The organism is Streptomyces sp. PsTaAH-124, assembly GCF_000373685.1.
GTDB lineage: Bacteria > Actinomycetota > Actinomycetes > Streptomycetales > Streptomycetaceae > Streptomyces > Streptomyces andamanensis.
Window position 1 is genome coordinate 1 of the sequence record NZ_KB892174.1, and the last position, 115,343, is coordinate 115,343.

The following is a 115,343-nucleotide window of genomic DNA, read 5'->3' on the forward strand; positions in this document are numbered from 1 at the left end:
CACGCCGTCGGCATCGTCGCCAACCAGCCCCAGGTGCTGGCCGGTGTGCTGGACATCGAGGCCAGCGAGAAGGCCGCCCGGTTCGTGCAGATGTGCGATGCCTTCAACATCCCGATCATCACGCTCCTCGACGTCCCCGGCTTCCTGCCGGGTGTCGACCAGGAGCACGGCGGGATCATCCGGCACGGCGCGAAGCTGCTGTACGCCTACTGCAACGCCACGGTGCCGCGGATCTCGCTGATCCTGCGCAAGGCGTACGGGGGCGCGTACATCGTGATGGACTCCCAGTCGATCGGCGCCGACCTGACGTACGCCTGGCCGACCAACGAGATCGCGGTGATGGGCGCCGAGGGCGCGGCCAACGTCATCTTCCGCCGCCAGATCGCCGACGCGCCCGACCCCGAGGCCATGCGCGCACGCATGGTCAAGGAGTACAAGGCCGAGCTGATGCACCCGTACTACGCCGCCGAGCGCGGTCTCGTCGACGACGTCATCGACCCGGCCGACACCCGGGAGACCCTCATCCGGTCGCTGGCGATGCTGCACACCAAGCACGCCGAACTGCCCTCGCGGAAGCACGGCAACCAGCCGCAGTGACCGGATAAAAAACCGTGCAGTCTGTTACTTGTCATCTTCGGGGCGTCGGTTGGTTTGTTTGACTGGTGTGCTGGAGTGCCGAGTCGGTGTGCGCCGAGGGTGCGTGCTCGCCCGGCCGCTCGGATGGGTCGGGATCAACCAGGCTATGGAAGGCCGTAGTTGCAGGTCGGTGCGGGTGTCTGCCGCTCCGCTCCAGGGTTGCTGGGGATGTGCTAAAAACAGCCACGCCGGTTTGCTATTGACAGACCGGTCGTGCTGTTTTCTAATCGAAGTCGCCAGCAGCGCATGCGGATGAGGGAGACGGCGTGGACATCGACGTACTGGGCGCACTGGACGTGAGGGAGAACGGGATGTCCGTGGCTCCGACAGCGCCGAAACCACGCCAGGTCCTGGCGTTGCTGGCGCTGCACGCGGGCCGCGTCGTGCCGGTCGCCGCACTGGTGGACGAGCTGTGGTCGGACCGGCCGCCGCGCAGCGCCCGCACCACCCTCCAGACCTATGTGCTGCAACTGCGCGAACTCATCGGCACGGCACTGGCCCGGGATCCCGGACCGGCCGGCGGCGACGGGCAGCGGCGCCGCACCGCCAAGGACGTGCTGATGACCCTCCCCGGCGGCTATCTGCTCTCCGGTGACGACGTCAGCAGCGACATCCGCGCCTTCGAGCGGATGGCAGGCACCGGCTACCGGGCCATGGACGCGGGCGACTTCGCCGGTGCCTCCCGGCTGCTCGGCGCCGCGCTCGACCTGTGGTCCGGCACGGCCTTCGCGGACGTGCAGCAGGGACCCCAGCTGAGCATGGAGGCCAAGCGCCTGGAGGAGAGCCGGCTGTGCGCCCTCGACCAGCGCATCGAGGCCGACCTCAGGCTCGGCCGGCACCGCGAACTGCTGGCCGAACTGACCGTGCTCACCAGCCGCTACCGCACCCACGAGAACCTGCACGCCCAGTTCATGCTGGCCCTGCACCGCTCGGGCCGGCGCGGCGAGGCGCTCGGTGTGTACCAGCGGCTGCGCACCACCCTGGTGCGTGACCTCGGCCTCGAACCGTCGCCGCGCCTGCACCGGTTGCAGCACTCGATCCTGGTCGCCGCCGCCGACTGCGCCCCCGTGCCGTCCGCACAGCCCGCCCAGCACACCCGGCCGGGGCCCGCCGCCGAGCCCGGTCCGCTCCGGCGGGACCACCGCCTGGCCCAGGCGAGCTGACACCGTACGCGCCCGCCCGGTCCTCCGTACCCGGGAACGGCACCTACCCAGGAGGAACCCCCATGACCAGCGAGCCGCGGACCCCGCCGCAGCCGGTCCCCGCAGCCGCCGGAACCGACGTTCTCGCCGGACTGACGGATGTGCTGGCCGAGTTGCTGGAGATCGAACCCGACCGGATCGATCCGCGCCAGCCCTTCCACGTCCTGGGGTTCGACTCCATCCTGACCGCCGAGTTCGTCGCCGCCGTGAACGCCCGCTTCGGCATCCGGCTCGCGGCGGCCGTGCTCTACGACCACCCGACACCGGCGGCGCTCGCCGACCGGATCGAGGCCGACGCCACCGGTCCCGGCGCCCGCGCGGACACCGGGGAGCAGGACGGGCCCGCGGCGGCGGCCGTCCTGGCGGAACTGCGCGCGCATCTGGCGCGGATCCTGCACTGCGACCCGCACGAGATCGACGCCCGGGAGGCGTTCCCGCTGCTCGGCCTCGACTCCATCCTGGGTGCCCAGTTCGTCGCCGCGGTCAACTCCGCGTACGGACTGCGCGAGCGGCCCGTCACGCTCTACGACCACCCCGACCTGACGGCGATGGCCGAGCACATCGCCGCGGTCCGCGCCCCGGCGTCCGACGCCGCGGCCCGTACGGCGACCGCGCCGCCCGGTCCACGGGCCGCCCTCACCCCGGACGAGGTGAACGCCCTGCTGGACGCCGTCCGAGACGACATGCTCAGCGTCGACGAGGCGGTCACGCTGCTGTCGTCCCGGCCCGTCTGAGCGAGGACCCGCATGGACGACAAGGAGATCCTCACCGGCTTCAAGAGCGGCGCCCTCGGCCGCGAACAGGCGGTGGCCCTGCTCACCGGCGCACCGGCCGTTCCCCCTGTGTCTGTTGTTCCGGCCGTTCCCGCTGCGCCTGTTGTTCCGGCCGCACCCGCTGTGCCCGTTGTTCCGGCCGCGTCCGCCGCCGCGACCGCGACCGGGCCCGCCGTGCGCGGTGTGCCGTCCGCCGCCCCCGAACCCCCGCCGGCGCGTGTCCCGGCCACCGCGCCGGCGGGCGGCGGCGAGCCGGAGAGCACCGGCCCGTACGCCGTCACGGCCCTGCACGGACGCTTCCCGCAGGCCGATGACCTGGAAGCCTTCTGGCGTACGGCACTCGACGAGCGCGACACCGCCTCGGCGCCGCCGCCCGGCCGTCCCGCCGGTACCGAACCCGGGTACTTCCTCGACGGCGTCGCCGAGTTCGACGCCGCCTTCTTCGGGCTCGCCCCCGACCGGGCCGCCCTGCTCGACCCGCAGGAACGCGTCCTGCTCGAGACGGTCTGGCAGACCCTGGAGGGCGGCGGCTACACCGGCGCCCGGCTCGACGCCCTCACCACCGAGGACGGCGAGCCCCGCGACGTCGGCGTCTACCTCGCCCACGGCCCCGCCGACCACGCCCTGCTCGCCGCGGAGCAGGGCGGCGCGTTCCCGGCGGGCTGCCGCGGCGGCCTGGCCGGCAGGCTGTCCGCGCTCCTGGACCTGCGCGGGCCCAGCCACTGCGTGGACAGCGGCAGTTCGTCCTTCCTCGTCGCCCTGCACCACGCGCTCGGCGCGCTGCGCGCGGGCGAGTGCGCGGCGGCCCTGGTCGGCGCGGTCGATCTGCGGCTGCACCCGGCACGCCAGGTCGCGGGCGGCGGCGAGGGCGCCGGTGCCCTCCTGCTCCGGCCGCTGGCCGCCGCCCGTGCGGCGGGCGACACCGTGCACGCGGTCGTCCGCGCCGGTGCCGTCGTCCACGCCGGGCGCGCCCCCGCGGCGAGGGTCACCGAACGGCTGGACCGGCGCACCGCGGCGGCGGGCGCGGACACCGCGCGGCCCACCCTGCGCGAGACCGGCACCACCGCGGCGGCCACCACCGGGGACACGGGCGCCGCCACCGGCTTCGTGGCCCTCACCCGGGCCGTACTGCAACTGCGCCACGGCACGCTGCTGCCCGTACCGGGCGGCCCGGCCGCCGCCGTCTGGCCCCGCCCCTGCGACGCGCACGGCCGTGAACTCCCGCGCCGCGCCGCCGTCACCGTGCGCGACCCGGCGGGCACCGCCGCGCAGGTGATCGTGGAGGAGGCCCCGCGCACCCGGCCCGAGCCGGGACGGACCGCCCCGCCGCCGGGCGGTCCCGCCGGGCAGGGCGAGGAACTGGTCCTGCTGTCCGCGCCCACCCCCGGACACCTCGCGGCCGCCGCGCGGCGGCTCGCCGAGCGGGTGGGCCGGGCCGACGCGAGCCCGGACGTGCCGAGGGACCTGACCGCGCTCGCCCGCGAACTCCGCCTGGGCCGGGCCGTACTGCCCTGCCGCCTGGCCGTGACCGTCCGCAGCACCGCCGAACTCGCCGCCGCGCTCAGCGCGTTCGCCGCGGAGCCCGCCCCCGCCGCCGCCCCCGGCTCCGGCTCCGGTGCGGCCGGGAGCGGCGGTGTCCGCCACGCCGACCTGCGCTCCGGGTCCGGCGGGTCCCCGCTGCTCGGGGACCTCCCCGAGACCGACGACTACCTCGCGGCCCTGTGGCGCGGACACCGGCTGGACGCGCTGGCCCGGCTCTGGCTCGCGGGCGTCGACGTCACGGCGGCCCGCGCGGCGGGCACGGGACCGGTGCTGCCGCTGCCCCTGACCCCGCTGCTGCGCCGGCCGCTGCCGGCCGCCCGCCCGAGGACGGACGAGCAGGACCGATGACACTCACCACGTCCGAACCCCGCGCCCCCGAGGCCCGCGCGCCCGAGCCGCGAGCCTCCGAGCCGCATGCCCCGCAGGACGCGCCCGCCGCACAGCCGCTGTCCGCGCCCGCCGACGGGTCCGCCCCGCCCGCGCCGGTCAAGCTGTGGCTGTGCCCCAACGACGACCTGGCCCCCGCCCTCGCCGCCGTCCTGGCCGCCCACTGGCTCGACGAGACGGAACGGGAGACCGCCGGGCGGTTCCTCTTCGAACGCGACCGCCGCCAGTACCTCGTCGCCCACACCCTGGTGCGGCGGGCGCTCGCCCTGGAGGCCGGGGTCGCCGAGGCCGAACTCGTCATCTGGCGCTCCCGGCGCGGGCGTCCCTTCCTCCAGCCGATGCCGGGCGGACTGCCGCGCGGCGGCGCGCACCTCGACTTCAACCTGTCGCACGCCGGTGGCTACAACCTGCTGGGCATCGTCCGGCGGCACCGCATCGGTGTCGACGTCGAACGGCTCGACCGCGACGCCCAGGCCATCGAGACCATCACGAGCACCTTCGCGCCCGAGGAGCAGGAATGGGTGACGCGGGCCGCCCCGGGACGGGAGCGGGACCGGCGGGTGCTGCGCCTGTGGACCCTGAAGGAGGCGTACTCCAAGGCGCTCGGCCTCGGCCTCGGACTGCCCTTCGACGAGTTCGCCTTCACCCTCGCCGACGACCACGGGGTGACCGGATTCCGGCCACCGGCTCAGGACCGTTTCGGACGGTGGCGGTTCGTGGAGCTGGAACCGGTGCCCGACGTCCTCGCCGCCGTGGCCGTGCCCGACGACGGACGGCAGCCGCCGGAACTCCAGCTCCATCATGGATTTCCCTGGGGCAGGGCGGCCCCGCGGACCATCGAGCTGCCCGAACCGGTGGGCGGAATTCGCGGATAGCGCGTTTTCCTCATGCATTTTGGAGCATTGCGTCCGCCGGACGCCTTTTCGCGGTCGGCGGACGCCTGGGGGACATCCGTATTCAGCGGCCGGCCACCCGGTCCCGCCGGGCGAGCAGTGCCGTACGGACCTCGCCGGCCAGCACCTCGAACAGGGGCCGCGGATCGTCCTGGAAGTAGAAATGGCCGCCCGGAAAGAGATGGACGCCGAGGAAGCGCGCGCACAGCCCCGCCCACCGGGCCAGCTCCGCCGGGCTCGCCGCACCGTCGTGGGTGCCGCCGAAGACGGACACCGGCACGGGCAGCGGCCCGGCCGCGGGGGCGGAGCGCCAGTTCGCCACCAGGTGCAGGTCGGCGCGGATGACCGGGGCGAAGACCTGCCACAGGCCGGGATGGTCGAGGACCTGCGCGGGCGTGCCGCCCAGCAGGGCCATCCGGCGCCGCAGTTCCTCGTCGGTCAGGTCCCGCAGGGGCACCGGCACGCGCGGCCCGTCGGCCGAGGGCACCCCGCAGGCGGAGACGCCCAGCCACACCGGGGCCCTGCGGCCCTCGGCGAGCAGCCTGCGGGTGAGTTCGTAGGCGACCAGGGCGCCCATGCTGTGCCCGAAGAAGGCGAACGGCGCCTCGTCGTCCTCCAGTTCGGGACCCAGGCGGTCCAGGAAGTGCGTGACCAGGGCCTCGCCGTCGCTGACCAGGGGCAGGCCCAGCAGCGAGCCGTGCCCGGGGGCGTCCACGGGCAGCACCCGCCAGCCGGCCGGGGCGTGGTCCGCCCAGCCCTGGAAGGCCAGCCCGGAGCCGCCCGCGTGCGGGAACACGTACAGGCGCGGCCCGTCACCGGTGCCGGACCGCCCGTCGCGTGGGAGTGAACCGAGCGATGTCATCGAGACTCCGTCCTGGGTGGGCGCGGAAGGGAAATCACCGCCGGGGAAAAGCCACCGGCAGGAAACACCCGCGCCGCCAGGTTATCCACCGGCACTCGCCCCGGACTCGAATCCATGGATCGTCGCGCCGGAATCCACAGTTCACCTCCAGTGTCCGTGCAAGTGTTCTTGAGCGCTTCGAACGCCGTGCGCAACACCGCACTTGGAAGTCCGCTAGAGGACCACTACAGAAAAACGCTCGGCGGGCACGGACGCGGCTAGCGTGCTTAGTGGCGAAGATTTCTGGCCAACGGCAGGAACTGAACAGGGAACTCGACGAGGTACGGAGGACACCGTGAAGATTCAAATTCTGGGTCCGTTGAGTGCCGAGGTCAACGGGGGGTCGATCGTTCCGTCGGCCGGCAAGCCGCGGCAGCTCCTGTCGCTCCTGGCTCTCTATCCGGGACGGGTCATGCCCGTCCCCACGCTGATGGAGGAGCTGTGGAGCACGGAACCCCCGGCGAGCGCGCTCACGACACTACAGACGTACATCCTGCAACTGCGCAGAAAACTCGGTACGGCGATGGGGCCGGCCTCCCCGGCGGGCGCCAAGGACGTCCTGGCCACCCGGCACGGGGGCTATCTGCTCCAGATAGACGAGGACTGCGTCGACGTCCACCAGTACGAGAAGCTGGTACGGGAGGGGCAGACCGCCTTCGAGGCGGGTGACAACGATGTGTCCGCCGCCCGGTTCCGGGCCGCCCTCGGGCTGTGGAGCGGCGCCCCGCTGGTGGACGTGCGGGTCGGCCCGGTCCTGGAGATCGAGGTCATGCGGTTGCAGGAGAGCCGGCTGGTCACCGTGGAGCGGCGCATCGACGCCGATCTGCGCCTCGGCCGCCACGCCGAACTCATCGCGGAACTGGCGGACCTGACAGCGCGTCACCCGCACCACGAGGGACTGCACTCGCAGGCCATGGTGGCGCTGTACCGCTCCGGGCGGCAGGCCTCCGCACTGGAGGTCTACCGCAGGCTGCGGATGCGGCTCATCGACGAACTCGGTGTCGAGCCCTCGCCGCAGCTCCAGCGCATGCACCAGGCCGTGCTCTCGGTCGACCCGCAGCTCGATGTGCTGGCCGGACCGCGCAACACCTCCACGTTCGACCTGTTCGCGGCCTGACCGCGACCGCGCACGGCGGCCCCGGGCCCACACACCGAGCGCACCGGCCCCCGAGGGGACCGGCGCGCGGTGGTGGCCGTCCGGTGGCGCGCTGCGCCCCGCGGGCTCAGAGACCCGCCGTCTGGAGCCGCTTGACGGTCTCCCACAGCACCTCCGGCGTGGCGAACGTGTCCAGCGACAGCGCCTCGTCCACGAAGCGGACGTCGTAGGCGCTCTCCAGCGAACCCAGCAGCTCCACCGCGCCGAGCGAGTCGAGCCCGCAGTCCCGCAGGTCCGTGTCGGGAGCGAGCGGCTCCTCGCCGTCCAGGAACGGCAGGTACTCGCGGAGCAGCTCTTCGAACTTCTGGTCCCACGCCATGGTGACCCCACCCTTTTCCACTGTGTCGGTCGTTCTTCTGTGTCGGTCGTTCTTCGGTGTTTCGGTTCTTCGGTTCTTCGGTGTTCGGTTCTTCGGCCGTACTGCGGTCGTACGTCGGTGAACACGAGCTAAGGCCGGGCCGAGGGGGCGGGGGAACCCGTCCCCCACCCCTGACCGGCCCCTATTTCCCGGCCTGTACGGCTCCGAGGGCCAGGTCGATGGGAAGGTCCGCGCGGCCGTTGATCCGCAGCTTGCGGTAGACCTTCGTCAGATGCTGCTCGACCGTGCTGACCGTCAGGTACAGCTTGGTCGAGATCTCCCGGTTGGTGAGCCCCTGGGCCGCCAGGGTGGCCACCCGCTGCTCGGAACTGCTCAGCCGGGTCTCCGGTCGCTCCGGGCCCGGCTCGACGATCCGCTCGGGCGCCGGATCGCTCAGCGGGGCGTCGGGCAGGATCTCCTTGCACAGCGCCGTCGCACCGCACTGCCGGGCCAGGCTCCAGGCCGCCCGGGTGGTCGCGGTGCCCTTCATCGGCGCGTTGCCGTCCGCCTGCATGGTCTGCCCGAGGTCCGCCATCGCCTGCGCGGTGGCCAGCCGGTCGCCCGAGCGGTGCAGTTCGTCCACCGCCTGCTCCAGCAGCGAGATGCGCTGCCGCGACGAGCCGACGCTCAGCGCCCGCCGGTGCAGCGACAGTCCGCGCACCCAGGGCCGGCGGGCGTCGGGCAGGGCGAGCTGCTGGAGCACCAGGCGCTCCGCCTGCTGCGGCTTGCCCAGCCGTTGCAGGGCCTGCGCCGCGTCGCTGCGCCACGGCAGGAACGCGGGCCGGTCGATGCCCCGGCTCTGCATGATCCGGCCGATCGCCATGAAGTCCGTCAGGGCTGCCTGCGGCTGGTTCCCGGTGAGGTGGTGCAGGCCCCGGGCGCGCAGGAAGGCCAGGCCGTGCAGGCTGTCGAGCAGCCCGTGCGGCAGCGGCCGGTCGCACTGCCGGGACGCCTCCGTGTAGTGCCCCATCGCGCTGTGCGCGCCGACCAGCACGGCGAGGGCCGCGTACCGGAACGTACCGCCGCCGCCCTCCGGCAGCGCCTCCAGGGCGCGCCCGGCGAACGAGGACGCCCCGGCCAGATCGCCGATCCGCAGCAGCGCCTGCGCGTGCAGGGTCGCGAACACCGCGGCCCAGCCGGGCGCGCCCCGACGCTCCGCGTCCTCCAGCAGGGTCCGGCTCCACGGCACCGCCCGCTCCGGCTGGTCGCACAGCAGCAGCGAACGGACCGCCTGGACGACGGCGGTGAGCGTCGCCTCGGTCAACGTGGCCGAACGCAGCAGGCGTTCGGCCGTCGTGGCGCCCGTGTCGATCACCAGGTCGAGCGGCGAGACGCCCTGCTCGTCGTCCTCCTCGTCGCGGTCGCCCAGCAGTTCGGCGGCCTCCGTGAGGCGGCTCTGCATCAGCAGCAACTGGGAGAGCGGCTGGGCGGGTTCGCCGTCGAGCAGGCCCGAGCGCAGCGCGGCCAGCGGCCCGGCGAGCCGGCGTTCGGCCGTCGCCGGGTCGAAGCGCCAGGTGATCTGCGCCAGCCGGGCCTCGATGACATGGCGCTGCCGGTCGTCCTCGCACACCTGGTGCGCCAGCTCCAGCAGCCGCAGCGCCGGGCGGCCGTCGTCGGCGGCGAGCCGGGCCTCGGCCGCCTCGCACAGCAGCTCGGTCTCCGTGGCCGAGGCCGTCCACCGCGTGTGCCGGTGGGCGGCGGCCGCCTGGAGGTGCCCGGCCGCCTCGGTGGCCGGACGTCCCCACCGGCGCAGCAGCAGCGCGGCCCGGCGGTGCAGGGCGATCAGGTCGGCGGTGGCCAGTCCGCTCAGTACGGCGTCGCGGACCGCCGGATGGCGCAGCCGGACCCCGTCGACCAGGCCCGCCGCGGCCAGGGCGCTCAGCCCCTGGCGGACGGCGGCCGGGGAGAGTTCCAGCAGCTCGGCGGCCTCCTCGGCGCTGTCGGCGGTCCGCAGCAGCGCCACGGCCTGGGCGACCGCGGCGGCCGTGGGGCCGGTGCGGTGCAGACAGGCGCGTACGGCCTGGGCGAACGAGCCGCCGGGCACCGGCGCGACCTCGTCGCCCCCGGCGCCGCCCGCCTCGTCCAGCAGGGCCCGCAGCAGCAGCGGGTTGCCGCCGGAGATCTCGTGCAGCGCCCGCGCGCCGCCGCCCCGGCCGCGGCCCTCGGCCAGGGTGCGGGTGTCGGCGCGGGAGAGCCGGTCGAGCCGGATCCGCCGGAAGGCGGGCTGGCGCATCAGCTCGGTCGTGAAGGCGGGGTCGCCCGCCTCGTGGTGCAGCGAGTCGGTGACCACGAGCAGCAGCCGTCCCGCGCGGACGCTGCGGGCGAGGTACTGGAGGAAGGCGAGCGACTCGTCGTCGGCGTACTGCACGTCGTCGACGCACAGCACGAGCGGGGTCCGCTCGCTCAGTTCCCGCAGTTCCGCGCAGAGCGCCTGCATCGTCTCGGCCCGCGGCGGCGTACCGCACACCCGGTCCGTGCCGTCCAGGGCCAGCCCCCGGGCGCTGCCCGCCAGTTGGCGCAGCACGCCGTACGGGGTGCCGCGCTCGGCGGGGGAGCCGGCCGCGCACAGCGTCAACGCATCGCCCGCCGCGGCCAGTTCGAGGAGTGTGTGCAGAAGGGCGCTCTTGCCGCAGCCCGTGGGCCCCTCCACCAGAACCGTACGGGGCCGGCCCGCCGCGCAGTCCGCGAGGGCCTGGTCCAGTGTTCCGATCGCCGCCGTCCTGCCGACCAACGTCATAGTCGCCCCGTCCCCGATTGGTCCACCCCTAACCTGGGCCAGCATGGGCGGACCGGCTACAGGGGTGGTCGAGCCGCGGCTGAACAGCCGGTCGGCCGTGACCGTACGGCCGGGGTGTGCGGCCGGATCCGCCGGGGTGGTGGTCGGCCGGTGTCAGGGCAGGCGCGGTTCGCTGCGGACCAGGCCCGCGTCGCGCATCTCCTCGACCCAGATGTCGAGGTCGGCGCGGGCGTTGTCGGGTTCGGTCTCCCACAGGGAGGCGAGCATGCGGGCGGCCGCGGCCACGTCCCCGTCGTGCTGGCACAGCGCCAGCCACATCGCGGTGCCCGCGGGCCCGCAGCGGAACCTGCGGGCCGGGGCCGCCACGTCAAGACGCCCGTCCGCGTCCACGCTGACGTTCAGGCCGGGCACGGGTCGAACACGCACGAGCACCTCCAGCCGGCGACCTGACCACGGCTCTTCGGGCCAACGCTTTCGCGTCTGGGACAGGAACCGGAAAACAATTGGCACCGAGCACGCTGCGGCGGCGAGAGCATGCAATCCATCGTCCTGTGCGCGCCCGGCGGGTGGCAACACTGGCGCCCCCCTACAGGGGAGTGCGCGAGCGCCCCCGCCGTAGGGGTGGGCTGCGCGTTTGGCCCGTGCGCCCCCGGCGTCCGCCCCCGGACGGAGAGAACCGGCCGAATGCATTTCCGAAATCCCCGGGAAACTGGCCGGATATCGCCGAAGCGACGGCCGGTGATCCGGTGAACCGGCGTCGGGGGAATTCCGCCGCGCATTGCGGGGACTTCGCGCGGGGGCCGGAAGAGCGGGCCGCCGGCCGGAGCGCCGCGGAACGCGCCCGCGGCCCGGCGGCGGCCTCGCACCAGCGCCGTTCGAGAGCGTCTCGTCCCGGTCTCCGGCGCACCGCGAGACCGTCGGAACCCAGCCGCAGCACCGGAGGAGGCTGATCCATGACGGCAGTACCGACCGGGACCGCCCTGCGGTCGGCGGGCAGGCAACGCCCGCCGGTGCCGGGATCCGTCGAGGGCGGCACGGCGGTGCTGTTCCCCAGGGCACGGCGGGTGCGGCCGGGCATGGCCCGCGCGCTCTACGGGACGTTCCCCGCCTTCCGCGGGGAGTTCGACACGGTGTGCCGCGCCCTGGACCCGCGCCTGTCGCTGCCGCTGGCCGTCGCGGTGTTCGCGCCGGAACGCGGCGTGGACAGCCGCCTGCTGCACCGCATGGACTTCGGCCGGGCCGCGCTCTTCGCCTACCAGGTCGCGCTGTACCGGACGTGGCAGGACTGGGGCCTGCGGATCGCCGCGGTGGCCGGGGACGGCGTCGGCGCGCTCACGGCCGCGCACGTCACCGGACGGCTGGACCTCAGGACCGCCGCGCGGCGGGCGCTGACCGGCCGCCGCACCCGGGGGCGCGACGAGGCACGCGCCGTACGGGTGCTGCGCACGACCGGCTCCCGGCGCGTCCTGGCCTGCGGTCCCGCCGCGGAGGGCACCCTCGCCGCGGGCGCGGAGGGCTGCGCCGTCGTCGGGGACGTCCCCGGACTGCTGACTGCCGTGGCCGGGCTCCAGCTCTGCGGACCGCGCATCGACTGGGACGGCCTGTGGCACTCCGGGCGCCCCGGCCCTGCCGTACCCGCGTCCGCCCCGCGGCGCTGAGCGGCCCGCCGCCACCCCCTCCGGAATGCGCCGGAATACGCGGGCGTCCGGCGCCGTGGGTGCCTACACTGCCGCGCATGGCATGCCGCATCAGTGAACTGGTCCTCGACTGCGCCGATCCGGAGCGGCTCGCCGCGTTCTGGAGCGAGGTGCTCGGCTACGTCGAACTCGGCCGCGAGGCGGACGGGGGCATCGAGATCGGCCCGCCCGGCACCGGGTTCGGCGGTCCCCAGCCCACCCTGATCCTCAGCCCCAGCAGCGATCCGCGCCCCGGGAAGCTCCCGCTGCACATCGACGTCAACGCCACCGACCGCGACCAGGCCGCCGAACTGGAACGCCTCCTCGCCCTCGGCGCCCGCCCCGCCGACGTCGGCCAGAGCGGCACCGAGAACTGGCACGTCCTGGCCGACCCCGAGGGCAACGAGTTCTGCCTCCTGCACACCCGGATCCGGCCGCTCTGACCGAGGCGTCCAGGTCGCGGCACACTGTCCCCGTGGTCTTCCGATTGCTGCCCGGTACCGGGCTGGTCCTGCCGGGGAGCGCCGGTGTGCTGCGGTTCGGCATGAGCGAGCGTGCGGCGCAGTGGGCGGCGTCGACGCTGGCGGACATCCGTGTCGGCGGGTGGATGTGCGGGGTGCGCTGGACCTTCTTCTTCGTCCACCGGGACGTCATGGTGACGGCGTACGCGTGCGCGGCTTGCGACGGGCAGGACTTGGGGCATCTGGTCGTCGAGCGGACGGAGCGGGTCCCGGAGCAGGCCGCCGCCGTCCCGGTCGCGTTCGGTGATCTGGACCTCTTCGGCTATCCGATCCACGAACTGGCCGAGGTGCTCGAACCGGCCGACCGCGAGCTGCTGTTGGCCGCGGGCACCAATCCGCGCAGTACGCACTATGTGCCGGGTGTGCGTCTCGACGCGTGCGAGGGCGAGCGCCGGTAGCGGGCCGCGTCCGCCCTCTCAGGCGGCCTCGGTTCCGTCGTGGAGGGTCAGGGCCCCGGCGAGGTCGAGGTCGGCGCCGGTGCCGTGGGCTCCGGCGCGGACGAGGAGGACGGCGCCGAGCGCGGTGCTCCAGAACGTCCTGGCCTCCACGCCGAGCGGCCGCCTGGCCTGCCAGCCGCGGGCCTCGACGAGGCGGCTCACGAAGCGTTCGGACTGCCGGAACAGCAGCTGGAGGTGCTGGTCGACCACGGGGGCGAGTTCGGGCTTGGAGATCGCGGCCGCCAGGGCGCGCGCGATGGACGGGAGCGAGGGCAGGGCGAGGACGGCGCGGGCGATGTTGCGCCGGAACGCCGCCGCGTCGGGGGCCTGGCGGCCGATGCGCTCCATGCGCCGGGTGTCGTGCAGCAGGCCGAGGAAGGCGGCGTGCACGAGCAGCGAGTCCTTGGAGCCGAAGTAGTACGTGACCTGGTTGGGGAAGACCCCGGCCGCCTTCGCGATCTCCGCGACGCTCACCTCGGCGCCGGGCCGCTCCCGGCAGAGCCGCGCGGTGACCTCGATCAGCCGGCGCCTGGTGGCGCGGCCGCGGTCCAGTGCCGGAGTCGGTGTCGCCCGTGCCTCGGTTCGCTTCTTCTCCACGCCCTCATTGTATGTGATACAAAATGGCTCGCACTTGTATCGCATACAAGAAAGGTCGGAGCGCATGCAACGGACCGAGGTCGTCGTGACCGGACTCGGCGCGACCACACCGCTCGGCGGTGACGTGGCGTCCACCTGGCACGCCCTGCTGGCCGGTGAGTCCGGTGTCCGCGGCGGTGTCCTGAGCGGCCACGAGGACATCGGCCCGCCCGGCGTCGTCGCGGGCACCCTGGCGGTCGATCCCGCCGGGCTGCTGCCGCCGGTTCGGGCCCGGCGGCTCGACCGCTCGCAGCAGGCGGCCCTGGTCGCGGCGGCCGAGGCCTGGACCGACGCCGGTACCCCCGAGCCTGACCCGGACCGGCTCGCCACCGCCGTCGGCACGGGCATCGGCGGCGTACGGACCCTGCTGAAGGAGGACGACGTACGGGAGACGGCCGGGGTCCGGCGCGTCTCGCCGCGTACGGTCCCGATGCTCATGCCCAACGCGGCCGCCGCGCTGATCAGCATCGAGTACGGCGCACGGGCGGGCGCCCACACCCCCGTCTCGGCGTGCTCCTCGGGTGCCGAGGCGATCGCCCTGGGGGCCAGGCTCATCCGCGCGGGCGAGGCGGACGTCGTCATCGCGGGCGGCACCGAGGCCGCGATCACCCCGATCACCGTCGCGGGGTTCGCCCAGGCGCAGGCCCTGTCGCGGTACGTCGGCGAACCCGCCTGCGCCTCACGGCCGTTCGCCGCCGACCGCAGCGGCTTCGTCCTCAGCGAGGGGGCGGCCGTCATGGTGCTGGAGAGCGCCGGGCACGCCGCCGCCCGCGGTGCGCGCGTCCATGCCGTGCTCGCGGGCGCCGGGATCGCCGCCGACGCCCACCACATCACCGCGCCCGACCCCGACGGCTCAGGACAGATCGCGGCCATGCGAAAGGCCCTCGCCCAGGCGGAGTTGGACCCCGGACGGGTCGGTCACATCAACGCCCACGCGACCGGAACCCCCGTCGGCGACATCGCCGAGGCGCACGCGATCGGGGAGGTCTTCGGCCGCGCCGCCACCGTGACCGCCCCGAAGGCGGCCCTCGGCCATCTCTTCGGCGCCGCCGGGGCGATCGAAGCGGTCGTCGCCGTGCTCAGCGTGGCGCACGGCGTCGTCCCGCCCACCCGCAACCTCACCGCGGCAGGCGTGGGGCCCGGCATCGGCCTCGACGTCGTCACCGAACGACGGGACGTCCCCCAGGACGCCGTGCTCAGCAACTCCTTCGGCTTCGGCGGGCAGAACGTCTCCCTCGTCGTCACCGGAGCATCCTGATCGGCGTGCGCCTCATCTCCTGGACCAGGTCTTCTGGGCAAGTTCTCTTGGGCAAGATCACTTGGGCCAGCCGATGTCGTCGTCGTCGGAACGGGACGGCGCGCCCCGGGCCGTGCGCTTGGGCATGCCGGTGCTCACGGGTGCGGCCCGGCAGGCAGCAACCGAGTGCTTCATGGACGACTCCCGGGCGAGGACGGACGACGGACGGGCGTGTTCCGGCGGGCACTGGAGATCCTCGCCTGAACCGGTCGAGAACCGCTGGAGAAGCAGGCGAGGAACGCGTGAGGGCGCCGCGAGAGCCGCACGAGGCACCGGCACGGCGGCTGGCAAAGGTTTGCCCGCGCCTTGCCCGCCGCCCTACGCTCGATGCGGCCCCGGTGGTCCCCATCCGTTCGCGGTCGCCTCCGTCCGCGCGTCCTTCCGAGGGAATGGTCACATGCTCCGACAGCCCGCGTTCGGCCGCCGCCTGCGGAAGCTGCGTACGGCCCAGGGCCTCTCCCAGACCGCGCTGGCCGGGGACGGCATGTCCACCGGATATCTGTCCCGGCTGGAGTCGGGCGCCCGGCAGCCCACCGAGCGGGCCGTCGCCTACCTCGCCGAGCGGCTGGGCATGAAACCCGACGACTTCGAGGAACCCGCGGGCGGCTCCCTCGCCCACGCGCTCACCCTCGTCGCCTCCACCGGCTCCGAGGACGCCGTCGAGATCCTGCGCGAGGCGCTGGCCGCCGAACAGCACGAAGCGCCCGTCCTGCGCTGGCAGGCCCTGTGGCAACTGGCCCGGCACCGGCGCCTCCAGGGCGACCACGAGGGCGAGCGCGGCTATCTGGAGGAGCTGGTCCGGCTCGGCGACGAGGTCGCGCTGACCGAGCTGCGGGTCCGCGGCCTGACCCGGCTCGCGCGCTGCCTGCGCTCGCTCGGCGAGATCTCCGCCGCGCTGGACGCCGCCGTCACCGCCCACCACCTGGCCCGGGACGGAGCGCTCGGCGTGGAGGACCGGGCCACGGTGCTGCTGGCCCTGGTGTCGGTGGAGGCCGAGGCCGGCCGGCTGCCGGACGCCAGGGCCCACACCGACGAACTGACGGTCCTCGTGGAGGGCCGCACCGACACCCTGTGGGCCGAGGCGATGTGGACCGCCGCGGCCGTCCGGATGCGCCAGGGCGACTACCCGGCCGCCCAGCACTGCCTGGAACAGGCCCTGGAGAAGTTCAGCAGCGGCGAGGACCTGGTGCTGTGGCTCCGGCTGCGGCTCGCCGCCGGACGGCTGCACCTCCAGAAGGTCCCCGCCGACCCGCGGGCCGCCGAGCGGTGCGTCGCCGCCGCCGAACCGGCCCTCGCCTTCGTCGGCACCCCGGGCCTGCGCCAGGAACTCACCGCGCTCAAGGCCGACCTCGCCTTCCTCACCGGGAACTACGACGACGCCCGCACCCTGCTCGGCGAACTCGCCCGCGAACAGCCCCGGATGACCTACCGCGACCGCGTCCGCCTCGACATCCTCCGCCACCAGCTCCGGATCCTGTCCGGCGACGAGAGCGGGGTGGCCGGGCTGCGCGCCCTGGCGGAACAGGCCCAGGCGGACGCCAACATCGACCTCGCCGCCGAGATCTGGCGCATCCTCGCCGAGGCGCTTGCCCAGAGCCGGGGGCCCGCAGGCGACCCCGCCGCCCCGGCGGCCCGGGAACGGGACATCGCCTGACCGGGCGGGGAGGCGGGTACGGCACGAGGCCGACCGAGGGGGATGCGCCCCGGTGCGGCGCATCCCCCTCGGCGCGCTGCCGTCGCCGCCCGAGCCTCAGAGCGAGTGGCCCAGCCGGTCGTTGATGTGGTCGAGGCACAGTTCGTACAGGTCCTCGGCGTGGCTCTCGTGCCAGCCCGCGGGCACGGCCGCCGCGGACGGCCACAGCGCGTGGTGCCCGAAGCGGTCCGCCAGGACCACGAACGTGGCGAACTCGTCGGCGAACGGGTCGTCCGCCGCCGGGTGGTCCAGGACCCGCAGCCCGCCGTCCGCGTCCAGCCGGGCGGCCCGTCCGGTACGCCACATCAGCGGCGTACGGCCGTCCGCACCGGCGTCCGAACCGTCCTCCGCGGCGCCGCGGGCGGCCCCCTCCCCGGCGGCGAACGGGTCCGGCAGGAACCGCTCCCCGGTGGCCCCCGGCGCCCCGGCGTAGCCGCGCGCCACGCCCGCACCGGCGATGTACAGTGCCCCTGTCTCCCCGGCGGCCACCGGACGCAGCCGGGCGTCCAGGACATACGCCCGATGGCCGGGCGCGGGGCGGGCGGGGCGGCCGGGGCCCTGCTCGACGACGAGCCGGCCCTCGGCCCAGCCGCCGCTCACGGTCAGCCCGGTGCCCTCGGCGCGGGCCAGTGCGACCAGCGCGCACAACAGGTCGTCGGCGCCGCCGAGCACCACCCGGGTGTCGCACCGCCGCAGCCAGCTCAGCACCTCGTGCGGCACCGCGTGGGTGAGGGAGGCGTCCGGGATCCGCACCCTCGCGCCGCGCACCAGCGCGCCCAGCAGACCGAGCGCCGCGTCCCCGTCCGGATAGCCGCGCACCAGCCAGGCGGCGTCGGCCGGTCCGGCGAGGGTGGCCGCGGCGACCGCCTCCGGACCGATCACCACCGTGCCGTCCTCGGCGGGCATCAGCAGCGCCGGGTCACCGGACCGCGCCGGACGGGTCCGGTCGGCGTCCCTCACCGGCCAGTGGCCCGCCGACGGCAGCCGGTCGGCCGCGTCGTCCCGGACCAGCCGGGCCGCCCCGGGCACGGCGGGCAGCAGCAGGTCCGCCGTCTCGTCCAGCAGCAGCACCACCGGCCGTACGGCGTCCGGCAGTTCACCCGACGGGAGCACCGGCAGCAGCGCGGCGCCCGTCTTGGCCACGGCGAGCGCGGCGACCGCGAACCCGGACGGTGACGACAGCGCGGTCAGCACCGACGTGCCGGGACCCGCCTGATGCTCGATGAGCGCGTGCGCCAACAGGTCCGAACGGGCGTCGAGTTCGGCGTAGTCCATCCCGGCGAGCGCGGGCGCCTCGGGGGCCCGCGCCATCTGCGCCGCGAACAGCTCGGCCACGCCCCGTACCGGGACCGGTGCGCTCGGCACCGCCCACACCCCGCCCCGCCCGGCCGGTCCGGGCAGCAGCCGCAGCCGGCTCAGCGCGGTGTCCGGCGCGTCGAGTGCCGCCTGGAGCACGGCGATCAACTGCCCGGTGAGCGAGGCCGCCGCCGCCTCACCGACCGTCTCCAGCCGGTGCGAGGTGGCGACGGCGATGCCCGCGGGCGCGCCCGCCGGACTCTGCCGCTCGGTCAGCACGAACGCCACATCGGCCTCGGGCAGCGGCAGTTCGGCCTGTTCCACCTCCACGGTCAGCCCGGCCGCCGTGAACCGCCGCCCGGTGTCCGCCTGCAACACGGTCAGCGCGACGCCGCCCGGCCGGGCGAGCGCGGCCCCGCCGTCCCGGTAGGCGGCGAGGTCGGCCGCCCTGACCCGGCGCAGCAGCTCCTCGAACGCGGGGTCGCCCGAGGGGTCGGCCGACAGCGCCAGGACCCGGCCGTGGGCGCCCACCGCGCCGCGCAGCCCGGCGCTGCCCCGGGCCGGGACCGGCGCGGCCACGGTGACCTCGCCGGACACACCCAGCCGGGACAGCACCGCGGTCAGCGCGGCGTGTACCACCATGAACAGGGTGGTGCCGTGCTCGGCCGCGAACCGGGTGAGCCCGTCGTGCAGTTCGGCCCCCAGCTCCGCGTCGAGCGTGGCGTACGAGCTGTGTGCGGCGCGCGGCGCGGAGCCCGGCAGCGGGGTCGGCGCCACATCGCCGAGGAACGCGCGGGAGGGCGCGTCCAGCGCGGCGGGGGAGCGGCGCGGGGTGCCGCCGGTGGCGCGTGCCCCGTACGCCTGGGCGAGTTCGGCGGCCAGCGGCAGATGGGACCAGAGGTCCACGGAGTCGGCGGGCAGCGCCAGGTCCAGCAGGTGGTCGTCGGCGGCGATGCCGCGCAGCCGCGTACCGGCCGAGCCGAGCCGGGAGTTGCGCAGCACCTCGTGGCGGCGGCCCAGGTCCTCCAGCGCCTCGTCCAGGGCCCGCCGGTCCAGGGCGCCGCGCAGCCGCAGCGGCAGCACCGCGCTGTCGCTGCCCGCGCCCGCCGGGCCGGTGACCGTGGCCGGGACGTCGCCGACGAGCGCGGCGAACCGGGCCGGGGTCGGCGCCTCGTACAGGGCGCGGCTGCCGGGGTCGGTGCCCAGCGTCTCGCGGACCCGGGACAGGAGCCGGGCGGCGGCCAGCGAGTGGCCGCCGATGCGGAAGAAGTCGGAGTCGGCGTCCACCGCGCCGCGCGGCAGGCCCACCGCCTCCGCGAACAGATCGCGCACGATCTCCTGGACCGGCGAGCCCGGCTGGGTGCCGGGGCGGTGCGCGGTGAGCGCCGGGGCGGGCAGCGCGCCCCGGTCGACCTTGCCGTGGGCGTTCAGCGGCAGCGCGTCCAGGGTGGTCAGCACCGAAGGGATCATGAAGTCGGGCAGCCGCTCCTGGAGATGGGTGCGCAGGACGACCTCCAGGTCCACGCTCCGGTCGAACGTGACCGGTGTGTTGGCGCAGTCCGCCACGGCGGCGGCGGGCCCGGTGCGCACGCCGGTCAGGGCACCGGCCGGGACCCGGTCCGGGTCGACGTAGACGATGTCGAGGAACCGGGCGCCCTGCCCGGACCAGGTCGGCAGGGCGCGGTAGCCCAGCCGCTCACCGGCCGCGCACAGCGCCTCGGGGTCGGGGGCGGGCGCGTCCTGCGGCGGCAGGTCGAGCCCTTCGAGCGGGTTGTCCAGCGCCTCCATCGCGGCGTACTCGTCGTGCACCCGGCGGTTGGGCACCTGGGCCAGGCGCAGCACGGCGGGCCGGTGCTCGGCGAGGTGGGCGGCGGCACCGGCGGCGGAGGTGATGTCGCGGTCCCAGACGGCGGTGGGGGCCGCGGCGAGGTCGGCGACCGGCTCGGCGGTGGACAGCACCGCGTCGTAGCGGTAGCGGGTCAGCTCGTTGTGGTGGACGCCCCGCTTGACGCGTACGTCCACGGCGCGCACCGCGGGCAGTTCGCGGGCGAGGGCGTCGAACAGGGCGGGGGAGAGCAGCAGTTCGGTCTCGGTGGCGACGCGCTGGTCGATGCGGCGGCGCTGGGCGTCGCGGTCGGCCTCGAAGGCGTCGGGCCGGGCGAGTTCGACGCCGGTCTCCAGGCAGCGGGAGAGGTCCAGGCTGCGCAGGTCGCCCAGGACCAGGGAGCCGCCCGGGGCCAGCAGGGGCAGCGTCGCCCCGATGACGGTGCGCAGGTAGGACAGGTCCGGGAAGTACTGGACGACGGAGTTGAGGACGATCACGTCGAAGTGGCCGGCGGGCAGCCCCGTGGTGTCCTCGGCGCTCTGCCGGCGCAGCCGGACCTTGCCGCCGAGCACCGGGTCGTCCGCCAGCCGGGCGGTGAGCGCGGCGACGGCGGGGGCGGACAGGTCGGTCGCCCAGTACTCCTCGCACTCCGGTTCACGGGCGAGCCTGCTGAGCAGCAGGCCGGTGCCCACACCGATCTCCAGCACCCGGCGCCGGGGCAGCTCGCGGATCCGCTCCAGGGTGGCCCGCTGCCACTCCCGCACCTGTTCGGCGGGGATCGGCCGGGCGTCGTAGCTGCTGTGCCAGCCGGTGAAGTCGCTGCCCAGTTCGGTCTGTTCCGCCTCCGCGTGGTCGTGCAGGGTCTCGTGGATCTCCTGCCACTGGGTGATCCGGGCGAGCTGCGCGTCCGGACCGGGGCCCGCCGTCCCCGCGCCCGGCGCCGCCGGGACCACGTGGGCCACGAGGTGCTTGTCGCCGTCGGGTGTCTCGTGCACGGACACCGCGGCGGCCGCCACGCCCGGGTGGGCGGTGAGCACCGACTCGATCTCGCCCAGCTCCACCCGGTGGCCGCGCAGCTTGACCTGGTCGTCGAGCCGTCCGGCGAACTCCAGGGCGCCGTCCTCGCGGACCGTCACCAGGTCGCCGGTGCGGTAGAGCACTCCGCCGCCACCGGTGAACCGGTCGGTCACGAACCGCTGCGCGGTCAGCTGCGGCCGGTTCAGGTATCCGGTGGCCAGACCGGGCCCGCCGAGCAGGAGTTCACCTGTCTGCCCGGCCGCGGCCGGGGTGCCGTCGCGGCCCACGACGACCGCGGTGGTGGCGCCGAGGGGGCGGCCGATCGGGACGGTGCGGTCGCCCCCGGCGGGCTCGGTGACCTCGTGCCAGGTGGCGAACGTGGTGGCCTCGGTCGGCCCGTACATGTGCAGCAGCCGCTCGGGCGCCCCGGCGGCGAAGACCTCCCGCACCCGGCGCGGGTCGCAGGTCTCGCCGCCGAAGAGCAGGGCGCGCAACGGGGCGAACGCGGCGGGCCGTTCGCGGGCGATCAGCTGGAACAGGGCGGTCGTCAGGAAGGCCACGGAGATGCCGTGGGTGCGGACGGCCTCGGCGAAGCAGTCGGGGTCGGTGACGGTGTTCCGGCTCAGCCCGACCAGGCGGGCGCCCGCCGCGAGCGTCGCCCACACCTCGAAGGTGACCGCGTCGAAGACCGGGTTCGCGGCCTGCGCCACCGTGTCGGCGGGGGTCAGCCGCAGGTGCTCGGTGGAGCCCACCAGGTCCAGCACGGCCCGGTGCGGGACGACGACGCCCTTGGGTGTGCCCGTGGTGCCGGAGGTGTAGCAGACGTAGGCGGTGTCCTCGGGGGTGATGTCCTCGGCGCGCAGGGTGCCGGGGCGGGCGGCGATCTCGGCGGCCTCGGCGTCCAGGGCGACGACGGTGAGGTCCTGGCCGCGGTACTCGAGGGCGCCGGCGCCCTCGGTGAGCACGGTACGGGCCGCGCTGTCGCGCACGATCAGCCGGCGTCGCTCGGCGGGGTCGGCCGGGTCGACCGGGACGTAGGCGGCGCCGGCCCGCACGATCCCGAGGAACGCGGTCACCAGCTCCGGTCCCGGCCTGAGCGAGGTCACCACCCGGTCGCCCCGGCCCACGCCGCGGGCCCGCAGATGCGCGGCGAGGCGGTTGGCCGCGCGGCTCAGCTCCGCGTAGGTGAGGGACGCGCCGTCGCCGCCGAGCCCGGGGTAGGCGACCGCGATCGCGTCGGGCCGTGCCAGGACCTGCTGCTCGATGAGACCGGAGATGGACATCGACTCGCTCCTTAGGACAGCGCCTTCCGGGCTTGGCAAAACGTTGCCTGAAGCTTGGCAAGGCATTCCTGAGACGGTGTCTTGGAATGGTGGAGTGCGGGTGGAGTCGCAGGTGGGCAGGGCGCGATTGTGTGCCGGGGGCGGGTGGGGGTTGCCAAGCGGGGACAAGCGGGGAGGCGAACGGGCGTGGGCAAGGCGCGCCACGCCCTCGCCGGCCGGAAGCCGCCAGCCGCCAGCCGGAAGCCGCCAGCCGGAACCCGGAACCCGGAAGCCGTCAGCCCCGAACCGGCACACGCCGAAGCCCCCGCCACGGCGCGAAGGCCGGCGGGGGCGTCACGGTGGAGCGGGCTCCGGTTGCCCGGGTGGGCGGTGGTCAGGCGGAGGCGACGAGCGGCCAGCCGATGTCGCCCGCGGGCTTGTTGGCGGCGGCAGGGGAGACGGTGCCGGGCGCGACCGGCCAGCCGATGTCGTCGCTGTGCTTGGCGACGGCCTGGGTGGCGGTGGGCCAGCCGATGTCCCCGGCGGGCTTGTTGACGGTGGTGGCGGAGGCGGGGGCGACCGGCCAGCCGATGTCCCCGGCGGGCTTGTCGGCCGGGCCGGTGGTGGGGGCGACGGGCCAGCCGATGTCGTCCGTGGCCGCGGCGGAGACCGTGTGGGGCGCGACCGGCCAGCCGATGTCGTCGGCGGAGGCGACACCGACCCCGGCGGCGGAGAGGGCGACGGTGGCGGCGGCGACGGCGGCGATCCGGGCGATGCGGTTCATGTGACTGACTCCCCTGTGACAAGTCCGTGTTCGTTGCTTGGCAACCTCTTGCCAAGAAGATTGGCAAGGGAATCTCGGGAAACGGTGGGGAATCGTTCGAGATCGAGTCGAGGAGGCCACCAGAAACCCTCCAGAACGCTGGACAGGGTGCCGCAGTCGCCTCGCCGGACCCGCTTCGAGCTGCGGAAACGCAGGGAACCGGCAGGTGCCGCGCGGCTTTGACAACGCTGGGCAATTCCTCGGGAAACGAGCCGGGCCGGTTCGAGAACGGAGCCAGGGCAGGCGATCCGGGGGCCGACAGCACCCGGAAGCCCTTGCCGGAGCCCCGTCACTAGAGCGCCGCCTGAGCGTACGTTGCCAAGTCGCCGTACAGCTTGGCAATCTGTTGCCATGAAAGTGGCAACAGATTGCCGACGAACGGGGGGAGGCCCCGGAATGAACGCGATCTCCCACGGTGACCGCTGGGTCCATCTCGACACCGCGGACCTGGGCCGCATGCCGGCCGCCGCGCGTGCCGTCCTCAGGGAACGGACCCGTCACGAGGACCGCCACGGGCCGTACGAGCTGGACGAACATGTCCACGACGAGGTGCGTCCCGAACTGGACGCCCGGCTCGCGCACCTGCTGGGCGCGCCGTCCGGCGACACGGTCCTGTTCAAGGGGGCCGCCGACGCGTTCGACACCGTCGTGTCCCGGCTGCCCCTCGGCCCCCGCGACCGCGTCTGGACCACGCCCTACGAGGGTGTCGCCCACCTCACCACCCTGTTCGCGCTGCGCGACCGCACCCGCTGCGCCCTGGACGTCGTGCCGCTGCGCCCGGACGGCGACCTGGACCTGGAGTGGATGGCCGCGCACATCGACGACGACGTCGCCCTCGTCTCCCTGACCCATGTCCCGGCGGGCTGCGGCATCGTCAACCCGGTGGAGGAGGCGGGCCGCGTCCTCGCCCCGCACCGCGCCCTGTACGCGGTCGACGTCTCCTACTCCGTCGGCCAGCTCCCCGTGGACGCGGCCCGCATCGGCTGCGACCTGCTCACCGGGGACGGCTGGCGGTTCCTGCGCGGACCGGAGTCCATCGGGTTCGCCTACGCGGCACCGAGGCTGCGCCAGGCCCTGGCCCCGTACGGCGTGGCACCGCGCTCCGCCCCGCACGGCGCGGCCGTCGCCGCGCTGAACACGGCCCTCGCCCTGCCCGCACCGGCGGACGCGTACCGGGAGCTGGCTCCGGCGCTGCGCGCGGCCGTCGAGGAGACCCCCGGCGCCGAACTGATCGCCCCCGGGCGGACCCACTCCGGCGTGCTCGCCTTCCGGCACGCCGAGCTGCCCGCCGCGCTCATCCGGCGGCGGCTGGCCGAGCGCGGGGTCGTGGTCCGCAAGACCGTGGCGCAGGAGACCCCGCTGTTCCTGCCCGGCCGCGGGGTCACCACGGCCGTCCGTGCCTCGGTGCACGGCGACAACTCCGTACAGGACGTGGACCGGTTCGCCGAGGCGCTGCGCGAGGCCGTGCACGAGGGCGTACGGCACGGGCGCGGGGCGGCGGCGGTCCCCGCGCCGGTCCTCGCACCGGCCGGCGCACCGGCGGCCGTACCGGCCGGGGCACGTGCGGGGCTGCGCGCCGTGGCCTCCGCGCCCGGGTCCGTGCCGGTGTCGGCAGTGGCGGCCGGAGCGCCGGTCCCGCGTCCCCGTCCGTCCGGGCGCCGCCACCTGTCCCTGGTGCCCGCCCCCTGAGCGGTCCGGACGAGTCGGTCCAGAACCCAGGTCATGACGTTCCGTCGTGACCTGGGTTCGCCGCTGCCCGGGGCGCGGGGGTGCCCTGCGGCGTCCCATGGCGCCGGGTGGCACACCATGGCGCCATGGTGTGCCACCCGGCGCCACCTGGTGCCACTCCGCCCCGCCGGAAAGGGATGCCCGCGCACGCGACGCCACCATGGCGCACGACTTTCCCGCGCATCCCCCCAGGTCAGCGCCACATTCGTGAGGCGGTGGGCCGCCCGGCTGCCGCCATGGTGTCATCGCTCCTTGTGTATAGCGCCATTGTGATGCCATGATGGCGTCATGGACCTCACCCCGTATGTCGAGACCCTCCGCCGTGAACTCGCGGTGGCCGCCGAAGCCGGCGGCGAGGACGCCCGCGAGCTGGCCGAGCGGCTCACCGCTCCGCTGGAGTCGGCGACCCGGCTGACCCTGCTCCACGTGCTCTCCGCCGCGATGGACGAGATCACCCGTGAACTCGCCCCCGGCTCGGTCGACGTACGGCTGCGCGGGCTCGACCCCGACTTCGTGGTGACGCCGCCGCCCACCGGCGGCGGCCCTGCGGCGGCACACGAGGCCCCGGCCGCCGAACCGTCCGCGGCCCTCGCGTCCCCCGCGGCCCCCGCACCCGGCGAGGGCGACGAGGGCGGCACCGCCCGCGTCAACCTCCGGCTCCCCGCCCACCTCAAGGCGCGTGCCGAGGAGGCCGCGAACCGGGAGGGCCTGTCGGTCAACGCCTGGCTGGTGCGCGCCGTCTCGGCCGCGGTCGACGGCGGTGCCCGGCCGCGTACGGCGGGAAAGACCCGCACCGTAGGACAGAGCTTCACGGGCTGGGTGCGCTGACCGCACGGGCACCCGCACGGGGACCCGCACGGGGACCCGCGCCCGCCTGACGTCACCGCCCCGCAGCTCACTTCACCCACACCGCGTCCCACCTGCGAGGACGCCCCGAAGACCCAAGAGGACGGTACAGCCATGCCTACGTTCGAGACCCCCGGACCGATCGCCGTGACCGCCCATGTGGGCGCCGGTTCCGTCCAGTTCACCGCGGGAGAGCGCGCCGACACGGCCGTCTCGGTGCGCCCCGGCGACCCGAAGCGGGACAAGGACGTGCGGGCCGCCGAGCAGACCGAGGTGACGTACGCCAACGGCACGCTGACCATCAGGACCAAGCAGCGCGCCTTCATCGGACCCACCGGCACGGTCCGAGTGACGGTGGAACTGCCCGCCGGTTCGGACCTCGACGTGACCGGCTCCTGGATCCAGGTGCTCGGGGAGGGCCGGTTCGGTGAGGTGCGGGTCAAGACGTCGGTCGGCGACGTCCGCCTCGACACGACCGGGCCGCTCCAGCTGACCACCTCGCACGGCTCGGCCACCGTGGACCGGATCGAGGGCACGGCCGAGATCACCAGCAGCTCCGGCAGCGTGCGCGTCGGCCTCGTCGAGGGTCCCGCCGTCCTGAAGAACTCGCACGGCACCACGACCGTCGAGGCCGCGACCGGCGAGCTGCGGGTGAGCGGCGCCAACGGCGACATCGAGATCCGGCGCGCCGAGGGGCCGCTCACCGCCACCACCGCGCACGGCAATCTGCGGGTGGGCGAAGTGGTGCGGGGCAGTGTGCGGCTGGAGACCTCCTACGGTGCCATCGAGGTCGGCGTCCGCGAGGGCACGGCCGCCTGGCTCGACGCCCACTCGGACTCCGGGCAGGTGCGCAACCGGCTCGCCGCGTCCGACGCCCCGGCGGAGACCGAGGAGACCGTCGAGATCCACGCCCGCACCCGCTACGGCAGCATCGACGTCCTGCGCGCCCGGCCCTGACCCGGCGCCCCGGCCCTGACCCCGAAGCCGTACCGCCCTGCCCCCGAAGCCGTCCCGCCCTGACCCGGCGGCCCCAGGCCGTACGAACCCGTCCTTCTCAGCCTCTGAACGGAGGGCTCCATGCCTTCTTCTGTCATGCCCATGCCTGTCTCCGCGCCGCCCGCCGTCTCGGCCGCCGGCCTGCGCAAGGCGTACGGCGACAAGACCGTCCTGGACGGCATCGATCTGCGCATCCCGGCCGGTTCCGTGTTCGCGCTGCTCGGACCCAACGGCGCCGGCAAGACCACCACCGTGAAGATCCTCACCACGCTCATCACCGCCGACGGCGGACAGGCCCAGGTCGCGGGCCACGACATCGCCGGTTCGCCGGACGGGGTGCGCGCCGCGATCGGTGTCACCGGGCAGTTCTCCGCCGTCGACGGGCTGATCACCGGGGAGGAGAACATGCTCCTCATGGCGGACCTGCACCACCTGCCCCGGCGCGAGGGACGGCGCGTCGCCGCCGAGCTGCTGGAGCGGTTCGGCCTCGCCGACGCCGCGAAGAAGCCCGCGCAGAGCTACTCCGGCGGGATGAAGCGCCGTCTCGACATCGCCATGACCCTCGTCGGCGGCCCCCGGGTCATCTTCCTCGACGAACCCACCACCGGCCTGGACCCGCGCAGCCGGCACACCATGTGGCAGATCATCCGCGAACTCGTCGCGGGCGGCACCACCGTCTTCCTCACCACCCAGTACCTGGAGGAGGCCGACGAACTCGCCGACCGCATCGCGGTCCTGAACGACGGGAAGATCGCCGCCGAGGGCACCGCCGAGGAGCTGAAACGGATCGTCCCCGGCGGGCACGTACGACTGCGCTTCCTCGACCCGGCCGCGTACCGCGCCGCCGCCCCGGCCCTCACCGAGGCCACCGGCGCCACCGGCGACGACGAGGCCCTCACGCTCCAGATCCCCAGCGACGGCAGCCAGCGCGCGCTGCGCGACCTGCTCGCCCGGCTCGACGCGGCCGGTGTCGAGGCGGACGAGCTGACCGTGCACACCCCCGACCTCGACGACGTGTTCTTCGCCCTGACCGGCTCCGCCGTGCCGTTGCCGGTGCCGGGCCGGCCCGCCCAGTCCCAGGAGGACGCCCGATGAGCAGCTCCCTGACCCTTGCCGTGCGCGACTCGTCCACGATGCTGCGGCGCAATCTGCTGCACGCCCGGCGCTACCCGTCCATGACGCTGAACCTGCTGCTCACCCCGGTGATGCTGCTCCTGCTCTTCGTCTACATCTTCGGCGACGTGATGGCCGCGGGACTCGGGGACGGCGGGGCCGACCGGTCCGCCTACCTGACCTACCTGGTGCCGGGCATCCTGATGCTGACCATCGGCGGCACCACCATCGGCAGCGCGGTGTCGGTGTCGATGGACATGACCGAGGGCATCATCGCCCGCTTCCGCACCATGGCCGTCCACCGCGGCTCGGTGCTCATCGGACACGTCGTCAGCAGTGTGATCCAGTGTGTGCTGAGCGTGGTCCTCGTCGGCGCCGTCGCGGTGGCCATCGGCTTCCGCGCCCCGCACGCCGGTGTCCTGGACTGGGTCCTCGCGGTCGGACTGCTGGCCCTGGTCTCCCTGGCGCTCACCTGGATCGCCGTCGGCATGGGCCTGGTCAGCCCGAACGCGGAGGCGGCCAGCAACAACGCGCTGCCGCTGATGGTCCTGCCGCTGCTCTCCAGCGCCTTCGTGCCGGTCGGCGCGATGCCGGGCTGGTTCCAGCCGATCGCCCGCTACCAGCCGTTCACCCCGGCCATCGAGACGCTGCGCGGCCTGCTGGAGGGCACCGGCACCGGGAACAACGGCTGGATCGCCGTCGCCTGGTGCGTGGGCCTCGCGGCGCTCGGCTACCGCTGGGCGAAGACGGTGTACGACCGCGACCCGAAGTGAGCGCGGACGCCCCCCGAGAACCGGACCGGAACCGGAACCGGAACCGCAACCGGGACCGGGACCGGAACGGGACCTGCCCGCCCCGACCGCGTGAGCGGTCCGGGCGGGCACGTCCGTGTGCCGGAGCGGCGGTCACCTCATGTGGTCCTTCAGGGCCGCGATCACCTCGGCGGCCTGCGAGTTGAGGTAGAAGTGCCCGCCGGGGAACACCTTCAGGTCGAAGGGACCGGAGGTGTGCTCGCCCCAGGCGCGCGCCTCGTCCAGGGTGACCTGCGGGTCGTCGTCGCCGGTGAGGGCGGCGACCGGGCAGGACAGCTTCGTCCCGCCCGTCCAGCGGTACGTCTCGGCGGCCCGGTAGTCGGCGCGGACCGCGGGCAGGATCATGCGCAGCACCTCCGGGTCCCCGAGCACCTGGGTGTCGGTGCCGCTGAGCCGGGTGATGTCCGCGATCAGGCCGTTGTCGTCCTTCAGGTGCACCCGCTCGTCCCGTACGGTCGACGGCGCCCGCCGCCCCGAGGCGAACAGGCCGTGCAGCACCGTGCCGCGCGCCTCCAGCCGGGAGGCGACCTCGAAGGCCAGGGAGGCGCCCATGCTGTGCCCGAAGAAGGTGACCGGCCGGTCGGCGCACCACGGCGCCAGCTCGTCCACCAGGATGTCCGCCAGCGCCGGGATGGTGTCGACGCACGGCTCGTGCCGCCGGTCCTGGCGGCCCGGGTACTGGATCGCCAGCACGTCCGCGTGCGGGGCGAGGGTGCGGGAGACCGGGAAGTAGAAGGAGGCGGAGCCCCCCGCGTGCGGGAAGCACACCAGGCGGTGCGCGGCCTGCGGAGCGGGATGGAAGCGCCGTATCCACGCGCCGGTCTCGACAGTTGCCTCGGTGGTCACGTCAGGCTCCACTTCTGTTTCTGTGTCGTGCCACTTGCCTGACGGTACGTCAGGCAGCGGGTGCTTCCTCAAGGATCACATGGGCGTTGGTGCCGCTGATGCCGAACGAGGAGACTCCGCCCCGGCGCGGCCTGCCGGTCTGCGGCCACGGCTGCGCCTCGGTGAGCAGCCGCACATGCCCGGCCTCCCAGTCGACCTGCGGCGTCGGCCGGTCGACACCGAGGGTCCGCGGCAGCAGCCCGTGCCGCAGCGACAGCACCATCTTGATGACGGAGGCCACACCGGCGGCGGCCTGGGTGTGCCCCAGGTTGGACTTGACCGAACCCAGCCACAGCGGCCGGTCGGCGGGCCGGGCCCGCCCGTAGGAGGCGAGCAGCGCCTGCGCCTCGATCGGGTCGCCCAGCTTGGTCGCCGTGCCGTGCGCGTCGACCGCGTCGACGTCGTCGGGCCGCAGCCCGGCGCTGTCCAGCGCCTGCCGGATCACCCGCTGCTGCGCGGGCCCGTTGGGCGCGGTCAGCCCGCTGGACGCGCCGTCCTGGTTGAGCGCGGAGGAACGGATCACCGCCAGGATGCGCCGCCCGTTGCGCCGCGCGTCCGACAGCCGTTCCAGCAGGATCATGCCGGAGCCCTCGCCCCAGCCCGTGCCGTCCGCCGCCTCGGCGAAGGACCGGCACCGGCCGTCCCGGGACAGCCCGCGCTGCTTGGTGAAGTACTGGAAGGTCTCCGGGGTGACCATCACCGTCACCCCGCCCGCCAGCGCCAGCGAGCACTCACCGGACCGCAGCGCCTGGCTCGCCAGGTGCAGCGCGACCAGCGACGACGAGCAGGCCGTGTCCACGGTCACCGCCGGACCCTCCAGGCCCAGCGTGAACGCGATCCGCCCGCTGATCAGGCTGCCGCCGGTGCTCGCGCCCTCGTACTCGTGATACATCAGCCCGGTGAACACCCCGGTCCTGCTGCCCTTCAGGGACAGCGGGTCGATCCGCGCGTTCTCGACGGTCTCCCACGCCGTCTCCAGCAACTGCCGCTGCTGCGGGTCCATCTCCAGCGCCTCACGGGGCGAGATGCCGAACAGCTCGGCGTCGAACCCCGCCGCGTCCGCGAGGAACGCCCCGTGCCGGGTGATGCTCCGGCCGGGCGCGCCGTCCTCCGGGTCGTACAGACCCTCGACGTCCCAGCCCCGGTCGCCGGGGAACTCGGTGACGCCGTCGCGTTCCTCGACGAGCATCCGCCACAGGTCCTCGGGGCACTCCACTCCGCCGGCGAACCGGCAGGCCATGCCCACGATCGCGATCGGCTCGGCCTGGCGGCCCGCCAGCCGCTCGTTCTCCGTGCGCAGCCGCTCGTTCTCCATCAGCGAGGCGCGCAGCGCCTCGACGATCTCGTTGGTGTCCACGTGGCTCGGGGCCTTCCCCTCGGTCCTCGTTCCTCGTTCCTCGTACCTCGTACCTCGTACCTCGTACGTTGTACTTCGGCGTGCCCGGCGGCCCGGTGCCCCTCGCGGTTCACCGGGCCGCCGCCCTCACTCCGACGACCTCGCGGCGAGCGCGGCCCGCACGAGATCGTCGATGCCCATGTCGGCGATGGCGCCGCCCGCCGGGGCGGACTCCCCGGCCGCGGGCGCGGCCTGCTCGTCCTCGGCCACCGGCGGTGCCAGCTCCGTGAGCAGGAACTCCGCCAGCGTCTCCGGGTTCGGGTAGTCGAACATCATCGTCGCGGGCAGCCGCAGCCCGGTCGCCGCGCCGAGCTGGTTGCGCAGCTCGATCGCGGCCAGCGAGTCCAGGCCCAGTTCGGTGAAGCCGCGCCGCATGTCGATGGCGTCCGGGTCGTCGTGCCGCACCGCGGCCACCTGCTCCCGTACGACGTCCAGCAGGATCTGCACCTGGTCCTCGCGGGCCAGCCCGGTCAGCCGCTGCTCCAGGGACTCCGTCTCCGGCGCCCCGGCCCCACCCGCGGTGACGGGCTCGGTGCCGGTGGCCGCGGCCCGCGTCGTACGGGTCCGGACCGGGCCCGCGAGCTCGCTGAGCGCCGCGGGCACCGGGCCCGAGGCGGCCAGCGCGGCGGCGTCGAGACGCAGCGGGACGAGCGCGGTGTGCCCGGTGGCCAGCGCCGCGTCGAACAGGGCGAGCCCGTCGCGCGGGGACAGGGCCGGGGTGCCCAGGCGGCGCTGCCGCTCGAACACCGCCGGGTCGAGCCGCGCCCCCATGCCGTCGCCCTCCCACAGGTGCCAGGCCAGGGAGACGGCGGGCAGGCCCGCGCCGCGCCGGTGCTGGGCCAGGGCGTCCAGGAACACGTTGGCCGCCGCGTAGTTGGCCTGTCCGGCGTTGTCCAGGAAGCCGGTGGTCGACGAGAACAGCACGAACGCCTTGAGCTGCGGCGCCCGTTCGGCGGTCAGCTCGTGCAGGTGCCAGGCCGCGTCCGCCTTCGGCGCGAGCACCGCGTCGAAGCGCCGCGGCGTCAGCGAGGCGATCAGCCCGTCGTCCACCAGACCGGCCGCGTGCACCACCGCGGTGAGCGGGTGCGCCGGGTCGACGGCGTCCAGCAGCTCGCCGAGCGCCTGCCGGTCGGCGACGTCGCAGGCGGCGAGGGTCACCTCGGCGCCCAGCGCGGCGAGTTCGGCCGACAGTTCGGCGGCGCCCGGTGCGTCGGGTCCGCGCCGGCTGGTGAGGACGAGGTGGCGTACGCCGTGCTCGGTGGCGAGGTGCCGGGCGACCAGGGCGCCCAGACCACCGGTGCCGCCGGTGATCAGGACCGTGCCCTCGCCGTCCCACGGCGCGGCCTCGTCACCGGCCGTGGCCGGACGCAGCCGCGGCACGAGCAACGTGCCCGCGCGCAGCGCCAGTTCCGGGGCGCCGGAGGCCACCGCGGCGGACAGCGCCGCCTCGGACTCCGGTGTGCCGTCCAGGTCGGCCAGGACCAGCCGCCCGGGGTGCTCGGCCTGCGCCGCCCGGACCAGACCCCACACCGGGGCCTGCGCCACGTCCACCCGCTCCTCGCCGTCCGCCGCGCACACCGCGCCGCGGGTCGCCACGACCAGCGCCGACCCGGCGAACCGGTCCTCGGCCAGCCAGCCCTGCACCGCCGCGAGCACATCGTGCACCACCGCGTGCGCACCGGCGGCGGCGTCCCCGGTGACCTCCGCACCGGCCGGGACGGCCTCGGCCACCCGCAGCAGCGCGTACGGCGGTACGGCGCCGCCCTGATCGCCCACCGGGGCGCCCAACACCTCGTCCAGCGCGGGAAGTCCGGCGCCGGAACCGGCGGGAGCGGCCGGGCCGGGCAGCCAGCCGAAGCGGTACAGGTCCTCGGCGGGTGCGGCGAGCTGTTCGCGCGCCACGGGCCGGGACACCAGCCGCTCCACCGTGGCCACCGGACGTCCGTGCGCGTCCGCGATCCGCAGCTCGGTGACCTCGTCACCGCCGACCCGGCGCAGCAGCACGCGCAGCGCACCGGCCCCGGAGGCGTGCAGGCTCACCCCGCTCCACACGAACGGCAGCAGCGTCGACTCCGCGTCGTCGAGCAGGTCGACATGGCTCGCCGCGTCCAGGAGCGCCGGGTGCAGCCCGTAGCGCAGGGCGTCGGCGCGGGCCTCCTCGGGCAGCTCGACCTCGGCGTACACGTCGTCGCCGTGCCGCCAGGCCGCCTTGAGGCCCTGGAAGACGGGACCGTAGTGGTAGCCCCGCCCGGCCAGCCGCTCGTACACGCCCTCCAGCGGCAGCGGTACCGCCTCCGCGGGCGGCCAGGCGGTCAGGTCGAAGCCGGGCGCCGGGGCCGCGGTGGTCAGCGTGCCCTCCGCGTGCCGCACCCAGGCGGCCTGCGTGTCCTCCGGCCGGGTGTGGACCGTCACGGTACGGCGGCCCGTCGCGTCCGGCGCGCCCAGCACGACCTGGAGGGCCAGCGCCTCCCGGCCGGGCAGGGTCAGGGGTGCCTGGAGGGTCAGTTCCTCCAGGTGCGGGGTGCCGGTCTCGTCGCCCGCCCGGACGGCGAGTTCGACGAGTCCGGTACCGGGCAGCAGCACCGTGCCCAGCACGTCGTGGTCGGCGAGCCACGGGTGGGTGGCGACGGACAGCCGGCCCGTGAGGACGACGGAGCCGTCCGGCAGGTCGATCGCCGCGCTCAGCAGCGGGTGCCCGGTCGCGGACTGCCCGTGCCCGGCCGCACCCGTGGCCGCCGCGCCCGCCTCCGGCTGCGGCGCCTCCAGCCAGAAGTGCCGCTTCTCGAAGGCGTACGTCGGCAGGTCCACCCGCCGCGCACCGGTGCCCGCGAAGTGCGCCGCCCAGTCGACGCGGCGGCCCGTCGCGTACAGCACGCCCAGCGCGGCGGCGAGTTCGCGCTCCTCGCCCCGGTCGCGCCGCTGCGCCGCGATGTACGTGGCGTCGTCGTGCGTGGCCGGTCCGAGGGCGGTCAGGACGGCGTCCGGGCCGATCTCCAGGAAGACCGACGTCCCGGTCCGCGCGAGCTGGGCGAGGGCGTCCGTGAGCCGGACGGGCTTGCGGATGTGCTCGGTCCAGTAGGCGGGGGTGGTGAGTTCGTCGGTGACGGACTCGCCGGTGACGGTCGAGACGAAGGGGATACGGGGACGCTCGTAGGTGAGTGACTCCGCGACCGCCCGGAACTCCTCCAGCACCGGTTCCATGAGGGGGGAGTGGAAGGCGTGGCTGACGGTGAGCTGCTTGGTCTTGCGGCCCTGGGCGGCGAAGTGCTGGGCGATGGCCTGTACTTCGGCCTCGGCGCCCGAGATCACCGTGGACTGCGGGGAGTTGAGGGCGGCGATCCCGGCCTGGCCGGTCAGGTGCGGCTGGATCTCGTCCTCGGTGGCCTGTACGGCGATCATGGCGCCGCCTGCCGGGAGGGCCTGCATGAGCCGTCCGCGTGCGGTGACGAGCCGTGCCGCGTCCTCCAGGGAGAAGACCCCGGCGACGTGTGCGGCGGCGATCTCGCCGATGGAGTGCCCGGCGAGGTAGTCGGGGGTCACGCCCCACGACTCCACGAGTCGGTAGAGGGCGACCTCGAAGGCGAACAGGGCGGGCTGCGTGTACTGCGTCTGGTTCAGCAGGTCCGCGTCCTCGCCCCACATCACCTCCCGCAGCGGCCGGTCCAGGTGCGTGTCCACTGCCGCGAGTACGGCACCGAGCGCCCGCGCGAACACCGGATAGGTGTCCGCCAACTCCCGTCCCATGCCGATCCGCTGGGCGCCCTGTCCGGTGAACAGGAAGGCCAGGGGAGCATCGGCGCGGTCGGGGCCGGTGACGACCGAGGGGGAGGGGGCGCCCTCCGCCAGGGCGGTCAGGGCGCGCAGCGCCTCGTCGGCGCCGGACGCCAGGACCGCCACGCGGTGGTCGAGGGCGGCGCGGGTGGTGGCCAGCGAGTGGGCCACGTCGAACAGGGCGGGGCGGTCGGCCGCCGCGAACAGCTCCTTCAGCCGTGCGGCCTGGGCGGGCAGGCTCCGGGCGTCCTTGGCCGACAGCGGCAGCACCGCCGTACGGTCCGCGTCCGACCCGGCCGCCGGGGCGGACGCCTCGGCCGGCGTGGGCTGCTGTCCGGCCGGCTGCGGGGCCTGCTCGACGATGACGTGCGCGTTGGTGCCGCTGAGGCCGAAGGACGACACCGCCGCCCGGCGCGGCCGGTCCGTCTCGGGCCAGTCGCGGGCCTCGGTCAGCAGCCGGACGGAACCGGCCGACCAGTCGACCTTGGGCGAGGGCTCGTCCACGTGCAGGGTCTTCGGCATGACGCCCGCACGGACCGCCATCACCGCCTTGATGACCCCGCTGATGCCCGAAGCGGCCTGCGCGTGACCGATGTTGGACTTGATCGAGCCCAGCCACACCGGCCGGTCCTCGGGCCGGTCCTGGCCGTAGGTGGCCAGCAGCGCCTGCGCCTCGATCGGGTCACCGAGGGTGGTGCCGGTGCCGTGGCCCTCGACCAGGTCCACGTCCTGCGTGGTCAGTCCGGCCGCCGCCAGCGCGCGCTGGATCACGCGCTGCTGGGACGGTCCGTTGGGCGCGGTCAGGCCGTTGCTCGCGCCGTCCTGGTTGGTGGCGCTGGAGCGGATCACGGCGAGCACGGGGTGGCCGTTGCGCTCGGCCTCCGACAGCCGCTCCACCAGCAGCAGGCCCACGCCCTCCGACCAGCCGGTGCCGTCCGCGGCCGCCGAGAACGCCTTGCAGCGTCCGTCGGCCGCGAGCCCGCGCTGCTGGCTGAAGTCGACGAAGATCTCCGGCGTCGGCATGACGGTCACACCGCCGGCCAGCGCCATCGTGACCTCGCCCTGCCGCAGCGCCTGGCAGGCCATGTGCAGGGAGACCAGCGAGGAGGAGCAGGCGGTGTCGACGGTCACCGCGGGTCCTTCCAGGCCCAGGGTGTAGGCGACCCGGCCCGAGGCGATGCTGCCCGCGCTGCCGTTGCCCAGGTAGGGGGAGAGCTCGTCCGGTGCGGAGCCGTGCAGGGTGCCGTAGTCGTGGTACATCACGCCGACGTACACACCGGTCTGGCTCCCGCGCAGCGACGACGGGTCGATGCCGGCCCGCTCGACGGCCTCCCAGGAGGCTTCGAGCAGCAGCCGCTGCTGCGGGTCCATCGCCACGGCCTCGCGCGGCATGATCCCGAAGAACTCCGGGTCGAACTCGGCGGCGTCGTGCAGGAATCCGCCCTGGACCGTGTAGGTCCTGCCGGGCGTGCCGGGCTCCGGGTCGTAGATGCCCTCGGGGTCCCAGCCGCGGTCGGCCGGGAAGCCGGTCACCGCGTCGCGGCCCTCGGCGACCAGCCGCCACAGGTCCTCGGCGGAGCGGACCCCGCCGGGGAAGCGGCAGGCGATGCCGACCACGGCGATGGGCTCGTCGGCCGCCGCGGCGGTGCGCGGCGCGGCCTGCGCCGGTGCCGGTGCGGCGGTGCCGGAGATCTTCTCCTTGATCAGCGCGGCCACCGCGCGGGCGCTGGGGTGGTCGAAGACGAGTGTGGCGGGCAGCCGCAGTCCGGTGGCCGCGTTGAGGTTGTTGCGCAGCTCGACGGCGGCCAGCGAGTCGAAGCCCAGCTCCCGGAACGCCTTCTCCGGACCGACCGACTCGATGCCGCTGTGCCCGAGCACGGACGCCACCTCGCGGCGGACCAGCTCCAGCAGGGCCCGGTCGCGCTCGGCGTCGTTCAGACCGGCCAGGCGCTGGGCCAGCGCGCCGGTCTCCTCGGCGGCCGCCGCCTGAGCCGTGCGGCGCCCGGCGCCGCGGGCCATGCCGCGCAGCAGCGCGGGCGGCTCGTCGGTGCGCGAACGCAGGGCCGTACGGTCCACCCGGACCGGGACGAGCAGCGCTTCGCCGCTCGCCAGGGCCGCGTCGAACAGGGCCAGGCCCTCGGCGGTCTCCAGCGCGGGCATGCCCAGCCGCCGCATCCGGTCCAGGTCGGAGCCGGCCAGCGGACCGCCGAGTCCGGTGTCGACCGCCCACATGCCGAACGCGAGGGCGGTGGCCGGGAGTCCGGCGGCACGGCGGTGGTGGGCGAGGGCGTCCAGGAAGACGTTGGCCGCCGCGTAGTTGGCCTGCCCGGCCGCGAGGACCAGGCCGCCCGCCGAGGAGAAGAGTACGAACGCCTTGAGCCCCGGGGCCCGTTCGGCGGTCAGTTCGTGCAGGTGCCAGGCGGCGTCGGCCTTCGGGCCGTACACCTTGCCGGTCTGCTCCTCGGTGAGCGTGGCGACCAGACCGCTGTCCACCACGGCCGCCGCGTGCACGACCGCGGTGAGGGGGTGGGCCGGGTCGATGCCGTCGAGCAGGTCGGTGAGGGCTTGGCGGTCGGTGGCGTCGCAGGCGGCGAGGGTGATGTGGGCGCCGAGTGCGGTGAGTTCGGCGGTGAGTTCGGTGGCGCCGGGGGCGTCGGGTCCGCGTCGGCTGGTGAGGATGAGGTGGCGTACGCCGTGTTCGGTGGTGAGGTGGCGGGCGACGAGGGCGCCCAGGCCGCCGGTGCCGCCGGTGATGAGGACGGTGCCCTCGTCGTCCCACGGCGACTCGGCGACGTCCGAAGTCCCGGCGGAAGCCGTGCCGGAACCGGTGGCGGGCACCAGCCGGGGCACGGACAGCGCGCCCTCGCGCAGGGCCGCCTCCGGCTCCCCGGAGACGGCGGCCGCGGCCAGCGCCGCAGCCGACGGCTCGGTGCCGTCCGTGTCCAGCAGGGCGAACCGGCCGGGGTTCTCCGCCTCGGCGGCCCGCACCAGACCCCACACCGGGGCCTGCGCCAGGTCCACCGCGTCCCGCGCGCCGGCGGCGACCGCGCCGCCGGTCACCACGGCCAGCCGGGAACCGGCGAACCGGTCGTCGGCCAGCCAGGCACGGACGGTCTCCAGGACCGACGACGTCACCGCGCGCACCGCGCCCGGCAGGTCGCCGTCGGCACCGGAACCAGTACCGGCCACCGGAGCGAGCACCACGTCCGGCACCGGCCGGTGGCCCGCCTCCACGGCGGCACCCAGCGCGGCCAGATCCGCGAACTCCGGTACCAGACCGGTCGGATCGGCCGTTCCCGCCAGCCGTACGACACCCGAGGCCGGGGCCTGCGGGAGCGGCAGCGCGCTCCAGCCGATCCGGAACAGCGCGTCCGGGCGGCCCGGCCGGGACGCCTCCAACTGCTCGCTCGCGACCGGCCGGGAGATCAGCTCGTCCACCGTGGCCACCGGACGGCCCGTGCCGTCGGCGACCCACATCGCGGACACCTCGTCGCCGCGCACCCGGCGCAGCAGCACCCGCAGTTCGGTCGCGCCGGACGCGTGCAGCGTCACCCCGTTCCAGGAGAACGGCAGCAGCGTCTCGCCGGACGCCTCACCGTGCTCGTCGACGAGGTCGCCGTGCATGGCCGCGTCCAGCAGCGCCGGGTGGAGCCCGAAGCGCAGCGCGTCCGCGTGGGCGCTCTCGGGCAGGGACACCTCGGCGTAGATGTCGTCGCCGTCGCGCCACACCGCCCTGAGCCCCTGGAAGACGGGACCGTAGTGGTAGCCCCGGCCCACCAGCCGCTCGTAGACGTTCTCCAGCGGCAGCGCGGTGGCCCCGGCGGGCGGCCACACGCTGTGGTCGAAGGCGGGCGCGTCGGCGGCGGCCGTCAGCGTGCCGCTCGCGTGCCGGGTCCAGGCGGAGTGCCCGTCCTCGGGCCGGGTGTGCAGGGCGACGGTACGGCGGCCCGTCGCGTCCGGGGCGCCCAGGACGACCTGGAGGGCCAGCGCGCCGCGCTCGGGCAGCGTCAGCGGGGCCTGGAGGGTCAGTTCCTCCAGGTGCGGGGTGCCCGCCTCGTCGCCCGCGCGGATCGCGAGCTCGACGAGCCCGGTGCCCGGCAGCAGCACCGTGCCCAGCACGTCGTGGTCGGCCAGCCACGGGTGGGTGGCGACGGACAGCCGGCCCGTGAGCACGAGCCCGTCCGAGTCCGGCGACGGCACCACGGCGCTGAGGACCGGGTGGTCCACCGGAGTGAGCCCGGCCGAACCGACGTCGCCCACCGGGGCGGTCGGGTCCAGCCAGTAGCGTTCCCGCTGGAAGGCGTAGGTCGGCAGGTCCAGCCACGCACCGTCGCGCTCACCGAAGAACGCGGTCCGGTCCACGGCGGCACCCCGCGCGTACACCCGCCCGACACCCCGCACCAGCTCCAGCGCCTCGCCCTGCGACCGGCGCTGGGCCGGGACGAACACGGCGTCCTCGGCCACGGCAGGACCGAGCGCGGTGAGGACGGCGTCGGGGCCGATCTCCAGGTGGGTGGCGGCGGGCAGCCGGGTCAGCGCGTCGGTGAGGCGGACGGGCTTGCGGATGTGCTCGGTCCAGTAGGCGGCGGTGGTCAGCTCGTCGGTGACGACGTCTCCGGTGACCGTGGAGACGAAGGCGATTCGCGGGCGCTCGTAGGTGAGCGATTCCGCGACGGCCCGGAAGTCGTCCAGCACCGGTTCCATGAGGGGGGAGTGGAAGGCGTGGCTGACGGCGAGTTGCTTGGTCTTGCGGCCCTGGGCGGCGAAGTGCTGCGCGATGGCGCGGACTTCGGCCTCGGCGCCGGAGATGACCGTGGACTGGGGGGAGTTGAGGGCGGCGATCCCGGCCTGCTCGGTGAGCAGGGGCAGGATCTCGTCCTCGGTGGCCTGTACGGCGATCATCGTGCCGCCCGCCGGGAGGCTCTGCATGAGCCGTCCGCGTGCGGTGACGAGCCGTGCCGCGTCCTCCAGCGAGAAGACACCCGCCACATGCGCGGCGGCGATCTCGCCGATCGAGTGCCCGGCGAGGTAGTCGGGGGTCACGCCCCACGACTCCACGAGTCGGTAGAGGGCGACCTCGAAGGCGAACAGTGCGGGCTGCGTGTACTGCGTCTGGTTCAGCAGGTCGGCGTCCTCGCCCCACATCACCTCCCGCAGCGGCCGCTCCAAGTGCGCGTCCACAGCGGCCAGTACGGTGTCCAGGGCCTGGGCGAACACCGGATAGGTGTCCGCCAGCTCCCGGCCCATACCGATCCGCTGGGCGCCCTGCCCGGTGAACAGGAACGCCAGTTTGCCTCCGGCGGCCTCCTCGATGTCCTTGCCGGTGGTGGCGATGCGGTCCAGCGCGTCGGCCAGTTCGGCGCGGTCGGTGCCCGCGGCGACGGCGCGGTGGTCGAGGGCGGCGCGGGTGGTGGCGAGGGCGCTCGCCGCCGTGGTCAGCTCGCCCTCGGCGAGGGTGTCCAGGAACGCCCGCAGCCGGGCGGCCTGGGCGCGGACGGCCTGCGGGGTGCGGCCGTTGACCGGCCAGGCGACGACCGGGGCCTCCTCGGGCGTCTCGTCGGGGACGGAGGCGGTGTCGGCGGGCGGCTGCTCGATGATGACGTGCGCGTTGGTGCCGCTGATGCCGAACGAGGAGACACCCGCGCGGCGGGCGCGCCCGGTCTCGGGCCAGGCCCGGGACTCGGTGAGCAGCGCGACGGCGCCCGCCTCCCAGTCGACCTGCGGCGACGGCTCGTCCACGTGCAGGGTCTCGGGCAGGACGCCCTCCCGCATCGCCATGACGACCTTGATGATGCCCGCGACACCGGCGGCGGCCTGGGTGTGGCCCAGGTTGGACTTGATCGAGCCGAGCCACAGCGGCTCGCCGTCGGCGCGGTGCTGCCCGTAGGTGGCGAGCAGCGCCTGCGCCTCGATCGGGTCGCCGAGGGTGGTGCCGGTGCCGTGCGCCTCGACGGTGTCGACGTCCGCGGGGGACAGTCCGGCCGAGGCGAGGGCCTGTTCGATGACCCGCTGCTGGGAGGGGCCGTTGGGCGCGGTGAGGCCGTTGCTGGCGCCGTCCTGGTTGACGGCCGAGCCGCGCACCACCGCGAGGACGCGGTGGCCGTGGGCGCGGGCGTCGGAGAGGCGCTCCAGGACGAGCATGCCCGCGCCCTCGCCCCAGCCGGTGCCGTCGGCGGCGGCGGCGAAGGACTTGCAGCGGCCGTCCGAGGCGAGGCCCCGCTGCCGGCTCATGTCGATGAAGGTGTCCGGGGTGGCCATGACGGTCACACCGCCGGCCAGCGCGAGGGAGCACTCGCCCGCCCGCAGGGCCTGCGCGGCCCAGTGCAGGGCGACCAGGCTGGAGGAGCAGGCGGTGTCGACGGTCACCGCGGGCCCTTCCAGGCCCAGGGTGTAGGAGACGCGTCCGGAGACGACGCTGGCCAGGCTGCCGTTGCCCAGGTACCCGGCGACCTCGTCGGGGACGCGGTCGCCCAGGCGGGTGCCCCAGTCGTGGTACATGACGCCCGCGAAGACACCGGTGCTGGTGCCGCGCGCGGACAGCGGGTCGATGCCGGCCCGCTCCAGGGCCTCCCAGGAGGTCTCCAGCAGCAGCCGCTGCTGCGGGTCCATGGCCTGGGCCTCGCGCGGGCTGATCCCGAAGAACTCCGGGTCGAAGTCGGCCGCGTCGTACAGGAAGCCGCCTTCGCGGGTGGAGCTCTTGCCGGAGATGCCGGGCTCGGGGTCGTAGAGCGCGTCGACGTCCCAGCCGCGGTCGGACGGGAACAGGGAGATGCCGTCGCGGCCCTCGGCGACCAGGTCCCACAGCTCCTCGGGGGTGGTGACACCGCCCGGGTAGCGGCAGCTCATGCCGACGATGACGATCGGGTCGTCGTCGGCGGCGGCCGTGGCGGGAACGGGCGCGGCGGGCTTGGCGGCCGGGGTCTGCTCGGCCGGGACCAGCTTGGCGCCGATGTGCTCGGCGAGCGCCCTCGGGGTCGGGTAGTCGAAGACGAGGGTGGCGGTGAGCCGCAGTCCGGTGGCGGCGTTGATGCTGTTGCGCAGCTCCACGGCGGCCAGCGAGTCGAAGCCGCTCTCGCTGAACGCGCGGCCCGGGTCGACCGCGTCGGCGCCGTCGTGTCCGAGGACCGAGGCGACGTGGGTGCGGACCAGGTCCAGCAGGGCGGCGGCGCGGTCGTCAAAGGAGAGGTTCGCGAGCTGGCCGGCGAGCGAGTCGGCGACGGAGACCGTACCGGCGCCCGCGGCGGGCGCGGTGGCCGCCGCGCGGCGGGCGGGCCGGGCCGGGGCGAGCGCGCTCAGCACCGCCGGGACACCGTCCGAACGGTCCTGAAGGGCATGGGAGTTGACCCGTACGGGGACCAGGTGCGGGGCGTCCAGGCGCAGCGAGGCGTCCAGGAAGGCCAGGTTCTCGGCGGCCGACAGGGGTTCCAGGCCCAGCTTGGCGATGCGCTGGAGGGCGGCGGCGTCGAGTGCGGCACCCATGCCCGCGTCGCCGGTCCACAGGCCCCAGGACAGGGCGGTGGCCGGGAGTCCGGCGGCGCGGCGGTGGTGGGCGAGGGCGTCCAGGAAGACGTTGGCCGCCGCGTAGTTGCCCTGCCCGGCGCCGTCGAGGAATCCGGCGGTGGACGAGTACAGCACGAACGCCTTGAGCCCGGGGGCCCGTTCGGCGGTCAGCTCGTGCAGGTGCCAGGCCGCGTCGGCCTTCGGGGCGAGGACCGCGTCGATCCGCTCGGGGGTGAGCGCCGGGACCAGCCCGTCGTCGACGATGCCGGCGGCGTGGACGACTCCGGTGAGGGGGTGGGCCGGGTCGATGCCGTCGAGCAGGTCGGTGAGGGCTTGGCGGTCGGTGACGTCGCAGGCGGCGAGGGTGACGTGGGCGCCGAGTGCGGTGAGTTCGGCGGTGAGTTCGGTGGCGCCGGGGGCGTCGGGTCCGCGTCGGCTGGTGAGGATCAGGTGGCGTACGCCGTGTTCGGTGGTGAGGTGGCGGGCGACGAGGCCGCCCAGGCCGCCGGTGCCGCCGGTGACGAGGACGGTGCCCTCGTCGTCCCACGGCGCGTCCAGCTCGGGGAGGTCGGCGGCGGGGGCGAGTCTCGGCACACGGATCCCGCCCGCGCGGATCGCGAGCTCGGGCTCGCCGGTGGCGAGGGCGGCGGGCAGCAGGCCGCGGGCGGAGTCGTCGTCGAGGTCGACGAGGACGATCCGGCCCGGGTTCTCCGCCTGGGCGGCCCGGACCAGGCCCCACACCGGGGCCTGCGCCAGGTCGGGCAGTTCACCGGTGGCGGCGGGCACCGCGCGGCGGGTGACGAACACCAGGCGGCCGTCGGCGTCGGGGTCGGCGAGATAGGCGTGCAGCCGCTCCAGCACCTCGCCGGTGGCGGTGCGTACGCCGGTGAGCGGGTCCTGTCCGGCCGGTGCGGTGACCTCGACCACGGTCGCGTCGGAGGCGTCGGCCGCCGCCGGGACGGGCAGGGCCGTCCACTGCACGCGCAGCGGGGTGCCCGCGCCGCCCTGGGCGGCGCGCAACTGCTCGGTGTCGACCGGGCGCAGCACGAAGGAGCCGATGCGCGCGACGGGCGCGCCGGACGGGTCGGCGACGGACAGCGACACCGCGTCGGTGCCGTGCGCGGCGATCCGCACCCGGACGGCGGAGGCGCCGGAGGAGTACAGGGACACACCGGTCCACGCGAACGGCAGCCGGGTGGTGTCCGCCACGGGCTCCGGCGAGGCGAAGTCGGTGGCGTGCAGGGCGGCGTCGAGCAGCGCCGGGTGCAGTCCGAAGGCGCCCGCCTGCGCGGCGGTCTCGCCGGGCAGCGCGACCTCGGCGTACACCTCGCCGCCGGCCCGCCACACGGCGCGCAGCCCGTGGAAGGCCGGCCCGTAGCCGTAGCCCTGGGCGGCCATCTGCGGGTACAGGCCGCTGATGTCGACGCTCTCGGCGCCGACCGGCGGCCACTGGGTCATGCCGAACGCGGCGGCGTCGGCGGCGGGTTCGGCGGAGGCGGCGAGCACACCGGTGGCGTGCCGCGTCCACTCGGTGTCCTCGGGGGCGTCCTCGGGCCGGGAGAAGAAGTCGACGGAGCGGCAGCCCCGCGCGTCGGCGGCGCCCACCACGACCTGGAGGGCGACGCCGCCGGTGGGCGGCAGCACCAGCGGTGCCTGGAGGGTCAGTTCCTCCACGAGGTCGCAGCCGACCTCGTCACCGGCCCGTACGGACAGCTCGACGAAGGCGGTGCCGGGCAGCAGCGCCACCCCGGCGATCAGATGGTCGGCGAGCCACGGGTGGGTGCGCAGCGACAGCCGCCCCGTGAGCACGACCCCGCCGCCCTCACCGGCCAGCCGGACCACCGAGCCGAGCAGCGGGTGCCCGGCGGCGAGCTGGCCGAGTCCGGCCGGATCGCTCCCGCCCTCGGGCGCGTTCAGCCAGAAGTGGCGGCGCTGGAAGGCGTACGTGGGAAGCTGGACGCGGCGCGCGCCGCGGCCCGCGTAGCAGGCGCCGAAGTCGACGGCGGTGCCGCAGGTGTGCAGCAGGGCGACGGCGGACAGTAGTTCGCGCTGCTCGTCGCGGTCGCGGCGCAGCGCGGACACGAAGGTGGCGCCGGGCCGCGTCACGCACTCCTGGCCCATCGCGGACAGCACGGCGTCCGGGCCGAGTTCGAGGAAGCAGGTGACGCCCGCCTCCTCCAGGAAGCGGATGCCGTCGGCGAAGCGGACCGCCTCGCGCACGTGCTCCACCCAGTACTCCGGGGAGCACAGCTGCTCGGCGGTGGCCAGGGTGCCGGTGACGTTGGAGACGACCGGGATCCGCGGCGCCTTGTACGTCATCACCTGGGCGACGCGCCGGAACTCGGTGAGCATCGGCTCCATCAGCGGCGAGTGGAAGGCATGGCTCACCCGCAGCCGCTTGGTCTTGCGGCCCTGCTCGGCCAGGCGGGCGGCGACGGCCAGGGCGCGTTCCTCGTCGCCGGAGATCACCACGGAGGAGGGCCCGTTGAGGGCGGCGACGCCGACCAGGCCGGTGTGCTCGGCCAGCAGCGGCAGCACCTCGTCCTCGGTGGCCTGCACGGCGATCATGGCGCCGCCCGCGGGCAGTTCCTGCATCAGCCGGCCGCGCGCGGCCACCAGGGTCGCCGCGTCCTCCAGGCTGAGCACACCGGCCGCGTGCGCGGCGGCGATCTCACCGATGGAGTGCCCGGCGAGGTAGTCGGGGGTGATGCCCCAGGACTCGACGAGCCGGAACAGGGCCACCTCGACGGCGAACAGCGCGCACTGCGCGTACCGCGTCCGGTGCAGCAGCTCGGCCTCGGGGGTGCCCTCGGCGGCGAACAGCACGTCCCACAGGGAGACGTCGAGCTGGAGGTCGAGGTGGCCGATGGCGTCTTCCATGGCCTTGGCGAAGACCGGGTGGGCGCGGTACAGCTCGCGGCCCATGGCCAGGCGCTGGCTGCCCTGCCCGGTGAACAGGAACGCCAGCCGCCCGGACGTACCGCTCGTGCCCTCGGGGTCGGCGAACAGTCCGGGCGCCGAGTGGCCCTCGGCCACGGCGCGCAGCGCGCGTTCGAACTCGGCGCGGTCCCCGGCCAGCGCCACCGCGCGGTGCGACAGCGAGGCGCGGGTGGTGGCCAGCGAGTGGCCGATGTCGAGGAGCGGCACCTCGGGGCGCTCGGCGAGGAACGTCAGCATCCGCTCGGCCTGGGCGCGCAGCGCGGCGCCGCCGCGGGCGGAGATCACCAGCGGCAGCGGTCCGGTGGCCGTGCCGTCCGTGCTGCCTGGGCCGTCTGTGCTGTCCGTGCCGCAGGCCGGCGGGTCGAGGAGGTCGTCCTCGTCGTCGGCGGGCGGCTCCTCCAGGATGACGTGCGCGTTGGTGCCGCTGATGCCGAAGGCGGAGACGCCCGCGCGGCGCGGCCGGTCCGCGTCGTGCTCCCAGGCGCGGGCCTCGGTCAGCAGCTCGACGTTCCCGGCGTCCCAGCGGATGTGCGGGCTGGGCGCGTCCACGTGCAGGGTGCGGGGCAGCACCCCGTGCCGCATCGCCATGATCATCTTGATCATGCTGGCCGCGCCGCCCGCCGCCTGGGTGTGCCCCAGGTTGGACTTGACCGAACCCAGCCACAGCGGCCTGTCCTCCGGCCGCCCCTGCCCGTAGGTGGCGATGATGGCCTGCGCCTCGATCGGGTCGCCCAGCCGGGTGCCGGTGCCGTGCGCGTCGACCGCGTCGACGTCCGCCGAGGCCAGGCCCGCGTTGGCCAGCGCCTGCCGGATCAGCCGCTGCTGGGAGATGCCGCTGGGCGCGGTCAGGCCGTTGCTCGCGCCGTCCTGGTTGACGGACGTGCCGCGGACCACCGCGTACACGGTGTGCCCGTGCCGCCGCGCGTCCGACAGCCGCTCCACGACCAGCAGGCCGATGCCCTCGGAGAAGCCGGTGCCGTCGGCGGCGTTGGCGAACGCCTTGACCCGGCCGTCGGCGGCCAGGCCCTGCTGGCGGCTGAAGGAGGTGAAGATGCCCGGGGAGCCCATTACGGTGACGCCGCCGATCAGGGCGAGCGTGCACTCGCCGCTGCGCAGCGCCTGCGCCGCCAGGTGCAGCGAGACCACCGCTCCGGAGCAGGCGGTGTCCAGCGTCATCGCCGGACCCTCCAGGCCGAGGGTGTACGAGACACGGCCGGAGGCGACGCTCGGCGCGTTGCCGATCATCAGATAGCCGTCCAGGCCCTCGGGGGCCTCGTGCGCCTTGACGCCGTACTCGTGGACCTCGGCGCCGATGAACACACCGGTGCGGCTGCCGCGCAGCGAGTCGGGGGCGATGCCGGTGTTCTCCAGCGCCTCCCACACCGTCTCCAGCATCAGCCGCTGCTGCGGGTCCATGGCCAGCGCCTCGCGCGGGCTGATCCCGAAGAAGTCCGCGTCGAACCGGGTGGCCTCGGCGAGGAAACCGCCCTTGTTCACATAGCTCTTGCGGGGCGCGGACGGATCTGGGTCGTAGAGGTTGTCCACGTCCCAGCCGCGGTCGGTGGGGAAGTCGCCGAGCACGTCACGGCCCTCGTCGACCAGCCGCCACAGGTCCTCGGGGCTCTCCACCCCGCCCGGGAAGCGGCAGGCCATGCCGACCACGACGATCGGGTCGCTGTCGTCGGCCGCCGCGGCGGCCACCGGCTCCGGCACGAACACGTCCGGCTCCACCCCGAGCAGGTCACCGCGCAGGAACGCGGCGAGCGCGGCCGGCGTCGGGTGGTCGAAGGCGACGGTGGGCGGCAGGCTCAGGCCCGTGACGGCGTTCACCCGCAGCTGGAGCGTGGACAGGCCCAGCGAGTCCAGGCCCTGCTCCTTGAACGGCAGGTCCGGGCGGACCGACGCCGGCGGCTCCGGGTGGACCGAGCGCAGCACCGCGAGGGCCTGAGCGCTCACCAGGTCCAGCAGCACGCGCGTCTGTTCGGCGGCCGGCAGGCTCTCCAGCCGGTTCACCAGTGCGGACCGGGTTGCCAGTGCGTCGTCCGGTCCGTGCTGGGCATCAGAAACATGGCTTCCGGACCCACTCATCTGCACACTCCACACCTGATCACTGTTGCCACAGCCAGAAATTGGGAACAACCCGAGAAAAGGTCCCGGATTTGTGACTCTAGGTCGGGCCGCGAAACGGCCACACCCCTATCCACCCCTACCGGTGCCACTAACCCGGCAGGAGTTCCGCCCCGGCGCCTTCGGTGATCTCCAGCGCCGCTTCGTCGTACCGCTGCCGGACATGGAAGAGATCCTTGAGGAGATCCGCCGACGTGATCTTCCTCGCCGTGCCCTGTTCTGCTATTCCGCGCAGCGGCAGCCGCCCGATGTCCGCCCAGCGCATCCGCCCGTCCGGGCCGATATAACTGCGCGCCCGGCCCGCGTTGTCCGGATGGACGCAATAGGGCACATCCAGATAACCGAGCCGGAACGCGGCCAGCAGCGCCCGCCCCAGGTCGTCGTCGAGCCCCAGCACCGCGTCGACCAGGGCCCGCGCCTCCGCGTACGTCGGGGAGTCCCCGAGGACATCGGGCGCCCCCGGACGCTCGGGGGCGGTGCGCCGGGCCACCGCGTCGGCGTACTCCAGGGCGAGCACATTCTCCGCGATCGTCGGGATACGGCGGGCCTCGGCGACCGTCTTCACGATCAGCCGGTGCGCGCCCGTGGTCACCGCCAGCTCGGCGGCCCGGCCCAGCAGCCGGTGCGCACCCCGGTACGTCTCCGGGTACACACCCATGTACGCGTAGATGACCACATGCCAGTTGTCCGTGGGCAGCAGCTCCTGGCAGAGCCGGCGCAGCGCGCCCACCGCCTCCCGGTCCTGGCCCATGTCGGTCTGCTGGGCGTAGCTCAGCGACAGCGACCGGATGCCGTGCTGGGCGAAGAACATCGCCTCCAGGAAGCTGATCGCCACCAGCTGCGAGGGCGGGCACAACTGCCCCATCATGCAGCCGCCGAACGTCTCCAGATGCGGTTCGACACCGGTGTCCCGCAGCCGTGTGTACAGCTCGCAGCAGGCCTCCCAGTTCTTCACCCCGTCGGCCAGCGGCGTACGCCCGTAGGGCAGGCAGTACGAGACCGGGCCGCCCTCCGTCGCGTTCAGCCGCAGCCGCAGCAGCGCCCAGAAGATGTCGACGGGCGTCGCCGAACCATGCCTGACCTGCACCGGAAAGGTGGCGTCGCGAACACCCGCGAGCACCGCCTCGGTGGTGGCGGGCGGATGGTTGACGACCGGGTAGCCGTTCAGCTTGATGCCCTCGCGCAGCGCCTCCTCCACGGCGGCCAGCTCACCGACGCGGGTGTAGCTGTCCAGGGTGAGCGTGCCGACCGTGGTGGCGTCCGCCCCCTTGGCGGCGACGAGCCCCTCCCGCATCAGCGCCGGATCGCCGAACCCCATCCGGGGCTGGACGACCAGCCGCCCGTCGGCGCCCGCCGCGCGCACGAACGCGCCGAAGTCCACCGGCGCGGGCACGGCGGGCGACCGGCGCTGCCGGAAGGGACGGCGGCCGCTCACAGGGCCACCCGGCCGGCCTTGTCGAGGCTGCGCTCGGGCGCCGGAAGCGTGGTCAGGAATCCGCGGAACGCGCCGACCGGGTCCTGGCCGTCCTCGAAGACGGCGTCGAACCCGGCGGCGGTCAGCTCCTTGGCGCGTACGGCCGCCTCGGCGTCGTCGGTGCCCAGCTTGCCGCCGATCACGACGGGCGTGGCGGCCAGCGGGGCCAGCGCCCTGAGCTGGCCGATCACCCGCATGCCGTCCTGGTAGCCGTGCCCGTTGACGCTGCTGACGACCACCATGTCCGGCTCCAGGGCATGGCACTCGCTGACCAGCAGGTCGTCGGGCACACACGGACCGAGGTTGACGACCGTGTACCCGCACTCCTCGATGAGCAGTTGCAGGAACACCAGGTTCCAGGTGTGCGAGTCGGAGGCCACCGAGGTGACGATGACGGTGCCCTTGGACCGCTCGGCGTCCTTGCTGCCGCTCTCCTCGGGCAGCAGCGGGCGGCTCACCTGCGGCCTCCGTTCTCCACCGGCGTGCGCACATGCGCGATCCGGGTGGCGGAGACCACCTCGCCGCCGGACACCGCGACCTCGACCGGCGCCGGGCGGCCCAGGAACATCAGCAGGCTCGACGTCGGCCCGTACGCACCGGTGTTGGGGATGGCGAGCAGGTCGCCGTCGCGCACGTCGGCGGGCAGCTCGATCCCCCGGCCCAGGACGTCGCCCGGGGTGCACAGCGGGCCGACCAGGCTCGCCTTCTCCGTCCCGCCGTCCACGGGCACATGCACGGTGACCGGCATCAGCCGCCCCAGCCCCGACATGCCGCCGAAGGTGTTGATGCCCGCGTCGGCGATCACGAACTTCTTGCCCCGGCTCACCTTCACATTGCTGACCCGGGTGACCAGCGTGCCGCAGTCCCCGGCCAGATAGCGGCCGGACTCCACCGCGAGCCGCGGGGTGCCCGTACGCCAGGACGGGAAGTGCACGTCGAGCGCCGCCTCCAGCTCGGTGCGCAGCTTGGGATAGCTGTCCCGGCCGCCGTGCTGCGCGTACGGCACGGAGAAGCCGCCGCCGATGTCCAGCAGCCGCAGCGGCACCCCCAGGTCGTCCTGGACGGCGGCGGCCACCCCCAGGGTGTGCGTCAGCTCGCCGATCAGGGCGTCCTCGTCCTTGGCGTTGGACTGCGAGAACAGATGCAGCCCGGCCAGCCGCGTACCGGCCACCGACCGCAGTTCCGGGGCCAGTTCGGCGACGGTCTCGCTGTCGATGCCGAACTGCGTGGGCGCGCCCGTCATCCGGATGCTGGTGGTGGCGCTGGCCGTGGCGCTGTTGATGCGCAGCAGGCAGTCCACCACCGTACGGTGCGCGAGGGCCGCCTCGCCGATGTGCCGCAGATCGCTCAGCGACTCGGCGGAGAAGGTCTGCACGCCCCGGCCGACCGCCTCGGACAGCTCACCGGGCGTCTTGCCGGGCCCGGTGTAGAGGATCTCCGAGCCCTGGTAACCGGCTTCGAGCGCCGCCTCCAGCTCGCCGGTGGAGCTGATCTCGGCCCGGCACCCCGGCCCGTCGCCGTCGCCGCCGCGCAGCGCGCGCACCAGGTCCACGTGCGGGTTGGCCTTGAAGGCGTAGAACACCTCGAAGCCCTCGGGCAGCCAGGAGAACAGGTCGCGCCGGGCCGCCCGCGCGCGGTCCAGGTCGTACACGTACAAGGGGGTGCCGAACCGGCGGGCCAGCTCGGTGGGGTCCGTGGACTGGGTCATTTGCCGCTCCCGTCGAGCATCAGGGCCAGCTCCTTGCGTGCGTTCTTGCCGTGCTGGGTGAGCGGGAAGTCGCTGAGCACCCGGCAGATCGCCGGCACCTTGGCGGGTTCGAGCCGCTGGGTCAGCTCCTTGAGGACGGTGCGCGGCGGCAGGTCGCTCTCCACGAACAGCGCCAGGTCGTGGGTGTCGCTCGGCGGCAGCACGGCCGCCGCCCGCACCCCGGGCACGTCCATGGCGGCGCCCTCGATCTCCAGGGTGCTCATCCGGAAGCCCTTGCGCTTGAACATGTCGTCGCGGCGGCCCTCGAAGTACAGATAGCCGTCCTCGTCCAGCCGCCCGTAGTCGCCGGTGTGCAGCCTGCGTTCGCCGGTCTCCGGGTCGGTGCGGAACGCCTTCGCGCTGACCTCGGGGTTCTTCCAGTAGCCGGGCATCACGTGCGGGCCCACGGCGACGATCTCGCCGACCTCGCCGACGGGCACCGGGCGGCCGTCCGCGTCCAGGATCAGCACCCGGGTGCCGGGCAGCGGCAGTCCGACGGCCCCGGGGCGCTCGGTGTCCTCCCCGGGCGGCATGACGGTGATCCGCTTGGCCTCCGTCTGCCCGTACTGGCGCACCACCCGCACACCGGGGAAGTGCCGACGCAGCGCGTCGATGGTGGCCTGCGGCAGCGCCGCACCGGTGTTGGTGAACATCCGCACCGGCGCCTGCGGTCCGTCCTCGCGCTCGGCCAGCGTGACGATCATCGAGGCCAGCGACGGCACCAGCGGGACGACCGTGGCGCCCGTCTCCCGCATCCGGCGCAGCAGCAGCAGATCGGAGTCGCGGTCGGCGAGGACGACCTCGCAGCGCGCGACACACGTCATCAGGATCTTGTACAGGCCGTAGTCCCAGGACATCGGGAAACGGCAGAAGACCACGTCGTCCGGGCGGTAGCCGAGGCCCTCGGTCAGCGCCCGGGTCGCGAAGGTCACCTGCGCGTGCGGGCAGATCACCGCCTTGGGCGCGGCCGTCGACCCGGAGGTGTAGATCAGCGTGGCCACGTCGTCCGGCCGGGCCTCCTGCCCGGCCTCCGCCCGTGCGCCGCGCTCGCGCAGCTCCTCCACCTCGGGCCACAGCTCCTCGAAGAGCCGGACCGACCCGGCGATCTCCGCGAGACCGTCCCCGCTGGCCGCGTCGCCGATGACCAGCACCGGTTCGGCGTTGGCGACGACCTGGCGCAGATGGAACATCTTCATCGCCGGGTTCAGCGGGACGAAGACCGCACCGGCCCGGGACGCGCCGTAGAACATGGCCGCCAACTGCCGGGTGGTGGGCAGCTGGAGCACGACGCGGTCGCCGCGGCGCACCCCGCGGGCGTGCAGCCAGGCCGCGAACGCCTCGCTGTACGCGGCCAGTTCGCGGTAGCTCCAGCCGCCCGCGGCGTCCCGGACCGCGGGGGCGTGCGGCACCTCGTCCACAGCCTCGTCGAGGAGACCGTGCACGAGTCTGCTCCGGGCGGCCCGCCCGTCATGCGCTTCGGATTCTTTCAGTGACGAATACGAGTGGCTGACCAACGTCGCACCCCGCTTTGAGTTGTGGCTCGGTTCGCCGAAATCCGCTTTCGCCGATTAGCTCGTTGGCCACGGTATGGGGGGTGCGGCAGCGGTCAAACCCCTAACTCCCCCTAGAGGCCCCGGACAAGGCTTGTGCAATCCGGAGAGGGGGAGTCGATTCGAGGAGTTCTTGAGGGGTTCGCCGCAGTGTCCGAAGGCCGCGCCGTATTGATTCTGGACTCAGCCTCGATTGATGCCGGATTCAGTCTCGAACGCCGCTCGACCGGGCGCCGGACACCGGCAGCGGATAGTCCTTCAGCTCGATCGCCTCCGCCGCCCGCACCGACAGCCTGGAGAACAGCGCCGACAGCGGCCCCAGTTGCAGCACCCGGTAGGTCAGGTTCCGCAGCCGGATCCGCCGGTCGGTGGCGGGCGCGAGCATCGGACCCGCGCTGTCGGCGTTCTTCTGGCAGCCCAGCGCGTACGCCCGGATCTGCTCCTCGTACGCCGCGAACGCCGCGCGGTGACCGGGCCGGGTGGCCAGCTCCCCGGCGAGCACATACGCGCACACCAGGGCGAGCCCGGTGCCGAGGCCGCCCATCGTCGCCCCGTACCCGGCGTCGCCCAGCAGCACGACCCGGCCCTCGGAGAACCGGTCAAGGCGGACCTGTGCCATCGCGTCGAAGTACAGGTCCTCGGTCTCCTCCAGCGCCTTCAGCGCCCGCGGCACCTCCCAGCCGAGCCCCGCGTACCGCTCGCGCAGGATCTCCCGCTGCCGCTCGGGCCCCAGCCGGGCGTACCCGGGGTCCTGCTCGGCGAACACCATGGTCACCAGGGCCTTCGCCGGGTCGCCGCCGTAGTGCGCGAGCCCCACCGCCCGGCCCGGCGCGTTGAACCAGCGCGCCGTGCGGTCCAGGCCCAGGTGGTTGGGGGCGTCGTAGACCGCCACGTAGTGGTTCAGGAAGCGCAGATGGCGTGCCTCGTCGCCGAAGACCAGGCGCCGTACGGTGGAGTGCAGCCCGTCGGCGCCCACCACCAGGTCGAAGGTGCGCGGCGCGCCTCGCTCGAAGGTGACGTGCACCTCGTCGGGGGTCTGCTCCAGGGTGGCCACCGAGTCGCCGAAGACGTACTCGACGCGGTCCTTGGTGTGCTCGTGGAAGATCTCCGAGAGGTCGCCGCGGAAGATCTCCACGTCGCCGCTCATGAACTCCGGCGGCAGACTGGCCTGTTCCCGGCCGTCGGGGCCGATGAAGTGCTGGGTGCCCATGTGCGTCTGCCGCTCGCGGACCGCGTCCCACAGCCCCATCCTGCGCAGGACCTCCCGGTGGGCCGCCCCCCGGAAGTCCACCGCGAAGCCGCCCCGGCGCAGCGCCGGTGCCTTCTCCACGATCGTCACGGCGCAGCCGTGGGCGGCCAGCCAGTGCGCGAGGGCCGGCCCGGCGACGCTCGCTCCGGAAATGAGGACGCGCCGGTCGCGCAGGGCGTCGGGGCTGGCTTCTTCGCGCACGATGTCTCTCCCGTGGACGGACCCGGAACACTCACGCAGATTGTGTCCCAGGAACCGCCGGGAAACCGCCATGCGGGGCCGGGCGACCGGAAACGATCGGTGAGAAGGGCTGTGCCGCCGGGGTGGTGGCGGGGCGCCTGGGCGCGACGGCCCTCCTCCGTGTGAGGGGGCTGTCGAGGCGGTACCTGACGTTTTTCGACGGGGTACCGTTCTGAGTGTCGAGTTCAGAACGGAGCCAGTATGCCCCCGTCCCCTGGTGAACACGCAGGCGCACGCATCAGGCACGTGCGCAAGGTACGTCGTTTGACTCAGCGGGAGTTGGCCGACCTCTCGCACGTCTCGTACAGCACGCTCACGAAGGTGGAGCAGGGCGCGATGCCTGCGAGCCCTTCGGTCGTGGGAGCCGTCGCACGGGTTCTGTCCGTTCCGGTCTCGGAACTCCAAGGGCAGCCGTACGTAGACGAGTTGAGACAGGACCAGCTTGACGGTCTGATCAACCCCATCAGAGAGGCGCTGAACGTCTACGACCTGGGGCCGGACCCGGACGTAGTCCCGAGGGACATCTCGGACCTGGAGACGGACGCCGACGGACTGTGCGCCCAGGTGCGCGCCACGAACATCAAGCAGGTGGCGACAGAGCTTCCGGCACTGATTCGCGAGGCGACGACGACGGCGCATCTCTCTCCGTCCAGCCGCAGCTGGCAGCTCCTGGCATCCGCCTACCGGACCGCGTACGACGTCACGACCAAGCTGGGCTTCCCTGACCTGTGCACGGTGGCGCTGGACCGGATGGACTGGGCGGCGCAACGAGCGTCGGACCCCGTCCTCTCGGGGATGCGCCAGTACCTCCGGGCCCTCGCCTATCTGCGCGCGAGCGACTATCAGACCGGGAAGCGGCTGATCGGGCTGGGTATGGCCACTCTCGGACAGGCCGAGCCAGGGCGCGTCCTGGATGTCGTCACGGGCCAACTCCACCTGGGAGCAGCGGTTTTGGCAGGACGCGACAAAGACCGGAGCGCGGCGGAGGGGCACCTTGCCGAGGCAGCGCGCATCGCGAAGAGGACCGGTCCGGCGGAGAAGGTGCACTGGCTTTCCTTCGGGCCGACGAACGTAGGGGTGCACCGCGTGAGCGTGTTGGCGGAGCTCGACCTGTACCCGGAAGCCGTGCGTCAGGCGAAGGAGATGCACGTCCCGGACGGCTGGCCGCCCTCCCGGCTCGCTCACCACCACGCGGAGGTCGCCCGAGCGCAGGTCTGGTCCGGAAGTACCGAGGACGCCTTCAAGAGCTTGCAGGCCGCCCGCAAGCTGGCTCCGCAGCAGACGCGGTACCACCCCACGGTCCGTGAGACGTACGCCAGCCTGGAGGCGGCGAAGCGAAAGATGCCGGGGACGTTTCAGAACTTCGGTTCCTGGCTAGGTATGTGACGCTACGTCATGCCTTGGCCGGTGCTATCAGTCAGTTCTGATAGTTCCGGCCTTTTCGCGTCGACATCCTGATAGCGAACGATCCCCGGCGGCTGGCGGGCCCCGGGGTCGTGGCCCACGCTGCGAGGAGCGTCAACGTGATGAACAGTACCTTCCCCGAACACCGGGATCGAACAGACTCGGGAACCGAGGTCACCTCGGTCCACCACGAGGGCTCGCGGGTAGCAGGCTCGGTCCTGCCCTTCCCGATCGCTCCCTCGATGCCGCTGACCATGCGGTCGGCCGCTGAGCCGGTCGGCTCGCCAGGACCGGAGGCCGCCCGATGAGCAGCACGGAAGTCTGTCCGAGGCTGACGCCTCCCGCGGTCTCGGAGTTACCCGGAGCCGACGTCTGTCAGTGGCTCCTTGCCGCCGCTGATGACACCGAACGCGCGGTCCGTGAGTGGCTGGAGCAGGACATCGCGCTTCTCGGCTGCGGTGAGGTCTTCTCCGCGATCCGTGTGTCCGGGACCCTCGTACGCGCCGCCGCGCGGGCGGAGGGCGAGGGTGCGGTCACCGAGTACCTCCGCCAAACCCTGGCCGACGGCCCCGTCTTCCGGGACGCGGAGAGCGACATGTACTACGCCCTGGTGCCTGCGGGCACCACCTGGGGGTCGGCGCTCCGCCGTGTCGCGGGCCTGGAGTGCCTGGACCAGGCGTGCTACCTCGGCGTTCCGGCCGTGCACCTCATGGACCCGGACCGGCGCCTGTACTGGTGTGTCCCGATCACCTCAGCCGGGGTCTTCTGCGATCCGCGGACGGTGTGGGCCGTGGCGCAGTGCGGAACGGCACTCCTGGACGCCGAGAGCTGGGCCGAAGGCCGGTCGACGGCGGACCTGGAAGTGATCCGGGCAGCGGCGCGCCGAGCGTTGTGGGAGTCGCCACCGGCGGACCCCCGGGAGCTGACCGTGCGCGTGGAGGCCCTGGGGCGGCACGTGCGGCAGCTCGGCACCCGACTGGCTGTGCTCGCGCCCCGGATACAGGGCAGCCGGAAGGAAGCAGCGGCCCGAGTCCTGCGGCAGATCTCGGAGGTGTCGGGCGAGCCCGCCACTGAGGGGGACCTGGCGAGGCGACTGTATGACCTGGGCATGGTCGTGGGACCCGCCCTCGTGCTCATCGTGAACCCCGGTCCGCTCACCGGCGCGTCCACGTAACGGGCCGCCCACCCCGGCGAACGGGGACCCCAGGCGGCCGTACCGGGTCAGGACCGTACCACCCGTCAAGTCCCGCTCCGCCAGTTCCCCCCCACGACGGGCGGAGCGGGTCCCTTCGCGGCCTGCGGCCCGCGGCCGTGAGGCGATCCCCCTGGAGAAGAACAATGAACGACCTGACGGCGCCGGCGGACCAGCGGTCGATCGACCGCCCGCTCCTCCACGAGGTGCCCGTCACCGCGATGACGAAGTCCGCGGTGCGGCCGGGCAAGAGCTGCCCCGTGATGACGGCGCGCCGTGCTGCTGCACTGGACTGACGGCGCCTGCTGGCGCTGCGACGCGGAGCACGTAACGGTGACATGGCTGGGGCCCGTCACCTGGGACGGCCAGCACGCCCCGTTCCGCGTGTGCGAACCATGCCTCGCTGCCATCGAGCGACGGGCCCAACGGCACTTCCTGTTGTACCGGCCGCCGGATCCGGACGGGGCCCCGGCCATCCTCCGGCAGCACTTCCCGGCTGCCGACCCGATCACCCTGACAAGGAGCGCGATGGAACATCCCTTACCTCCGGCACCGGCGCCGCTGAGTGCGGCGCGGACCGCCGCGGCGTACGCCACCGTCATGGCCGCCCTCGCCGTGCTGCTGTTCGTGCGGGGGCTGAGGTGACCCGGCCCGGTCTGCCCTCGGTGCTGCCGCCGGCCCCGGCCGGGATCATGCCGTTCATCGTGCGGTACAGCGGCGAGACGCCGCTTCCGGTCCGGCTCGGCCGGGACAGGGTCCGGGGCCGTCTGCGCTACGCGGACGAGACGCGCTTCGACCGAGACGGCTGGGGGACGCTGTGGGAGCGCGTGGCGCTGCCCCCGAAGGGGCGGCGCGGGAGCCCGCGGCCGGAGCATGTGCATCCGTACCGGCAGCGACGGGCGATGCTCGACCTCTGGTGTCAGATCTGCAGAAGACCGGTCGACCCCGACTACGCGGGCCCGTATCTCTTCCTCCACCGGGCTGACGGCGGCCCGCTCAAGGAGGGGGAGAGGACGGACAAGCCCCCGGTCCATGTGGTGTGCGCCGGGGTTTCCGTCCAGCTCTGCCCGCGGCTGCGGGGCAGCTTCGCCGGGGCCTGGGTCGAGCACGCGCCGACCTGGGGCATGAAGGGAGCCGTCTACCACCCGCAGACGCTGGACCTCCACCAGGCCGGTGTGGACGTCCCGCTCGAATCCCCCTACCGCCGCTGGACCATCGCCTTCAGCACCGTGGTCGAACTCCAGGGTGTGACGCCGCTGACACCGGCGGACCTGGAGGACCAATGGGCCCGCCTCGGCCGGGACCGCCTGGAGCACGAGTTCGAGCGGATAGCGAAACTCGCCATGGCCGCCTGATCTCTGCTCCAGCCCAGCCCTGGCGGCATCACTGGCTCCAGGGCCGCCGCGCACCGCATCCGGCGGGGTGGGGACCTGGTCGTGGCCGTCCAGGGGATCACCCGATGCTCGCGCTATGTGCTCGACGGCATGACCGGGTTCCTCGGCGGCCAGAACCTCCGGCTGCACGTCACCCCGACGGGGAGCCGGTGGACCCAATCCATCCGAAGAAAGGACGAACAGACATGATTTCGAAGACCCAGGAAGCAGCACAGCAGACCGTGCCCGTCGCCGACCCGACCGACGTCGCGGCGCTGGTCGACACCTCGGCCGTCGTGAGGTCCGAGGATGTCGAGCAGGAGGAGTGCTACACCTTCTGACCCTCGGCTCGGAAAGGGTGCCCGGCCGCGGCGTCGGCCGGGCACCCGCCCCTGGCGGTGCCCCCTCTTCTGGAGATCACTGTGATTCACGTCTTCACCGGGCCGACGCTGAGCCCGGACGACCCCGTCCTCGACGCGCCGCGGTTACGGGTCCGGCCGCCGATCCGGCACGGCGACCTGTTCGACCCGGCGATCGAGGGCGGGGACACGGTCCTGATCCTCGATGGCCTCTACCACCACGCGCCGGCCATCCGGCACAAGGAGATCATCGCGGCCATGGGCCGGGGAGTCCGTGTCATCGGCGCCGGGAGCATCGGCGCGCTGCGCGCCGCCGAGCTGGTCGGCGTGGGGATGCTCGGCGTCGGCTCGGTCTGGCGCGCCTACACGGGCGGGCTGCTCGACGGCGACGACGAGGTGGCCGTCGCTCAGTCCACGGACGGTGATCTGAGCGCGTGCACGTGGCCGCTCGTGCGGGTGCGCCAGGTGGTCGCCCACGCCGAGCGAATCGGCCTCCTCACCGTGCAGGAAGGGGACCGGCTGATCGGCGCGCTGGCCGAGGTCTACTACCCCCACCGGTCGCTGGAGGCGGTGTTGCGCGTCAGCAGACGCGAGAAGCTGTCCGTCTTCGCCGAGTGGCTGGCCGCACAGGTGGCCGACGACAGGCACTTCGGGGACGTGAAACGCGACGATGCCTTGCAGGCCGTGCGGGTGGCCTGCAAGCTGGCCGAGCAGCCCTGCCGGCCGGTGGAGGGTCTGACGTGGTCCACGCGCTGCTACCGGCAGTGGGCGAACGCCTTCGCAACGCAGGACACCGGGTCCGGTCGGCTCCCGACCCTGCGGCGGGTCACCTACCAGCAGATCTTCGATCCCGACTTCCCACGGCTCTGGTGGGCCTACCTGCGCGCCCTCGGCACGATCGGTCTGTCCCGGTCTGTGGCGTGCGCGGTGATCAACCCGCACGCCGACCTGACCGACGAGGCGACGGCCGCGCGTCTGCTGGCGCACGAGACCGAGGCCGACCGCGCCGACGTCGCCCGCTACGGAAACGTCAACGAGGCGGCCTGCAAGGCGCACCGCGGGTTCTTCCCCGAGGCGATCAAGGAGGACGTGGTGCGGCAGATGCTCGCGCAGGTGTGGCGCGTCAGCCCGGATGACCTTGACGAGGCGGCGGAGTACCGCGGCCTGCATGGCGCCCGCGAAGCCGTCGAGGCGGCGCGCCCGTTCGTACTCGGCTTCCTCAAGGACCAGAAGGCGGCTCGACGTTGACCTCCATCACCTTGACCGGCACGGTGCGCGCCCGCGCTCCCGAGGACACCTGGGAGGCGCTGAAGCCCGAGATCGGCCGGTTCGGCATCAGCCGCGTCGCCCGGCTCACCGGCCTGGACCACCTGGGCATTCCCGTCTGGACGGCTGTACGGCCGTCCGCTCACACGCTGGTGACCTCGCAGGGCAAGGGCGCCACCGACACCCTTGCGAAGATCTCGGCGGTGCTGGAGGCCGCCGAACTGTGGCACGCCGAGCAGCCGCTGACCCCGGACGTCCGCAGCCCGCACCGCCGTCTGGACGTTCCGTATCCGCTGTATGAGCTGCCCGTGAAGATCGACCATCCCTCGCTCGCCGACGTGCCTCTCGACTGGGTCACCGGCCGTGGCCTGGTCTCCGGAGAGCCGGTCCTCGTCCCGGCCGACGTCGTACGCCGGGAGCTGCGGCCCGTCAGCGAGCCGGAGATCTTCCACGTCACGAGCAACGGACTCGCCTGCGGGAACACGCTGGCGGAGGCCGAGTTGCACGCACTGCTGGAGACCGTGGAGCGTCATGCCCTGCACGAGGACTATGCCGACGGCGGCCGGGACAGGACGCTGGTCGACCCGGCGACGGTGACCGATCCGTACTGCCGGAACCTGATCGACACGTTCCTCGGCGCCGGCATGTGGCTGGAGATCGCGTGGGTGGGCAACGTCTTCGGCCTGCCGGTGTGCGCGGCCTACATCTGGTCGGAGGACTACCCGATCGTCTTCGCCGGATCGGGCTGCCACTTCCGGCCGGGCATCGCGCTGTCGCGCGCGCTCACCGAAGCCGCGCAATCCCGGCTGACCTGCATCGCGGGAACGCGGGACGATCTCGACTCGCACGAGAACGCGTTCGCCGCCAGCCCGGAGAGGCCCGTCCTTGCCGAACTGCCGGTCAGGGCCTGGCCCGTCGCGCACCCCTTTGAACCGGAGGACAAGGATCTGGCCGGACATCTGGGCAGCATCGCCTTCACCGTGGGCGCCGTCACCGGGTACGAGCCCGTGACGTTCACACTGCACGACTCGCCCGCCTACGCCGCGGTGAAGGTCGTCGCCCCCGGACTGGAGATGCGCATCACCCGCTCGATCCCTCGCCCCGGAGGCCGCCGTGGCTGATCCGGTCCTCACCGAGTCGGAACAGGCGTACGCAGCGGCGTTCGACGCGATGCACGCCGCCCGCGCGCGCAGCACCATCACCAGCAGGCTGTACGCCCGCGCCATGGGCGACGCCTACCCGGCCGAACTGGACGCCTCCAGCTCCGCCGACTGGCCGCTCCTCGGCACGATGATCGGCGCGCTGCGGATGAACCAGGGGGACAGGCTGGTCGATCTGGGGTGCGGAACGGGCGGCGTCGGCCTGTGGCTGGCCCGTGCGTTCGGCGTCTGCGTGACCGGCATCGACGTGTCCGGCGAGGCCGTGCAGTTGGCCACCGACAGCGTGCACGACTTCTCTCTGTCCCAGGAGCGTGCGGTCTTCAAAGTGGGGTCGCGGGCGGCGACCGGGCTGCCGGACGAGTATGCGCACGGGCTGATCTGCGTGGATGCTCTGGGCAGCGGACGCGACCGGTCAGGAACCCTCCGGGAGGTCCGGCGCGTCCTCAAGCCGGGTGGTCGCGCAGTCGTCACGTCCAACCGTTCCCGGGTGGCACCGTCCCTGGCGCCGTGGGCGAGGCAGGCCGAAGAGGCCGGCCTTCTCCTTGAAGCGGAGCAGGAACGGCCGCATGAGCCGGGCATGTGGCGACGCCTGTTCGAGCTGTGGATCGAGTACGAGGACGAGTTGCGCCAAGAGCTCGGCCACGAACAGGCGGAGAGCATGCTCGCCGAGGCCGAGGCGCGCACACCGTTCCTCGCCCAGCGCCTGGCTGCCGTCGTTACATTGAGGCGCCCCAGCGCCTGACCCCGCCGTGAGGAGAGCCCGGCATCCGCCGCGCCCTGGAACACCGAAGCACCGAAGCAAGGAGCGTGCTGCATGAGCCGTCGTATCGCCGTCTACGGGGCCGGGAGTTGGGGGACCGCGTTCTCGCTCGTTCTCGCCGACGCCGGATGCGAGGTCACGCTGTGGGGGCGTCGGCAGAGCGTGGTGGACGCGATCAACGAGACCCGCCGCAATCCCGACTACGTACGGGGCGCGGCGTATCTCCCGGAGGCCGTGCGGGCGACGGCGGACCCGGCCGAGGCCGCCCGCGGCGCGGAGACCGTGGTCCTCGCGGTGTCCGCGCAGCACGTGCGGCCGCTGCTGGAACAGTGGCGCGAGTCGTGGGGGCCGCGGACCGTGTTCCTGTCGCTGATGAAGGGCGTCGAGCTGGCCACCACGAAGCTGATGAGCGAGGTCGTCGCCGAGACGACCGGTGCGTCGCCCGACCGGATCGCCGTCCTGTCCGGCCCCAACCTGGCACGGGAGGTCATGCTCCGGAAGCCGGCGGCGAGTGTCATCGCCTGTGCCGACGAGAGCACGGCGGCCCGGATCCAGGCCGCCTGCCACACCAGCACCTTCCGCTGCTACACGAACACCGACGTCATCGGCTGCGAGCTGGGCGGCGCCGTGAAGAACGTGATCGCCCTGGCCGCCGGTGTCTGCGACGGCATGTGCCTCGGGGACAACACGAAAGCGTCGCTCATCACCCGCGGACTCGCCGAGGTCACCCGGCTCGGCGTCGCCATGGGCGCCGACCCCCTCACCTTTGCCGGTCTGGCGGGAATGGGGGACCTGGTGGCCACCTGCGCCTCGGCCCTGTCGAGGAACTACTCCTTCGGCCGCCGCATCGGCATGGGGATGACGGTGAAGGACGCCCGCGCACTGGCCGAGGAGACCGCGGAAGGCGTGGCGTCCTGCAAGGCGGTGAGCGCGCTCGGAGAACGCCACGGCGTGGAGCTGCCGATCACCCGGGCCGTGACCGGGATGATCCACGAGGGCCGGGAGCCCCAGGACGTCATGGACGCCTTGATGGCGCGCGCCGCGAAGGCCGAGGTCTGACCGGGTGCCGGCCGCTGTGCGGTCAGGTGGGCCGGGGTCCTCTGCGTGCGGTGGGTGGGGTGGTGCGCGTGGCGGAGGCGGTCGTCGGGCGTGCGGTGCGGGTGGGGGCGGGGGCTGTCCGGAGCGCGGTGCGGGTGGCGGTGGGGGGCGGCGGGGCCGTGGTGCGGGGGGTCGGAGGGGCGGTGCGGGCCGTCGGGGCCGGGGAGCAGCAGGGGTGCCAGCGGGTGCTGGCCGTGAGGAGGTCGGCGGTCCAGGAGTCGAGGCGGCGGCGGCCGTGGTCGGCGCGGGCGCCGGTGGGGTCGCCGAGGACGCCGTTGGGGGTGACGGCGCGGAGGCCGCCGCGGCGCAGCGCGGGCAGGAGGGACGGCAGCGGGCGGGTGTCGCCGGGCTCGGCGCGGTCGCGGCGCACGGCGCCGGGGCGCAGCGCCAGCATGGCCGAGGTCTCGTCGCGGCCCGCGTGGCTGTCGGCCGGGTCGCCGGAGGGCTCCCAGAAGAACGCCCGGCGCCCCTCGCTCCGCAGCCGCCCGACCGCGCGCCGTACCGGCACGGCGTTGCCGCCGTGCCCCGAGACGAACGCCACGCCGGCGAACGCGTCGGCGGAGCGGCCCAGTTCGGTGAGCAGCAGCTCGGTCGCCGCCTGGCCGATGGACAACGTGCCGGGGAAGCCCGCGTGTTCACCGCTGGAGCCGTAGTGGACCGGCGGTGCCAGCACCACCCACTCCCGGACCGCCGCCAGCCGCTCGGCCAGTGCCAGCGCGATGTCCGTGTCCACGGTGAACGGCAGATGCGGGCCGTGCTGTTCGGTCGAGCCGACGGGCACGACGAGTACGCGGTCGGCGGCGACCGCCGCCACCTCGGGCCAGGTCGCCCCGGAGAGCCTGCGCGGTCCGTTCACGCCTGCCGCACCCCGTCCCGTCCCGGCCAGGACGACGGGTCCGGCAGCAGCGGCGCCAGGGTGCGGTGGCGCAGCGCGCCCCACCAGACACCGGCGCCGTAGGCCAGGTCGTCGGCGATCCGGGCGGCCACCCAGCCGGGCAGCGGCACCCCGGGCCGGGCCGCCCGCCAGTCGGTCACATGGCGTCCCCAGGCGGCGGCCAGCAGCAGCCGTCCGTGCCGGGACGCGGCCAGCGCGGGCACCGCCACCGGCCACCAGGAGCGGGTGACCGCGTCGGCGAACATCCGGCCCGCGCCCCAGTGGCCGCGCAGCGCCAGCGCCACCGACTCCTGCGCGGGCACCCCCACCCCGTGCAGCTTGCGCGGCAGCAGCGCGGCGGTGATCAGCGCGGTGCCCGCGGCGGCGGCGGGGCGCCCGGCCGCGACGGCTCCCCAGCAGGCCAGCGTCCACGGCGACACCCGTACCGGCGCCGCCGCCGGGCCGTGCCGCAGCGCGAGCGGCGCCGCCGAGGTGCCGTAGTCGAAACGCTGCCGCGCCCACGCCGACCAGCGTCCGCGCGGCGCGTGCCGGACCTCGGAGCCCGGCTCGTAGCGCACCAGCAGGTCCCGCGCGGCCAGCCGCCACACCAGGTCCACGTCCTCGCCGTAGCGCAACGACTCGTCGAAGCCGTCCAGTGCGCGCAGCGCCGAGACCCGGACGACCAGCGCGGCCGTCGGGACGTAGCTGACCCGGCTGCCGGGCCGGACCACGGCGGGCAGCGGGCCCAGGTCGAGCGGTGAGCGCTCCCGCTCGTAGCGTTCCAGCACACTGCCGCCGGGCCTGCTGCGCACCCGGGGCGCCACCGCGGCCACCCGGGGGTCGGCGAAGTGCGGCAACAGCGCCTCCAGCCAGCCCGGTTCGGGCACCACGTCGGCGTCCAGGAACGCCACCAGTTCCGTACCGGCCAGCCGCCAGCCGCTGTTGCGGGCGGCGGCCGGACCCCGGGAGACCGGATGGCGCACCGCCGCGCCGGGCAGCGGCACCCGCGAACCGTCGTCCACGACCACCGCCGCGGCCGGACCGCCCGGCGAACGCAGCGCCACCAGCGCCGCGTTCACCTCCGGATGGTCGCGGACCGGAACCACGGGCGTCACGTCCGCCGGGGTGAACGGGCCCGCCGCATACCGGGGATGGACCAGTCCGGCCGTGATCAGGCGGTCCGCCAGCCGCCGTTGCCCCGGCCGGGCGGGGACCGGCTCCCCGGCGAGCCAGCCGTCCACCAGCCGGGCCCCGGCCGCGGACAGCCGCAGCACCCGGTAGGGGGCGCCGCCGAGCAGGGTCCGGCCGCCGGACAGTCTGCTGAGGGAGGGATCGGGGTCCAGGCGCAGCGGCACGGCGGTGGCGGCCGTCTCCGGCGCGGCGGGCACGGGCGCGGGGCGTGCGGGTACGGAACTCACGGCGTGAAACCTCCGTCGGCGTGGACGACCGTACCGGTCAGGGCGGACGCGTCGGGGCCGCACAGCCAGCACACGGCGGCGGCGACCTCCTCCGGTTCCAGCAGGCGTTCGAGCAACTGGTGCCGGGCGAACTCGTCGGTGTCCGCGAGGCCGTAGAGATCGGCGCTGGCGCGCAGCATCGGGGTGCGGGTGGAGCCGGGGGAGACGGCGGTCGCGGTGACGCCGGTGCCGCGCAGATCGGCGGCCAGGCCCCGGATCAGCCCCACCACCGCGTGCTTGGCCGCGTTGTACCCGGCCAGGTGCCACAGGCCGTGGTGCGCCGCCGCCGAGGCGAGCGCCACGAACCGGCCCGTGCGCGGCGCGGGCCCGGCCAGCATCCGGGGTACGGCGGCCCGCGCCAGGTTGGCCACGCCGCGCACCCCCGTCTCGAACAGGGCGTCCCACTCGTCGTCGGTGGTCTCCCACAGCGGCCGGCCGCCCGCCATCACCGCCGCCCCGGCCACGGCGGCGTCCAGCCGTCCGCCGCCGTGCCGGTGCGCCAGGTCCACCGCGTCCTGGAGGGCGGCCCGGTCGCGTACGTCGGCCACCACCGGCAGTACCGCGCCCGGATGCCGTTCGGCGAGCGCGTCGAGTTCCTTGTCGGTGCCCAGCGGGTAGCCGACGCCGGGCAGGTCCCGGCAGATGTCCACGGCCACCACCAGCCAGCCCTCCGCGGCCAGCCGGTCCGCCACGGCCGCGCCGATGCCGCGCGCCGCGCCGGTGACGACGGCGGTGCGCCGCCCGGCGGCGGGGGAGGCGTCCGTGCCGCTACCGGGGCTTGGGTGTGTGCCGGTGTCCGCTTCCTCGGCTCTGTCCGCTTCCGTGTCCGTGTTCATGGTCCGGGGGTCCTCCTCTCGCACCGGTGGTCCGTCAGGCGGGCTTCGCCGCCACGCCGTGCTCCCGAAGGTGCGCGAGCAGCAGCTCGGCGGCCTCCTCCGGGGTGGCGGGCGTCACCACCCGGGGCGGGGTCCGCTGCGGGGCCAGGGCGCCGGTCAGGGCCAGCAGCCGCTTGCGGGTGCCGCCCTCGGGGGCCGGCAGCGCCTTGGCCCGCGGCCGGTAGGGGCGCACCCGGCCCGCGCGCACCGTGCCCGCGCCGCCCGCGCCGCCCGCGCCGTCCGTGCCGGTCACCCGCACCACGGGGATCGCGGCCCGCCGCGCGGCCAGGGCGGCGCCGAGCGGCGCCCGGCGCGGCCGCGCCGAACCCGGCTCCACCGAGCACACGGCGGGCAGCGGCACCTCCAGCCGCTCCGCCCGGCCCCCGTCCAGCCGCCGCACGGCCCGCAGACGCACGGACTCCAGACGCACGGACTCCAGACGCGCCCCGGCCGCCGCCTTTCCGGCCGTCGCCTCTACGTCCCCTGCCTCTACGTCCCCTGCCGATCCCGTGCCGCCGCCCGCCGCAGCCTCGGCCCGGCCCTCCGACTCCCCGTCCCCCGCCGTCAGTTCCAGCAGCCCGAGCGCCTGGGCCGCGCCCAGCCGGGCCGCGAGGTGGGCCGGTGTGGCGCCGGTGCCGCGGTCCACCGAGCGGTCGCCGCACACCACGACGTCGGGCGCGGGCAGGCCCGCCGCGGCGAGCCCGGCGAGCAGGCTGTGCGCCGTGGCCGCCTCGTCCCCGTCCGGGCCCTGGATCCGCAGCGCCTCGTCGGCACCGGCAGCCAGCGCCTCGCGCAGCATCTCCTCGGCGCCCTGAGGCCCCACGGTCACCGCGACGCAGCGCCCGCCGAGCCGCTCGGCCAGCCGCAGCGCGTGCTCCAGGGCGCACCGGTCGGCGGGGCCCGCCCCGGCCGCGTACGGCGCGCTGGGGACCGTACCGGTCAACGGGTGCGCCAGGGCGCGCGGATCGGCGCTGCGCAGCGCGGCCACCACCAGCACGGCGCTCACCCCTGCCGGAAGGCGACACCGTGGCCGCCCTCGGGGTAGGTCCAGGTGATCGCGCCCGGTGCGTCGCACACCTGGTAGCAGGTGCCGCACTCGAAGCACTGCTCGTAGTTGAAGAGGATCCCGCCGTCGCCGGTGGGCACGAACAGGGCGGCCGGGCAGGCGTGCACACAGGTGCGGACCTCGCAGGAGCGGCACACATCGGTGTCGACGGTGATGTGCGCCTGCTCGGCGACCCGGAACTCGACCGTGGCCATCCGGTCCTCGAAGGACACCTCCGGCGCTGCCGGTGACGGTATGTCAGAAAGTGCCGGTGGCGTGTCCGGTGCCGCAGCGGCCCCGGCCCTCGTCGTCGTCCGGTTCATCCGAAGGACCTCGTTCCCGTGAACGCGTCGGACAGCACATGGCGCAGCCGCAGACCGCGCCGACGGGCCGCGCCGGTCAGCAGCCTGCGCAGGCCCGGCTTGGGACGCGGGTTGTCGACCGTGAAGAACCCCTGTGCCACGTCGCACAGCAGCCCGGGGTACGTCTGCTGCATCCGCTCGGAGAAGACCAGTCCCGGGACCCGGCGCAGCCTGCGGTGGTCGGCCAGCACGAAGGACTCCTCCAGCCGCCCGCGGTAACCGGCGAGTCCGGCCCGGGAGGTGTCGCCCGCGGCGATCGCCGCGGCGGCGGCCCGCCCGGCGTGCATGCCCGCGCCCAGCGCGTAGTTGACGCCCTCCAGCCAGACCCCGGCGGCCAGACACATCGCGGCGGCGTCCCCGGCGACGAGGATGCCGTCCCCGGCCAGCTCGGGCATGCTGTCGTAGCCGCCCTCGGGGATCAAGTGAGCCGAGTACTCCTTGAGTTCGGCGCCGCGCAGCAGCGGGGCGACGGCCGGGTGGGACTTCAGCCCGGCGAGCACCTCCTCGGGGCGGCGCCCCGACGCGGCGAGTCCGGTCAGCGACAGCACCACGCCCACGCTGACCGAGTCCAGGTTGGTGTAGAGGAACCCGCCGCCGGGCACGGAGCCGGTGCAGCCGAGGATCTCGATGTCCTGGCCGTGCCGCCCGCTCACCCCGAAGCGCTCCTCGATGACCTCGCGGGGCAGCGCCAGCGTCTCCTTCACCCCGAGCGAGGTGTGCTCGGACTGCCGGCCCGGCACCTTCGCGAACAGGCCCGCCTCCTTGGCGAGGAAGGAGTTGACGCCGTCGCAGGCGATGACCACCCGCGCGGTGAGGTCGCCGTCGGGCCGGTCGGTGCGCACCCCGCTCACCCGGCCGCCGGGACCGCGCAGCAGCCCGGTCGCGGTGGTGGCGGGCACCAGCACGGCGCCCGCGTCCTCGGCGAGCGAGGCGAGCCAGCCGTCCAGTTCGGAGCGGAAGGCGGTGGCGCCGTTGTACGGGGGGCGGCCCCAGTCCTCGGTGCGGAAGTCGACGGTGAGTGCCTGATGGCCGGTGAGCACCATCGTGGAGCGCCGGGTCACCCAGCGCTGCACGGGCATGTGCTCCCACCAGCCGGGGACCAGCTCGTCCAGGATCCGGCCGTAGACGACCCCGCCGTACACGTTCTTCGCGCCCGGGTAGGGCCCGCGCTCCAGCAGGGCCACCCGCAGTCCGGCGCGGGCCGCCTCCAGCGCGGCGGCCGACCCGGCCGGACCCGCGCCGACGACGACCACGTCGAAGTCCGTGTCCCCTTCCGTCCGCGCTGCCGCGCTCGCCTCCGTGCGCCTCTCAGGCGGCATCGCGCACCTCCCCGTTTCCTGCCGGGAGTTCTTCGCCGTCCCCGCTCTTCTCGCGCAACTGCCGCAGCAGCGCGGCGAGTACGGCGGGCGCGTCGGCCACGATGCCCAGGTCCGCCATCGCGGTCATCGGGCAGTACGGGTCCGTGTTGACGCTCACCACATGGCGCGGCGCCCCCAGGCCGCCGGTGTGGTGCGGGGCGCCGGAGATCCCGAAGGCGACGTACAGATCGGGGTCGACGGTCACGCCGGTGGTGCCGATCTGCCGGGCGTACTCCAGCCAGCCCGCGTCCGTGACCACCCGGGTGCCGCCCACCGCCATGTCCAGCGCCGCACCGAGTTCGCCGAGCAGCGCGACCGCCTCGGGCCCGCGCAGGCCGCCGCCGGCGCCGAGCAGCCGCCGGGCCCCGGCGAGGTCGGCGGTGCCGGCGGAGGCGTCCAGGGCGCCGGTGTGCACCGCGTCCGGGCCCGCGCTCGCGGCGGACGGCGAGGGCGCGGGCAGGACGAGATCGCTCACCTCGGGGGGTTCGGCGACCGGCAGCGCGCCGCGCACCCCGGGCTCCAGGGTGGCCACGAACGGTCCGTCCACGGTGAGTTCGACCAGCGCGCTGCCGCCCAGCCGCAGTACGTCGGCGCCGTGCGCCAGGATCTCCTGCGCCCCGGCGAGCAGCGGGCGGCCCAGCGCGGCGGCCAGGCGCGGCGCGAGGTCGCGGCCGTCCGGCGAGGCGGGCAGTACGACGGTGTGGGCGGGAGCGAGCAGCGGGGCGAGCGCGGCGGCCAGCGCGGCGGGCGCCGTGGTGGTCTCGAAGGCCCGGATCCGGCGCCCGGCCACCAGCCGCAGCGCGCCCTCGCGCGCGCCGGTCCCGGCGACCAGCACGTTCCCGTCCGCCTCCGCGGCGGACTCGTCCGCGCCCAGCGGCAGTTGCCCGTCCCGGACGACGACGACGGCGACGCGCCCGGCGGGCGCACCGGCGCTCTCCTGCCCGCTCACAGCGCCACCCCCGCCCGGTGGCCCTCGACGACGGCCGCGTGGGCGCGGCGCGGGGTGAGGCAGTCGCCCGCCCGGTGGACCGGGAACGGGGCGTCCTTGAGGGCGTGCCAGAGGGCGTCCTCGGGTGTCTGGTGCAGGGCGCACACCACCCAGTCGTACCGCTCCTGCGCCACCTCGCCCGTGGTGTGGGTGAGGATGTCCAGTTCCACCGCCCCGCTCCCCTCCGGGCCCGGCCGGGCGCCCGTCACCACCTGGTCGGTGGCGTGTCCGATGCCTTTGCCGTGCGCGCGCACGCTGTACGTCTCCAGGTCGAGGGTGACGCCGAGGTCCTGTCCGACGACCATCGCGGGCGTGCTGATCCGCACCCGGCAGCCCCGGTCGGCCAGCAGCTCCGCCACCGACGTGGCCTGGTGGAAGCCCAGTTCGTCGACGACCAGGACGCGCTGCCCGGCGGCGGGCGCGGCCCGGCCCTCCAGGACGTCCCGTACGTCCACGACGTGCTCCAGGCCGCCCGCCCAGTACGGCGGCTGCGGCCGGGCCCCGGTGGCGAGGACGACCGCGTCGGGCGCCTCGGCGCGCAGCGACTCGGCCGTGGCCTCGGTCCCGGTGCGGATGTCCACGCCGTGCCGTACGCACTCGGCGAGCAGGTTGCGCACCACGTCGAGGAACTCGGCGCGGCCGGGCGCGGTCGCGGCCGTCGCCACCTGGCCGCCGGTGGCCGGCGCGCGCTCGTAGAGGGTGACCGCGTGCCCGCGGCCGGCGGCCGTCGCGGCGGCCTGGAGCCCGGCGGGGCCGCCGCCCACGACCAGGATCCGGCGCGGCCGGGGGCCCGGCGCGGGCAGCGGCACCGCCTCGCGGCCCGCGCGCGGGTTCTCCACGCAGCCCAGCCAGCGGTTGAGGCCCATGCGGCCCACGCACTCCTGGTTGCAGGACAGGCAGGTCCGGATGTGCGGGGTGTGCCCGGCGCGGGCCTTGGCGGCGAAGTCCGGGTCGGCGATCTGCCCGCGCACCACCCCGACCAGGTCGCAGTGGCCCTCGGCGAGCGCCCGCTCGGCCTGCACCGGGTCCTTGATCCGGCCCACGCCGATCACCGGCAGCCGTACCGCGCGGCGGATCGCGTTGGAGATGAACAGGGCGTAGCCGGGCGGCACCGACATCGACGCCTCGATCATGTACAGGGTCGAAGTGGCCACGCCGATCGAGGTGTTGATGTAGTCGGCCTTGCCGGTGGCCTCCACCATCCGGGCCGTCTCGACGGCCTCGGCGATGGCGGTGCCGCCGTCCATGAGTTCGTCGCCGCACAGCCGCACCCCCAGCACCCGGCCGGGTCCGATGGCCTCGCGCACCGCGTCGACGATCTCCCGCAGCAGCCGCGCCCGGTTCTCCAGCGGGCCGCCGTAGGCGTCGGTGCGCAGATTGGTGGCGGGGGAGAGGAAGCCGCGCACGATCGAGGAGTGCGAGCACTGGAGTTCGACGCCGTCGAAGCCGCCCTCGGCGCAGTGCGCGGCCACAGCCGCGTACCCGGCCACGATCTCGGCGATCTCCGCGACGGTGACCTCCTTGGGCACCTCGCGGAAGAGCGGGTCGGGCACCGGTGAGGGCGCCCACACCGGCAGCCGGGAGTACATCGAGGACGCCTGGCCGCCGTTGTGGTTGAGCTGGGCGAGGATCGGCGTGCCGTGCGCGTGCACGGCCTCGGTGATGCGCCGGTACCCGGCGACCACCCGCGGGCTGAACCCGTGGATCAGCTTCTCGTACGGCCAGTCGGTGACGTGGGTGGAGTGCTCCTCGGTGATGATCAGCCCCGCGCCGCCGGCCGCGCGCGCCGCGTAGTACGCCGCGTGCTGCTCGCTGGGCAGGCCGTCCTCGGCGTAGTTGGTCAAGTGGGCGGAGAACACGATCCGGTTGGCGAGGGTCAGCGGACCCAGCCGCAGCGGGGAGAACAGGTGCCGGAAACCGCTCATCGGGCACCGCCCCCGTCCGCGCCGCACAGGGCGAGCGCCGCCCGGCGGCCCTCCAGCAGCGCTTCGTGCACGGTGCGCGGGGCGACCCGGTCGCCCGCGTGCACGGCGCCGTCCGGGCCGGTCAGCTCCGTGTCGGGCAGCCGGTGCCCGCAGTGCACCACCGCCGCGCAGCCCACCTTGCGCTGCTCACCGGTGAGGACGTCCTCGACCAGCGCGGCGTCGGCGAGCACCGAGCGCAGCACGGTGCGCCGCAGCAGGCTCACCCCGGCGCGCACCAGCCGTCCGTGGGCGTCGGCGAGGTCCCCGGTCAGCGCCAACTGGGTGCCGGCTACCGGGTCCTGGGTGACGAACAGCACGGCGGTGCCGCGCGCGGCCAGCAGTTCGGCGACCGCGACCCCGGTGGCGTCCCCGACCGGGTCGTCCACCAGCACCGGCCCGTCGGGCACTTCGGCCCGGCCCGCCAGTACGTCGGCCGCCTCCAGGACCGTACCGCCGTCGATGTCGTAGCGGCGCGGGCCGGGCCGGGAGCCGGTGGCGAGCACCACCCGGCGGCCGGTCAGCTGCGCCTCACCGGCCGCGGTCGCGGTCCGCACCGTGACACCGAGCCGCCGCACCTCCGCCTCCAGCCAGTCCAGCAGCGGCGCCCAGCGTCCGCCCGCCACGCGCAGCATGCCGCCGAGCCGTCCGGCGCGCTCCACCAGTTCCACCCGCCGTCCGTGCGCGGCCAGTACCCGCGCGGCCTCCAGACCGGCGGGCCCGCCGCCGACCACGAGCACCGCGTCCGGCTCTCCGGATCCGGACGTCCCGGGAGGCACGTCGTCGGGCCTCCCGGGCGCGTCCGTTCTCCGCTCCGCAGCGGCCCCGGCCACCGGACGCCCGCGGGGGAAGTCGGGCGGATCCTCGGTCTCGTGGCCGCTGCGGGGGTCCACGGCGCACGAGACCACCGGATTGCGGTTGTCCCGTACGCGGCACTTCTGGTTGCACAGCACGCACGGCCGCACCCGCTCGGGGTGCCCGGAGCGCACCAGCGCGACCAGCTCCGGTGCGGCGATCTGCGCGCGGGTCATCTCCACCAGGTCGGCGGTCCCGCCGGTCAGCGCGTCCTCGGCGCGGGCGGGGTCGGTCACCGAGCCCTGGAGCACCACCGGTACCCGGCCGTCCACCGCCGCGCGCACGGCCGCGCACAGCTCGGTGTTGAACCCGGCCGGGGTGTGGAAGTCGGGGCGGGTGGCGGAGACGGCCATCGCGGAGCCGCGCACCACCACCAAGTAGTCGAGCAGCGGCGCGAGTTCGCGGGCCAGCTCCTCGGCGTGCGCGGGGGTGATGCCCGCCCAGGGGGCGAGTTCGTCGCAGGACAGCCTGAGGCCCAGCAGCCGCCCGTCGCCGATCCCGGCGCGTACGGCGGCGAGCACCTGGCGCAGCAGCAGCGCGCGGTCGGTGCCGTAGGCGTCCTGGCGCTGGTTGGTCAGCCCGGACAGGAACTGGCGCAGCAGGCTGTGCTGCCCGGCCTCGATCTCCACCCCGTCCAGGCCGCTCGCGGCGGCGATCCGGGCGGCGTCGGCGAACCCGGCGCGCAGCGCGTCGAGTTCGGGTTCCTCCAGCTCCATGGGCAGTTCCCGGCTCACCACGTCGGCGACCCGGGACGGCGCCCACAGCGCCGACTGGTGATAGGCGGACGAGCCCTGCGATCCGGAGTGGCCGAGGGAGGCCACCACCAGTGCCCCGTGCGGCGCGCAGGCCGCCGCGGTCGCCGCCCAGCCGGGGCCGCAGTCGGCGGCCAGCGGGGCACGCTCGTAGGGCCAGTCGGAGGGGTGCACGCTCGCGGTCTCGGTGACGATCAGACCGGCGCCGCCGGCCGCGCGCCGCGCGTAGTAGGCGACGTGCCGGTCCGAAAGGGCCCGGCCGCGGGCGAGGTTGGTCTCGTGCGGCCCGAACATCACCCGGCTGGGGGCGGTGCGCGGGCCCAGGGTGACGGGCTCGGTCAGGCGCATGGTCACGCCGCCCCCGGACGGCCGGTGCCGAACCCGGCCAGCGGACTGGTCGCGCAGGCCCGGTCCGGCACGGCCGCGGGGTGCGCCGGACGCCGTCCGATGGTGACCGGGACGGGGCCGCGGGCGGCGCGGGTACGGTGCGAGTGGTCGCCGGAGGGGCGCGGCGCCGCGCCCGCGCCGACCGCGGCCAGCGCCCGTTCCCCGTTGCCCTTGACGCACTCGGGGTCCGGCCCGTCCAGCGGCAGCCCGGTGAAGAACTTGGCCGCCATGCAGCCGCCCCGGCAGGCGTCGTACGCCGAGCAGGACGTGCAGGCGCCCCCGGACTGCGGCGAGCGCAGCTCGGTGAACAGCTCGGACTCGCGCCACACGGCGGTGAATCCGCCCGGGGTGCGCACATTGCCCGCGAGGAACGTGTCGTGGATCGCGAACGGGCAGGCGTACACGTCGCCGACCGGGTCGATCAGGCACACCACCCGGCCCGCCCCGCACAGGTTCAGGCCCGGCAGCGCGGCCGGGCCGAGGGCGTTGAGGTGGAAGAAGGAGTCGCCGGTCAGCACGTTCTCGCCGTGCTTGAGCAGCCACTCGTACAGCGTGCGCTGCTGTCCGGCGGTGGGGTGCAGCTCGTCCCAGACGTCGGCGCCGCGCCCGGAGGGCCGCAGCCGGGTCAGCCGCAGCTGGGCGCCGTGGGCGTCGGCGATGGCCTTGAAGGCGTCGAGCTGGCCGGCGTTCTGCCGGGTGACGACCACGCTGAGCTTGAAGCCGCCGAACCCGGCGTCGGCCAGATTGCGGATCGCCGTCATCGCGGTGTCGAACGAACCGGGGCCGCGCACCGCGTCGTTGGTCGCGGCGTCCGCGCCGTCCAGCGAGATCTGCACGTCGACGTAGTCGCTCGCGGCCAGCCACCGGGCCCGTTCGGGGGTGATCCGCACCCCGTTGGTGGAGAACTTCACCCCGACCCGGTGGGCGGTGGCGTACTCGACGAGTTCCCAGAAGTCGGGGCGCACGGTGGGTTCGCCGCCGCCGATGTTGACGTAGAAGACCTGCATGCGTTCCAGCTCGTCGATCACGGCCCTGCACTCGGCCGTGGTCAGCTCCCGGGGGTCGCGCCGCCCGGAGGAGGACAGGCAGTGCACACACGCCAGGTTGCAGGCGTAGGTCAGCTCCCAGGTGAGGCAGATGGGGGCGTCGAGGCCGCGCTCGAAGTGGTCGACGAGCTTCACGCTGTCTCCTCCAGAAGGTCGCCGGAGCGCGGCGCCGGACCGGCGGCCGCGTCGCCGCGCGGTTCGATCACGCCCCCGGCGGCGAGCGCGGCGAGGGCGTGCAGGGTGCCGGACCGCTGCCCGGCGGACAGCCCGGCCGCGTCCAGGGCGGCGTGCACATCGGCGTGTTCGGCGAGCGAGGTGACGACCGTGACGAGTTCGGGGGTCTTCAGGAAGCAGAGCCTGCGGGTGCCGAAGTGGTAGGCGAGCGCCCCGAAGGGCTCCGGGCGCAGGGCCACGCTGGGGGAGCACCGGTAGGGGCGCTCGGGGGTGAACACGGGTGGGCCTCCGGTCAGTAGACGCCGCACATGCCGTCGATGGAGACCTCCTCGACGAGCAGTTCCTCCGTGTACTCGGCCTCCGCCGGGAACTCGGGCGCCTCGGCGGTCCGGGTCGTCTCCTCGCCGTCCACAGTCGGCCCTCCTTCGCTGAGATGGGGTGGGTGACCGTCCTGGGAAAAAGCGTGCAGGAGGACATGGAAAAGGACCACCCCTAACAAATCAGGGGTGGTCCTTCGGGGCTTGCGGGTCTTCAGATCCTTGCAGGGATTGCAGGACCGGCAGGTCGTGCGGGACTTGCAATCTTTCGGGTCTTCCGGGTCTTTCGGGGATCGCAGGTCTTTCGGGTCCATCGCGTGGTGCGCCGAAAAGGGTGTCGGGCGTCCGGGAAAGTCCGCCGGTAATGGGCGGGGCCGGGTCAGCCGGATTTCCGCCCGCTCACCGGCCGGTGCGTCCGCTCACTCGGACATCTCTTTCTCGCGCAGCCCGGCGGTGATCGCGAGCAGTGCGTAGGAAAGGTCCTGGCCGGTGGGCGCGGATTCCGGGTCGATCAGCCACTGGGCCATGACGCCGGTCAGCAGCGCCTGGAAGAAGGAGCCGACCGCGCGCACGGCCCGCTCGTCGTGCCCCTCCGCAAGCCGTGCCAACAGGCTCTCGCCCATGCCGAACCGGGCCTCCTGGAGACCGCTGGCGAGCGCCTCGCGGATCTCCGGCGAGTGCTCGATCTGCGTGAACGCCTCGAAGTTGGCGGCCCACAGCCGGCGGTGGCCGGAGAACAGCTCGATCACCTTGGTCCAGATCGCCTCGAACTGCTCGTGCGGCGCGGCGGTGGCGTCGGCGTCGTAGACCATGGACTTCTCCAGGGCCTCGCCCCACTCGGCGTTCGCCTGGATCAGCGCCTCGTTCAGAAGCGCCTCCTTGGAACCGTAGTGGTAGCCGATGGAGGCGAGGTTCGCGCCGGAAGCGGCGACGATGTCACGGGCGGTCGTGCGCGCATAGCCTTTTTCAGTCAGGCACTGCTTCGCACCTTCGAGTAGAGCGTCGCGATGTCCCATTCCACGACCTTACCACATTTTCCATACGACCGTCTAAGTCAAGCGTCTTATACAGGCGTCTGGTGTCTGTCGCCGTAGGTGGCCGGGCGCCCCCCCGGGGTGTGTCCCGGAGGGCGGCTCCCGTGTTCTCGTGTGCCCGCCCGCAGGCGTGGGTCAGCCGGGCAGCCCCTTCAGGTACTCGATCATGGTGGCGATGAACCGCTCCGGTTCCTCCAGGTGCGGCAGGTGGCTCGACTCGGGGAAGACCTCCCAGCGTGCGTCGGGGATCAGCTCCGCGTACGGCCGCACCGTCTCGGGCGTGGCCTCGTCATGGGCGCCGGACAGCACCAGCGTGGGCACCTCGATGTCCGGCAGGCAGTCCTCCACCCCCCAGTCCTTGAGCGTGCCGATCACATGGAACTCACTGGGGCCGTTCATCGCGTGGTACACGGTCGGGTCGTTGGTGATCTCGTAGAACGACGCCTGGTAGTCGCGCGGCCACGGCTTGAGCCGGCACACGTGCCGGTCGTAGAAGACCCGCATCGCCGCGTGGTACTCCTCGCTGTCCGTCGTCCCGGCCGCCTCGTGCCGCAGCAGCACGTCGTTGATCCCGGGCGGCAGCTGGGCGCGCAGCACCTCCATCTCCCGCAGCCACAGCGGGTAGGACGCCGGGGCGTTGGCGACGACCAGGCCGCGCAGTCCCCGGGGCCGTGCCGCGGCGTGCCTGGCGACCACCAGACCGCCCCAGGACTGCCCGAACAGCACGTAGTCGTCCGCGATCCCCAGCCGGTCGAGCAGGTTGTCCAGCTCGTCGAGGAACAGCTCGGGCGTCCAGAACTCCGGTCCCTTGTCCGGCAGATGTGTGGAGCCGCCGTTGCCGAGCTGGTCGTAGAGGACCACCGGCCAGCCCACCGCGGCGAACACCTCCAGGGAGCGCAGATAGTCGTGCGTGCTGCCGGGCCCGCCGTGCACGGCCACCAGCGTCGGCCGCGGGGAGGTGCCCGGATCGCCGCTGAGGCGGTACCAGGTCTTGTACTCGCCGAAGGGGACGGTCCCCTTGACGGTGTGGGGCACGGACATGTCGGACACCTCGTCAGGTACGGGCGGGAACGGGAGCGAGCGTGCCGAGGAACTCCTCCACCAGCGCGGCGGTGGCCTCGGCGTCGTCCTCGATGACGGTGAAGTGCGTGGCCGGCACCGGCCGGTAGGTGTGCTCGGGACGCCAGGGCCTGGCCCGCCACTCCTCCTCGGCCGCCGCCGACTCCTCGGGCAGGAACGAGCGGTCGGCGCCCAGGAACAGCACCGGCGCGGAGATCGGGTCCAGCGGGCACTGCGGCAGCAGATCGAAGTAGCGGGTCATCGCCGACAGCCCCGTACTGCCGAACAGGCCGAATTCCGCGTCCTGTTCGACCAGCGTCACGGCCATCTCCTGGAACACCTGCGCGCTGACCCCGCCGCCGGACACCTGGTAGCTGTCCACCAGCACCACACCCGCGGGCCCGGCCCCCATCTCCTCCAGGCGGGCCGCCGTCGCGTAGGCGATCAGACCACCGGAGGAGTAGCCGAACAGCACGTACGGCTCGCCCTCGGCGGCGTTCAGCACGGCGTCCGCGAGGATCGCGGTGAGCGCGTCCACCGAGCCGGGCAGGCTGTCTCCGGGGGTGAACCCGGGCGTCGGCAGGGTGCTCACCGGACGCACCCCGCGGAAGTGCGAGGCCAGCCGGGCGTGCTGGTGCTGGCCCCCGGTCGCCATCGGCGTGCTCAGGCACACCAGCCGCGGCCGGGCCGGGCCCTCGGCGAGCCGCTGCGGCCCCAGCTCGCCCGTGAACTGCGCCGCCGAGGCGAAGTGCGGCCGCAGATCGGCCACCGCCCGCAGCAGCGCGAAGCCGCCGTCCGAGTCGCCCGCCAGCACCGCGTCACGGAACAGCCCGGGAACCGTCTCGCCGCGTGCGGCCGGCGTGCTCGCCGCGGGTTCCGCGGTGAACTCCTCGCGCAGCCTGCGGGCGAGTCCCGCGGGCGTGCGGCTGTCGAAGACCGCCGTCGACGGGAGCGTCACGCCCAGGTCGTCGTGCAGGGCCGAGCGCAGCTCCATCACGCTCAGCGAGTCGAACCCCGCCTCCAGGAAGCCCCGTTCGGGATCGACCGCGTCGGCGCCGCCGTGCCCCAGCACCGTCGCCGAGTGCCGCAGCACCAGCGCCAGGATCTCCTGCTCCCGCTCCCCGTCGTCCAGCCGGGCCAGCCGGGCGCGCAGCGCCGCCGGGTCGTCGCCCGCGGCCCGCCGCCGTGCGGCCGTGCGCACCAACGAGCGGAACAGCGCGGGCGGTTCGCCCGCCGCGGCCAGCGCCTTGAAGTCGAACCGGATCGGCACCAGCGCCGCCCGGTCCGCCGCGCACGCCGTGTCGAAGAGCGCGAGACCCTCCGCCTCGGACATCTCCCGCACCCCGGAGCGGTCCAGCCGGGCGCGGTCCGCCTCGGCCAGTTCCCCGGCCATGCCCGACCCGTCGGCCCACAGGCCCCAGGCCAGGGAGAGGCCGGGCAGCCCCTGGTGGGCGCGGTGGGTGGCGAGGGCGTCGAGATAGGAGTTGGCGGCGGCGTAGGAGCCCTGGCCCGCGTTGCCGACGGTGCCCGCCGCCGAGGAGAACAGCACGAACGCGGTGAGCGGGCGGCCCTGGGTGAGATCGTGCAGGTTCCAGGCCGCGTCCACCTTGGGCCGCAGGACGGCCGCCACCCGTTCCGGGGTGAGGGAGGTGACGAGTCCGTCGTCCAGGACTCCGGCGACGTGCACGACGGCGTCCACGGGATGCGCGTCCAGCAGCGCGGCCGTGGCCTCCGGGTCGGCCAGGTCGCAGGCCGCGACCGCGATGTCCGCGCCGAGGGCGGCCAGTTCGTCGCGCAGCGCGGTCATCGCCGGATCGGACGGACCGCGCCGGCTCGCCAGCACAAGGCGCCGCACCCCGTACGCGCCGACCAGATGCCGTCCGACCGCCCGGCCGAGCGCGCCGCCCGCCCCGCTGACCAGGACGGTGCTGTCGGGGGTGAAGACGGCGGCGGGCTGGTCACTCTCGGTGGGGGTGTGCCGGGTGAGGCGGGCGGCGTGGAGGTGCCCGCCCCGGATCAGGACCTGGGGTTCGCCCGTGGTGAGGGCGGCCTCCAGGAAGGTGTCTCCTGCGGAGGGGTCGGTGTCGGTGTCGACGAGGACGAACTGGCCGGGGTTCTCGGCCTGTGCGGAGCGTACGAGACCCCAGACGGCGGCTCCGGCCGGGTCGGTGACGTCCTCGCCCGCCAGCGCCACCGCCCCGCCCGTCACCACCGTCAGCCGGGCACCGGAGTCGACCGCCTCCTGGACCTCGCCGAGGACCCGCAGCACCTCCGCGTGTGTCTCGGCGGCGCTCACCCCCGGCCGGGTCCGCAGCACCGCCACCCCGGTCGCGGCGCTCCCGTCCCCGGCCGGGGCAGCCGCCCCGTCCAGCGGGGTCCACTCGACCCGGAAGAGGCTGTCGCCGCCCGCCGGACGCGGCGCCGCGACCTCCCGCAGCACCAGCGAACCCACCGACAGCACCGGCGCGCCCTGGGCGTCCGCGACCTCCAGCGCCATGCCGTCCCCGTCCGCCGACGGCGTCAGCCGCACCCGCAGCGCCGACGCGCCCCAGGCGTGCAGTGCCACCGACGACCAGGCGAACGGCACCCGCGCCGACTCCCCGTCCGACACCAGCCCGAACACATGCAGACAGGCGTCGAACAGCGCCGGGTGCAGCCCGAAGCCCTCGGCGGCCGTGCTCTCGACCACCGTGCCCTCGGGCGGGGTGATCTCGGCGTACAGGTCGTCCCCGTCCCGCCAGGCGGCCGTCAGCCCCTGGAAGGCGGGCCCGTACCCGAACCCGGCCTCGGCCAGCTCCTCGTACATCCCCTCGACGGGCAGCGGCTCGGCACCGGCCGGCGGCCACACCGCCAGATCCCCGGACGGGGCGGGCGTGGTGGTCGGGGAGGCCGGGGTGGCCGGGGTGGCGCTGAGCGTGCCCGTCGCGTGCCGGGTCCAGGAGGCGCCTGCCTCCGCGTCCTCCTCCCGGGCGTAGACGGCGACGGTACGGGTCTCGGTGCCCTCCCCGACGACGACCTGGAAGGCGACCCCGCCCTGTTCGGGCACCACCAGCGGGGCTTCCAGGGTCAGTTCGGCCAGTGTCTCGAAGCCGGTCTGCGCCCCGGCGGCCAGCGCCAGCTCGACGAAACCGGTGCCCGGGTAGAGCGTGGTGCCCCCGACCGCGTGATCGGCGAGCCAGGGGTGGCTGTCGCGGGACAGCCGCCCGGTGAACACCACCCCGTCCGACTCCGGTGACGGCACCGCCGCCCCCAGCAGCGGGTGCTCCGGCGCCCACAGCCCCGCCTCGGACACGTCACCGCCGCCCGCGCCCGGCCAGGAACCGCCCGCGTACTCCTTGGGCGTCAGCCAGTAGCGGGTCCGCCGGAAGGCGTACGTCGGCAGGTCGTCGACCCGCCGGACACCGGTGCCCGCGAAGTACCCGGCCCAGTCGACCCGGACACCCGACGTGTGCAACTGACCGAGCGCGGAGACGAGTTCACGTACCTCTTCGCGGTTGCGGCGCTGCGCGGGGACGAACACGGCGTCCTCGGCCACGGCCGGTCCGAGCGCGGTGAGGACGGCGTCGGGGCCGATCTCCAGGAAGGTGGCGGCGGGGATGCGGGCGAGGGCGTCCGTCAGCCGGACGGGCTTGCGGATGTGCTCGGTCCAGTAGGCGGGGGTGGTGAGTTCGTCGGTGACGGTGTCGCCGGTGACCGTGGAGACGAAGGGGATGAGCGGCTGCTCGTAGGTGAGCGATTCCGCGACGGCCCGGAAGTCGTCCAGGACCGGTTCCATGAGCGGTGAGTGGAAGGCGTGGCTGACGGTGAGCTGCTTGGTCTTGCGGCCCTGGGCGGCGAAGTGGTCCGCGATGGCGCGGACTTCGGCCTCGGCGCCCGAGATCACGGTGGAATCGGGCGAGTTGAGGGCGGCGATGCCGACCCGTTCGGTCAGGTGCGGCTGGATCTCGTCCTCGGTGGCCTGTACGGCGATCATCGTGCCGCCTGACGGGAGGCTTTGCATGAGCCGTCCCCGGGCGGTGACCAGCTTGGCCGCGTCCTCCAGGGAGAAGACACCCGCCACGTGTGCGGCGGCGATCTCGCCGATGGAGTGTCCGGCCAGGTGGTCCGGGGTCACGCCCCACGACTCGACCAGCCGGTACAGCGCGACCTCGAAGGCGAACAGCGCCGGTTGGGTGTACTGGGTCTGGTTGAGCAGGTCGGCGTCCTCGCCCCACATCACCTCCCGCAACGGCCGCTCCAAGTGGGCGTCCACGGCGGCCAGTACGGCGTCCAGCGCCCGAGCGAACACAGGGTAGGACTCGGCCAGCTCCCGTCCCATGCCGAGCCGCTGCGCCCCCTGCCCGGTGAACAGGAACGCCAGCTTCCCGGTGGTCCGTGCCCGGCCGCGCAGGACGCCCGGGGCGGTGCGGCCCTCGGTGAGGGCGGCCAGGCCCTGGAGGGCGTCCTCGTGGGTCCCGGCGCAGACGACGGCGCGGTGGCGCAGGGCGCCGCGTGCGGTGGCCAGGGTGTGGGCCAGGTCGGGCAGGGCGATGCCGGGACGGGCGGCCAGCCAGGTGTGCAGTCGGCGGGCCTGGTCGGGCAGGGCCTCGGAGGAGGCGGCCGACAGTGCCAGCGGGACCACACCGGCCGGGCGCGCGCCCGGCGCGGGCTGCTCGCCGGACCGGTCCACGGGCTCCTCGGCGGGGGCCTGCTCGATGATCAGGTGGGCGTTGGTGCCGCTGAGGCCGAAGGACGACACACCGGCGCGGCGGGCGCGGCCGGTGTCGGGCCAGGCGCGGGACTCCGTGAGCAGTTCGACGGCGCCGGACTCCCAGTCGACGTGCGGGGTGGGCTCGTCGATGTGGAGAGTCTTGGGCAGGACGCCCTCGCGGATGGCCATGACCATCTTGATCACACCGCCGACACCGGCGGCGGCCTGGGCGTGGCCGATGTTCGACTTGAGGGAGCCGAGCCACAGCGGGCGGCCCTCGGGGCGGTCCTGGCCGTAGGTGGCCAGCAGCGCCTGCGCCTCGATGGGGTCGCCGAGGGTGGTGCCGGTGCCGTGCGCCTCGACCGCGTCGACGTCGGCCGTGGTGAGCCCGGCGGCGCTCAGCGCCTGCTGGATGACGCGGCGCTGAGCGGGGCCGCTCGGCGCGGTCAGGCCGTTGCTGGCGCCGTCCTGGTTGACGGCGGAGGAGCGGATCACGGCCAGTACGGGGTGGCCGTTGCGGCGGGCGTCGGAGAGCCGTTCCAGCAGCAGGAGACCGGCGCCCTCCGCCCAGCCGGTGCCGTCCGTCGAGGCGGCGAAGGACTTGCAGCGGCCGTCCGGGGCCAGCCCGCGCTGCCTGCTGAACTCCACGAAGGTCTCCGGGCTGGCCATGACGGTGACCCCGCCGGCCAGCGCGAGGTCGACCTCGCCGGAGCGCAGCGCCTGCGCGGCCAGGTGCATGCCGACCAGGGACGACGAGCAGGCCGTGTCCACGGTGACGGACGGGCCCTCGAAGCCGTACGTGTACGAGACCCGGCCGGCCAGAACCGAACCGGTGTTCGAGTTGGCCGGGTAGTCGTGGTACATCATCCCGGCGTAGACGCCGGTGGCCGAGCCCTTGAGGGCCGCCGGGTCGATTCCGGCCCGCTCGAACACCTCCCAGGACACTTCGAGGAGCAGCCGCTGCTGCGGGTCGATGTAGCGGGCCTCGCGCGGGCTGATCCCGAAGAAGTCGGCGTCGAAGCCGCCCGCGTCGTCCACGAACCCGCCCTCGCGGGCGTAGCTGGTGTCGGGCCGCTCGCCGTCCGGGTCGTACAGCTTCGCGAGGTCCCAGCCGCGGTCTGTGGGGAACGGGGCGACCGCGTCGGTGCCCTCGGCGACCAGTCGCCACAGGTCCTCGGGCGAGCGGACCCCGCCCGGGAAGCGGCAGGCCATCGCGACGACCGCCACCGGCTCCCGCGCGGCCTCGTCGAGCCTGCGGTGGTGCGCGCGCAGCCGTTCGTTCTCCTTCAGCGACGCGCGCAGCGCCGCCACCAGCTTCTGATCGGTGCCCGTCTGGGGGTTGGTCATCGCTGCTGTCCTATTCGCGGATCGAGTCGACATCGAGTCCGAGCGTGGTGTTGATGAAGTCGAACACGTCGTCCGCACTGGCGGACTCGAGTGTGGCCTGAGCGGAGGCGCCGGCCTCCTCACCGCCGCCGCCCGTGAGCCGGGCGGTCAGCGCGTGCAGCCGGGAGACGATGCGGGACTCCTCGACCTGCTGGGGTGTCAGAGCGGCCAGATACGCGCCGAACCGCTCCAGTTCCTCGTCGACCGAGCCGCCGCCCGCGCCGCCCTCCTGCGGGCACAGCTCGGTGCGCAGGTAGTCGGCGAGGGCGCGCGGCGTGGTGTAGTCGAAGACGAGCGTGGTGGGCAGCTTGCGGCCGGTCGCCGCGCTCAGCCGGGTCCGCAGGTCCACGGCGGACACCGAGTCGAAGCCCAGGTCCTGGAAGGACCGGTGCGGTTCGACCGCCGCGCCGTCCTCGTGGCCGAGGAGCGCCGCCACCTGGGTGCGGACCAGGTCCAGCAGGGCCGCGGCCTGCTCGGGCCCGGTCAGCCGCTCCAGACGGGCGGCCAGGTCCTGGCGGTCGCCGCCGCCCGCGCTCTGCTCCGGTGCGCCGCCCTCGGCGGCCTCCGGCAGCAGGTCCAGCAGGGGGCGCGGCCGGGCCAGCGTGTAGGTGGGGGCGAACTTCGCCCAGTCGATGTCGGCGACCACCACATGGGACTCGCCGTGCTCCAGGATCCGGCGCAGCGCGGCCAGCGCCGAGCGGGGCGCCATCGCGGGCGCGCCGATCCGCCGCGAGGCCGCGGCGATCTCCGGGGTGACCATGCCGCCGTCCCAGGAGCCCCACGCGACACAGGTCGCGGCCAGGCCGCGCGCCCGGCGCCGCCGCGCCAGCCCGTCCAGATAGGCGTTGGCGCTCGCGTACGCCGTCTGCCCGGCGCCGCCCCACACGGCGGCACCCGAGGAGAACAGCACGAACGCGTCCAGCTCCCGGTCCCCGAGCAGGTCGTCGAGATGGGCGGCGCCCGCGACCTTCGCGGTGCCGACCGAGGCGAACTCGGCCAGCGGCAGCTCGCCCAGCGGGACGGGCCGCTGCGCGGCACCGGCCGCGTGCACCACGGCGGTCAGCTCGGGCAGCCCGGCCAGCAGGGCGGCCACCTGCTCCCGGTCGGCCACGTCGCAGGCGGCGACCGTCACCCGGGCGCCCAGCGCGGTCAGTTCCTCCGTCAGCCCGGCCGCGCCGGGCGCCTCCGCGCCGCGCCTGCTGGTGAGGACCAGGTGCGGGGCGCCGTGCGAGGCCAGCAGCCGGGCCACATGGGCGCCCAGGCCGCCGGTGCCGCCGGTGATCAGGGTGGTGCCGCGCGGCTGCCAGGGCCGCGCGGGCTCCCGGTCGCCCAGCGGCGCGCGTTCCATCCGGCGGCCGTAGGCGCCCTGGGCGCGCAGCGCGACCTGGTCCTCGCCGCCGCCCGCCGACACGACGGCGTACAGCCCGTCGAGGACCGCCGCGTCGGCCGCGTCCGCTCCCGCCGGGAGGTCGACCAGGCCGCCCCAGGTGTCCGGCTGGTCCAGGGAGAGCCCGATGCCCAGGCCCCACAGCGAGGTCGCCAGCGGCTCCTCGACGGACTCGGTGCCGTCCACGGCCACCGCGCCCGCCGTCACGCACCACAGGGGAGCGGTGACGCCCGCGTCGGTGAGCGCCTGCGCCAGCAGGACCGTCGTCGCGGTTCCGGCGGACAGCTCCGGGTGCTCCGGGTGCGGCGCCCCGTCCAGGCCGAGCAGCGACAGCACCCCGGCCGGAGCGACGCCGTCCGCCGCCGCGCCGAGCCGCGCGGCGAGCGCGTCCCGAGTGTCGTCCGGGCCGGCCTCGACCACGGTGACGTCCCCGGCGCGCTCCCGGAACCCCTCCACGACCGCGGCCACCGCCGGATCGGCGGCCCGCCCGGCGGGCACGGCCAGCAGCCACGCGGCGGGCCCGCTCGGGGCCTGCGGGCGCGGCAGTGCGTGCCAGGTCACCCGGTAGCGCCAGGTGTCGGTCAGCGCCCGCTCCCGGTGCGTACGGCGCAACTCGCCCAGCGCGGGCAGCACTTCGGCGAGCGCGTCACCGGACACCCCCAGCCGCCCGGCCAGCGCCGCCGCGTCGTCCTGCCGCTCCAGCGCGTCCCAGAAGCCCGCGTCCAGCGGATCGGCACCGCCGCCCCCGGTGGCGGACGGCTGCCACAGGTACCAGCGGTGCTGGAAGGCGTACGTCGGCAGCTCCACCCGGCGCGCGCCCGCGAAGTACGCCGCCCAGTCCACCCGTACGCCCCGCGTGTACGCGGCGGCCAGGGCGCCCGCGGTCTCCTGCCCCTCCGGGCGGTCCCGGCGCAGCAGCGGTGCGAACACACCGTCCTCCGGGGCGAGCAGGCAGTCCGGTCCGGTCGCCGACAGCGCCGCGTCCGGGCCCAGTTCCAGGAAGGTGGTCACGCCCCGCGACTCCAGGGCGCGCACCGCGTCCAGGAACCGCACCGGCTCCCGTACGTGCCGCACCCAGTAGTCGGCGGAGCACAGCTCCTCGGCGCCGGCCGGGGCGCCGGTGACGGTGGAGACGACGGCGAGCGCCGGGGGAGCGTACGACAGGCCCTCGGCGACCCGGGCGAACTCGGCGAGCATCGGCTCCATCAGCGGCGAGTGGAAGGCGTGCGACACGTTCAGCCGCTTGGTGCGGCGGCCCAGCGCGCGCAGTGCCTCCGCGACCGCGAGGACGCCGTCCTCGGGGCCTGAGACGACCACCGACGAGGGCCCGTTGACCGCCGCGACGCCCACCTGCCCGGTGAGCAGCGGCAGCACCTCCTCCTCGGTGGCCTCCACCGCGGCCATCGCCCCGCCCACGGGCAGCGCCTGCATCAGCCGGCCGCGCGCCGCGACCAGCGCGGCGGCGTCGGCGAGCGAGAACACACCCGCCACGTGCGCGGCGGCGATCTCACCGATCGAGTGCCCGGCCAGGCAGTCGGGCGTGACACCCCAGGACTCCAGTAGCCGGAACAGGGCCACCTCGACCGCGAACAGCGCCGGCTGCGCGTACTCGGTCCGGTTCAGCAGGTCGGCGTCCTCGCCCCACATCACCTCGCGCAGCGGCCGGTCCAGATGCCGGTCCAGCTCGGTCAGCGCCGCGTCCAGCGCCTGGGCGAACACCGGCTGAGCGGCGTGCAGTTCACGGCCCATGCCGAGGCGCTGCGCGCCCTGTCCGGTGAACAGGAACGCGTTGACCGCCTCCCCCCGGGCCACCCCGGTGACCACGTTCGCGGCGGGCTCACCGGCGGCCAGCGCCGCCAGGGCGCGCCGCACCTGCTTGCGGTCGGTGGCGCTCACCACCGCCCGGTGCTCCAGCGCCGCCCGGCCCGTCGCCAGCGAGAACCCGAGGTCCCGCAGGCCGGTGTCGCCGCTCTCCGCCAGATGCGCGGCGAGCCGCCCGGCCTGCGCGCGCAGCGCCTCCTCGCTCTTGCCCGACACCACCAGCGGCACCGGCCCGCCGTCGGCCGCGGGCCGCCCGGCCCCGGCCGCCGTCCCGGAACCCTCGGATTCGCCCGGTCCACCGGCCGCGTCCACCGCCTCGGCGGGCGCCTGCTCCACGATCACATGCGCGTTGGTGCCGCTCAGCCCGAACGAGGAGACCCCCGCGCGCCGCGGCCGCCCGCCGTCTGGCCACGGCGTGTCCTCGGCCAGCAGCCGCACCGCGCCCGCCGACCAGTCCACCTTCGGCGTCGGCTCGTCCAGGTGCAGCAGCCTCGGCAGCACCCCGTGCCGCATCGCCTGCACCATCTTGATGACCCCGCCCACCCCGGCCGCCGCCTGGGTGTGCCCGATGTTCGACTTCAGCGACCCCAGCCACAGCGGCCGGTCCTCCGGCCGCCCCCGCCCGTACGTCGCCAGCAGCGCCTGCGCCTCGATGGGATCACCGAGCACCGTGCCCGTGCCGTGCCCCTCCACCGCGTCCACATCGGCGGCCGACAGCAGCGCGTCGTCCAGCGCCTGCTGGATCACCCGCTGCTGCGAGGGCCCGTTCGGCGCGGTCAGACCGTTGCTCGCGCCGTCGGAGTTGATGGCGCTGCCCCGGACCACGGCCAGCACCGGATGCCCGTTGCGGCGCGCGTCCGACAGCCGCTCCAGCAGCAGCATCCCGGCACCCTCGCCCCACCCGGTGCCGTCGGCGGACGCCGCGAACGACTTGCAGTGGCCGTCCGGCGCCAGCCCCCGGTCCTGGCTGAACCCGACGAACGCGTCCGGAGTGCTCATCACCGTCACCCCGCCCGCCAGCGCCAGCGAGCACTCGCCCGCGCGCAGCGCGCGCACCGCCCAGTGCAGCGCCACCAGCGACGACGAGCAGGCCGTGTCCACCGTGACCGCGGGCCCCTCGAAACCGAAGCTGTACGCCACCCGCCCGGACACCACACTGCCCAGCGTGCCGATCCCGCGCTCACCGAGCCCGCTGCGCCCCGCGTAGTCGTGGTAGGCGACCCCGGCGAACACCCCGGTACGGCTGCCCTTGAGCCCGGTCGGATCCAGGCCCGCCCGCTCCAGCGCCTCCCAGGAGATCTCCAGCAGCAGCCGCTGCTGCGGATCCGTCTCCTTCGCCTCCCGCGGACTCATCCGGAACAGATCGGCGTCGAAGCTGCCCATGTCGTGCAGGAAGCCGCCCCGCGTCGAGTACGTCCGGCCCGGCGTCGCCGGCTCCGGGTCGTACAGCGCCTCGGCGTCCCAGCCCCGGTTGTCCGGGAAGGACGTGATGCCGTCACCGCCCGCGGCGACCAGCTCCCACAACTGCTCCGGCGAGGTCACACCCCCCGGGTAGCGGCACGCCATCGCCACGATCGCGACGGGTTCCGCCTTCTGGTCCTCCAGCTCCCGCAACCGCCGCTTGGCCTGCTGGAGTTCGCCGGTCGCCCGCTTGAGGTAGTCCCTGAGCCTGTCGTCGTTCGCCATCGGTTCCCACACTCTCCCGTCAGGACAAGCCGAGTTCGCGGTCGAGCGCCTCGAACAGTTCGTCGTCGGTGGCCGCGCCGAGGTCTTCCCCGGCGGCCTCGTCCTCGCGCCCCGCGAGGTCCTGCCAGCGGCGCACCAGCGCCTCCAGCCGTGCACCCACCCGGGCCCGTTCGCCGTCACCGGCCACGGGCACCGACGCCAGCGCCTCCGCCAGGCGGTCCACCTCCGTCAGTACCACGGCCACCGGATCCACCGGCGGCGGCGCCAGCGCGGCCCGCACATACGCGGCCACGGCCCGCGCGCTGGGCTGGTCGAAGGCGAGCGTCGCCGGCAGGTCGAGCCCGGTCGCCGCGCCCAGCCTGCGGCGCAGCTCGGTCGCGGCCAGCGAGTCGAAGCCCAGCTCCTGGAACGCCTCGTCCGGCTCCACCGAGGAACCCGACGGATGCCCCAGCACCTCGGCGACCTGCGTGCGCACCAGCTCCAGCAGCTCCCGGTCGCGCTCGCCCTCGGGCAGCGCCGCCAGCCGCTCCCGCAGCCCGGCAGCGCCGCCCGCGGAGGCCCGCCGGACCGCCGCACGCCGCCGCACCGGCGCCACCGCGCCCTCCTCGGCGCCCAGTTCACCGGCCGTCACGGCACGGAAGTCCACGGAACGCGCCGACAGCACCGGAGCACCCGAGGGATCGGCGGCGCCCACCGTCACACCGCCCGAGCCGTCGTCGGCCGGGGCCAGCCGCACCCGCAGCGCCGAGGCACCGGCGGCGTGCAGCACCACCTCCCGCCAGCCGGACGGCAGCACCGGCCCGGCGTCCGCGCCCGCCGCCCACAGCGGATGGAACACGGCCTCCAGCAGCGCCGGATGCAGCCCGAAGCCCTCGGCCGCCGGTTCCTCCCCGTCGAGGGCGACCTCGGCGAACACCTCGTCGCCGCGCCGCCACAGCGCCCGCACCAGCTCCAGACCGGGACCGTAGTGGTACCCCCGCCCGGCCAGCACGTCGTACACGTCGTCGCACGCCTCCGGCACGGCCCCGGCCGGCGGCCACACCTCGGCCCACGCTTCCGGTACGGCCGTACCCCCGGCCTCCTCCGGACGCAGCGCGCCGCCCGCGTGCCGGACCCAGCCGTCCGACTCGCCCCGCCGGGAGTGCACGGCCACGGACCGACCGCCCGCCTCGTCCGCCGCACCGACCACGACCCGCAGCGTGACCGCCGCATCCGCCGGGAGCATCAGCGGCCGGTCGACCCCGAACTCCGCCAGCGTCCCGCAGCCCAGCCGCTCACCCGCGCTCAGCGCCAGCTCGGCCAGCGCCGAGACGGGCAGCACGGGCGTGCCCAGCAGGGCGTGCTCGGCGAGCAGGCCCTCTGACCCCGGAGCCAGCACCCCGGTCAACACCAGGCCCCCGTCCGGCAGTTCCACCTCGGCACCCAGCAGCGGATGCCCGCCCGGCGCCTGCCCGATCCCCGCGACACCCTCGCCCGAGTCCTGCGGCACCAGCCAGTACCGGGCCCGCTGGAACGCGTAGGTCGGCAGCTCCACCCGCCGCGCGCCACTGCCCTCGAAGTACGCCGCCCAGTCGACCCGCACACCCACCGTGTGCAACCGGCCGACCGCACCGGCGAGTTCCTCCGTCTCCACCCGGTTCCGGCGCTGCGCCGCGACCGCCGCCGCACCCGGCACGATGTCCTGCGCGAGCGCGGTGAGCACGGCGTCGGGGCCGATCTCCAGGAAGGCGACGGCGGGGAGGTGCGCGAGCGCGTCGGTGAGCCGGACGGGCTTGCGGATGTGCTCGGTCCAGTAGGCGGCGGTGGTGAGTTCGTCGGTGACGGTGTCGCCGGTGACCGTGGAGACGAAGGAGATGCGGGGCTGGTGGTACGTCAGCGATTCCGCGACGGCCCGGAAGTCGTCCAGGACCGGTTCCATGAGCGGGGAGTGGAAGGCGTGGCTGACGCTGAGCTGCTTGGTCTTGCGGCCCTGGGCGGCGAAGTGCTCGGCGATGGCGAGTACTTCGGCCTCAGCGCCCGAAACGACCGTGGACTGGGAGGAGTTGAGGGCGGCGATGCCGACCTGCTCGGTGAGCAGCGGCAGGATCTCCTCCTCGGTGGCCTGGACGGCGATCATGGCGCCGCCCGCCGGGAGGGCCTGCATGAGTCGTCCCCGGGCGGTGACCAGCCTGGCCGCGTCCTCCGGCGAGAACACCCCTGCCACATGTGCGGCGGCGATCTCGCCGATCGAGTGACCGGCCAGATAGTCGGGTGTGATGCCCCATGACTCGACCAGCCGGTAGAGGGCGACCTCGAAGGCGAACAGTGCGGGCTGCGTGTACTGGGTCTGGTTGAGCAGGTCCGCGTCCTCGCCCCACATCACCTCCCGCAGCGGCCGCTCCAAGTGCGCGTCCACAGCGGTCAGTACGGCGTCCAGCGTTTCGGCGAAGACGGGGTGGGCCTCGGCCAGCTCCCGGCCCATGCCGAGCCGCTGCGCACCCTGCCCCGTGAACAGGAAGCCCGTGCCCTCGCCGCTCTGGACGCGTCCGCGCACGATCTGGGGCAGTTCCCGGTCGTCCGTGAGGGCGCGCAGGCTCTCCAGGGCGTCGGCGCGGTCGGTGGCCCACACGACGGCGCGGTGGTCCAGCGGGACGCGGGTGGCGGCGGTGGACCAGGCGACGTCGGCGAGGCCGGGGGCCTGGTCCTGGGCGAGCAGCCGGTGCAGGCGCTCGGCCTGGGCGGGCAGCGCCTCGGCGGTGCGCGCGGACAGCAGCAGCGGCAGCAGCGCGGGTCCCGTGCCGCGTTCGGTGCCACCGAGCGCGGCCATCGCCGCGGCGAACTCCTCCCGCTCCCCGCGGCCGCGCCGCTGGGCCGCCGTGAAGCCGGCGTCCTCCGCGATGGCAGGGCCGAGGGCGGTGAGGACGGCGTCCGGGCCGATCTCCAGGTGGGAGGCGGCCGCGATGCGGCTGACGGCGTCGGTGAGCCGGACGGGCTTGCGGATGTGCTCGGTCCAGTAGGCGGGGGTGGTGAGTTCGTCGGTGACGGTGTCACCGGTGACCGTGGAGACGAAGGGGATGCGGGGGCGCGCGTAGGTCAGCGACTCCGCCACCGCCCGGAAGTCGTCCAGCACCGGTTCCATCAGCGGTGAGTGGAAGGCGTGGCTCACGGCGAGCTGCTTGGTCTTGCGCCGGAGGCTGTCGAAGTGCGCCTTGAGGGTGAGGACGGCGTCCTCGGCGCCCGAGACGACCACCGACGACGGCCCGTTGACGGCCGCGATGCCCACCTGCTCGGTGAGCAGCGGCAGCACCTCGTCCTCGGTGGCCTGCACGGCGACCATCGCGCCGTCCGCCGGGAGGGCCTGCATGAGGCGTCCGCGTGCGGTGACGAGGCGGGCCGCGTCCTCCAGGGAGAAGACCCCGGCGACGTGTGCGGCGGCGATCTCGCCGATGGAGTGCCCGGCCAGGTGGTCCGGGGTCACGCCCCACGACTCGACCAGCCGGTAGAGGGCGACCTCGAAGGCGAAGAGCGCGGGCTGCGTGTACTGCGTCTGGTTCAGCAGGTCCGCGTCCTCGCCCCACATCACCTCCCGCAGCGGCCGCTCCAAGTGCGCGTCCACAGCGGTCAGTACGGCGTCCAGCGCCTCGGCGAAGACGGGGTGGGCCTCGGCCAGCTCCCGGCCCATGCCGAGCCGCTGCGCACCCTGCCCCGTGAACAGGAAGGCGAGGCCGCCCTCGTCGGGTGACTGCTCCAGGATCACGTGGGCGTTGGTGCCGCTGATGCCGAAGGAGGAGACTCCGGCGCGGCGCGGGCGGCCCTGGCGGGGCCACGGGGTGGCCTCGGTCAGCAGCCGCACCTGGCCCTCGGACCAGTCGACCTTGGGGGAGGGCTCGTTCAGGTGCAGGGTCCTGGGCAGGACGCCGTGCCGCATGGCCTGGACGGTCTTGATGATGCCGCCGACGCCCGCGGCGGCCTGGGTGTGGCCGATGTTCGACTTCAGGGAGCCCAGCCACAGCGGCCGGTCGGCGGGCCGGTCCTTGCCGTAGGTCGCCAGCAGCGACTGGGCCTCGATCGGGTCGCCGAGGACGGTCGCGGTGCCGTGCGCCTCGACGGCGTCGACGTCGTCCGTGCCGAGTCCGGCGTCGGCGAGGGCCTGGCGGATCACGCGTTGCTGCGCGGGCCCGTTGGGCGCGGTCAGGCCGTTGCTCGCGCCGTCCTGGTTGACGGCCGAGCCGCGGATCACCGCGAGCACCGGGTGCCCGTTGCGGCGGGCGTCGGACAGCCGCTCGACGAGCAGCAGGCCCGCGCCCTCGCCCCAGCCGGTGCCGTCGGCGGCGGCGTCGAAGGAGCGGCAGCGGCCGTCGGCGGACAGGCCGCGCTGGCTGCTGAACTCGATGAACGTCTCCATCGTCGACATCACGGTCACACCGCCGGCCAGCGCGAGGGAGCACTCGCCCGCCCGCAGGGCCCGGATCGCCAGGTGCAGGGCGACCAGCGAGGACGAGCAGGCCGTGTCCAGGGAGACGGCCGGGCCCTCCAGGCCGTAGTGGTAGGCGAGCCGCCCGGAGATGATCGAGCCGGTGGCGGAGGCGAACGGGTAGTCGTGGTACATGACGCCGGTGAACACACCGGTGGCCGAGCCCTTGAGCGCCGCCGGGTCGATCCCGGCCCGCTCGAACAGCTCCCAGGAGGTCTCCAGCAGCAGCCGCTGCTGCGGGTCCATGCCGAGGCTCTCGTTCGGGCTGATACCGAAGAAGCGGTTGTCGAAGTCGGCGGCGTCGTAGAGGAAGGAACCGGAACGGGTGTAGGTCTTCCCGGGGTTGCCGGGCTCGGGGTCGTAGGTGCCCTCGACGTCCCAGCCCCGGTCGGCGGGGAAGCCGCCGACCGCGTCGACCCCGTCGGCGACCAACTTCCACAGGTCCTCGGGGGAGGCGACGTCGCCGGGGTAGCGGCAGGCCATGGAGACGATGACGATCGGATCGTCGTCGTCGCCGGACGCGCCGCCGGGCGCCGGGGCGGTGGCCGCCGTGCGGTCGTCGGCGCCGGACAGCAGGGTGTCCAGGTGGGCGGCGACCGCGCGGGCGCTCGGGTGGTCGAAGACCAGCGTGGCGGGCAGGCTCTGGCCGACGAGGGCGCGCAGCGCGTTGCGCAGTTCGACGGCGGCCAGCGAGTCGAAGCCCATCTCCTGGAAGGCGCGGTCGGGTTCGACGGCGTCGGCGGAGTCGTGGCCGAGCGCGGTGGCGGCCTGGGCGCGCACCAGGTGCAGCAGTTCGCGGGCGCGGTCCTCGGCGGACAGCCCGGCCAGCCGCTCGGCGAGACCGCCGGAGGCGGCGGCCTGGGCCGTGGCGCCCTCCGTGCGGCGGGCCGGGGCCGGGACCAGGTCGCGCAGGACCGTCTGCGCGGACCCGGCCGCGGCCTGGGCGCGCAGCGCGCTGACGTCCAGGCGCAGCAGCAACAACAGCGGTTCGGCGCTGCGCAGGGCCGCGTCGAACAGGCCGAGGCCCTCGTCGGCGGAGAGCGGCGGGAAGCCCTGGCGGCGCAGCCGTTCCACGTCGGCGCCGGTCAGCTGCTCGGCCATGCCGCCGGTCGCCCACAGGCCCCAGGCCAGCGAGGTCGCCGGGAGGCCGGTGCTCCGGCGGTGGCGGGCGAGCGCGTCGACGAAGGTGTTGGCGGTGGCGTAGTTGGCCTGGCCCGCCGCGCCCAGGATGCCGGCGGCGGAGGAGAACAGGTGGAAGAAGGCCAGGTCGTGCCCGGCGGTCAGCTCGTGCAGATGCCAGGCGCCGTCCGCCTTGGCGGCCAGGACGGTGTCGAGGCGGTCGGCGGTCAGGGACTCCACGACACCGTCGTCGAGGACACCGGCCGCGTGCACCACCCCGGTGAGCGGATGCGCGGCGGGCACCGCCGCCAGGACCCGGGCGAGGGCGGCACGGTCACCGACGTCGCACGCGGCGACGGTCACCTCGGCGCCCAACTGCTCCAGTTCCGCGGTCAGTTCGGCCGCGCCGGGGGCGTCGGTGCCGCGCCTGCTGGTCAGCAGCAGTCGGCGTACGCCGTGTCCGGTGACCAGCCTGCGGGCGATCAGCGCGCCCAGGCCGCCGGTGCCGCCGGTAACCAGGACGGTGCCCTCGGGGTCCGGGGCGGCCGCCGTGTCGGGGCCCGCGCCGCGCACCAGGCGCGGGACGCGCAGGGTGCCGTCGTGCAGCGCGAACTCGGGTTCCCCGGTGGCCAGTACGGCGGTCAGCCGGTCGTGGGAGCCGGGGGTGCCGTCGAGGTCGGCGAGGACGAACCGGCCGGGGTTCTCCGCCTCCGCCGCCCGGACCAGGCCCCACACGGGGGCGAGGACGAGGTCGGTGGCGTCCGGTGCGGCGGCGCCCTCGGTGACGAACACCAGCCGGGAGTCGGCGAACCGGTCGTCGGCCAGCCACCGCTGGACGAGGTCCAGGGCGTGGTGGGTGACGGCGCGCACCGCCTGCGGGACCTCCCCCTCGGGGCGGGCCAGCGGGCACAGCACCCACCGGGGCGCGGGCAGGCCGTCGTCCACGGCGGCGGCGAGGGCCGCCAGGTCGGCGTACGCGGGTGTCCCCGGCACGCCGGGGAGGGGGGCGCCGAGCGTGACGGGCGCGGCGGGGTGCGCGGTGTCCGTGGCGGGCAGCGGCCGCGGAGTCCACTCCAGGCGCCAGGGCTGCTCGCCCAGGCTGCCCGCGGCGACCGGCCGGGCCACCAGCGAGGCCACGGACAGCACCGGGCGCCCGGTGGTGTCGGCGGCGCTGATCGCCGTACCGTCCTGGCCCACCGGGCTGAGCCGCACGCGCAGTTCGCTGGCGCCGGTGGCGTGCAGGGACACCCCGGTCCAGGCGAACGGCAGCACCGTCCCGGTGCCCTCGCCGCCGTCCGCCGCACCGTCCGCTGCGTCGGCGTCCTCGGCGGCCAGCGAGGCGTGCAGGGCCGCGTCGAGCAGTGCGGGGTGCAGACCGAACCGGCCCGCCTCGTCGCGGGTCTGGCCGGGCAGCACGACCTCGGCGAACACGTCCTCGCCCGCCCGCCACACCGCGCGCAGGCCCTGGAACACCGGCCCGTAGTCGTAGCCGCGGGCCCGCAGCCGCTCGTAGAGGCCGTCCAGGGCGAGCGGTTCGGCGCCCGCGGGCGGCCACTGCGCGAGGTCGGCGGCCTCGGCGGCGCCCGTGGCCAGCACTCCGGTGGCGTGCCGCGCCCAGGCGGTCCCCTGGTCCTCGGACCGGCCGTGCACGGTGACCGTACGGCGGCCGGAGGCGTCCGGCGCGTCCAGCATCACCTGGAGCAGCACCGCGCCCTCGTCGGGCAGCACCAGCGGTTCGTGCAGGGTCAGTTCCTCCAGCAGGTCCAGGCCCACGGTGGAGCCCGCGTGCGCGGCCAGCTCGACGAAGGCCGTGCCCGGCAGCAGGGTGCTGCCCAGCGCCGCGTGGTCGGCGACCCACGGGTGGGTGCGGGCCGAGACACGGCCGGTGAACACCAGCGCGCCCCGCTCGCCCAGTTCCACCGCCGCGCCCAGCAGCGGGTGGGACACGGCGGTCAGGCCCAGTCCGGCGGCGTCCGCCGCGACGACCGGCACCGACCAGTAGCGGCGCCGCTGGAAGGCGTACGTGGGCAGGTCGGTTCCGGACGCGCCGGAACCCTCCAGGAGGGCGCCCCAGCGGACCGTCACGCCCCGCACATGTGCCTGCGCCAGCAGACCGGGGAGTCCGTCGTCGTCGGGTGCCACGACCCGGTCGGCGCCGGTGACGGCGGCCACCCGGGCGGCGAGGTCCGCGTCCGGGACGACGAACACCTCGTGCCGCTTGTCGCGCAGCGCCCGTACGGTGTCCTCGGGCGACCCCGCGGACGGGGTGAAGCCGCCGGTGCGCGGGGTGCCGGGGGCGGGGCGTCCGCCGCGTACGGCGAGCCGGGCGCCGTCCTCCAGGGACAGCGCCCCGGCCGCGCAGGCCGCCGCCGTCTCCCCGTCGCCGTCGCCCATCAGCGCGGCCGGCCGCACCCCGAGCGCCCGCCACAGCGCGACCAGGGACACCGACACCGCCCAGCGCAGCGGCCCGGCGGCGTCGGGCGCCGTCCGGGCGGAGCGGGCCGCGTCCAGCAGGCTCCCGCCGGTCAGCGGGTCCAGGACCCGCGCGCACTCGGCCATCCGCTCGGCGAACGCCGGGAAGGCGTCCAGCAGTCGGGCGGCGTCCGCGGGCACGCCAGCGCCGGGCAGCACGAACACCGGGCGCGGATCGCCGTGCGCCACGCCCGCCCGCACCGCTGCCCCGTCGCGGCCCTCGGCCACCGCGTCCAGACCGGCGAGCAGCTGCTCCTCGTCCGCACCGAGGACGACGGCACGGTGCTCCAGCACGGCCCGTGTGGACAGGGTCAGCGCCACATCGGCGGGCCGGGTGCCCGGCGTCGCCACGAGATGATCGCGCAGTCGCCGGGCCTGGGCACGCAGTGCGGCGGCACTCTTGCCCGAGACCGGCCAAGCCACCAGATTCCTTGACAACGCCATCCCTCTTCAAGTCAGCGGCGGACGATTCAGCGGCGGCGGCCGGAGCGACCGCCGCCGGGGGTGGGCGGCGCGGTCGTCCGGCCGCCGCCCCGGGCGAGCCGCGGACCCTGACGGCCCGCCGGCCGGCGGCCACCGCCGTCCGTGTGGCCGGACGGCGGGGGCGTACGGGAGAGACCGTGCCCAGGCCCTAGCGCACGGCGGCAGGGGTGAGCAGGCCGCCCAGCTCCGGGAACTGCGCGATGGCCTCCTCGGCGGTCAGCTGCGGGCGGCTCGGACCGCGCAGCACCAGTTCCTGGATCTCGGGGGTGACCATCCCGGACGCCGGGGACATCAGGGTGAACACCCCGAACATGGCGTTCGCGACGACCGGTTCGCTCAGCGAGGTCGCCGCGAGCCGCGCCATGAACTCCTGCTCCTCGGGCGCCGGAGCCGGCACCACCACGTTGTCGATGCGGACGTCGGGGAAGGCCACGTCCTGCTGCACGGCCATCGACCACGGCGTCTCGACGGCCTCGGCGATCGCCGACTGCGCCTTGGCGGCCAGGCCCGGCTTGAGACCGGTGTCCTCCAGCGCCGCGCGCAGCGCGAGCGCGCCGAACGCGGAGGCCGACATGCCGTGCGCGTACACGGGGTTGAGGGCGGCGACGGCGTCACCGACGACGGCGAAGCCCTCCGGCAGCGGCAGGCGCTCGTAGTGCCTGCGCCGGTTGACGGTGCCCTTGTAGGGGCGGACCTCGCTGATGGGTTCGGCCTGGGCGAGCAGGTCGGCGATCATCGTGTGCCGCTGGCCGCGCGCGAACGCGTCGAACCCGGCCTCGTCGGTGGGCGGCTGCGCGCCGCGCGTCCCGGTCATCGTGGCGATCCAGCGGCCGCCCTCGATCGGGAACAGCGTCGCGCCGCGGCCCGGCTGCCCGGTGCCCGCCTGCGGCTGGATCAACAGCGCCGGGAAGTCCGGGTGCACACCCTCCGGGGCCCGGTACAGGCGCGTGGAGTAGGCGAGTCCGGGGTCGACGGACTCCTCCTCGACGGCGGGGACGCCGAGTTCGCCGAGCCACTGCGGCGCCCTGGAGCGGCGGCCGGTGGCGTCCACCACGAAGTCCGCGCCGAGCACCCGTTCGCCGTCCTCGTCCTGCACCCGCACCCCGGTCACCCGGCCGGAGTCCCCGGCCAGGCCGACGACCTTCGCCGACTGCACGACCTCGACGGTGCCGGACTCCAGCACCCGCCGGCGCACCACATGGTCGGTGAGCTCACGGCTGCACACCACGATGAACGCGTCGCCGCGGTGCCGCGGGAACCAGCCGCCCGCCGACAGTGTCAGCGTGTTCCACGGCATGCCCCGCCGGGAGGCGCCGGCCGCGTACAGCCGGTCCAGGACGCCGGGCAGCAGGTCCTCCAGGGCCAGCGCCCCGCCGCCCATGAACATGTGACTGTGGTAGCCCTGCGGCAGACCCCGCCGCGGCACGGGCCGGTCGGGCAGCCGGTCGCCCTCCACGATGGTGACCTCGTCGGCGTGACGGGTCAGGACGGAGGCCGCCAGCATCCCCGCCATCCCGCCGCCGAGCACTACTGCCTTGGTCATGGTGATCTCCGATACGTCATCGTCGGTGCAGCTTGATCGCGGCCACGGGGCAGACGTCGGCCGCCTCCTGCACGTCGCCCGACTCACCCGGCTCGGGGTGCTCCCGCAGCAGGACCACGCGGCCGTCGGCGTCGTCCTGCTCGAACACGGCGGGGGCGGCGAACACACACGAACCGGTGCCCGTGCACCGCTCCCGGTCGACGCTGACCCGCAGCCCGCTCACCATGTGACCGGGCACTCGTACATGCCGTACATGAGCGTGTCGTTCTTGAACGGCAGCTCCTCGAACGGCACCGCGAGCCGCAGCTCCGGGATGCGGCGGAACAGCGTGTTGAAGACGATCTCCAGCTCGACCTTCACCAGGCTCGCGCCGGGGCACTGGTGGACGCCGCCGCCGAAGGCCACATGGCCGCGGGTGTCGCGGTGGATGTCGAACACGTCGGCGTTCTCGAAGGCGGCCTCGTCGCGGTTGGCCGAGCCGTACAGCAGGATGACGCCCTCGCCCTCGCGGACCGTCACGTCACCGAGCCGGGTGTCCTCGGTGGCCACCCGCGCGCTCGCCGAGTCGTTGATCGACAGATAGCGCAGCAGTTCGCCGATCGCCTTCTGGGCCAGCGACGGGTCGGCCTTGAGCTGGCCGAGCTGATCGGGGTGCTGGAGCAGCGTGACCGTACCGAGCGAGATCATGTTGGCGGCGGTGTCGAAGCCTCCGTACATCAGCATCCGGGCGATGGCCACCAGGTCGTGGTGCTCCAGGGCGCCGTCTTCCTTGTTCTTGGCGATGATGCGGCTGAGCAGGTCGTCGGTGGGATGCTGCTCCTTCTCGGTGACCAGCGCGGCCAGGTGCTTCTCCATCTCCATCTGGAGACGGTCGAGTTCGTCGAAGTCCACCCCGCGCGTCATGGTGCCCTCGGCGTGCTCGCGGAAGGACGTGGCGTCCTCGGCGGGCGCGCCCATCAGCTCGGCGAACAGCAGCGTGGGCACCGGCACGGCCAGTTCCTGGACGAGGTCCACGGGGCCGCCCTTGGCGAGCATCCGGTCGATGCAGGCGTCGACGAACTCCTGGATGCGCGGGCGCAGCGCGTTGACGCGCTTGACCGTGAACTCCGGGATCAGCAGCCGGCGGCGCACGGTGTGCTCCGGCGGGTCCAGGGCCAGCAGCGGCAGGTCGAGGGTGTTGAGGATCTCCTCCGACAGCGCAACCTGGTGCGGGTAGCCCGGGTTGCGCCAGTTGGAGCTCATCGCCGGGGAGGTGAGCACCTGCTTGACGAGGTCATGGGTGGCGATCACCCATGCCTCCCGGCCCGACACCTCCAGCTTGACCTTCGAGACCGGCTCTTCGGCCCGCAGTCGCGCGTATTCCGGGGTGTGCCGGAACGGGCACTTCTCCACCAGCGGAAAAGAGGGGATCTCGGTTTCCGTTCGTTCATCGTTGGCGAGGTCTGCCATGTGACAGTTACCTTCTCGATCGTGGGCGCGAAACGGTTGTCCGGACCGAAGAGATGACGATCCTTCATCCGGAAACTACGCAGCCTCCGCACCTCGGCCCACCCCTAACCGCCCCCTAGGGCCTCCCACTTGCGTGACCACCGGCCCGGTGACCGGAGGATGACACTCCGAAGTTCACATGTGTTTTGGCGGTCCGTCAGTAAATATGTGTGCACACTCGGGTAGTGTGCTGACCGGGATGTCCCAAGTACGTGTGAAACAGGCGAGCTTGAAGGAGTACGTGATGACAGAGCACGAACACATGGACCGGCTGGGCTCCGACCGGCGCCGCTTCCTGGGCTACGCGGCGGCAGGCACCGCGGGCGCCGCCGTCGCGGGCGCCCTGGGCGCGGCCGGGCAGGCGCAGGCCGCCGCGGGGGTACCGCCGGCGCCCGCCGCCGCTGCCGCCGAGTGGGCGCCGCGCCCCGGGTCCGGGATCCGTCCCTTCCGCATCAGGGTCCCGCAGCGGGAACTCGACGCGCTGCGGCGCCGCATCCGCGACACCCGCTGGCCCGACCGGGAGACCGTGCGCGACCGCTCCCAGGGCGCCCAGCTCGACCGGATGCGCCCGCTGATGGAGCACTGGGGCACGTCGTACGACTGGCGCGTCCTGGAGAACCGCCTCAACGCGCTGCCGCAGTACATCACGGAGATCGACGGCCTGGACATCCAGTTCGCCCACATCCGCTCCCCGCACAAGGACGCCCTGCCGCTGCTGATGACGCACGGCTGGCCCGGCTCCATCGTCGAACTCCTCAAGGTCGTCGGCCCGCTGACGAACCCGACGGCACACGGCGGCCGGGCCCGCGACGCCTTCCACCTGGTCCTGCCGACACTGCCCGGCTACGGGTTCTCCGGCAACCCGGCCCGCAGCGGCTGGAACCCCGCCCGCACCGCCCGCGCCTTCCACGAGCTGATGCGGCGCCTCGGCTACCAGGAGTACGTCTCCCAGGGCGGCGACTGGGGCTCGATCATCTCCCAGGTCCTCGCCGACCAGCAGCACAAGGGACTGCTGGGCATCCACGTCAACATGCCCGGCACCGTGCCCCAGGAGATCGTCAGGCGTCTGCGCAACTACGACCCGGCCCCGGGCAACCTGTCGGCCGCCGAGAAGCGGGCCTACGACCGGCTGCTCCACTTCTACCGCGACGGCTACGGCTACGCCGCGATGATGAACCAGTCCCCGCAGACCATCGGCTACGCCCTGGCCGACTCCCCGGTCGCCATGGCGGCGTACTTCTACGACAAGATCGCCGAGTGGAGCGACTCCGACGGCCGGCCGGAGAACATCTTCACCTACGACGAGATCCTCGACGCGATCTCGCTGTACTGGCTGACGAACACCGGTACTTCCTCCTCCCGGCTGTACTGGGAGGGCACCCAGGCGGGCGGCGGTCCGTTCGACGCGGTCTCCATCCCCAGGGTGCCCGTCGCCGTCTCCGTCTTCCCCGGCGAGATCTACCCCGCGCCGCGCAGCTGGGGCGAGCGCGCCTACGGCAACATCATCCACTGGAACGAGGTCGCCGAGGGCGGTCACTTCGCCGCCTGGGAGCAGCCGAAGATCTTCACCGACGAACTCCGCACCGCCTTCCGCTCGTTGCGGTAGGCGCCGGGACGCGGTGACGGCAGCTGCACGGCTGCGGTGACGGCAGGTCCACGGCATGGCAGGGCCCGGCCGCCCCGGTGGGAGAGGGCGGCCGGGCCCGGTCCGTCAGGCGTCCCCGAGCGCCAGGTTGATCAGGGCGTCCGCGTCCAGGTCGTCGAGCGAGTCGCCGTCCCCGGCCGCCTCCTCCCGGTCCGCCACGGCCACGGCACCGGCCGTCCCCGCGTCCTCGGCCAGCGACAGCAGCGCGTCCGCCAGCCCGCTCGTCCGCAGCCGCTCCACCGGGATCGACCGCAGGATCTCCCGCAGCCGCTCCTCCTCCACAGCGGAACCCGCGCCCGCGCCCGTCACGGTGTCCTCGGCGGGCGCCAGTTCGGCGGCCAGGTGCTCGGCCAGCGCCCGCGCGTTCGGGAAATCGAACACCAGGGTCGCCGGAAGCCGCAGCTCCGTCCGCGCGTTGACGCCGTTGCGGAACTCCACCGCGCCGAGCGAGTCGAAACCGAGATCCTTGAAGGACCGGTCCGGATCGACCGCCGCCGCCGACGCGTGCCCCAGGATCGCCGCGGCCTGTTCCAGCACCACGTCCAGCAGCAGCCCGGTGCGCCGGGCCGCCGGCAGTCCGGCCACCCGCTCCCGCAGCCCGCCGCCCGCGGCCGGACCGGCGGCGGCCGTCGCCCGCCGCGCGGTGACCCGCACCAGCTTGCGCAGGACCGCCGGGACCTCGCCCTCGTACGCGCCGAACGCGAACCGGATGGGAACCACCACGGGCGTCTCCTGCCCGCCCGCCGCGTCGAACAGCGCCAGTGCCTCCCCGGGCGCCAGCGCCCGCACCCCGGAGCGGTCCAGCCGCTCCCGGTCCGCCTCGGCCAGCTCGCCCGCCATGCCCGATCCGCCGGCCCACAGGCCCCAGGCCAGGGAGAGGCCGGGCAGTCCGTGGTGGGCGCGGTGGGTGGCGAGCGCGTCCAGGTAGGAGTTGGCGGCGGCGTAGGACGCCTGTCCGGCGTTGCCCAGGACACCCGCCGCCGAGGAGAACACGACGAACGCGGTCAGCGGACGGTCCTGGGTGAGATCGTGCAGGTTCCAGGCCGCGTCGACCTTCGGCCGCAGCACCGCCGCCACCCGTTCCGGGGTGAGGGAGGTGACGAGTCCGTCGTCCAGGACACCGGCGACATGCACCACCGCGTCCACCGGATGCGCGTCCAGCAGCGCGGCCGTCGCCTCGCGGTCGGCCACGTCGCACGCGGCGAGCGTCACCTGCGCACCGAGAGCGGCCAGTTCGTCCCGCAGCTCCACGGCCCCCGGCGCCTCGGCGCCGCGCCGCCCCACCAGCACCAGACGCGTGACGCCGTGCGCGGTGACCAGATGGCGGCTGACGGTACGCCCCAGGGCACCGGTGGCTCCGGTGACCAGGACGGTGCTGTCGGGGGTGAAGACGGCTGCGGGGCGGGTGTTCTCGGTGGGGGTGTGCCGGGTGAGGCGGGCGGCGTGGAGGTGCCCGCCCCGGATCAGGACCTGGGGTTCGCCCGTGGTGAGGGCGGCCTCCAGGAAGGTGTCTCCCGGGAGGGAGTTGTCGGTGTCGACGAGGACGAACTGCCCCGGGTTCTCGGCCTGTGCGGAGCGTACGAGACCCCAGACGGCGGCTCCGGCCGGGTCGGTGACGTCCTCGCCGGGCAGTGCCACCGCCCCGCTGGTCACCACCGCGAGCCGCGTCCCGTCCGCCAGCCGGGCCTGTACCTCGGCCAGCGCCCGCGCCACGGCGGCGTGCGCCTGCGCGGCCCCCGCCCCCGGCTCGGTGCGCAGCACGGCGTACTCCGCCGCCGACGCCCCGGACCCGGACGCGGACCCGGCCCCTGTGTCGCCGGTACGCGGCGCCACCTCGGTCCACTCCACCCGGTACAGATCCTGGGCGGCGGCCCGCGGCACCTCGGTCAGCTCGCGCAGCGCCAGCGACTCGGCCGTCAGCACCGGCGTACCCAGCGCATCCGCGATCAGCACGGACACGGCACCGCCCGGCAGGACCCGCAGCCGCACCCGCACCCGGGACGCGCCCGAGGCATGCAGCGCGACCCCCGACCAGGCGAACGGCAGCCGCGCCGTCGCGTCGTCCCCGGCCGCCCCCAGCACATGCAGGGAGGCGTCGAACAGCGCCGGATGCAGCCCGAAGCCCTCGACGTCGGTGCCCTCGGGCGGGGTGATCTCGGCGTACAGGTCGTCCCCGTCGCGCCAGGCGGCCGTCAGCCCCTGGAAGGCGGGCCCGTACCCGAACCCGGCCTCCGCCAGGGCCTCGTAGAGCCCGTCGACGGGCAGCGGCTCGGCACCGGACGGCGGCCATGCCGCCAGGTTCTCCGACGGGACGGGCGCCGCGGTGGTGAGCAGACCGGTGGCGTGCCGGGTCCATGCTCCCGCGCCGCCCTCGTCCCGGGTGTGCAGGGCGAACGTACGGCTGCCGCCCGCGTCCTCGCCCACCGTGATCTGGAAGGCCACGCCCCCGCGCTCGGGGAGCACCAGCGGCGCCTCCAGGGCGAGGTCGTCGAGCAGTTCACAGCCGACCTGGGTGCCGGCCGCCAGCGCGAGTTCCACGAACGCCGTGCCCGGCAGCAGCACCGAACCGCGCACCGCGTGCCCGGCCAGCCAGGGCTGCGCCTCCAGCGACAGCCGCCCGGTGAACACCACTCCGTCCGACTCCGGTGACCACACGGCCGCCCCGAGCAGCGGGTGCGCCGCCGTCTCCAGACCGGCGCCGACGACGTTCGCCGCCCCGGCCTCGCCGTGCCACAGCTCGCTGAAGTAGTCCTTCGCGTCCAGCCAGTACCGGGTGCGCCGGAAGGCGTACGTCGGCAGATCGTCGATCCTCCGGGCACCGCCGCCCCCGAAGCAGGCCGCCCGGTCGACCGGCACACCCGCGACATGCAGCCGCGCCACCCCGTGCAGCAGCCCGGCCGCCTCGTCGTGCTCACGCCGCTGCGCGGAGACGAACACGGCCTCGTCCAGGCTGGCGGGACCCAGAGCGGTGAGCACCGCGTCGGGGCCGATCTCCAGGAAGGTGGCGGCGGGGATGCGGGCGAGGGCGTCCGTCAGCCGGACGGGCTTGCGGATGTGCTCGGTCCAGTAGGCCGCGCTGGTCAGCTCGTCGGTGACGGCCTCGCCCGTGACGGTCGACACGAACGGGATACGGGACGGGTGGTACGTCAGCGACTCCGCGACCGCCCGGAACTCCTCCAGCACCGGTTCCATGAGGGGGGAGTGGAAGGCGTGGCTGACGGCGAGTTGCTTGGTCTTGCGACCTTGCGCGGCGAAGTGCTCGGCGATGGCCAGTACTTCGGCTTCAGCGCCCGAAACGACCGTGGACTGAGGCGAATTGAGGGCGGCGATCCCGGCCTGCTCGGTGAGCAGCGGCAGGAGCTCGTCCTCGGTGGCCTGTACGGCGATCATCGCGCCGCCCGCCGGAAGGGCCTGCATGAGCCGTCCCCGGGCGGTGACCAGCCTGGCCGCGTCCTCCAGCGAGAAGACACCCGCCACATGCGCGGCGGCGATCTCGCCGATCGAGTGACCGGCCAGGTGGTCCGGGGTCACCCCCCACGACTCGGCCAGCCGGTACAGCGCGACCTCGAAGGCGAACAGTGCGGGCTGCGTGTACTGCGTCTGGTTCAGCAGGTCCGCGTCCTCGCCCCACATCACCTCCCGCAACGGCCGCTCCAAGTGCGCGTCCACAGCCGCGAGTACGGCGTCCAGCGCCTCCGCGAACACGGGGTAGGTGTCCGCCAGCTCCCGGCCCATCCCGAGCCGCTGCGCCCCCTGCCCCGTGAACAGGAACGCCAGCCGGCCGCCCTGGGCGCGCCCGCGGGCGGTCACGCCCGGCAGGTCGCGGCTCTCGGCGACCGCGTCGAGGCCGCGCAGCAGGGTCTCGGTGTCCCGGCCGGTGACGGCGGCGCGGTGGTCGAGGGTGCCGCGTGCGGTGGCCAGGGTGTGGGCCACGTCGGCGGGGGAGTGGCCGGGTCGGGCGCTCAGCCAGTCGTGGAGCTGCCGCGCCTGGACGGGCAGGGCCTCGGCGGACTTCGCGGAGACCAGCAGTGTGACCGGAGCCGGGGTGTCCGGGATCTCCCCAGTGCCCGGGGCGTCGGGGGCTGCCGTGTCCGGCCGGGGCGTTTCGGCCTCGGCGGGGGCCTGCTCGACGATGACATGGGCGTTGGTGCCGCTCATACCGAAGGAGGAGATGCCCGCGCGGCGCGGCCGGTCGGTCTCGGGCCAGGCGCGGGACTCGGTCAGCAGCCGGACCGCGCCGGACTCCCACTCGACGTGCGGGGTGGGCTCGTCCACGTGCAGGGTCTTGGGCAGGACGCCCTCGCGGATGGCCATGACCATCTTGATCACGCCGCCGACACCGGCGGCTGCCTGGGCGTGGCCGATGTTCGACTTCAGCGAGCCGAGCCACACCGGGCTGTCCTCGGGCCGGTCCTGGCCGTAGGTCGCCAGCAGCGCCTGCGCCTCGATCGGGTCGCCGAGCGTCGTCGCCGTACCGTGGGCCTCGACCGCGTCGACGTCCGCGGCGGTGAGCCCGGCCGTCGCCAGCGCCTGCTGGATGACCCGCTGCTGGGCGGGGCCGCTCGGCGCCGACAGGCCGTTGCTCGCGCCGTCCTGGTTGATGGCGGAGGAGCGCAGCACCGCGAGCACGGGGTGGCCGTTGCGGCGGGCGTCGGAGAGCCGTTCCAGCAGCAGCAGGCCGACACCCTCGCCCCAGCCGGTGCCGTCGGTGGCCCCGGCGAAGGAGCGGCAGCGGCCGTCCTTGGACAGACCGTGCTGGCGGCTGAACTCCACGAAGAGTTCCGGGCTGGCCATGACGGTGACCCCGCCGGCCAGCGCGAGGTCGACCTCGCCGGAGCGCAGCGCCTGCGCGGCCAGGTGCATGCCGACCAGGGACGACGAGCAGGCCGTGTCGACCGTGACCGCCGGGCCCTCGAAGCCGTACGTGTACGAGACGCGTCCGGAGGCGATGGCGCCGGTGCCGCTGTTGGCGGCGTAGTCGTGGGACATGACGCCCGCGTAGACGCCGGTGGCCGAGCCCTTGAGGGCCGCCGGGTCGATCCCGGCCCGCTCGAACACCTCCCAGGAGGTCTCCAGGAGCAGCCGCTGCTGCGGGTCGATGGCCTCGGCCTCGACCGGGCTGATCCCGAAGAAGTCGGCGTCGAACTCGCCCGCGTCGTACACGAATCCGCCTTCGCGGACGTAGGTCGTGTGCGGGCGCTCGCCGTCCGGGTCGTAGAGCTGCTCCAGGTCCCAGCCGCGGTCGGCGGGGAACGGGCCGATGGCGTCGGTGCCCTCGGCGACCAGCCGCCACAGGTCCTCGGGGGAGCGGACGTCGCCGGGGTAGCGGCAGGCCATGGCGACGATGGCGACCGGCTCGTCGGCCGGGCCGGTGGTGGCCGCGCGGCTCGCGGGGGCCGCGGTGGCGGCCCGGTCGCCGCAGGTCTCGGTGACCAGGTGCCGGGCGAGCGCGGTCGGGTTGGGGTGGTCGAAGACCACGGTGACGGGCAGGCGTACGCCCCCCGCCTCGCCGAGCCGGTTGCGCAGCTCGACCGCGCTGAGCGAGTCGAAACCCAGCTCGCGGAAGGCGCGTTCGGCCTCGACCTCGTCCGGTGAGCCGTAGCCGAGGACGGCGGCGACCTTCTGGCGGACCAGGTCGAGGGCCGCCGCGATCCGCTCGGTCTCGGGCAGCCGCAGCAGTTGCTCGGCGAAGGAGCCGGCGGCGGAGGCGGCCTGGGCGGTGCCCCGGCGCACGGCCGGGACCAGTGCGGTGAAGACCGGCTGCGGGGCGGCGTCGTCGGCGCGGATCCCGGCCAGGTCGAACCGGGCCGGCACCAGCAGCGTGGCGGCCGAGGACGCGGCGGCGTCGAACAGGGCGAGGCCCTGCTCGTCGGCGAGCCCGAGCAGCCCGTTGCGCGACATGCGCCCGCGGTCGGTGTCGTCGAGGTCGCCGGTCATGCCGCTGGCCTGGCTCCAGAAGCCCCAGGCCAGGGACTGCCCGGCGAGCCCGGCCGCGCCGCGGTGGGCGGCGAGCGCGTCGAGGAAGGCGTTGGCGGCGGCGTAGTTGCCCTGGCCGGGTGCGCCGATGACCCCGGCGGCGGAGGAGAACAGCACGAAGGCGCTCAGGTCGAGATCCGCGGTCAGCTCGTGCAGGTGGAGCGCGGCGTCGGCCTTGGCGGCGAGCACCCGGTCGACGCGTTCGGGGGTGAGCGAGGAGAGCGTGCCGTCGTCGAGCAGACCGGCGGCGTGCACCACGCCGGTGAGCGGCCGGTCGGCCGGGACCGCGTCCAGCACGGCGGCGAGCGCCTCCCGGTCGGCGGCGTCGCAGGCGGCGACGGTCACCTCGGCGTCCAGCGCGGCCAGTTCGGCGACCAGTTCGGCGGCGCCCGGTGCGTCGGGACCGCGGCGGCCGAGCAGCAGCAGGTGCCGTACGCCGTGCTCCGCGACCAGGTGCCGGGCCACGAGGCGGCCGAGCATGCCGGTGCCGCCGGTGATCAGGACCGTGCCGTCGGGGCCGAACGCGGGCCGTGCGGCCGGGGGTTCGCCGGGGACGGCGCGGGCCAGCCGGGCGGCGAGGACCGTGCCGCCGCGCACCGCGACCTGCGGTTCGCCGGAGGCCAGGATCGCGCCGAGCACGTCGTCGAGCGCGGTGTCCGCGTCCAGGTCGGCCAGCACGAAGCTGTCCGGGTGCTCGGACTGCGCCGAGCGCACCAGGCCCCACACGGCGCCGCCCGCGAGGTCGGTGACCGGTTCGCCGCCGGTGGCGACCGCGCCCCGGGTGACCACGACCAGGCGGGAGTCCTCCGGGCGCTCGTCGGCGATCCACCGCTGGAGGGCGTCGAGCACCCGGTGGACCCCGGTGTGCACGGCCTCGGCGGTGGTGCCGGGCTCGGTGGCCAGGACGACCGCGTCCGGCACGGGGACCCCCGCGTCCGCCCGGTCCGCCCAGGCGGTCCAGTCGGTCCGGGCGACCGGTCCCGCCGGGGTGCTCGGTGTGGCGGCGGGCCGCCAGTCGATCCGGTACAGGGAGTCCACGCGGCGCGGTGCCGGGGCGCCCGCGACCGGGCGCAGCACCAGGGAGTCGACGGAGACCACCGGCGCGCCCGAGGCGTCCACGGCGGTCAGCGCGACCTCGCCCGCGCGCACCGGGGTCAGCCGGACCCGCAGGGTGCGGGCGCCGGTGGCGTGCAGCCGCACACCGGACCAGGCGAAGGGCAGCGCCGCCTCGTCGCCGACCGCGTCGGTCAGGGCGACGGCGTGCAGCGCGGAGTCGAGCAGCGCGGGGTGCAGTCCGAAGCGGTCGGCGGAGGTCTGCTCGGCGAGCGCTACCTCGGCGTACACGTCACCGCCCGCGCGCCAGGCGGCGGTCAGGCCCTGGAACTGCGGGCCGTAGCGCAGTCCGGCCCCGGCGAGGTCCGGGTAGAGCGCGGAGACGTCCAGGGGTTCGGCGTCGCGCGGCGGCCACTCGGGCAGGCCCTCCGGTGCCGCGGCGGCGGAGACGGACAGGGTGCCGGTGGCGTGCCGGGTCCACGGCTCGTCGGGTCCGGCCTGTTCGGGCCGGGAGTGGATGCCCAGCTCGCGGCGGCCGGTCTCGTCCGGGCCGCCGACGACGACCTGGAGCTGCACGGCCTCACCGGCGCCGAGCACCAGCGGTGCGTTCAGGGTGAGTTCGTCCAGCAGGGCGCAGCCGACCTGGTCGCCCGCGCGGACGGCGAGTTCGACGAATCCGGTGCCGGGGAAGAACACCGCGTCCTGGACCACATGGTCGGCGATCCACGGCTGGGTGTGCGCGGAGAGCCGGCCGGTGAGGGTCACCCCGCCGTCCTCGGGTGCCACCACGACCGCGCTGAGCAGGGAGTGTCCGGCGGCCGACAGACCGGCCGAGACGACGTCACCGGCGGCGCCGGGCGCGGCCTGAAGCCAGTAGCGGCGGTGCTGGAAGGCGAACGTCGGCAGGTGCACGCGCCGCCCCGGGCGCCCGGCGAGCAGCGGGGAGAAGTCCACGGCAGCACCGTGCGTGTACGCCTCGGCGAGCGAGGCCGCGAACCGGGCCAGGCCGCCCTCGCGGCGGCGCAGCGAGCCCACGGCCACCGCGTTGGCCCCGGCGTCGGCGAAGGTCTCCGCCACCCCGAGCTTGAGGATGGGGTGCGGGCTGGCCTCGACGAACAGCCCGAAACCGGCGCCGAGCAGGGCGCGGGTGGCATCCTCGAACAGCACGGTCCGGCGCAGGTTGGTGTACCAGTACTCGGCGCCCATCACGGTGGTGTCGATGAGGTCGCCGGTGACGGTGGAGTAGAACGCGACGTCGGCGGAGCGCGGCGCGACCGGTGCCAGCACCTCCAGGATGCGTTCTCTGACGTTCTCCACGAAGACCGAGTGGGAGGCGTAGTCGACGGGGATCATCCGGGCCCGTACGCCCTCGCCCTCCAGGGTGCCGCGCAGTTCCTCCAGGGCGTCCACATGGCCGCACACGACGGTGGAGCCGGGGCCGTTGACGGCGGCCAGGGAGAGCTTGCCCGGCCAGTCCTCGATCCGGCGGGCGGCCTCGCGCGCGGGCAGGCCGACGGACATCATGCCGCCCAGGCCCGCGAGTTCGTCGCGGATGACCTGGCTGCGCAGGGCGACGACACGGGCGCCGTCCTGCACGGAGAGCGCCCCGGCGACGGTGGCGGCGGCGATCTCGCCCTGCGAGTGGCCGACGACGGCGCCGGGCCGGACGCCGAAGGATTCCCACAGCCGGGCCAGGGACACCATCACGGCCCACAGCACGGGCTGGACGACGTCGACCTCGTCGAAGGTGGGGGCGCCGGGCCGCTCGTGCAGGACGTCGAACAGGTCCCAGTCGGTGAACTCGCGCAGTGCCTCGGCGCATTCGGTCATCGACGCGGCGAACGCGGGTGCGGTGTCCAGGAGTTCCACGGCCATGCCCGCCCACTGCGAGCCCTGCCCGGGGAAGACGAACACCGGCGGCGCGTCGGTGACGACGCTGCCGCGCACGACGTTCGCCGACTCGCCGCCCTCGGCCACCGCCCCGAGGGCGTCCAGGAGTTGGGCCCGGTCGGTGCCGAGGGCCACGGCGCGGTGCTCCAGCGCGGCCCGGCCGGTGGCCAGGGCGTACGCCGTGTCGCGTACGTCGTCCCCGGGCGCGCCGTCCCCGGCCGGGTCGTCCCCGGACGTGCCGTGCTGCGCGGGGGCGCCGGACAGCGCGGCGTGCAGGCGGGCGGCCTGGGCGGCGAGTCCGGAGGCGTTGCGGGCGGAGACGGGCCAGGGCACGACGGTGCCCGCGGGAGCCGTGGGGGCCGTGTCCGGGGCGTCGTCGGGGCGCTGCCCGGCGGGCTCCTCGGCGGTGTCCTCGACGGCCTCCTCGATGATGACGTGCGCGTTGGTGCCGGAGACGCCGAAGGAGGAGACCCCGGCGCGGCGCGGCCGGCCGTCCTCGGTGTGCCAGGGCCGTGCCTCGGTGAGGAGTTCGACGCGGCCGGAGTCCCAGTCGACGTGCGAGGTGGGCCGCTCGACGTGCAGGGTCCTGGGCATCACGCCGTTGCGGATGGCCATGATGGTCTTGATGACACCGGCGACACCGGCGGCGGCCTGGGTGTGCCCGATGTTCGACTTGAGCGAGCCCAGCCGGAGCGGGCGGTCGGCGGGCCGGTTCTGCCCGTAGGTGTTCAGCAGCGCCTGTGCCTCGATGGGGTCGCCGAGAGTGGTGCCGGTGCCGTGCGCCTCGACCAGGTCGATGTCGGACGTGGTCAGTCCGGCGCTCGCCAGGGCCTGCCGGATGACCCGCTGCTGGGAGGGCCCGTTGGGCGCGGTCAGTCCGTTGCTGGCGCCGTCCTGGTTGACGGCGGAGGAGCGCACCACGGCGAGCACCGGATGGCCGTTGCGGCGGGCGTCGGAGAGGCGTTCCAGGAGCAGCAGTCCGGCGCCCTCGCCCCAGCCGGTACCGGCCGCGTCGTCGGAGAACGCCTTGCAGCGGCCGTCGAAGGAGAGCGCGCCCTGGCGGCTGAACGCGACGAAGACGCCGGGCGTGGAGATCACGGCGGCGCCGCCGGCCAGCGCGAGCGAGCACTCTCCGGCGCGCAGTGCCTGGGCCGCCAGGTGCAGGGTGACCAGGGAGGACGAGCAGGCGGTGTCGACGGTGACGGCCGGTCCCTCCAGGCCGAGCGTGTAGGAGACGCGCCCGGCGAGGACGGCCGCCGCGGTGGCGGTCGCGCCGTAGTCGGCGACCGCGTCCGGGTTCTGGGCGTGCACGTACTCGTAGTCCTGGGCGCCGGTGCCCGCGTACACGCCGACGCGTTCGCCGCCGAGTGCGTGCGGGTCGATCCCGGCGCGTTCGCAGGCCTCCCAGGCCAGTTCGAGCAGCATGCGCTGCTGCGGGTCCATCGCCACCGCCTCGCGCGGCGAGATGCCGAAGAAGGCCGCGTCGAAGTCGGCGGCCTGGTGGACGAACCCGCCCACCCGCACGGCGGTGCGGCCGGGGCCGTCCTCGGCGAACAGCGCGTCCAGGTCCCAGCCGCGGTCGGCGGGGAACTCACCGATGGCGTCGCGGCCTTCGGCGACCAGCTTCCACAGGTCCTCGGGGCCGGCGACGCCGCCGGGGTAGCGGCAGCTCATGCCGATCACGGCGATCGGCTCCTGGCCGGCCGTCTCGGCCTCCTGGAGCCGCTTGCGGGTCTGCGCCAGGTCGGCGGTGACCGCCTTGAGGTAATCGAGCAGCTTCTGGTCGTTCGACATCGGTGATCACCAATCTCCGGGCGGGCGGGGGCGGCTGCGGGTTCAGTCCAGGCCGGCGGTGGCCAGCACCGTCCGCATCCGGCGCTCCGCCAGTTCCGGGTCGGGGAACAGGCCGAGGCCGTCGGCGAGCCGGTACACCTTGGCCAGGTGCGGGACCGAACGGGCGGACTGCTCGCCCCAGACCATCCGGAAGTGGTCCTGGTGCCCGGAGAGCCAGGCCAGGAAGACGAAGCCGGTCTTGAAGAAGCGCATGGTCAGCGCGTTGCCCTCGAAGAGGTGCTGGGCCAGCGGGAGCGTGCTGCGCAGCTCCTCGGCGAAGCGGTCGCCGTCCCCGGCGTCCAGCGCCCGGAAGCCCTCGGCGACGATGGGCGCGAGCGGGTCGAAGACCGAGGCGAGCGCGTCGCTGTGGCCCTGCCCGTCGCCCGCGATCAGCTCGGGGAAGTCGGTGATGTCACCGTTGTAGACATGCACCCCGGCCGGGACGCGGCGGCGCAGTTCGATCTCCTGCTCGCGGCCCAGCGGCCACACCTTGACGCCGTCGATGCGCTCGACGTTGGCCTGGACGACGTCGAGGAACGCCTCCAGGGCCTTGTCCCACTCGGTGTAGCCCCAGTAGCCGGTCAGCCGCGGGTCGGACTCCGGCAGCACCCAGTGCAGGATGACCTTCCGCTCGGCCAGTGAGAGCAGCCGCTCGTAGACGCGGGCGTAGTCGTCGGGGCCCTGGGCGACGGCGGGCAACTGCGGGCTGGCCATGATGATCAGCTCGGCGCCCGCGTCCTGGACGGTCTCGATCTGCTCCTCGTAGGCGGCGACGACCGCGTCGAGGGTGTGCGGGCGCATCGGGTCGAGCTGGTCGGTCCACACCCCGCCGCCGATGCGTCCGCCGACGGCCCTGGCCTCGGCCGCCGAGCGGCGTATCAGCTCCGCCGAGGTGGCCCAGTCCAGGCCCATCGCGCGGTTCTGGGTGTCGAGCGCCTCGGCCAGCGCGAAGCCGTGCGCCCACAGGTGGCGGCGGAAGGCCAGGGTGGCGTCCCAGTCGAGGCCGGGCGCGGCGAAGGGCTCCCAGCCCATCAGGAGGGGGGAGTTGGGGGCGAGCGGATCGGCCACCACATGCGCGGTGGAGAACACCGCCCGGCTGCGGATGGGATCGGCGGAAGGTGTGAACACCCTGGGTGCGGTACGCGGCTGATACGCCGTCAGTGTGCCGTCGTATTCCGGAAGTTCGATCACGGAGGTGGCTCCAAGACTCGATCGGCGGTGGCCTCGGCCGCGTGCTGAAGCCGCGGTCTTTCCGCCACATTCAAGCCGTGCGCGCCGGGAGATCTCCACCGCTGACGCCCCCTGAAAACACCCCTGAACTCCCCGCCGGGGCCCGGTAGGGGTGCTCTGGGGCGCCCCGGGCTGGCTACGGTCGGCGAGTCGTGCACACCCCTGTCGTCCGACCCAGAAACGGAGTGAAGATGAGCCCTCGACCGCCCATTCTCGTGGGGACCCTCCATCCACGGCTGCTGGTCGACGACTTCGCCGCCGCCTTCCGCTTCTACGACGCCGTGCTCGGCGAGCTGTGCGGAGCCAAGGTGGCCGAGGGCGTCCCGCAGGGCCCGTACGCGCGCTGGAACGTCGGGGAGGAGCCGGTGCTCGCGCTCATCGACCGCGCGGCCATGCGGACCATGCTCGACGTGCGCGAGGGCACGGCCGACACGGCGCTGCTCTGCCTGCGCCTCGACGACGTCGAGGCGGCGCAGAGCCTGTGCGAGGAGTACGGCGCCACCGTCGTCGCCGGGGCGGCGCCGCACCCCGAGTGGGGTCCGGAGACCGTCCTGGCCTACGTCCGCGACCCGGCCGGCCACCTGATCGAGCTTCAGGCGTCGCCGGACTGACCCGTGCGGGCCGGTCCGGCGACGGCGGAATCAGAGCGGAAGGCCGGTGCCATGCGCGCAGATGTCCCACAGCTGACCCGCGACGACCGCGTCCTCCGCGGTGGCGCCGGGGTCGGTGCGGCGGCCGTCCTTGTAGTACTCGCCGTGCAGCGGCGTGTCGGTGCCGGCCAGGTGGAGCAGGGTGTCGACGCCCTTGTCGGGGGTGCCGACGAACCGCTCCACCGTCCCGCGCAGCGGGCTGTTGGTCAGCAGCCGCTCCCGCCACAGCCCGCGGGCCAGACCGCCGACGAACACCCCCGGGTGGAAGTCGGCGACCTGGATCTCCGGGTGGCGGCGGGCGTACTCGCGGGTCAGCAGCGCCAGCGCGAGCTTGCTGTCGGCGTAGGCCTCGTACGGCTCGTACTTGGCCTTGCCGTTGACGTTCTTCGGGTCGAGCTGGCGGCGGCCCTCGATGGTCTGCGACGAGGTGACCACCACCCGGCCGCCGCTGTCGCGCAGCCGCTCGGTCAGCAGGTTCATCAGCAGGTACGGGGCCAGCGCGTTGACCTGGAAGGTCTCCTCGAAGCCGTCCTTGGTGACGGTGTGCTTGGCCATGATGCAGCCCGCGTTGCTGACCAGCACGTCGATCCGGGGGCAGCGGTCCAGCAGCACCTTGGCCAGTCGGCGCACCTCCGTCAGCTCCGAGAAATCGGCGGTCAGCGGTTCGGCGCCCAGTTCGGCGGCGACGGCAGCGGTCTTCTCCGCCGAACGTCCGACCGGGATCACCTGTGCTCCGGCGGCGTGCAGGCGGCGTACCGCCGCCTCGCCGAGGCCCGAGCTGGCACCGGTCACGACCACAGTCTTGCCCTGCAGGTTCATGGCTTTCTCCGTTCTCGACCTGGCGCTGGGCAGATCACTTCTTCGTCCACCGAGCATCTATACATCCGTACTATACAGGAGTCTGAGACGTGCGTATAGATACACCCCCCACAACGCCCGTCCCGAGCAAGGCAGGACGCCGGGAATGGATCGGGCTCGCCGTGCTGATCCTCCCGGTGCTGCTGGTGTCCATGGACATCACCGTCCTCTACTTCGCACTGCCGTCGATCTCGGCGAGCCTGCACCCCTCCGGCACCCAGCAGCTGTGGATGATCGACATCTACGGCTTCGTCCTGTCCGGGCTGCTCATCACCATGGGCGGCGTCGGCGACCGCATCGGCCGCAGGCGCCTGCTCGTGCTCGGCAGCATCGTCTTCGGCGGCGCGTCCGCCCTGGCCGCCTTCGCTGGCTCGCCCGCGGTGCTCATCGCCGCCCGCGCGCTCCAGGGCGTCGGCGGCGCCACCCTCATGCCCTCCACGCTCGGGCTGATCCGCAACATGTTCCACGACGCCCGGCAGCGCCGTAACGCCATCGCGGTGTGGACCGTCGGCATGGGCATGGGCTCGGCCATCGGCCCCGTCCTGTCCGGGCTGCTGCTCACCAAGTTCTGGTGGGGCTCGATCTTCCTGGTGAACCTGCCGTTCATCGCCGTGCTGCTGCTCGCGCTGCCGCTGCTCGTCCCCGAGTACCGCGACCGCGCGACCCGCCTGGACCTGCCCTCCGCGCTGCTGTCCATGGGCGCGGTGCTGCCCACCGTGTGGGCGCTGAAGAAGTTCGCCGCCGACGGCTTCTCCGTGAAACCGGCCGTCTCGGTGGCGATCGGCGTCGTCCTCGGCGTCGCCTTCGTCCTGCGCCAGCGCAGCCACGCCCACCCGATGATCGACCTCACCCTGTTCCGCAGGCGCGGCTTCGGCCCGTCCATGAGCTGCAACGTGGTGGCCTACTTCACCATGGTCGGCTTCGGCATCTTCACCACGCAGTACCTCATGGAGGTGCTGCGGATGAGCCCGCTCGAAGCCGCTCTGTGGACCCTGGCCAGCCCCGTCGCCATCATGTTCTTCGCGCCGATCGCGGTGAAGACGGCCGCGGTGGTCCGCCCGGCCTACGTCATCGTCGCCGGG

At 74.4% G+C, this 115,343-nt stretch carries 65 protein-coding genes and 1 pseudogene (1 of these 66 running past the window's edge); 28 read left to right on the top strand and 38 right to left on the bottom strand.

The genetic code is table 11. The features are described from left to right. The 5 genes from B086_RS0120495 to B086_RS0120515 all read left to right on the top strand — a co-directional run. Positions 1-597 (top strand): carboxyl transferase domain-containing protein (locus tag B086_RS0120495; RefSeq protein ID WP_018568305.1); only part of this gene is annotated, 597 nt, incomplete at its 5' end. 305 nt (positions 598-902) lie between these two features. After that, the gene (locus tag B086_RS0120500; RefSeq protein WP_018568306.1) at positions 903-1,799 is read left to right on the top strand and encodes an AfsR/SARP family transcriptional regulator; all 897 of its coding nucleotides are present in this window, start codon (positions 903-905) and stop codon (positions 1,797-1,799) included. A gap of 62 nt (positions 1,800-1,861) precedes the next feature. Further along, on the top strand, positions 1,862-2,572 hold the full coding sequence (locus B086_RS0120505; RefSeq protein WP_018568307.1) for a phosphopantetheine-binding protein: 711 nt from the start codon (positions 1,862-1,864) through the stop codon (positions 2,570-2,572). Between the two features lie 12 nt (positions 2,573-2,584). Next, a complete protein-coding gene (locus tag B086_RS0120510) occupies positions 2,585-4,501 on the top strand; it encodes a polyketide synthase (protein WP_018568308.1) in 1,917 nt (638 codons plus the stop codon). After that, entirely contained in the window at positions 4,498-5,415 is a 918-nt protein-coding gene (locus B086_RS0120515) for a 4'-phosphopantetheinyl transferase family protein (protein WP_018568309.1), read from the top strand. The genes B086_RS0120510 and B086_RS0120515 overlap by 4 nt, the downstream gene beginning before the upstream one ends. Positions 5,416-5,497: 82 nt before the next feature. Here the strand turns inward: B086_RS0120515 and B086_RS40330 are convergent, their stop codons facing one another. Then, complete coding sequence (locus B086_RS40330) at positions 5,498-6,295, bottom strand: thioesterase II family protein (RefSeq protein ID WP_018568310.1); 798 nt, start codon at positions 6,293-6,295, stop codon at positions 5,498-5,500. Between the two features lie 334 nt (positions 6,296-6,629). Here B086_RS40330 and B086_RS0120525 point away from each other — a divergent pair, with 334 nt between their 5' ends. Further along, positions 6,630-7,451, top strand: a complete 822-nt coding sequence (locus tag B086_RS0120525) for an AfsR/SARP family transcriptional regulator (protein ID WP_026252606.1) — start codon at positions 6,630-6,632, stop codon at positions 7,449-7,451. A 106-nt stretch (positions 7,452-7,557) separates the two neighbouring features. Here the strand turns inward: B086_RS0120525 and B086_RS0120530 are convergent, their stop codons facing one another. From B086_RS0120530 to B086_RS0120540, 3 genes are all read right to left on the bottom strand, one after another. After that, complete coding sequence (locus B086_RS0120530; RefSeq protein ID WP_018568312.1) at positions 7,558-7,809, bottom strand: phosphopantetheine-binding protein; 252 nt, start codon at positions 7,807-7,809, stop codon at positions 7,558-7,560. 181 nt (positions 7,810-7,990) lie between these two features. After that, complete coding sequence (locus B086_RS40335; protein WP_018568313.1) at positions 7,991-10,585, bottom strand: helix-turn-helix transcriptional regulator; 2,595 nt, start codon at positions 10,583-10,585, stop codon at positions 7,991-7,993. Positions 10,586-10,738: 153 nt separating this feature from the next. Next, the gene (locus tag B086_RS0120540) at positions 10,739-11,011 is read right to left on the bottom strand and encodes a PqqD family protein (RefSeq protein WP_037873735.1); all 273 of its coding nucleotides are present in this window, start codon (positions 11,009-11,011) and stop codon (positions 10,739-10,741) included. 527 nt (positions 11,012-11,538) lie between these two features. Here B086_RS0120540 and B086_RS0120545 point away from each other — a divergent pair. From B086_RS0120545 to B086_RS0120555, 3 genes are all read left to right on the top strand, one after another. Beyond that, positions 11,539-12,243 carry an acyltransferase domain-containing protein gene (locus B086_RS0120545; protein WP_018568315.1) on the top strand — a complete coding sequence of 235 codons (705 nt, stop codon included), beginning with the start codon at positions 11,539-11,541 and terminating at the stop codon, positions 12,241-12,243. Between the two features lie 77 nt (positions 12,244-12,320). Continuing rightward, entirely contained in the window at positions 12,321-12,704 is a 384-nt protein-coding gene (locus B086_RS0120550) for a VOC family protein (protein WP_018568316.1), read from the top strand. 32 nt (positions 12,705-12,736) lie between these two features. Further along, a complete protein-coding gene (locus B086_RS0120555; RefSeq protein ID WP_158690404.1) occupies positions 12,737-13,180 on the top strand; it encodes a hypothetical protein in 444 nt (147 codons plus the stop codon). Between the two features lie 18 nt (positions 13,181-13,198). Here the strand turns inward: B086_RS0120555 and B086_RS0120560 are convergent, their stop codons facing one another. Continuing rightward, positions 13,199-13,816 (bottom strand): TetR/AcrR family transcriptional regulator C-terminal domain-containing protein, encoded by a 618-nt coding sequence (locus B086_RS0120560; RefSeq protein ID WP_018568318.1) that lies wholly within the window; start codon positions 13,814-13,816, stop codon positions 13,199-13,201. A 64-nt stretch (positions 13,817-13,880) separates the two neighbouring features. On the opposite strand from B086_RS0120560, the gene B086_RS0120565 reads away from it, so the two are divergent. Further along, positions 13,881-15,113: a beta-ketoacyl-[acyl-carrier-protein] synthase family protein gene (locus tag B086_RS0120565; protein WP_018568319.1), complete on the top strand. Its 1,233-nt coding sequence runs from the start codon at positions 13,881-13,883 to the stop codon at positions 15,111-15,113. Between the two features lie 436 nt (positions 15,114-15,549). Continuing rightward, on the top strand, positions 15,550-16,806 hold the full coding sequence (locus B086_RS0120575) for a helix-turn-helix domain-containing protein (protein WP_018568320.1): 1,257 nt from the start codon (positions 15,550-15,552) through the stop codon (positions 16,804-16,806). Between the two features lie 96 nt (positions 16,807-16,902). Here the strand turns inward: B086_RS0120575 and B086_RS0120580 are convergent, their stop codons facing one another. Together B086_RS0120580 and B086_RS43685 are read right to left on the bottom strand one after the other, a co-directional pair. Continuing rightward, the gene (locus B086_RS0120580; protein ID WP_026252607.1) at positions 16,903-22,266 is read right to left on the bottom strand and encodes a non-ribosomal peptide synthetase; all 5,364 of its coding nucleotides are present in this window, start codon (positions 22,264-22,266) and stop codon (positions 16,903-16,905) included. A gap of 373 nt (positions 22,267-22,639) precedes the next feature. Next, positions 22,640-23,029, bottom strand: a complete 390-nt coding sequence (locus B086_RS43685) for a hypothetical protein (RefSeq protein WP_018568321.1) — start codon at positions 23,027-23,029, stop codon at positions 22,640-22,642. Positions 23,030-23,464: 435 nt separating this feature from the next. Between B086_RS43685 and B086_RS0120590 the strand changes: the two genes are divergently transcribed. From B086_RS0120590 to B086_RS0120610, 5 genes are all read left to right on the top strand, one after another. Next, on the top strand, positions 23,465-24,757 hold the full coding sequence (locus tag B086_RS0120590; protein ID WP_018568322.1) for an aminotransferase class V-fold PLP-dependent enzyme: 1,293 nt from the start codon (positions 23,465-23,467) through the stop codon (positions 24,755-24,757). A 327-nt stretch (positions 24,758-25,084) separates the two neighbouring features. Further along, positions 25,085-25,624 carry a toxin-antitoxin system HicB family antitoxin gene (locus tag B086_RS0120595; protein ID WP_018568323.1) on the top strand — a complete coding sequence of 180 codons (540 nt, stop codon included), beginning with the start codon at positions 25,085-25,087 and terminating at the stop codon, positions 25,622-25,624. Between the two features lie 132 nt (positions 25,625-25,756). Then, complete coding sequence (locus B086_RS0120600; protein WP_018568324.1) at positions 25,757-26,599, top strand: DUF4097 family beta strand repeat-containing protein; 843 nt, start codon at positions 25,757-25,759, stop codon at positions 26,597-26,599. A 120-nt stretch (positions 26,600-26,719) separates the two neighbouring features. Further along, positions 26,720-27,733, top strand: coding sequence for a daunorubicin resistance protein DrrA family ABC transporter ATP-binding protein (locus B086_RS0120605; RefSeq protein ID WP_026252608.1), 1,014 nt, complete (start codon positions 26,720-26,722; stop codon positions 27,731-27,733). After that, positions 27,730-28,524, top strand: a complete 795-nt coding sequence (locus B086_RS0120610; RefSeq protein WP_018568326.1) for an ABC transporter permease — start codon at positions 27,730-27,732, stop codon at positions 28,522-28,524. Before B086_RS0120605 ends, B086_RS0120610 begins: the two co-directional genes overlap by 4 nt. A 132-nt stretch (positions 28,525-28,656) precedes the next feature. Here B086_RS0120610 and B086_RS0120615 read toward each other — a convergent pair whose 3' ends face one another. The 8 genes and pseudogenes from B086_RS0120615 to B086_RS0120650 form a co-directional block, all read right to left on the bottom strand. Then, complete coding sequence (locus B086_RS0120615; RefSeq protein WP_018568327.1) at positions 28,657-29,409, bottom strand: thioesterase II family protein; 753 nt, start codon at positions 29,407-29,409, stop codon at positions 28,657-28,659. A 58-nt stretch (positions 29,410-29,467) separates the two neighbouring features. After that, positions 29,468-30,793 (bottom strand): annotated as a pseudogene (locus B086_RS0120620) (beta-ketoacyl synthase N-terminal-like domain-containing protein); the annotation flags it as partial. A gap of 138 nt (positions 30,794-30,931) precedes the next feature. Then, positions 30,932-47,068 (bottom strand): type I polyketide synthase, encoded by a 16,137-nt coding sequence (locus B086_RS40345; protein ID WP_018568329.1) that lies wholly within the window; start codon positions 47,066-47,068, stop codon positions 30,932-30,934. A 205-nt stretch (positions 47,069-47,273) separates the two neighbouring features. Next, entirely contained in the window at positions 47,274-48,617 is a 1,344-nt protein-coding gene (locus B086_RS0120630; RefSeq protein WP_018568330.1) for a hypothetical protein, read from the bottom strand. Further along, positions 48,614-49,114 carry a cobalamin B12-binding domain-containing protein gene (locus tag B086_RS45530; protein ID WP_018568331.1) on the bottom strand — a complete coding sequence of 167 codons (501 nt, stop codon included), beginning with the start codon at positions 49,112-49,114 and terminating at the stop codon, positions 48,614-48,616. The genes B086_RS0120630 and B086_RS45530 overlap by 4 nt, the downstream gene beginning before the upstream one ends. Beyond that, positions 49,111-50,364 carry a hypothetical protein gene (locus B086_RS0120640; protein ID WP_018568332.1) on the bottom strand — a complete coding sequence of 418 codons (1,254 nt, stop codon included), beginning with the start codon at positions 50,362-50,364 and terminating at the stop codon, positions 49,111-49,113. The genes B086_RS45530 and B086_RS0120640 overlap by 4 nt, the downstream gene beginning before the upstream one ends. Further along, positions 50,361-51,845, bottom strand: coding sequence for an AMP-binding protein (locus tag B086_RS0120645; protein ID WP_018568333.1), 1,485 nt, complete (start codon positions 51,843-51,845; stop codon positions 50,361-50,363). The genes B086_RS0120640 and B086_RS0120645 overlap by 4 nt, the downstream gene beginning before the upstream one ends. 313 nt (positions 51,846-52,158) lie before the next feature. Next, entirely contained in the window at positions 52,159-53,403 is a 1,245-nt protein-coding gene (locus B086_RS0120650) for an FAD-dependent monooxygenase (protein ID WP_018568334.1), read from the bottom strand. A 240-nt stretch (positions 53,404-53,643) separates the two neighbouring features. Between B086_RS0120650 and B086_RS0120660 the strand changes: the two genes are divergently transcribed. The 9 genes from B086_RS0120660 (at position 53,644) to B086_RS0120710 (ending at position 62,015) form a co-directional block, all read left to right on the top strand. Then, positions 53,644-54,828: a helix-turn-helix domain-containing protein gene (locus B086_RS0120660; RefSeq protein WP_026252610.1), complete on the top strand. Its 1,185-nt coding sequence runs from the start codon at positions 53,644-53,646 to the stop codon at positions 54,826-54,828. Between the two features lie 322 nt (positions 54,829-55,150). Beyond that, positions 55,151-56,020: a hypothetical protein gene (locus B086_RS42010; protein WP_018568337.1), complete on the top strand. Its 870-nt coding sequence runs from the start codon at positions 55,151-55,153 to the stop codon at positions 56,018-56,020. Between the two features lie 164 nt (positions 56,021-56,184). After that, positions 56,185-56,334, top strand: a complete 150-nt coding sequence (locus tag B086_RS44630; RefSeq protein ID WP_018568338.1) for a hypothetical protein — start codon at positions 56,185-56,187, stop codon at positions 56,332-56,334. Positions 56,335-56,679: 345 nt separating this feature from the next. Continuing rightward, a complete protein-coding gene (locus B086_RS42015) occupies positions 56,680-57,393 on the top strand; it encodes a hypothetical protein (protein WP_018568340.1) in 714 nt (237 codons plus the stop codon). 224 nt (positions 57,394-57,617) lie between these two features. Beyond that, the gene (locus tag B086_RS45940) at positions 57,618-57,752 is read left to right on the top strand and encodes a hypothetical protein (protein ID WP_018568342.1); all 135 of its coding nucleotides are present in this window, start codon (positions 57,618-57,620) and stop codon (positions 57,750-57,752) included. Positions 57,753-57,833: 81 nt separating this feature from the next. Beyond that, positions 57,834-59,018 (top strand): TfuA-like protein, encoded by a 1,185-nt coding sequence (locus B086_RS0120695; RefSeq protein WP_018568343.1) that lies wholly within the window; start codon positions 57,834-57,836, stop codon positions 59,016-59,018. Beyond that, positions 59,015-60,157, top strand: a complete 1,143-nt coding sequence (locus B086_RS0120700) for a YcaO-like family protein (RefSeq protein ID WP_018568344.1) — start codon at positions 59,015-59,017, stop codon at positions 60,155-60,157. The genes B086_RS0120695 and B086_RS0120700 overlap by 4 nt, the downstream gene beginning before the upstream one ends. After that, positions 60,150-60,938, top strand: a complete 789-nt coding sequence (locus tag B086_RS0120705; RefSeq protein ID WP_018568345.1) for a class I SAM-dependent methyltransferase — start codon at positions 60,150-60,152, stop codon at positions 60,936-60,938. Before B086_RS0120700 ends, B086_RS0120705 begins: the two co-directional genes overlap by 8 nt. A gap of 72 nt (positions 60,939-61,010) precedes the next feature. Continuing rightward, positions 61,011-62,015 (top strand): NAD(P)H-dependent glycerol-3-phosphate dehydrogenase, encoded by a 1,005-nt coding sequence (locus B086_RS0120710; RefSeq protein ID WP_018568346.1) that lies wholly within the window; start codon positions 61,011-61,013, stop codon positions 62,013-62,015. 22 nt (positions 62,016-62,037) lie between these two features. On the opposite strand, the gene mftE is transcribed toward B086_RS0120710, so the two are convergent. From mftE to B086_RS0120810, 20 genes are all read right to left on the bottom strand, one after another. Then, positions 62,038-62,910, bottom strand: a complete 873-nt coding sequence (gene mftE, locus B086_RS0120715; protein WP_018568347.1) for a mycofactocin biosynthesis peptidyl-dipeptidase MftE — start codon at positions 62,908-62,910, stop codon at positions 62,038-62,040. Then, entirely contained in the window at positions 62,907-64,346 is a 1,440-nt protein-coding gene (gene mftF, locus B086_RS0120720; protein ID WP_018568348.1) for a mycofactocin biosynthesis glycosyltransferase MftF, read from the bottom strand. The genes mftE and mftF overlap by 4 nt, the downstream gene beginning before the upstream one ends. Next, positions 64,343-65,221, bottom strand: a complete 879-nt coding sequence (locus B086_RS0120725; RefSeq protein WP_018568349.1) for a mycofactocin-coupled SDR family oxidoreductase — start codon at positions 65,219-65,221, stop codon at positions 64,343-64,345. The genes mftF and B086_RS0120725 overlap by 4 nt, the downstream gene beginning before the upstream one ends. A gap of 34 nt (positions 65,222-65,255) precedes the next feature. Further along, on the bottom strand, positions 65,256-66,266 hold the full coding sequence (locus tag B086_RS40365) for a mycofactocin-associated electron transfer flavoprotein beta subunit (protein WP_018568350.1): 1,011 nt from the start codon (positions 66,264-66,266) through the stop codon (positions 65,256-65,258). Then, complete coding sequence (locus tag B086_RS0120735) at positions 66,263-66,520, bottom strand: ferredoxin family protein (protein ID WP_051115881.1); 258 nt, start codon at positions 66,518-66,520, stop codon at positions 66,263-66,265. Before B086_RS0120735 ends, B086_RS40365 begins: the two co-directional genes overlap by 4 nt. A gap of 104 nt (positions 66,521-66,624) precedes the next feature. Beyond that, positions 66,625-67,986 carry an FAD-dependent oxidoreductase gene (locus tag B086_RS0120740; protein ID WP_018568352.1) on the bottom strand — a complete coding sequence of 454 codons (1,362 nt, stop codon included), beginning with the start codon at positions 67,984-67,986 and terminating at the stop codon, positions 66,625-66,627. Beyond that, positions 67,976-68,974: a mycofactocin-associated electron transfer flavoprotein alpha subunit gene (locus B086_RS40370; RefSeq protein WP_018568353.1), complete on the bottom strand. Its 999-nt coding sequence runs from the start codon at positions 68,972-68,974 to the stop codon at positions 67,976-67,978. The genes B086_RS0120740 and B086_RS40370 overlap by 11 nt, the downstream gene beginning before the upstream one ends. Further along, complete coding sequence (locus B086_RS0120750; RefSeq protein WP_026252612.1) at positions 68,971-70,938, bottom strand: mycofactocin system FadH/OYE family oxidoreductase 2; 1,968 nt, start codon at positions 70,936-70,938, stop codon at positions 68,971-68,973. The genes B086_RS40370 and B086_RS0120750 overlap by 4 nt, the downstream gene beginning before the upstream one ends. Beyond that, positions 70,935-72,929, bottom strand: coding sequence for an FAD-dependent oxidoreductase (locus B086_RS0120755; RefSeq protein ID WP_037873736.1), 1,995 nt, complete (start codon positions 72,927-72,929; stop codon positions 70,935-70,937). The genes B086_RS0120750 and B086_RS0120755 overlap by 4 nt, the downstream gene beginning before the upstream one ends. A 2-nt stretch (positions 72,930-72,931) precedes the next feature. After that, entirely contained in the window at positions 72,932-74,149 is a 1,218-nt protein-coding gene (mftC, locus tag B086_RS0120760) for a mycofactocin radical SAM maturase (protein ID WP_018568356.1), read from the bottom strand. Further along, complete coding sequence (mftB, locus tag B086_RS40375; RefSeq protein WP_018568357.1) at positions 74,146-74,466, bottom strand: mycofactocin biosynthesis chaperone MftB; 321 nt, start codon at positions 74,464-74,466, stop codon at positions 74,146-74,148. The genes mftC and mftB overlap by 4 nt, the downstream gene beginning before the upstream one ends. 14 nt (positions 74,467-74,480) lie before the next feature. Next, positions 74,481-74,600 carry a mycofactocin precursor MftA gene (gene mftA, locus B086_RS45030; RefSeq protein ID WP_018568358.1) on the bottom strand — a complete coding sequence of 40 codons (120 nt, stop codon included), beginning with the start codon at positions 74,598-74,600 and terminating at the stop codon, positions 74,481-74,483. A 324-nt stretch (positions 74,601-74,924) separates the two neighbouring features. Further along, on the bottom strand, positions 74,925-75,521 hold the full coding sequence (locus tag B086_RS0120775) for a TetR/AcrR family transcriptional regulator (protein WP_018568359.1): 597 nt from the start codon (positions 75,519-75,521) through the stop codon (positions 74,925-74,927). Between the two features lie 153 nt (positions 75,522-75,674). Beyond that, entirely contained in the window at positions 75,675-76,580 is a 906-nt protein-coding gene (locus tag B086_RS0120780; protein WP_018568360.1) for a proline iminopeptidase-family hydrolase, read from the bottom strand. A 13-nt stretch (positions 76,581-76,593) separates the two neighbouring features. Beyond that, positions 76,594-82,635 (bottom strand): type I polyketide synthase, encoded by a 6,042-nt coding sequence (locus B086_RS0120785; protein ID WP_018568361.1) that lies wholly within the window; start codon positions 82,633-82,635, stop codon positions 76,594-76,596. A 10-nt stretch (positions 82,636-82,645) separates the two neighbouring features. Continuing rightward, complete coding sequence (locus tag B086_RS0120790; protein ID WP_018568362.1) at positions 82,646-87,568, bottom strand: type I polyketide synthase; 4,923 nt, start codon at positions 87,566-87,568, stop codon at positions 82,646-82,648. 19 nt (positions 87,569-87,587) lie between these two features. Continuing rightward, positions 87,588-96,035 (bottom strand): type I polyketide synthase, encoded by an 8,448-nt coding sequence (locus B086_RS40380; protein WP_018568363.1) that lies wholly within the window; start codon positions 96,033-96,035, stop codon positions 87,588-87,590. A 208-nt stretch (positions 96,036-96,243) separates the two neighbouring features. Further along, positions 96,244-97,638 (bottom strand): FAD-dependent oxidoreductase, encoded by a 1,395-nt coding sequence (locus B086_RS40385; protein ID WP_063746804.1) that lies wholly within the window; start codon positions 97,636-97,638, stop codon positions 96,244-96,246. 16 nt (positions 97,639-97,654) lie between these two features. Continuing rightward, a complete protein-coding gene (locus B086_RS0120805; protein WP_018568365.1) occupies positions 97,655-97,864 on the bottom strand; it encodes a ferredoxin in 210 nt (69 codons plus the stop codon). Continuing rightward, the gene (locus B086_RS0120810; protein ID WP_026252614.1) at positions 97,858-99,087 is read right to left on the bottom strand and encodes a cytochrome P450; all 1,230 of its coding nucleotides are present in this window, start codon (positions 99,085-99,087) and stop codon (positions 97,858-97,860) included. The genes B086_RS0120805 and B086_RS0120810 overlap by 7 nt, the downstream gene beginning before the upstream one ends. A 283-nt stretch (positions 99,088-99,370) precedes the next feature. Here B086_RS0120810 and B086_RS0120815 point away from each other — a divergent pair, with 283 nt between their 5' ends. Beyond that, a complete protein-coding gene (locus B086_RS0120815) occupies positions 99,371-100,732 on the top strand; it encodes an epoxide hydrolase family protein (protein WP_018568367.1) in 1,362 nt (453 codons plus the stop codon). Between the two features lie 105 nt (positions 100,733-100,837). Here B086_RS0120815 and B086_RS0120820 read toward each other — a convergent pair whose 3' ends face one another. Further along, positions 100,838-111,484, bottom strand: coding sequence for a type I polyketide synthase (locus B086_RS0120820; protein WP_018568368.1), 10,647 nt, complete (start codon positions 111,482-111,484; stop codon positions 100,838-100,840). A 42-nt stretch (positions 111,485-111,526) separates the two neighbouring features. Continuing rightward, positions 111,527-112,714, bottom strand: a complete 1,188-nt coding sequence (locus B086_RS0120825; RefSeq protein ID WP_018568369.1) for a DUF993 family protein — start codon at positions 112,712-112,714, stop codon at positions 111,527-111,529. 230 nt (positions 112,715-112,944) lie between these two features. On the opposite strand from B086_RS0120825, the gene B086_RS0120830 reads away from it, so the two are divergent. Beyond that, a complete protein-coding gene (locus tag B086_RS0120830; RefSeq protein WP_026252615.1) occupies positions 112,945-113,364 on the top strand; it encodes a VOC family protein in 420 nt (139 codons plus the stop codon). Positions 113,365-113,394: 30 nt separating this feature from the next. Here the strand turns inward: B086_RS0120830 and B086_RS0120835 are convergent, their stop codons facing one another. Further along, on the bottom strand, positions 113,395-114,222 hold the full coding sequence (locus B086_RS0120835) for an SDR family NAD(P)-dependent oxidoreductase (protein ID WP_018568371.1): 828 nt from the start codon (positions 114,220-114,222) through the stop codon (positions 113,395-113,397). 161 nt (positions 114,223-114,383) lie between these two features. On the opposite strand from B086_RS0120835, the gene B086_RS40390 reads away from it, so the two are divergent. After that, positions 114,384-115,343: the 5' portion of an MFS transporter gene (locus tag B086_RS40390; protein WP_018568372.1), read on the top strand. Its footprint extends 564 nt past the window's final position; 960 of the gene's 1,524 nt are visible here — the first part of the coding sequence; its start codon is at positions 114,384-114,386; the stop codon falls past the right edge of the window.

Excerpts from the sequence above, each read along its gene's own strand:
- B086_RS44630 (WP_018568338.1), top strand. The coding sequence starts at position 56,185 with ATGAACGACCTGACGGCGCCGGCGGACCAGCGGTCGATCGACCGCCCG.
- B086_RS0120750 (WP_026252612.1), bottom strand. The coding sequence starts at position 70,938 with ATGAGCGGTTTCCGGCACCTGTTCTCCCCGCTGCGGCTGGGTCCGCTG.
- B086_RS0120805 (WP_018568365.1), bottom strand. The coding sequence starts at position 97,864 with ATGGTGAGCGGGCTGCGGGTCAGCGTCGACCGGGAGCGGTGCACGGGC.
- B086_RS45940 (WP_018568342.1), top strand. The coding sequence starts at position 57,618 with ATGATTTCGAAGACCCAGGAAGCAGCACAGCAGACCGTGCCCGTCGCC.
- B086_RS0120510 (WP_018568308.1), top strand. The coding sequence starts at position 2,585 with ATGGACGACAAGGAGATCCTCACCGGCTTCAAGAGCGGCGCCCTCGGC.
- B086_RS0120835 (WP_018568371.1), bottom strand. The coding sequence starts at position 114,222 with ATGAACCTGCAGGGCAAGACTGTGGTCGTGACCGGTGCCAGCTCGGGC.
- B086_RS0120545 (WP_018568315.1), top strand. The coding sequence starts at position 11,539 with ATGACGGCAGTACCGACCGGGACCGCCCTGCGGTCGGCGGGCAGGCAA.
- B086_RS0120590 (WP_018568322.1), top strand. The coding sequence starts at position 23,465 with ATGAACGCGATCTCCCACGGTGACCGCTGGGTCCATCTCGACACCGCG.
- B086_RS0120780 (WP_018568360.1), bottom strand. The coding sequence starts at position 76,580 with ATGTCCGTGCCCCACACCGTCAAGGGGACCGTCCCCTTCGGCGAGTAC.
- B086_RS0120755 (WP_037873736.1), bottom strand. The coding sequence starts at position 72,929 with ATGCGCCTGACCGAGCCCGTCACCCTGGGCCCGCGCACCGCCCCCAGC.
- B086_RS40385 (WP_063746804.1), bottom strand. The coding sequence starts at position 97,638 with ATGACCAAGGCAGTAGTGCTCGGCGGCGGGATGGCGGGGATGCTGGCG.
- B086_RS0120610 (WP_018568326.1), top strand. The coding sequence starts at position 27,730 with ATGAGCAGCTCCCTGACCCTTGCCGTGCGCGACTCGTCCACGATGCTG.
- B086_RS0120830 (WP_026252615.1), top strand. The coding sequence starts at position 112,945 with ATGAGCCCTCGACCGCCCATTCTCGTGGGGACCCTCCATCCACGGCTG.
- B086_RS0120550 (WP_018568316.1), top strand. The coding sequence starts at position 12,321 with ATGGCATGCCGCATCAGTGAACTGGTCCTCGACTGCGCCGATCCGGAG.
- B086_RS0120580 (WP_026252607.1), bottom strand. The coding sequence starts at position 22,266 with ATGTCCATCTCCGGTCTCATCGAGCAGCAGGTCCTGGCACGGCCCGAC.
- B086_RS0120605 (WP_026252608.1), top strand. The coding sequence starts at position 26,720 with ATGCCTTCTTCTGTCATGCCCATGCCTGTCTCCGCGCCGCCCGCCGTC.
- B086_RS0120810 (WP_026252614.1), bottom strand. The coding sequence starts at position 99,087 with ATGGCAGACCTCGCCAACGATGAACGAACGGAAACCGAGATCCCCTCT.
- B086_RS0120815 (WP_018568367.1), top strand. The coding sequence starts at position 99,371 with ATGACAGAGCACGAACACATGGACCGGCTGGGCTCCGACCGGCGCCGC.
- B086_RS0120820 (WP_018568368.1), bottom strand. The coding sequence starts at position 111,484 with ATGTCGAACGACCAGAAGCTGCTCGATTACCTCAAGGCGGTCACCGCC.
- B086_RS43685 (WP_018568321.1), bottom strand. The coding sequence starts at position 23,029 with ATGAACCGCATCGCCCGGATCGCCGCCGTCGCCGCCGCCACCGTCGCC.
- B086_RS0120785 (WP_018568361.1), bottom strand. The coding sequence starts at position 82,635 with ATGACCAACCCCCAGACGGGCACCGATCAGAAGCTGGTGGCGGCGCTG.
- B086_RS0120775 (WP_018568359.1), bottom strand. The coding sequence starts at position 75,521 with ATGGGACATCGCGACGCTCTACTCGAAGGTGCGAAGCAGTGCCTGACT.
- B086_RS42010 (WP_018568337.1), top strand. The coding sequence starts at position 55,151 with ATGAGCAGCACGGAAGTCTGTCCGAGGCTGACGCCTCCCGCGGTCTCG.
- B086_RS0120740 (WP_018568352.1), bottom strand. The coding sequence starts at position 67,986 with ATGCCGCCTGAGAGGCGCACGGAGGCGAGCGCGGCAGCGCGGACGGAA.
- B086_RS0120600 (WP_018568324.1), top strand. The coding sequence starts at position 25,757 with ATGCCTACGTTCGAGACCCCCGGACCGATCGCCGTGACCGCCCATGTG.
- B086_RS0120660 (WP_026252610.1), top strand. The coding sequence starts at position 53,644 with ATGCCCCCGTCCCCTGGTGAACACGCAGGCGCACGCATCAGGCACGTG.
- B086_RS40335 (WP_018568313.1), bottom strand. The coding sequence starts at position 10,585 with ATGACGTTGGTCGGCAGGACGGCGGCGATCGGAACACTGGACCAGGCC.
- B086_RS0120790 (WP_018568362.1), bottom strand. The coding sequence starts at position 87,568 with ATGGCGAACGACGACAGGCTCAGGGACTACCTCAAGCGGGCGACCGGC.
- B086_RS0120565 (WP_018568319.1), top strand. The coding sequence starts at position 13,881 with ATGCAACGGACCGAGGTCGTCGTGACCGGACTCGGCGCGACCACACCG.
- B086_RS0120595 (WP_018568323.1), top strand. The coding sequence starts at position 25,085 with ATGGACCTCACCCCGTATGTCGAGACCCTCCGCCGTGAACTCGCGGTG.
- B086_RS0120640 (WP_018568332.1), bottom strand. The coding sequence starts at position 50,364 with ATGACCCAGTCCACGGACCCCACCGAGCTGGCCCGCCGGTTCGGCACC.
- B086_RS0120735 (WP_051115881.1), bottom strand. The coding sequence starts at position 66,520 with ATGGCCACGGTCGAGTTCCGGGTCGCCGAGCAGGCGCACATCACCGTC.
- B086_RS0120725 (WP_018568349.1), bottom strand. The coding sequence starts at position 65,221 with ATGAACACGGACACGGAAGCGGACAGAGCCGAGGAAGCGGACACCGGC.
- B086_RS40330 (WP_018568310.1), bottom strand. The coding sequence starts at position 6,295 with ATGACATCGCTCGGTTCACTCCCACGCGACGGGCGGTCCGGCACCGGT.
- B086_RS0120515 (WP_018568309.1), top strand. The coding sequence starts at position 4,498 with ATGACACTCACCACGTCCGAACCCCGCGCCCCCGAGGCCCGCGCGCCC.
- B086_RS0120505 (WP_018568307.1), top strand. The coding sequence starts at position 1,862 with ATGACCAGCGAGCCGCGGACCCCGCCGCAGCCGGTCCCCGCAGCCGCC.
- B086_RS0120575 (WP_018568320.1), top strand. The coding sequence starts at position 15,550 with ATGCTCCGACAGCCCGCGTTCGGCCGCCGCCTGCGGAAGCTGCGTACG.
- B086_RS0120530 (WP_018568312.1), bottom strand. The coding sequence starts at position 7,809 with ATGGCGTGGGACCAGAAGTTCGAAGAGCTGCTCCGCGAGTACCTGCCG.
- B086_RS0120710 (WP_018568346.1), top strand. The coding sequence starts at position 61,011 with ATGAGCCGTCGTATCGCCGTCTACGGGGCCGGGAGTTGGGGGACCGCG.